Below are 90,647 nucleotides of genomic sequence, written 5' to 3' on the forward strand. Positions count from 1 at the left end.
TGGCAACATATTAGATCTAGCTAGTTATGGAGCGATGAAGCAAGAAAAAGCCCAATCGCTTTAGCGGTTGGGTAATTTAAGTCTAGTATGTTTATTTTGCTATTGTCAATTGAATTTCTGTCTTTTTTATCCCAATGCCCTTGCTCTACAATAGCTAAATGATTGATTAGCATGGGTTTATCAACAATGACGGCGTTGTCTTTTTCGTAATAACAATATACTGCTGGGCTAGTAGATTTTTCATTATTAAGTAAATCCAACACAACTTCTATATCGTAAATCTTTGCTAAAGCCCATAATTCGTTGTTTTTTTCGTAAGCATTTAGGCAAGTGCCAATAATGGTGTTATCTTTGAAGTTATGGAGCGTTAAAAACCGCCTTGAGTTTTCATTGTTCTTGCTTGGTTTGTCTATGGGGTGATTGACTATTATAGGCAAGCCTACTATTTCTTGTTCTAATTTTAGATAGCTATCATCACGCTTAGATAGATAAAAATAATCTTGGTTGTCTCTGTCTTTCGTGGCTCTAATAGAATACCCTGTGCCACTAACTCGTAATGGCATATAAGCGCCATAAGTTGTTAGCGTAGTTCCAATTAACTCACCACTTTTATAAGCATCTAAAATTAGCGTCTCTATTGTCATGTCTTTACGATACTATAATTTTACATAAATGTAAAAATTTCAAAAACATTGAAGATTGTTTCAGCCAAAAGGATAAAATCAAATTGGACTTAAAAAACAAAAGTTTTCGCTCACACACCGCCTATACAAGCGCTTTAAAGAATGACTTGCTCTTAAACCCTAATTTAGTGGAAGCAGAAAGAAAATTTTTAAAAGCTTTTAAAATGGCTCTATCTTAAAATGGACGCTGATAGTCAAGTGGGTAATCAAAAAGCTTGATTGGGGCGATAAAAACATTAAGGGAATTAGAGATCATTGCGATACTCTTTAATCATTACAGAGACGGCACCAACTATAGCGTCTCAAACCTTAATGGGAATAATCCTACCACAAACGAGCTTAAAACACAAGATCCATATCAAGAAAAATGGGGGCGTTTGCTTACAGAATACCACAATAAAGAGCGTTTTAAACAACAAACGAAATAATTAAAATTGAATCATTGTTGAATAGCTAGCGGCTATAAAGAGAAGCTTGCGATTATTTCGACTTTGCAAGCGATTACAAAAGAAAAGGCATTTAATTCTTTAAACTCTTTTAAAACTAATCCTATATAAAAAAGATTAACAAGGCTTTTAAAAAAGCGTTATTAGGGAGTTAGGGTATCGCAAAAACCCTCCTATGGATTCTAAAATCGCCAAAAATTTAAGCTTTTGTAGCGAGTTTATTGATCGCTTCAGCGTTCATGTCATCTTGATGGGTTTTTAGCACTTTAGAATACATGTCCAAAAAGCGGTTGATTTCAATCAAAGCGCTCATTTCACGCACCGCATTGACATTGCTTTTTTCTAGCATGGATTGTTTTAACGCGCCAGAGTCAGAGACTTGATGGACGCCTTCGCCCTGATAAGTATAAAGGTTTTGCCCTATTTTTTTAAGGTTTTTAGGTTCGCTAAAACCCACTAAAGCTAACGCGCCCGCTTGAATTTGGGCTTCATTATCCCTAAAAGTGATTCCACCATTTTGATCCACTTCAATTTCAGCGTCAGGCATGAGCATGATCCCTCCTTTTTCGTTCAAGCCCGAACGAGAAAGCACCCTAAAGCCATTAAGAGTAACTAAAAAGCCGTCTTTATCCACGCTAAAATGCCCATCTCTGGTATAAGCGACGCCCTCATTAGTTTGTATCGCAAAATAGAGGTTAGGGCTTGTTAGGGCAAAATCTAGGGGGTTATTCGTTCCTTCAAACGCGCCAAGACTCCTATCCGTATAGATTTCTGATAAAATAGGCACACGATTGAGATTGCGGTTTAGATACTTCGCGCTCGCTTTGGTTTGATCTTCTAAGGGCAGTCGCTCTCGGTATTCTTGGTAAAGCCTTAAAAAATCGCCTGTAATCGCATCGTCTCTTTTAAAGCCGTTGGTGTTTAAATTAGCTAAATTATTAGAGGTTAAATCCAAGCGGTTAAATTGTGTCGCCATAGCCCCTGTGGCCGCATAATACCCATTTTGCATGCGAATAATCCTTTTAAAAGAAAAAATTATAGCAAAAATCAAATAAAAACAGATTCATTCCAAATAGGTTTTTTTAGGGAATAGGATAACCATAACCATAAAGATAACAATACTAACCATGACATAGCCCACAAACCCCCATTCAAAACCATGCTGTTTGAACTCTAACGCTACATAACTCGCGCTCCCTCCAAAAAGCGCATTGGCGATCGCATAGGCTAGACCCACGCCAAGCGCTCGCACATGTTCAGGGAATAATTCCGCCTTAATGACCCCAGCAATGCAAGTGTAAAAGCTCATCGCGCTCAATGCGAGAATCTCATAAAGTAGGGCTTCATACACGCTAGTGGCATGCTTGATACCATAAAAGACAACAGGCGTTACAATAAGCCCTGCGATAGCAAAAACCATCAGCATTTGGGTGCGTTTGATTTTATCCGCAAGCATCCCGCATAAGGGTTGTAAGAAGATGAAATAAGAGAGCGCTAAAAGCATGATGAAACTGCTTTCTTTAGGGCTGAATGATGAGCTGTTGGTTAAAAAGATCTTTAAATACACCGTAAAAGTATAAAAACACAAACTCCCTCCCATAGTTAGCCCAAAGACTATCATTAAGGCTTTTTTATGGTGGAGCAATTCCTTTAAACTGCCTCTTTGGGTTTCTTCTTTAATAGTGTTTTTGGAAGTTGTTTTGCTATCCATGGTTTCTTCCATGATATTTCTTAAAAAGAGCGAGAGTAGGGCTAATATACCCCCTAAAGCGAATAAATAACGCCAAGCAAACGCGCTGATTTGTTCATGCGTGTAAATATTTTCAACGATAAAGAGTGAAAAAATAGCTAAGAGCTGCCCTCCAACTAAAGTTACATATTGAAAAGAGCCATAAAAACCTTTTTTGCCATTCTTGCCTAATTCAGAGAGGTAAGTAGCGACCACGCCATATTCTCCTCCCACGCTAAAGCCCTGTAAAAGCCTGGCTAATAATAAAAACAAGAACGCCCATTCCCCTACGATTTCTTTAGTGGGGAGCAATGCGAGCATGAAAGAACCTAGCGCCATAAGGATAATGGAATACACCATAGAAGTTTTACGCCCCTTTTTATCCCCCAATTTACCAAAAAACAAACTCCCCAAAGGGCGCATGAAAAACCCTAGCATAAAAACCAAAAAAGCTGAGATGAGCGCTAAAGTGGGGTCATTAGTGTGGGTAAATTCCTTAGCAAAATAAGGAGCGAGAAACGCATAAGCGTAAAAGTCATACCATTCCACTAAATTGCCTGAACTAGCGGCTAAAAGGGATTTTAAGGGTTTTTTGGTGGCGGGTTGGGGGTTCATGGCTATCCTTGAATATGAAATTTTTAGGTAATTTTACTAGGAGTTATGGAAACCACAGATAATATTTGATTAATAGATGAAAGGTTGGTGTCGTTTGTATCATTGAGAAAAGTTTTTGTTTTTAATAAAGGATTGGTAATAAAGCCTAAAAAATGCGCACAGGCATTTTTAAAATCAATCATAAAAAGCTTGCGAAAAGCAAGCGGTAACTTTTAAAAATTAAAAACAATGTTTCTATTGCCAATATCCAATGAAAACAAAGCCTAAAAGTTTTGCAAAATCTCTCTGTTGCCTTTGGCGTTTCTTGGGGATAAAAAGCCTTGAGCTTCTAATTCATCCGTAATGGTGGCGGCTTGGTTGTAGCCGATTTTTAATTGGCGTTGTAAAAAACTCGTAGAAGTGATCTTTTTTTCTAAAATCACCGCTTTAGCCCTTTCTAAAATGTCATCGCCTTGATAGTTAGGGGTGTCTAAAGGCATGCGCGATTCTTCTAGCAAGAAATCTTTATCATATTGTACTTCTTTTTGGGCTTTAATAAAATCCACGATTTTTTTGATTTCATCTTCAGTGGCAAAGGGGGCATGCAAGCGTACTAACCCATTCGCTCCTGGGGGGGTAAAGAGCATATCGCCCCTTCCTAGCAAGCTTTGCGCCCCATCGGTGTCTAAAATCACTTTAGAATCAATCTTAGTGCCTACCCTAAAACTCACCCTTGAAGGCAAGTTGGTTTTAATCAAGCCGGTTACAACATCCACGCTTGGGCGTTGGGTCGCTACAATGAGGTGCAAACCGCTCGCGCGCCCCATTTGAGCGATTCTAGCGATAGGAAACTCCGCTTCTTTTCCCCCTGTCATCATTAAATCCGCTAATTCATCAATCACCACAATCAAATAGGGGAACGTTTCAACGCCGTTATTTTCCGCCTGCTCATTATAAGAATCAATGGTTTTAACCTTGTATTCGCTCATTAAAGAGTATCGGCGTTCCATTTCTTTAGCCACACTTTGCAAAGCCCCAATAGCTTTTTTAGGATCGGTGATAATGGGTGTGAGTAAGTGGGGGATGTCCGCATAAATGCTAAATTCTACCATTTTGGGATCGATCATCACTAATTTGAGTTGATCGGGGGGGTTTTTATAAAGTAAGGATAAAATCATCGCATTCACGCCCACGCTCTTACCGCTTCCTGTCGTGCCGGCGATGAGCAAATGGGGGAGCTTTTTTAAATCCGTGATGAAAGGGTTACCCACAATGTCTTTGCCTAAAGCTAGAGTTAAGGGCGAGCTGGATTTTTGAAACAATTCGCTCTCTAAAATTTCTCTTAAATAAATAATCTGGCTTTGGCTGTTAGGGATTTCAATGCCAACGACATCTTTACCCTTAATAGGGGCTTGAATGCGAATGGATTCAGCACATAAAGTCATCGCTAAATCATCGCTCAAGCCTAAAATACGGCTCACCTTAACGCTAGGGGCTGGGCGGAATTCAAAAGTGGTTACAATAGGGCCTGAATAAGTGCGGATAATATCGCCATCAATTTTAAAGGTGCGCAGTTTGCTCAATAAATCCTGGATTTTTTGGTCAATCTCGTTTTCGTCTAAAGAAGTTTCTTTCAAACAAACCGCATTCAATAATTGCGTGGTGGGAAGCTCATAATCTTTGGGTTTTTGCACTTCGCCATAATCCAACCCGTCTAATATCTCTTTATTTTCGCTCAATTCTTTAACCATAACGGGTTTTTTAGCGCTTGTGGGGGTTAGTGGGCTAAAGTTTGGAGCGTTTTGTATTTCTTTTTCTTCTTCTTTGAGATTTTCTTTTATCGTTTCTTCTATCATTTCTTCTTGCGCGTTTTCTTGTGGGCTTTCTTCTTTTTTAGGGTGGTTGGGGGTTTTGTGGTTTTCTGTTTTGTTGTCATTTTCTATTATGGGTGCAGATGTGGGCATGATGGGTGTGGGCATGATAGGTTTGAGTGTGGCAGGTTTAGGCGTGGTGGGTGCAAGAGTTTCTTTTGTAAGCGTGGGTTCTCTTTCTTTGGTTTCTTGTTTAGGTTCTTTTAAAGTGGGGTTAGTCAAATCATCAAATCGGTTTCTTTTAGGGTAAATAGTGTAATGGGTAGGGGGGTGTGGGGAAATTTGAACCAAGCCTTCTTGCGGCTCTGAATCATTTAAAGTCGTGTTATAGGGGGTAGGGATCGCTAAAAACGATTCTTCGTTAGGGGTGTTGTGGTTTTCATCAATAGGGTTTTCTTTGCGGTTTTCTTTTTCTTTGTCGTTGTTGGTTTCTTTTTTTTGAATATCTGATGGGGTGTTTTCAAAACCCTTTTTTTTTGGGCTAAAATTAGGGCTGAAGGCCTGTAAGCATTGTTTATAAATCTCTTTTAAAAGGCTTTGCGTTTTGTTCATATAAGGATAAAAAACGCTTTTAGGGGGCAGTTTGAATAAAATCAAATAAGAAATAACTACCATAAGCATTATCAGCGCATAAAGCCCAAAGTCCCCTATAAAAGGGCGTAAAAACAAACGCGCGCTGTTGCCGATTTCCCCTTGATTCAACAGGCTAGATTGTAAAAAGAGCAAAGATAAAATGCCTAATAGATGCCCTAAAGTTTTTTCTAAAACGATTTCTGTAAAAGGGTTTTTAGTCTTGTATAAAAGGAATAAAACCCACGCTAAATAGGGTAAATTAATGAATGAAAGATACCCAAAATATTTTTTATTGAGTGTGGCAAACCACACCCCAAAACGCCCCACTAAACCGCTGTTACCCAGCCATGAAGATAGGGTTAAAAACGCTAATAAAACCCCTATGATTAAAGCCAAATAAAGTTTTTTAGATTTCATCGGTTGCACATGTCTTTAAAAGAGCAATATTCACAATCTTTAACCTCTAAAGTTTTTTCAAAATCAATTTCTTGCTTGAGTTTGGGGATAAGAGAAAATTCCAAATGATCCATTTTAGCCTGTAAAACAAGCTCGTCTTCTTCTAGCAACTCGCCCTTCCTCAAATCATAAAAAAAGGCTTTTATAGGCTCTTTGTAACCCAGATTTTTAAGGGCAAACGCATAGATAGCCATTTGATAATCGGTGCTGATTTGAGCGATGGGGCTTAAGCCTCCTCTTTGTGTTTTACTCATGTTGTCTAATTTCAAATCGTTTTTGAATTTGTAATCCAATAAAATAATCTCATTGTCAGCCGTTTTGTCAATCCTGTCTATACGCCCTTTAAAAACAACGCCTTGAATAATCGTTTCAAAGCTTTTTTCAAGATCAAGGATTTTGATTTTTGCCTTAAAGCGTTCTTTTTCTTTAAGATAAAAAGCCTGGATTTTTTTGAGCGCTACAAGAGTGTCTAAACGCTCTTTAGGGGTAATGTTTTCTCTTGTTTCTAAGAGCCAAATGAGCCTTTCTTCTAATGAATGGGGGTTTTTATCTTTTTCATAAACTTCTTTTAAGAGTTCATGGAGCAAACTGCCCACAGCGCTATTATTTTCATCTTTAGGGCTTTCTTTGAAGCGCTTCATGTAGTGGTAGTAAAAACGGCGTTTGCAAGTTAAAAAAGCGTTCAATGAGCTAGCGCTAAAGCTAAAATCTTTAGGGATAGCGGCTTTGATTTCTTCTTCTTGGTAGTCTTTTAAAGGACTTGGTGCAAAAAGCATGTAAGCGTCTTTAATAGGCGCTATATTTAAATTTAATTCCAAAAGCATGTTAGAGGCTTTTGAAGTTTCGCTCTCTATATAAGAAAGCACCATTTCTTTAGAGTTTTTAAAGAGCTGGTAGTAATAGTGTTTTTGCAAATTTTTCTTATCTAATAAAGTGGGGAGGTTGAGCGATTTCCTTAAAGCAGAGTTTAAAAACAAATCGCAATCTTTAAGGCTTGGCACACAGGTTTCATTAAAATCCACAATAACCACTTTATCAAATTGCATGCCCCTTGTCTCTAAAGTGTCCATGACTCGTATTTTGCCCCCGCTAGAATCGTCTAAGCGGAAATTGGCTTCAAATTCTTGCAAATACAAATGCAATAAATCTTTAAGGCTGTAGTTTTTAAGCGTGTCTTTTAGAAGATGATACTGGTGCATGATTTGAGAATGCACTTCTTTCAAGGGCACTTTTTCTTTAGAGCTTTGTTGTTCTAAAAGTGCAAAGGTGAGATTTTCCAAATCCAATAAAGGCGATGCACTCAAATCAAAACCGCTTGTTTCTAAATCTTCTAAGATTTTGACAAGCTCTGTATAATAAGGGCTGTTTTTAGCCCCTAAGCCCATAGCGAAATTCAAATTATTGTTTTTGTCTAAGAGTTTTAAAAAAGGCAAAAAATCCGCATTAGGCGTGATGATCGCCATTTTATTAGGGTCGTTATCTTTTTGCAAATACTCTTCTATGGTTTGTAAAACTAAAGCACTCTGTTTTAAATAACTGGAGTTGGCGTAAAGCTTTGGCTCTATTTTTTGGCGCTTGGGCGTCTGGGAGAGGATCTTTTGGGTTTTAAAATCAATGGAATAATCGCAATCTGTCTCTAATTTGAGATTGAGAAATTCCAAGAATTTTTGATTGTATTTATCGCATGACAGGTGTAAAGTGATAGGCACTAATTCGGCCACTTCTAATAGGCATTGCCTTTCAAAAACGCTCATAAAGCCATCTAAATGCCATTCAATGGAGGAAAAATGCTCAAAAAATTCTTTTAAAATGGCGGGCTTTTCTTGCATGATTTTGTCATAAAAGCCTAATTCCTCTAGCTTTTTAACATAGCGATCATAAATCATTTCTAAGACTTCTAAATGCTTTTCATAATCCAAGTAAATGTCTTTAAAAGAAAGTTCATTGAGCTTGATACAAGCAGAACTTAACTCATCAAACAAATCAAACAAAAAGGAGGTGCTTTCCAAATACCCTAAAAAGCTGTTTTCAAAAAGTAAAAGCCCTTCAAGAATGGATTTTTTTTCTTTAGCGATGGCTTTAATGGTGTCTATCATTAAAATTTGGCGTGTGCTTTTAGGGATTTTCTTTTTATTGGGGATGTAAAAAGCCTGTTCAAAAAAACTCCCCATGCTCATTGCGTTAGGCAAAAACCCTTCGCCTTGCTCTAAATAGAAATGTTTTAAACGCCTGGTGGAGCTAAAAACAAATAGGGGGGGTTTTTCTAAAAAAAGTTTTTCTAAGTTCATGCGTTGAGCAACCTTTTAGCTTGAGCGGTAACATTTTCAACGCTAAAGCCAAATTTTTCAAAGAGTTTATCGCCTTTTGCTGAGCTCCCAAAAGAATCCATGCCAATGATTTTATCCGCAAAACGATACCACTCTATCGCGCGGCTCGCTTCAATGACTAAGACTTTACCCTTAAAGAGTTCTTTAAAATAGCTTTCATCTTGCTCTACCAACAAGTCAAAGCATGGCGCGCTCACCACTTGAGTGGGGATATTTTCTCGCTCTAAAATCTTAGTGCTCTCTAAAGCTAAAGAGACTTCGCTCCCGCTCGCAACAAGCGTGATAATGGGATCTTTAGAGTAGTGTTTAACATACGCCCCTTTTAAAACCTGCTCTTTAGAGACCTCATCAAGAACGGGTAAATTCTGGCGCGATAAAATAAGAGCGCTAGGGGCGTTCAAACTTAACGCTATTTGCATGCAAGCCTTATTTTCAAAAGCATCGCTGGGCCTGAAAGCATAAAAATTAGGCAAAGCGCGTAAATGGCTCAATTGCTCTATGGGCTGGTGCGTCGCCCCATCTTCGCCCACGCCAATGCTGTCATGCGTGAAGATAAAAAGGGCTTTTAATTTCATTAAAGCGCTCAAACGAATGCTGGGCATCAAGTAATCGCTAAACACAAAAAAGGTCGCGCAAAAAGGCACAAACAAGCCATACGCCGCTAAAGCGTTAGTGATAGCCCCCATGGCATGCTCTCTGATCCCAAAATGCAGGTTTTGCCCTAAAGGGAAATCGCCAGAGTGTTTCAAATGCGTGTTATTGGATGGGGCTAAATCCGCGCTCCCCCCCAAAAAGCCTTCGCATTCTTTAGCGATAGCGTTTAAAATCATGCCGTTACTCACTCTCGTGGCTAGAGATTCGCCTTTTTTAAAGGCGGGGTAATTAATGGCGTTAAAATCAAAATTCTTTAACGCATGGATTTTTTCTTTTATTTTAGGGCTTAAGGATTTTTCCCATAAGGCTTCTAAACTAATACCCCTAACTTTCACTTCTTCAAAATGCATTTTGTTTTTTGGGCTAATTACAAAGCTTTCGTTAGGATTGATTTGAGCGTTTTCTTTGGATTGTTTTAACACTTCCTTATTTAAAGGCGAGCCATGCGTTTTTTCACTCCCCTCTAAACCAATAGCCCCCTTACCAATAATCGTATGAGCGATTAAAAGCGTGGGTTTGGTGGATTTTTTGGCTTCTTCTAAAGCATTGTGAATTGCTTGATAGTCATGCCCATCGCATTCTAGCACTTCCCAATTTTGTGCTAAAAAACGTGCTTTAACCTGTTCGCTAAAACTAATATTAATAGCGCCTTCAATGCTTATCTGATTACTATCATAAATCACAATGAGGTTATCAAGGCGAAGGTGCCCGGCTAAAGAAGCGCTCTCATAGCTAATGCCTTCTTGCAAATCCCCATCCCCACACAAGCAATAGACTTTATGAGAAATCACTTCTTTATCTAAAAGGGTTTGAGCGTATTGACTCGCCATGCTAAAGCCCACAGCGTTAGCAAAACCTTGCCCCAAAGGGCCTGTGGTGATTTCAATGCCTTCGGCGTGGTGCAATTCGGGGTGTCCTGGGGTTTTAGAGTGTAATTGCCTGAAACGCTTTAAATCTTCTAAACTCAAATCAAAGCCCCACAAATGCAACAAACTATACGCCAACGCGCTCGCATGCCCTCCGCTAAAAACCAACCTGTCCCTATTGAGCCATTTAGGGTTGGTGGGGTTAAGGTTTAGGTGCAAGCTTAAAATCACCATCACATCGGCTAATCCCAAGCACACGCCCGGATGCCCGCTATTAGCCTTATCTATCATGTCTGCACATAAAAAACGAAGCGTGTTCGCCATGCTTTTTAATCGTTCTAAGTCAGCGTTACTCAATTGCATCAAATTTTTCCATTTTTAAGGTTTTTGAAAGCCATTTTAACACAAATTATCTCAAAATCTCTTTGGCTCTTAAGATGTCTTGTTGGATCTGATTTTTAAGCTCTTTTAATGAATTAAAACGCATGTTGTCTCGTATTTTTTGAACCCAACGCAAAGCGATTTCTTTGGGCGGTTTTTCTATGATGGCATCAAGCACATGGCATTCTATGGCGAAATTTTGATCCGCGCTTAAGCGATTGCCTATAAAACTCACGCTTTTTTGATAAATCTGATCTTTTACTTTCACTAAACTCGCATACACCCCAAAACTAGGGAGGATAAAATCTTTAGTTTTGATATTTAAAGTAGGCGCTAGTTCTTTATGCCCTAAGCCTTGATCGCTAATGACTTCCCCGCACACTTCATAAGGCCTGCCTAAGAGTTTGTTAGCTAAAGATAAGTCGCCATGACTTAGGGCTAGTTTGATGATTTTAGAATGCACGCTGATGTTTTGGACTTTCACTTCAGGCACAATAATGGTTTTTTCAAAACGCTCTTTTAAAAATAAAGCGTCATTTTGCCTCCCATGCCCAAACCTGAAATCATAGCCCACCACCAGGCGTTCTAAATGGGGGAATTTCTTTTTTAAAAGCTCTAAAAATTCTAGGGCGTTTAATCGTGAAATCTCTTCTAAATACACAAAAAATAAAGGCATGCCCACGAGTTTGGCGCGGTATTTTAGGGGGGTTAAATAGCCTTTAGTGTAATGTTTTTTTTCTATGATTAAAAGGGCTTTGGGGTCTTTTAATTCTTTAAAAAGGGCTTGATGCCCTAAATGCAAGCCGTCAAATTTACCGATAGCTAGGCTTTTAATTTTAGGCTCGCTTGAAATGGATAAAAAATTCAACATTCCCGTTTTTCCCTTTCACTAAGCTTTCTTGGATCTTTAAGATTTGAAAATCCTTTGTTTTTAAATGGTTTTTAAAGTTTTCTAAAGCGTTCAAAATGGCTTCTTTATCCATTACCACCCCCTTTTTATTGCGTTTTGCGGCCCTGCCCACTTCAAATTGCGGTTTGAAAAGCGCTAAAAATTCACCGCTTAAAGGCAAAATCGCTTCTAAAATACAATATAAAGAAATAAAGCTCACATCACAAAGCACTAAATCAATTTTTTCTGGCGTTTTAAACCCTCTAATATCGCATTCTTCATAACATTCTATGAGTGTATCGTTCCTTAAACTTTCATCTAATTGCATTTTCCCCACATCCACGCAAAGCACCTTTTTGGCCCCTTTTAAAAGAGCCACTTGACTAAAGCCCCCCTTGCTCGCTCCCACATCTAAAACCACCTTTCCCTTAAAATCCACGAAATGGGTTTCTAAAAAAGCCCCTAATTTTTCCCCAGCCCTGCTAACGAGTAAATTTGGAGCGATGAGTTCAATTTGATCACCCTCTTTAACGATAAAAGAGGGTTTAGAAACCACCATTTTATTGACTAAAACCTGATTTTTTAAAACCAACGCTTTAGCTTTTTCTCTGCTATTTGCTAAATGCTGGTTGAATAGGGCGTAATCTAGGCGCATTAAAATTGAGGCAAGGGGACTTGGTAAGCGAAATTAAAAACAATTTTGCCTAAACTATAGGCATCAAGCTCTAGTTTGGCTTCTTGCACTGCTAAATAATCCAATTTGTCAAAAGCGAGTAGAAAAGCTCGGCTCCACCGGTTCGTGGTTTCTAAAATGCCATCAAATTCATCTCTTGTAATCTCTCGCACCCATAAAGGCTCTGAGCCTGTAGGTTTTGTGCCAAAAAGTTCATAAGAAATATAGCCATCATCTATCCAGTCGTTATTTTGCGTGAAAATCTCCACTAAAAAATACTCATGATCGTAGTAAGTGCCGCTATCCACATCGTTTAAATGCGTAGCGATAGCCGTGATGATAGGCACATTATCTTGGGTGATTTCGCCTTTCCTGCTGGCTTGGATCTTTTTTTCTAAAACTAAGTCTAGCGTGTAGGTGTCCTCATTAAAATTGCTCACACACCCCAAACAAAAGAATAAAAACACCAGAAGTGTTGAGAGATTTTTCAAGCCCATTCCTTGCTAAAACCCATGCCATTTTTAGCTAAAATAAAATCTGTATTATAACTAAAAGGGGGTTTTATGCCAAAAAAATGCCGACACTTGCTCCAAACCAGCGATTTAAGCCTAAATGAAATCAAGCTTTTATTAGAAAAAGCGAGCGTTTATGCGAACGATTTTAACGCTGTATCTTTAGAGACAAAAGAAAAAATGCATAATAAAATCATCGTGGCGTTGTTTTTTGAAAATTCCACCAGAACGGTGTCTAGTTTTGAAATCGCAAGCTTGAGATTAGGGGCAAAAATAGTGAAATTAAACATGCAAACGAGCTCCACTTCAAAGGGTGAAACTCTGATAGACACTTTTAAAAATATCCATGCCATGCAGCCTGACGCTATCATCACACGGCATGCTTTTTCAAGCGCGCCTTTTAAATTGGCTGAATTTTCACAATGCCCCTTGATTAACGCAGGAAGCGGCACAAGTGCTCACCCTACCCAAGCTTTATTAGACTTGCTCACCCTTTATCGGCATTTTGGCAGTTTAGAAAATCTAAAAGGGAAGAAAATCGCTTTCATAGGCGATGTGAAAAATTCAAGAGTGGCTAATAGCAACATTAAATTGCTCCAAAGGCTAGGGCTTGAGATCATGCTGTGCGCTCCAAGCTCCATGCTCCCTAGCACTCCTTTAAAAACGACGCATAACGTTGAAGAAGCGATAGGATTTGCTGACATTTTAATGAGCTTGAGGACCCAAACCGAACGGCACAACGCGCCCATTTTTGCGAGCTTGAAAGATTATGGCAACGCTTATTGCATCACCCAAAAACGCCTAGATGATCACACTAAAAATAAAGAGGTCATTATTTTACACCCAGGCCCGGTGCATAGGGATATTGATATAGAAAGCGCAGTGTTAGAAGACAAGCGATCTAAAGTTTTAGAGCAAGTCAAAAATGGCGTGGCAATGCGCATGGCGGTGTTGGAGTTTTTGCTATTAGATTGATTATCAAATTTAAAAACACTTTTTGGCATTTTTTAAAAAAATGGGTTTGATTGTAAAACGGTGCAAAAACCCCACTTTGATTAAATTTTGATTTACCCTATCTCATTTTATGATGAAACTAAAAAAATTTCGTTATAATCTAAAACAGTTGAGTTAATTAAAAGTAAATAAATAGCTTGATTATGCTTCTTTGTTTTTTAGATCAGTTAAGAATTGTAGTCTTTAAGATGTATTGGATATTAAAAGGGAAAAAATGAGAAATAGCGCGCCTTTAAAGAATCAAGTTTTTTGTGGGTTATACGTTTTGAGTTTGAGTGCTTCTTTGCAAGCGTTTGATTATAAAATTGAAGTTTTAGCGGAGTCCTTTTCTAAAGTTGGCTTTAATAAGAAAAAGATTGACATAGCTAGGGGGATTTATCCTACAGAGACTTTTGTAACCGCTGTGGGGCAGGGCAATATTTATGCGGATTTTTTATCCAAAAGCCTTAAAGATCAAGGGCATGTTTTAGAGGGAAAAGTCGGCGGCACGCTAGGAGGGATCGCTTATGATAGCACGAAATTCAATCAAGGCGGATCGGTTATTTATAACTACATCGGTTATTGGGATGGCTATTTAGGGGGTAAAAGAGCCTTGCTTGATGGCACGAGTATTCATGAGTGCGCGCTTGGATCTGATGGCAAGGTGATTGATTCTATAGCATGTGGGAACGCTAGGGCTAATAAAATCCGCCGTAATTACTTGATGAATAACGCTTTTTTAGAATACCGCTATAAGGATATTTTTACGGCTAAAGGAGGGCGTTATCAATCCAATGCTCCTTATATGAGCGGTTACACGCAAGGCTTTGAAATCAGCGCTAAAGTTAAGGATAAAAATGAGGGGAGTCATAAATTATGGTGGTTTAGCTCATGGGGTAGGGCGTTCGCTTATGGGCAATGGATTTATGATTTTTACTCTCCAAGAACCGTGGTTAAAAACGGGCGCACTCTAAATTATGGTATCCATTTAGTGAACTACACTTATGAAAGAAAAGGGGTTAGCGTCAGCCCTTTTTTCCAATTTTCGCCTGGGACCTATTATAGCCCTGGGGTGGTTGTAGGCTATGATAGTAACCCTAATTTTGATGGCGTGGGCTTTAGATCCGAAACAAAAGCTTATATTTTGCTCCCTGTCCATGCCCCCTTAAGAAGGGATACTTATCGTTACGCTATAAAGGCTGGCACTGCCGGGCAAAGCTTGCTTATTAGGCAACGATTTGATTACAATGAATTTAATTTCGGGGGAGCGTTTTATAAAGTGTGGAAAAACGCAAACGCTTACATCGGCACGACAGGAAACCCTTTAGGCATTGATTTTTGGACCAATAGCGTTTATGATATAGGGCAAGCCTTAAGCCATGTGGTAACCGCTGATGCTGTCTCTGGTTGGGTTTTTGGTGGGGGCGTGCATAAAAAATGGCTGTGGGGGACTTTATGGCGTTGGACTAGCGGCACTTTAGCCAATGAAGCGAGCGCGGCTGTTAATGTGGGCTATAAGATCAGTAAGAGTTTGACAGCGAGCGTGAAATTAGAATATTTTGGCGTGATGACGCATTCAGGCTTTACGGTAGGGAGTTACAGACCCACGCCCGGCTCTAAAGCGCTTTATTCAGACAGAAGCCATTTGATGACAACCCTTAGCGCTAAATTCTAACCAATCGCTTTAAGCTGTTTATTAAAGCGTTAAAAATCCCTTAATAAAAACACTATAATACAGGTTTAATCAAATCCAAAGGTTAAGCATTTGAAACTCTTTTTCAAGCGTTATTCTAAATACCTTAAAGAGCATTATAAAAGTTTTGTAGTGGTTTTATTTTCTTCTTTAGTGGTGGCTTTAAGCACGGCTTGGGGGACTTACTTAGTCAAGCCCACTTTAGATGAAATTTTTATCAATAAAGACACTCACATGCTTAAAATCCTGCCTTTTTTAGTGATTTTGGCGTATTTGGGCAAGAGTGGGGGAATGTATTTAGGGACTTATTTCACTAACTTTATCGGGCTTGATATTGTCAAAAAAATACGCAACACCATGCTAGAAAGCCTTCTCAAAATGGAAATGGATTTTTTTAACAGGACGAAAAAGGGCGAATTGATCGCAAGGATCACCAATGATATAGGTTTGATCAGAGCGAGTTTGTCCAATTACCTTTCAGAGAGTATAAGAGAGGGGCTAACGGTTGTTGGATTAGTGGGGGTGGTGATCTATCAAAGCCCTAAATTAGCGTTAGTGGGGCTAGTGATCATGCCGCTAGCCGCCATTCCTATCAGTAAAATCATTCGTAAGGTTAAAAAACTCGCTAAATCCCATCAAGAGAGTAACGCCAAAATCACCGCTCGTTTGAGTGAAGTTTTTAACAATGTGGAAGCGATTAAAATCTCTAATGGCGAAAAATTAGAGCATAAGGCTTTTGTGAAAGAAAATGAAGCGTTTTTTAAAATCGGTATCAAAAACATCGCCGTGGCTGAAATTTCTTCGCCTTTAATGGAGTTTTTAGGCTCAATCGCTATAGCGTTAGTGATTTATTTAGGGGGGAATGAAGTGATTAGGGGTCATATTAGCGTGGGGGCGTTTTTTTCTTTCATCACGGCCCTTTTTATGCTCTATACGCCGATTAAACGCTTGACTAGGATCGTTTCTAATTTTCAAGAAGCCTTAGTCGCTAGCGACAGGATCCATGAGATTTTAGAAAGAGAGCCGGTTATTGTTGATGGGGAATTAACGCTAAATAACGCTATACACACCATTGAATTTAAAAAGGTATGGCTCGCTTATGCGCTAGACAATCAAGAGCGTTATGTTTTAAGCGATATTAGTTTGAAATTCCAACAAAATGAAATCATCGCTTTAAAAGGCGAAAGCGGGAGCGGTAAAAGCTCATTAGTGAATCTGATCTTACGCCTTTATGAGCCAAGCAAGGGCGAAATTTTCATCAATGATCAAAAAATAGAGAGCATCACTCAAAAATCCTTAAGAGAAAAGATTAGCGTTGTCACTCAAAGGGTGTTTATTTTTAACGGGAGCGTGGCTGAAAATGTGGCGTATGGTTTAGAAATTGATGAGGTAAAAATCAAAGAATGCCTAAAAAAAGCTCAAGCCTTAGATTTTGTGGAAAAAATGCCTCATGGGATAGAGAGCGTTTTAGATGAATTTGGCGCTAATCTTAGCGGCGGCCAACGCCAAAGAATCGCCATTGCAAGAGCTTTGTATAAAGACGCTCAAGTTTTAATCTTTGATGAAGCCACTTCCGCTTTAGACAATCACACAGAAGAGAGCGTCAAACAAAGCATTTTGGAATTGAAACAAAACCGCTTGATCATTCTCATCTCGCACAACCCAAGCACGCTTAAATTAGCCACTAAGCATGTGAAATTAGAGCATGGGCGTTTGACAGAATGCTAAGGGTTTTAAGCGTTGGTGTTGCTTTTATTTTATTAGGGTGTCAGTTTTTCAACAAAACGACGCTCCACTTAAAATATAAAGATTACCCCAAAAATAGCGCTTTAAAAACCGCTTCCACTTTAACCCTCCCTAAAATCTTTTTTAACGCTCATTTTGTGCCGCCCTTTTACCAAAAAGAATTTAAAAAAGCACTCGCCCAGCAAATCGCTTATTTTTTAAAAGATAAAAGCGCTTTCACTTTCAATGTTTCAGGCAATGTTTTTTTTTCTTTTGAAGAGAGTCCTAAAGATTTAAAAGCCATTAAAGAAAGGCTTAAAAAGACTATTGAGCCTAACACTGACCCAAAAGCCGTCATGCGGTTTTTAAACCTTCAAGCGAGCTTGATTTTAGAATGCGTCCCGCAAACGACTTGCCCGTTTGACACCCTTTTAATCCCCACCGCTCTCAGCGTGCCTGTTGATTACGCCAATCGTTTGGGCGATAACCCCTCTCTTTTTCCCCAAGAAGATAAATCCTATCATAACGCTTTAATCAAAGCCCTTAATAAGGCTTACTATTCTCTTATGGAGGGTTTAGAAAAGCGTTTGAACGCTATAGAAAATGCGGCATGGTTTTAGGGCATGAAAAAGATTTTATTTTTCATTTTTGTTGTTTTGTTTTCGGTAGGGATTTATTTAACTTGGCATGTTTTGTTGGAAAAATCTCTAGAATTGAAATTGGTAACCTCAGCTAATGATTTGCTTTTAAAATTGTTGGCGCTTCTTGGCGTTTTTTCCATGTTAGTGTTATTTCAAGGCGTTATTTCTTCGTATAAGAAGCGCCAACTCAAACGCATTCTACAAAAAATAGACGCCATGAACGGCTTTGAATTTGAAGAATATTCCAAAATCTTTTTCACTTCCAAAGGTTTTGAAGTTACAATCACTCAAAAAAGCGGCGATTATGGAGCGGATTTGATCATAGAAAAAGACGGCGTCAAATGGGCGGTTCAAGCCAAACGCTACTCGCATAAAGTTTCGCCCAAAGCCATTCAAGAGGTGGTTTCTTCTAAAGCTTACTACGCTTGCGAAAAAGCTTGCGTGATCACTAATAGCTACTTCACGCAAGCCGCTCAAAAACTGGCTCAAGCTAACGGAGTGCTTTTGATTGATAGAGACGAATGGGTCAAATTTTTGGGTGGGAAAAACTAATCCAAATAGGATAATTTATATAATGCTTTTATTTTTATGATTTCTTATTTATTTCCTATTAAATTTTGTCGTAATCGCATGCGCTATAATGTGAAAATTTAGCATCAATTTCTGCTTGGATAAAGGGGTTCAATGATTCAGTCTGTTCGCATTAAAAACTTTAAGAATTTTAAGAACACTCAAATTGATGGTTTTACCAAACTCAACATTATTACTGGTGGGAACAATGTGGGTAAATCTAATTTGTTAGAAGCGTTGTATTGTTTGGTGGGAAAATCCATGCACCCATGCACTAATGTATTAGAAATTTATGACAATATACGCAAAGAGCCTTTAACATCAGAATCAAAAAGCTTAATGTTTTATGGTTTAGACACCGAGAAAGAAATACAGATTGTTACAACTTTAGACAACAATCAGACCTTGGACTTGCAAATAAAATTCATAGCCAGTGAAAACCAAAAGGTAATAGAGTCGCAAATAATACCTACAGCAGAACAAACTCAAATGCTCTCTCAGCTTAATTTCACTCTTAAAAAAAATAATGAAGAAATCTATAATGATCACTTGAATATTGCTAAAATTCCTAATCAGTCAGGCTACAATAGGCAATTTAAGAATTTTGATCCTAATCAATTGCAAAAACTTTTACCCTTTGAAAGCGCTACCATAATACCTAGCGATGTTGCTTACAGGCAAGCTCATATGATTCAAGCGGTGAGTAAAATTTGCAGTAACAACCAATTAGAAGAAGAATTAAATAAACATCTTAATCAATTTGATAACAATATCCAATCTATTAGCTTTAATACCAATAACCAACTCAAATTAAAAGTGAAAAATATCAAAGAAAAAATCCCATTATCTGTATTTGGTGATGGTTTGATTAAGTATTTGTATATTGTAAGCGCTTTTATGGCTGATAACGCAAAAACGATTTATATTGATGAAGTGGAAAATGGCTTGCATTTTTCTCGCATGAGGTTATTGTTAAGGTGTGTTATTGATTTTATCAACGACAACAAAAATGGTAATTTGCAAGTGTTTATGACTACCCACAACCAAGAATTTATAGAAATTTTAGATCAAGTTATCAGAGAAAAGGATTTTGTGCATCAAACTAAGTTGTTTTGTCTTAAGCAAGACGATCAATATGTTATTCCAAGAACTTATTATGGAGAAAATTTAGAATATTATTTTGAAAATGAAGAGAATCTTTTTGGCTAAAGCATCATACTAAGATTAGGATCATTCAATGGCAGATAAAGAAATACTGATTTTTGTAGAAGGTCCAAGCGATAAGGTGTTTTTAGAAGTTTATCTGTATTTTCTAGAAGATCTTCCAATCAAAAATTTTAAGGTGCAAAATATAAAAGGAAAAGATAACCTATCTAAACGATTGCTTGAAATTGAAAAATACGATAAAACACTTATCATTTTTGATGCGGATAAAGACTATGAGAGTAATAAAAAAGAGATTCTAAAAGTCGTATCAAAAACGAAACAAACTATTTCAGAAGAACAAATTTTTTTATTCCCTAACAATCGAGATGATGGCGATTTAGAAACCCTGTTATTAAAAATTGCTAAACACGATGAATTTCTTAAATGCTTTGAAGGATACTTAGAATGCATTAAAAGTAAAGAACATTATAAACCGATTAAAAACATAAGAAAAAATATGCTGTATGCCTATTTAGAAGCACTTGGATTAGAAAAATTTTTCCAATACACATGGGACACAGAGAAAAAGAATAATAAAAAAAAGCTTATCATTGACGATAAAGATGGAGATGAGATTGAGATAAAAGATCAATATAAAGGAGATTATGAAGAACTAAAAAAAGTTCTTGATCTTAACTCAAAATCTCTCATTCCCCTTAAAAATTTTCTAGGGCAATTTGCAGAAAATAAACAAAAAACAAATCTTTTCTAATTTAACAAAATATATTACAATCACTCAAAAAATATTATTTTTACAAAAGGCGTGCTGTGAAATTGTGGTTTCCTTATTTTTTAGCGATTGTGTTCTTGCATGCGTTAGGTTTGGCGTTGCTCTTTATGGCTAATAACGCTTCGTTTTATGCGGCGGCGTCTATGGCTTACATGCTCGGGGCAAAGCATGCCTTTGATGCGGATCACATCGCTTGCATAGACAACACTATTAGAAAGCTCACCCAACAAGGCAAAAACGCCTATGGTGTGGGGTTTTACTTTTCTATGGGGCATTCAAGCGTGGTGATTTTAATGACTATTATCAGCGCGTTTGCGATCGCTTGGGCTAAAGAGCATACGCCGATGCTAGAAGAAATAGGGGGGGTAGTGGGGACTTTAGTTTCTGGGCTTTTTTTGCTCATTATAGGGCTATTGAATGCGATTATTTTAATAGATTTATTAAAAATCTTCAAAAAATCGCATTCTAATGAAAGCTTGAGCCGGCAACAAAACGAAGAGATCGAACGGCTTTTAACGAGTAGGGGCTTACTCAATCGCTTTTTTAAGCCCTTGTTTAATTTCGTTTCCAAGTCGTGGCATATTTATCCTGTGGGTTTTCTTTTTGGGCTAGGCTTTGATACCGCTAGTGAAATCGCGCTTTTAGCCCTCTCTAGTAGCACGATTAAAGTGAGTGTGGTGGGCATGCTCTCTTTACCCATTCTTTTTGCCGCTGGCATGAGTTTGTTTGACACTTTAGATGGGGCGTTCATGCTCAAGGCGTATGATTGGGCGTTCAAAACCCCTTTAAGAAAAATCTATTACAACATCTCCATCACGGCCTTAAGCGTGTTTATCGCACTTTTTATCGGGTTGATTGAGCTTTTTCAAGTCGTTAGCGAGAAACTCCATTTAAAATTTGAAAACCGCCTTTTAAGCACCTTACAAAGCTTGGAATTTACAGACTTTGGCTATTACTTGGTGGGCTTATTCGTAATAGCGTTTTTAGGCTCATTCTTCTTATGGAAAATCAAATTTTCTAAATTAGAGAGCTAGATTTTAAGCCCTCAAATCATCGCTCAACAAATCTTTAAGGCTTTTATTTGAAAAACTTGGCATAAAGGCTTTAGGGTTTGAAAGGCTTTCGCTCAAATAACCTAATAATTCTTTAATTTCGTTTAATTTTTCTTCCAAATAAGCTTGAAACCCACCAATATTTTCCAATAAATTCAAAGGATTAGCCACAATCATGGAAAAAACTTCATCGTTAATAGCAATGTTTAGCTGGGTGTCAAACAAAGGGGAGGCTAAAAACTGGCAATTTTCTACAATTTCTCGCAATTCTTGTTTGATGATAGAAGCTTGCAAAGCGTCTTTATCTTCTAAACCCATGCTCTTATTGAAAAGCTTTTTGCAAGCGATTTGCAAGACTTGTAACGCTCCAACGCTCTCGTTTATATTTTTCATGTCCCTACTGAATTTAGCGATTTGTTGGGATTTTTCTATCGCATTGGTTGTAAAATCGCTTGTTTCAACACCGCCCAAATGCTTTTGAAGAGTTTTTAAAATATCCATAAAAAACCTTTTAAATAGAATTAAACGATCACAAGCATTTTTCGTTCCTTTTTTATGGAAATTTTAAAAAACACCCTTAAAAAGGTTTTTTAGGTATAATTAGCGATCTTTTAGTTTCAAATAGTAGAGAGATGGGATGAAAAAAATATGGCTTTTAGTGTGGGGTTTGTATTCTTGGGTGTTTTTGCATGCGATAGAAACGATAGAAAAAGCCCCTACAAATGTAGAAGACAGGGACAAAGCCCCCCATTTGTTGCTTTTAGCAGGGATTCAAGGCGATGAGCCTGGAGGGTTTAATGCAGCTAATTTGTTTTTAATGCACTATAGCGTTTTAAAAGGCTTGGTGGAAGTGGTTCCCGTATTGAATAAGCCTTCCATGTTAAGAAATCATAGGGGCTTGTATGGGGATATGAACCGCAAATTTGCCGCTTTAGACAAGAATGACCCTGAATACCCCACTATCCAAGAAATCAAATCCTTGATTGCAAAACCCAATATAGACGCCGTCTTGCACTTGCATGATGGCGGTGGGTATTATCGCCCTATTTATATTGATGCGATGCTCAATCCTAAACGTTGGGGGAATTGCTTTATTATTGATCAAGATGAAGTTAAGGGGGCGAAATTCCCTAACTTGCTTTCTTTTGCCAACAATACGATTGAGAGCATCAACGCCCATTTATTGCGCCCCATTGAGGAGTATCATTTAAAAAACACGCGCACTGCGCAAGGCGATACAGAAATGCAAAAAGCCCTAACTTTTTATGCGATCAATCAAAAAAAGAGTGCTTTTGCCAATGAAGCCAGCAAAGAACTCCCTTTAGCATCAAGGGTGTTTTACCACTTGCAAGCCATTGAGGGCTTACTCAATCAGCTCAATATCCCTTTTAAGCGCGATTTTGAGCTTAACCCTAACAGCGTGCATGCCCTAATCAATGATAAAAGCTTGTGGGCAAAAATCAGCTCTCTGCCTAAAATGCCCCTTTTTAATTTACGCCCTAAACTCAATCATTTCCCCTTGCCCCACAACACTAAAATCCCGCAAATCCCCATAGAGAGCAACGCTTACATTGTGGGGTTAGTCAAAAATAAACAAGAAGTGTTTTTAAAATACGGCAACAAACTCATGACACGATTATCGCCCTTTTATATAGAGTTTGATCATTCTTTAGAAGAAGTGAAAATGCGGCTTGACAATAACGATAAAATGGTTAAAATAGGGAGCGTGGTTGAAGTGAAAGAGAGTTTTTATATCCATGCTATGGACAATATCCGCGCGAATGTGATTGGTTTTAGCGTTTCTAATGAGAGTAAGCCTAATGAAATGGGCTATACGATTAGATTTAAAGATTTTCAAAAACGCTTTTCACTGGACAAGCAAGAAAGGATCTATCGCATAGAATTTTACAAAAACAACGCATTTAGCGGGATGATTCTAGTGAAATTTGTGTAGGAATGGATAAATCTTACCAAAATTTAAGGCAACGCCTAATATAAGATAACTGCCAATAAAGGATAGTCATGCTAGACATTAGAAATCTTTATTTATCATTACCTAACTTAACAGAGAGGCTAAGCAAAATAAGCAATAGACTCTACACCATGCATTCATCTTGTTCTTTTTTTAGCAAGGGAATATCGTGTTTTAGAAATAATGCATGAGATAATCCAAAAGGGTCCAAAAGGGTATGGATGGCTTAATACAGCGACTAGACAATGACTTAAAAGATAATCACTCTCGTATTCTTGTCCCTATTGGATGCATAAGGGGCTTAAGTCTCGTTGACAATAAAAAAACCTGATGGAGCTATGCATGTTGTTTGTTAAAATCTGTGAACTTATTCGCTCATCATTCAAAAGCCATTTATCTCGCGACTCCCTTTCTTTGATTGGTGGTGTAATTAGCGGCTTGAACAAGCAGATTCGTTTGTATCAAAAATGGAAATGAGAAAAGGAAAACGCGATAATTTCTTTCCCTTATTGTTATGATAAATCACCATTGAAGGGCGTAAAAACACCCAAACAAAGCATTAAAAGACAACAACCCTTTTGAATGTTGAGGTCTTTAAACTGCTACTTCTATATCACACTACCTTTATTATATTACTTCTTGCCCCGCATCCAATAAGGCTTCTTTAATCAAATCCTGTGTCGCTGGAGCGTCAAACTCTACAACCACGCTCTTTTTTTCCACGCTCGCATCAATAAAGCTCACGCCTTCAATTTCGCCCACAAATTTTTCAATCTTATCCACGCAATGGCTGCAAGTAATGCTTGGCACTTGAAAAGTTGCTTTCATTCAATGATCCTTAATTTTAAAATTCCTTAGCCTTTGGGAGTTTAAAACCACACTCACAGAGCTTAAGCTCATCGCTAAACCCGCAATCGCCGGGCTTAACATGATATTAGTCTTATAAAGAACCCCACAAGCTAAAGGGATAAACACGCTATTATAACAAAAAGCCCAAAACAAATTTTCTTTGATATTTTTAATGGTCGCCTGGCTTAATTTAATCGCGCTATAAACCGATTTAATATCGTTGTTAAAACTCACAATGTCCGCTGCTTGCACGCTCACATCGCTCCCTTTAGCCATCACCACCGCCACATCGCTCATAGCAAGACTGGGAGCGTCATTCAAGCCATCGCCCACCATCATCACGATCTGCCCTTTTTCCTTAAGCTCTTTAATCTTGTTGAGCTTGTCTTGTGGTTTAGCGTTGCTGATATAACCATCAATCCCTAATTCAAGCGCGCATTTTTGGACATTCTCTCTATTGTCCCCGCTTAAAAGAAAAGTGTTAATGCCTAATTTTTTGATTTGAGCGATATGCTCTTTCACGCCTTTTTTGGGCAAATCTTCTAAAACAAACGCCCCTAAAAGCTCGTCTTCTTTTTCATTGATCACTCTACCCACAAACACTAAAATCCCGTTTTCTTGAATTTCTAGCGTGTTAATAGGGTTAAAAAATTCGCCATTGCCTACTTTAATGATCTCTTTAGCGCCCTGATAATCTGTTTTAGCGCTGATGCCAAAGCCTGTTTTCACTTTAACTTCACTCATTTCTTTTAAGGGAGCGTTACGCTCTTTGGCATATTCTACAATCCCTTTAGCAATGACATGCTCGCTGCTCTTTTCAATGCTGCTCGCCAAACTCAATAGCTCTAATAATTCTATGTTAGAATGGACGCTTTTAACGACAGGCTTGCCGTTAGTGAGCGTGCCGGTTTTATCAAAAACGATCGTATTGACTAGCCTTGCTTTTTCTAAACTTTTAGCGTCTTTAAAAAATAATCCTAAAGAACTCGCTTTTTGGTTCGCCACTAAAATACTCATAGGCGTAGCCAAGCCTAAAGCGCAAGGGCAAGAAATCACTAAAACCGATACAAACACTTCTAAAGCGATCCCAAAATTCCACCAAAAATCAGGCTTAGGCGCGATGATGAGCCACACCACAAACGCTAAAACAGCGATAGCGATCACGCTTGGCACAAACACGCTTGAAACCTTATCCGCTAAGCGAGAAATCTCTGCCTTTGAGCTTTGGGCGTTATGAATCATTTCTATAATTTGAGACAAAGTGCTGTTTTTGTTATCTTGCGTGGCTTTCATTAAAAAACTCGTGTGGCTATTGAATGTCCCTGAAAAGACTTTATCGCCGACTTTTTTATAAACCGGCAACGCTTCACCGCTTAACATGCTCTCATCTAATTCCCCTTCGCCTTCTATGATTTCGCCATCCACCGCAATCGCGCTTCCAGGGAGGACTTTCAAAATATCCCCCACCACAATACTATCCACTAAAACTTCAATCTGTTGGTTATTTTGCATTTTAAGGGCGGTTTTTGGGGCGTTTTTCATCAAGGCTTGCATAGCATCTAAAGCTTTGTCTTTAGAAACATTTTCAATGCGTTTGCCCACCATCACAAACATTAAAATCACGCACACGCTTTCAAAATAATAATGCCCATAAGACCACTGGCTTGTATAAACGAAATACAATTGCCACAGGCTTGAGATTAAGGCAGCACTTGTGCCTATGGCGATAAGGCTACTCATGTTGGGTTGTCTGTGCCATAAGGCTTTAAACCCCTGAATGTAAAAATCCCTCCCCCAATGCATGACAATGAGTGCGCCTATAAGCTGTAAGCAAGCGTTTAAAAAATTACTATGGTTGTTAATCGTAAGCAAGCTTTCAGGTAAAAGGCTAGGACTGAGCATCGCCCCCATAGAAAGATACACCACAAAAAGCGTGAAAATAACCGCCAAAGCTAATTTAACATTAGGGCTAAAAAATTCTTTTTTTTCTTCCGCCAAAGTTTTTTTAGGGCTATAGCCTAGCTTTTCAATGAGTTTAAAAATTTCGTCTAAATTGGTTTCATTTTCGTTAAATTCAATGTTAGCGCTCTTATTTAAAAGGCTCACTTCTATTTTTTTCACAAAACTTTTACGCCCTAAAGAGCGTTCAATCCCACTAGAACACGCCGTGCAAGTCATTCCCTCTATGTAAAAAGATTCTTTCATGCACTCTTATTTTTATTAAAAATAATTTTTACCATTAAAAAGAGCCACCGAATGATGCCATAAATCAAATACAGCCCCATAAACACGCTTAAAGCTTCTAAAGGGCGCACAAACACTAACGATAAAAAAATCAACACTAAGATGAAAAGCTTGAGATTCCATTTGACTTTTTTAAAATTAGGGTAGCGGATATTGCTCACCATAAGCACCCCCAATAAAACAATAAAGCTTAAAAATAACTTTTCGGTATTGCCTTCTAAAAAATGGTATTTGTTATCCAATAACACGCAAAGCACCACCAATACCGCCGCCGCAGGAATGGGGATACCGATGAAAGAATAGGGGTCGCTTGTGTTGATGCTGATATTGAATCGCGCTAATCGTATCGCTCCAAAAATCACAAACAACGCGCTCACCGCCATGCCTATGCGCCCAAAATTATACCCCACATAAAAGTAAGTAATAAGGCTTGGGGCGACTCCAAAAGCGATTACATCAGCTAGGGAGTCAAACTCTATGCCAAACTTGCTAGTAGTGTTGGTAAGCCTTGCGACACGCCCATCAAGCCCGTCTAAAATAAGACTCGCTACCACTAACCAACACGCCATGACAAATTGGTAACTGGAAGCGTAAAAAATACTCATCATGCCTAAAAAAATACTGCTAGCGGTGAAAAGATTGGGGAAAAGATAGAGAGGGTTAATAGGCATTAGAGATTCTTTTTAACTTGGCTTTTAGAGTAGGAATAAAAACAATTTTAAAATCAATTATGGGAATAAAAATTTTACAAGCGCTAAAAAACTCACAAAAAAAGAGCGTTAGAACAAACGCTTTATAACGCTGTTGATAAGTGCGGGTTTTTAGAAAACAAAATCTAAAAAAAAGCTTTAAACAAACAGAATGTTTATCATAAGGCTTTAAACCCTTATCAAAAATCTGTTTGTAAGCTCGCACTCTTAACTCGCTTGCTCTTCTAAAGGGATCAAACGGCTTTCTAAATTGTTGGCGGCTTCGTATTCGCTGATGATTTCACGCACCCTCTCGCCTGTAATGACTTCTTTGTCAAACAATTCTTTGACCATGATTTCAATCGCTTCTCTATAGTCGCTCAAGGTTTGTTTGACATGCTCATAGCGCTCTTCTAGCAAGTTTTTAATGAAAAGATCCATTTCTTCTGCAGTCTTTTCGCTAAATTCCCTACTGCTTCCATAACCGCCTCCTAAAAAGGCGTTCCGCTGTTTTTCTAACACCATAAGCCCACTGACACTGCTCATGCCGTAGTAACTCACCATGCCTTTAATAATATCAGTCGCCCTTTCTAAATCGTTGCTCGCACCGGTAGAAATTTCTTCTAAAAAGACATCTTCAGCCGCTCTTCCGCCTAAAAGCACATCAATTTCAGCGATGAGTTCGTGTTTTTGCATCAAGTATTTGTTTTCTTCGGGCGTGTTAAGGGTGTAGCCCAAAGCCGCCATACCCCTTGGAATGATAGAGACTTTATTCACTCTCGCACTCCCTTTAGTCATTTCAGAAATCACGGCATGCCCGCTTTCATGGTAGGCGACGATCTTCTTTTCCTTAGGACTGATGCGCCTACTTTTCTTTTCTAACCCTGCAATCCCCCTTTCAACCGCTTCTTTTAAATGCTGTTGCCTGACTTCTTTTTGGTTGTTTCTTCCTGCTAAAAGCGCGGCTTCATTGATGATATTCGCTAAATCCGCTCCTGCAAGCCCTGCAGTGAGTTTGGCGACTTCTTGCAAATTCACATCATTAGCGAGTTTCACGCCTTTAATATGCACTTTTAAGATTTCTACCCTGCCATTAAAATCAGGCTTATCCACTAAAACCTGCCTGTCAAAGCGCCCTGGACGCATCAACGCCGGATCTAAGATTTCAGGGCGGTTCGTTGCAGCTAAGACAATCACAGGTGCGTTTTCGCTCCCAAAACCATCCATTTCGGCTAAGAGTTGGTTTAAGGTTTGCTCTCTTTCATCGTTCCCGCTCACCACGCCTCCAGCCGCTCGGCTTTTACCTATGGCATCAATTTCATCAATAAAAATGATGCTAGGGGCTTGTTTTTTAGCGGTTTCAAACAAATCCCTAACCCTGCTTGCCCCTAAGCCCACAAACATTTCAATAAAACTGCTCCCTCCCATAGAGAAAAACGGCACATGCGCTTCGCCGGCTACCGCTTTGGCTAAAAGGGTTTTACCGGTTCCTGGAGGCCCTACTAACAGCACGCCTTTAGGGATTTTAGCCCCTAAATTGGCGTATCGTTCAGGGTATTTTAAGAAATCTACGATTTCTACCACCTCTTCTTTGGCTTCTTCATTGCCCGCCATGTCATTAAAACGCACATTGGGTTTTTCAGCGTTAATGAGTTTTTTCGCGCTCCCCATGCCAAAAATACCCCCACCCATATTTTTTTGCATGCGGTTTGCCATAAACATCCATAGCCCTAAAATCACTAAAATAGGCATGAGCCACCCTAGCATGTCGGTAAAAAAGTTAGACTCGCTAAAACCAGAATAATTGATTTTTTTCTCGTCTAACAAAGGCACTAAGGTTAGATCAGGCACTCGTTTAGCGATATAAATCACACGATTGTTGCCCTCTTTATGGCTGGCTTTGATCAAAGTTTGACCGATACTCACATTTTCCACTTCATTATTGCTGATGAGCTGTTTGATTTCATGGTAGCTCACATTTTTAGTGCTAGAAGCTAAGAAATTGTCCGAAAAACTGCCATCAGAATTGAAAGAACGCAGAAAAAAAATGAGTAAAATCCCTCCAAGAACCGCAAGGATAATGGGACTTTGAAAAAAAGGTTTTTTAGGTTCGTTCGTTGGTTTCATTATAATCCTTAATTTATTGGTTGTTTTTTAAGCAATTTTAGAGCGACCCATTCGTTACGTTGCCGTTGCTCTAAAACCTCAAATCCATTATAATAGATCTGTAAAACAGAGTTTAAATGGGTTTCTAAAATCCCTGATAAAATAAGAGTGTGGTTACAAAGCCGCACAAATTCACTATACAAACTCTTAATCACATCAGCGACAAGGTTCGCCACAATGATATCAAAACGCCCTTCAATTTTTTGCGTAGAGCCATAAATGACCTTATCTTGCGCTAATAGGGGTATTTGATTCAAACTAAAATTTTTTAGGGTTTCTTCAACGGCTAAACTATCCGTATCGCAAGCTACTAAAGCGCTAACGCCTTGTTTTTTTAGAGCGATGCTTAAAATCCCGCTCCCACAGCCCACATCTAAGGCGTTTTTGCGTTTTAAATCAAGGTTAGAGAGCAGTTCCAAACACATAGAAGTGCTTTCATGATGGCCTGATCCAAAGGCCAAAGCCGGATCAATCATTATGCAATCATTTGTAACAACATGGCTTGGCTTTTGATGCCAGCTAGGGTGTATGTAAAATTTGGCACATTGCACCGGCAAAATAGCTTGTTTGTAGGCTTCTAGCCAGTCTTTTGAAGCCAGATTGCGTGAAAGATAGAAAAAATCAAACTCACTTTGCAAGTTTTGTTTTAAATTCAAACAAAACGCTTCTAATGCTGGAATGAGCGAGTTATTCAAATCCTTTTGAGAGCGTAAAATAACGAAATTTTTGAGATGTGGGGGTTTTTCTTTTAAATGTTCTTTTAAAGGATCATGAGTGGCGAAATAATGCCAACTGGATTGGCTTATAAATTCAATGGTTTCTTTATCGTCAAACGCTTTTAAATTTTCTAGGCTTGATTCTTCTAAGGCTAGATGCGTGGTGTCTAAAAGAAAGCTCTCAAAAAGCTCTCGCTCCTTAGGGAAGATAAAGAAAAACTCATAATACATTGGCTTTAACACTCAATCGTTTGTCCCTAAAACAACCTCTAATTTTTCTTTCAAAACTTGGGGGGTAAAAGGTTTCACAATGTAGTTGTTCACGCCCGCTTTCAAAGCCGTAATGACTTCGGCCTTACCGCCCTCTGTGGTGATCATAATAATAGGGATTTCTTTAAAACGGCTATCAGAGCGCACTTTTTTAACGAGATCCAAGCCGTTCATTTCAGGCATGTTCCAATCTGTGATAAGCACCTTAGTGTCCGCATTAGCGTCTAGTTTCTCCCAAGCTTCCACCCCATGCTCAGCTTCTAAAACATCTTCATAGCCTAAGCGTGAAAGTGTATTTTTAATAATTCTTCTCATAGTTGAGCTATCATCTACTACCAGTAGTTTCAAAGTACTTCTCCTTTTAAGATTGCATTTAAATTAGGCTCTTTTTAAACAGCCAAAGCGTCTCTAACGCCTTATAATAATAAATCATTCCAAATAATAGCATGTTTTGATTAAAATTACCTTGACCAACAATAATCATTGGCTAAATGGAGCGTTTAATGAGCGTTCTCATTTGTAAAAAAATTCAGTTTGTTTGCTATCATAATAGTTTAAAAGTAATAAAATAACTTTTGAGTGCGATAAAGGGTCATTGGATGGTTTGAAAAAAGAAAGACAAGGATTTTACAAGTAAGTGTATTATTTAAGAATTTTAATACTGGGTATAAGTTTTTTAAATATTTTAAATGCTGAAAATTTGAGTTACATGTCTTCTTCTTATCAAATAGGCACGGTGTTTATGCGCCCTTTAAACACTAACAAGCTTTTACAAGGGGCTTCAATCCTTCAAGGCTATGAAGTGAATCCTAAAAACGATTGGGCTTATTCTAGGTATTATTTCTTTATAGATTATGGCAATGTGCTTTTTAATAATGACTCTACTTTGCAAGCGAACATGTTCACTTATGGGGTGGGAGGGGATTTCATGGTCGCCTACGCTAAAAACCCTATCAACCGCTGGGCTTTTTTCTTTGGCTTGCAACTGGCCGCTAACACATGGATACTCAACAATAAAGTCAAAGATTTGGTGGTGAATACTTGGGATTCATTAAAAGATTTCAATTTTCACAACACTTATTTTAGGGCTATCGGGAAGTTTGGGGTGCAGTTTCGCACGATCGTTTTGTATCATAAGGTGGATGTGGAAATTGGCATGAAAATCTTTTTAACGCCTGAAAGGCGCAGCTTGTTTGAAAGGAGTTTTTTGTTTTTTGTTTCGCACTCGTGGCATTTTTAAGTGGCATTTTTAAAATGGCGGAGAGAGAGGGATTCGAACCCTCGAAGGCTTGCACCTTACACGCGTTCCAGGCGTGCTCCTTCAACCACTCGGACATCTCCCCTTAAAACGGGCTTATTATAGCTAAGATTTGTTTAAAAAGGGCTTATTTCAAAAGGAGTGAATTTTTAGAAATGACACCATCTATTTGATTTTTAGCGCAAATTTCCCACAACTCTGTATCGTTTAGATCCATAGAAAACAAGATTTTGCTATCTAATAAGTAATTAGTGGCGTGTTGTTGGGCGAGTATGGCTTGCTTAATATCCTTAAAAATACAATAGAGTGGTTTGAAAGCGTTGAATAAAAAAAAGGTGTCCGTTTCTATCTTGTGCGATAAAAAGATCACGCTAAAATTGACGCTATTTTCACAGCAATACTTAGCTAATTCCAAATTTTTTGGGTTTGCTTCAAAACACACTATATCGTTATTGGCGCTGGAATGAATAGCATCGGTGTTTTTAATGAAAACAAAACGAGTGCTAGGGATTAAAGGGTGTCCTAAAATAAGCATGTTTACCCCTTATCATTCAAACAAGTTTCACTGCAATAGGCTACCGCTCCGCTGTAAATAGCGTCTTTGCTAGAGACATAGGTTTGGCATTTAGAGCATACAATCATGTGATCTTCTAATTCTTTGGGGGTTTGTTGCGTATAAGAGTGGTTGTCTTTGGGGTCGTCTTTAAGGGGTTTTTGCTTTAAAAACAAACGCCATAAAACCCACACGATAATGAGTAGGGGGATTAAAATTCTTAACATAAACTTTCCTTTGATTTGTAAAAATAAATGCGCTTTTGATGCATAAAGCATTCAGTGGTTTTATAAGCGATTTCATCTTTTAACTGCTCGCCTTTATAGAATAAAAAATGTCCCTTATCTTTTAGGAAGCGTTGGCTTTTTTCTATCAAAAAAGAAGAGCTAGCGACCGCTCTAGAGGTGATTAAATCCACTTGTAAAAGATTTTGATAGTCTTCTAAACGCTTTTTAATGATTTCAATGTTTTTTAAAGGCAAAACGCTTTTAAGGTAGTTTAAAAAAGCCGCTCTTTTTATTCTTGGCTCTAAAAGAATGAATTGCGCTTCAGGTTTTTCAAGGGCTAAAGGGATAGCAGGAAGTCCCGCCCCGCTCCCAATATCCAAGCAGCTTTTAAAATCTTTGATAAATTCTAAGGGCTTTAGAGCGTCTGTGATCTGGGGTTCTAACTCGCTTAAATTCCTCGCACCGCTCAAATTGTGCGTTTGATTCCATTCTAAAAGGATGCGTGCATAATCTTGCAACAAGGGATTCATAAAATCAGCATCCCATCGCCATAGGAATAAAAACGATACTTCTTTTCTATGGCTATTTTGTAGATTTCTTTGGTTTTTTCTAAGCCTATCATGGCACTCACAAGCATTAAAAGGCTTGATTTGGGCAAATGGAAATTAGTGAGCAAATGATTAACATACTGAATAGGATTGGCAAGATGCAAGAAAATGTCGCATTCAAACGATTCTTGATTAGGGTTTTTTAAACGCTTAAAGTATTCCACGCTCCTTAAAGCGGTCGTGCCGATGCATAAAATCTCTTGGGATTCTTGCAAAATTTCTTGGCTCTTTTTAGGAATGCGTAAAACTTCTGTATGGATTTGATGCTCTCTAATATCCTTAGTTTCTACGCCAAGAAAAGTCCCAGCCCCCACATGCAAGGTCAAAAAAGCGTGCTTGAAATCTTTCAATAATTTTTCTAAGGTATTTTGAGAAAAATGCAATGACGCCGTAGGGGCAGCCACCGCGCCGATGTGTTTAGCGAACACGCTCTGGTATTCATGCGCATCCAAACTCTCATCCGCTCTTTTAATATAAGGGGGTAAGGGCATATGCCCGTATTGTTCTAAAAGCTTTAAGATATTTTCTTGATTTAAGGGGGTTTGATTGTCATAAAAAGCGATCAAGCGCTGGCCGTTATGAAGCAATTCTAAGACTTCAGCGTGATAATTTGTATCAAAAAAGATTTTATCCCCCACTTTGATCTTACCCTTAATTTGAGTTAGGGCGGTGTTGCCTTTAAAAAAGCGGTGGAAAAACACTTCAGTCGTTTTTGATGGCAAAAAGGCATGTTTAGATCCAAAAAGCCTAGCCTTCATCACTTTAGTGTCGTTCAACACCACAAGGGCGTTTTTAGGGAAAAAGTCTAAAACATGCTCAAAAGTGGTGTGCGTGATTGTTTGCGAACGCCTTTCATAGACGAGTAATTTAGCCTTTTCTTTGGGCAAAACGGGGTAGTTTGCGATCAATTCCTTAGGCAAATGATAATCATAGCTTTCTAAATCAAATTCTTTCAACTACGACTCGCTCTTTGTATGCTCTTTGGTGTCATTTTCGTGATCGCTTTCGTCGTCTTTAGGAGCCGGATTGACCATTTTGGCAATCAAAATAGAAAGCCCATAAAGCCCCACTAAAGGCAACGCCATAAAGATTTGACTCACCACATCAGGAGGAGTGATAATCGCTGCTACAATAAAAATCACTACAATAGCGTATTTGAAATACGCTTTCAAGCTCGCATCGGTAATCAAGCCCACTTTAGCTAAAAAATACGCCAAAACAGGCAATTCAAACGCCACGCCAAAGCCTAAAATCAAGCGCGTGAAAAAGCTCACGTAACTGGACGCAGAAATATTGGCCGCAAACACATCGCTCCCAAAAGTGGCCAAGTATTCAATAATGAAAGGGAACACCACATAATAAGAAAACGCCGCCCCCATTAAAAACATGCCGCTCCCAAAAAACACAAAAGGCAAAATCACTTTTTTTTCATTCTTATAAAGCCCTGGAGCGATAAAAAGCCACAATTGCCAAAAAATAATGGGCATGGAAATGACGATAGCGGCTGAAAAACTGATTTTAACCGCTACCATGACCCCTTCAATAGGGGAGAGCTGAATGAGCGTGCCTTTATAAGAATTTTTAACGAATTCAAAAATATTTTTCCAAAAATGAAAACACCCCAAAAACGCCACTAAAATCGTTCCCACAGAAACCATCAAACGCTTTCTTAGTTCCTGTAAATGCGGTTTTAAATCTTCAAACATGCTCTTTTTCTTTGTTGTGTTCTTTAGCGTTGTTATCGGTTGTTAATTGGACTTCTTTATGAGATTTATCGCTTGAAACTTCTTCATTTAAGGCTTCTTCATTGGAAACTTCTTCATTTAAATGGTTAGGGAGCGTGTTGGTTTCTAAGCTGCGTTGGTAATCTTGCATCAAATCCTGAATGCTTTTAATCTCATTTTCTGCAGTTATTTTAGCGTCTTCTAATTCTTCAATCTTAACGCCTTTAAGACTCTCCACTTTATTTTCAAAGAGTTTTTGATACTCTAGGGTTTCTTTTTTGATTTCTTCAATATTGATTTCTTTATCTAAAGTGTCCTTAGCGTCATTGAGCGTTTTTTTAACCGTGCGAAAAAATTTCACCACATCCACGACAGCCTGGGGGAATTTTTCTGGCCCTAAAAAAATAATCGCTACAATCAACACCACAAGGATTTCAAAAAAGCCCATGCCAAACATGATAATCTACTTTCACACCCTTTAAAATTTTATCGTTATTGTAGTGTAATTTTCTTTCTAAACAAGATTAAAATAAAGTTTGGGGGTTTAAAGTAGGGATTTTTAAAAGCGCATGGGTTTTAGGCGTGGCGATTCTGCCTTTAGCGGTGCGCTCTAAATAACCATTAGCGAGTAAAAAAGGCTCAATCACGTCTTCAATCGTGCCTTCATCTTCCCTCATAGATGCTGCAATCGTGTTCAAACCCACCGGCTTTCCTTGAGCGCTAGCCAACAAAGATAAATACGCCAAATCCGCTTCATCAAAGCCTAATTCATTCACGCCTAATTCATTCAAAGCATGCAAAGTGATGTTTAAATCCATCAAGCTTGAATTTTTGACTAGCGCAAAATCGCGCACCCTTTTTAAAAGCCTTAAAGCGATCCTTGGTGTGCCTCTACTCCTTTTAGCGATTTCATCAGCACTTTCTTCTTTGATGTCTTGGTTGAGTTTAACGGCGGCTTTTTTAATGATGAGGGCTAGTTCGCTAGGGCTATAAAATTGCATTCTAAAACTCATGCCAAATCTGTCTCTTAAGGGGTTAGAGAGCATTCCGGCTCTAGTGGTAGCGCCAATAAGGGTGAAAGGGGGTAAATCAATTTTAATGGTTTGAGCGGCCGGGCCTGAGCCTATGATAATATCCAGTCTAAAATCTTCCATAGCCGGGTATAAAACCTCTTCAATCGCTGGGCTAAGCCGGTGGATTTCATCAATAAAAAGAATGTCTTTAGCTTGCAAATTCGTCAAAATGGCGGCTAAATCACCGCTTTTTTCTATCATGGGAGCGGCGGTGATTTTGATATTGGTTTCCATTTCTTTAGCGATGATATGGCTGATTGAAGTTTTACCCAAACCGGGCGGGCCAAAAAAGAGCATGTGATCCAAACTTTCTTGGCGTTTTTTAGCCGCGCAAATAGAAATTTGCAAGTTGCTTTTAATCTTTTCTTGACCGATAAAATCTTCCCAAAGATTAGGGCGCAAACTCACTTCTTGAGAAGTTTCAAAATCCAAAGTTTCTAAATTGACTATCCGTTCTTTCATTTAATGATAACTTTCTAATTCGTTAGGGAAGTTTCCCTTTTTCACATCGTCAGCGTATTGTTGAATCGCGTTTTGAACCAGTTCTTTCCCTTTAAGGTATTCTCGCACGAATTTAGGTTTAAAGCTATCAAAAAAGCCCAACATGTCGCTCCACACTAAAATCTGCCCGTCGCAATCTTTACCGCTCCCTATGCCGATCGTGGGGATTTTGATTTTTTGCGTGATTTTCTGAGCGATAGGGGTGGTTATACCCTCTAAAACCAACAAACCCACCCCAGCTTCTTCTAAACTCAAGGCGTCTTCTAAAAGCTTTTTTTGTTGTTCTTCATTTTTGCCCTTAATCTTATAACCCCCATCAAGACGCACGAATTGGGGCATTAAGCCGATGTGTCCTACCACGATAACGCCCTCATCAGTGAGCGTTTTAATGAGCTTTGCTTTTTCTTTCCCGCCTTCTAGCTTGATCGCACTCGCTTGGGTTTCTTTATAAACTCTAATGGCGTTTTTTAGGGCTGTTTTTTCATCTTTATAGCTTCCAAAGGGCATGTCTGTGATGATAAAAGGAGTCTTAGCGCCTGTGCACACGGCTTTGGTGTGATAGAGCATCATTTCCACACTCGCACTTAAAGTGTCGTTTTGATTGAAAAAACTCATATTCAAACTATCGCCCACTAAAATCACATCCACTAGCGGATCAAATATTTGAGCGAATAGCGCATCATAAGCGGTAATAGCGATGATCTTTTCTTGATTTTTTTTAGCTTGGAGGTGGTTGAGAGTGGTTTTTTTAATTGGGGCGGTTTGCATGCTCATTAAAAATCCTAAGTGTTAAATATAGTGGCATTGTAGCATGACTTTATTGGGGTGGGTAAAAATTTTACTCCATTTTAACCGGTCATTTTAATTATTTTAGTATAATTGAAAGAAACTTTTAACAAACAATTCAAGGGATTTAGCGATTTTGGGTCTTAAAAAATATGTTATTTTATGGTCTTTAATGGGGTTTTATGCGGGATTGAACGCGCTTGATTATGACACCCTAGACCCAAAATACTACAAATACATCAAGTATTATAAAGCTTATGAAGACAAAGAAGTTGAAGAATTGATCAGAGACTTAAAAAGGGCGAACGCTAAAAGCGGGCTTATTTTAGGGATCAATACCGGGTTTTTTTACAATCATGAAATCATGGTCAAAACCAATAGCTCTAGCATCACCGGGAATATTTTAAATTATTTGTTTGCCTATGGCTTGCGTTTTGGCTATCAAACTTTCAGGCCGTCGTTTTTTGCGCGCTTAGTCAAGCCCAATATCATTGGCAGGCGTATTTATATTCAATATTATGGAGGAGCTCCTAAGAAAGCGGGCTTTGGGAGCGTGGGGTTTCAATCGGTCATGCTGAATGGGGATTTTTTATTAGACTTTCCTTTGCCCTTTGTGGGGAAATACCTTTATATGGGGGGGTATATGGGTTTAGGTTTAGGGGTTGTAGCGCATGGGGTGAATTATACGGCGGAATGGGGGATGTCTTTTAACGCAGGATTGGCTCTAACGGTATTAGAAAAAAACCGCATTGAATTTGAATTTAAAATTTTGAATAATTTCCCTTTTTTGCAATCTAATTCTTCAAAAGAGACTTGGTGGGGAGCTATAGCAAGCATTGGGTATCAATATGTGTTCTAAAAAAATAAGAAATCTCATTTTATGCTTTGGTTTTATGTTGGGCTTGCACGCTGAAGAAAATACGACTCAAGAGAGTATGACTGAAGAAAACATGATTAAAGAAAATACCTCTAAAGACGCTCCCATTCTTTTGGAAGAAAAACGCGCCCAAACGCTAGAGTTTGAAGAAAACAAGGAAGTTAAAAAGAATATTGATGAAAAAAGCCTGCTTGAAGAAATCCATAAGAAAAAACGCCAGCTTTACATGCTCAAAGGGGAATTGCATGAAAAAAATGAAGCCATCTTATTCCAGCAAATGGCTAAAAATAAGAGCGGTTTTTTTATAGGCGTAATCCTTGGCGATATAGGGATTAACGCTCATCCTAACGCCCGATCTTATGAGAGCTTTGAACCTTTAAACAATATTCAAGCTTCTCCTTTGTTGTATGGCTTAAGGAGCGGGTATCAAAAGTATTTTGCTAACGGGATTAGCGCCTTACGCTTTTATGGGGAATATTTAGGGGGGGCGATGAAAGGGTTTAAAAGCGATTCTTTAGCCTCTTATCAAACCGCAAGCTTGAATATTGATTTGTTGATGGATAAGCCTATTGACAAAGAAAAAAGGTTTGCGTTAGGGATATTTGGAGGCGTTGGAGTGGGGTGGAATGGGATGTATCAAAATTTAAAAGAGGTTAAAGGGTATTCACAGCCTAACGCTTTTGGATTAGTGCTAAATTTAGGGGTGAGCATGACGCTTAACCTCAGACACCGCTTTGAATTAGCCTTAAAAATGCCTCCCTTAAAAGAAACTTCGCAAACCTTTTTATATTATTTTAAAAGCACTAATATTTATTATATTAGTTACAACTATTTATTGTAAAGGCTCAAGGGTTGAAACTCAAATACTGGTTAGTTTATCTAGCGTTCATTATAGGACTTCAAGCGACAGATTATGACAATTTAGAAGAAGAAAACCAACAATTAGACGAAAAAATAAACCATTTAAAGCAACAGCTCACCGAAAAAGGGGTTTCGCCCAAAGAGATGGATAAGGATAAGTTTGAAGAAGAATATTTAGAGCGAACTTACCCAAAGATTTCTTCAAAGAAAAGAAAAAAATTACTCAAATCTTTTTCCATAGCCGATGATAAGAGTGGGGTTTTTTTAGGGGGTGGGTATGCTTATGGGGAACTTAACTTGTCTTATCAAGGGGAAATGTTAGACAGATACGGTGCAAATGCCCCTAGCGCGTTTAAAAACAATATCAATATTAACTCTCCTGTTTCTATGATTAGCGCTAAATTCGGGTATCAAAAATACTTCGTGCCTTATTTTGGGACACGATTTTATGGGGATTTATTGCTTGGGGGAGGGGTGTTAAAAGAGGATGCAAGCAAGCAACCTGTGGGCTCGTTTTTTTATATTTTAGGGGCTATGAATACGGATTTGTTGTTTGATATGCCTTTAGATTTTAAGACTAAAAAGCATTTTTTAGGCGTTTATGCAGGTTTTGGGATAGGGCTTATGCTTTATCAAGATAAGCCTAATCAAAACGGGAGGGATTTGGTGGTGGGGGGCTATTCAAGCCCTAATTTTTTATGGAAATCTTTGATTGAAGTGGATTACACTTTTAATGTGGGCGTGAGTTTAACGCTTTATAGGAAACACCGCTTAGAGATTGGCGCAAAATTACCGATTGGCTATTTGAGGATGGGAGTAGAAGAGGGAGCGGTTTATCACAATAAAGAAGATGATGAACGATTGTTGATTTCAGCTAACAACCAGTTCAAGCGATCCAGTTTTTTATTAGTGAATTATGCGTTCATTTTTTGAGGCTTGATTTTGGAGTTAAGGTTTAAAATTTTAGCGTTAGTCGTTTTGATTTTAGGGGGTTATTTGATTTTTAACGCTTTAATCACAAAACCCAAAGCTTTAAGTTTTAGTTTGAATAGCGAAGAGGATGCGCTCAATGACAATAATGAAGCGCTTTTTTGGGATCTAAAAAAACCCATTAAGATTAAAATAGCAGCCCCAAAGGGCATCAAACGCTACGATTTAAAAGTAACCACGCAAGATAATTTGATCTTATATGAAAAAGAAAATTTGGTATTGGATAAACCCAAGTCTTTAGAAGTGCCTTTGATCAAGCCTGAAATCATGGGGTTAGAAGACAAGTGCCTTTTATATGAAATTCAAGCTAGTGATTGGAGCTATGCTAATTTTTTCAATGGCAATAAGGCGTCTTTCAAACAAGAAGTGTGTGTTGATACGATAAAACCCTCAATCACGATTTTATCTCGTTCCCCAAGCATCGCTTATGGAGGGAGCACGATAGTTGTCTTTGAAGCTTTGGATAAGAATTTGTCTCAAGCGTTTGTGCGCGTCAAAAAAAAGGATTTTAAAGCGTTCAGGCTTGTAGAATTCAAGCAGCGTAATGTTTTTATCGCTTTAGTGCCTTGGTCTTATAAAAATAAGGATTTTAAGGCGTTCATTGTCGCTAAAGATAAAGCCTATAACTCTAATACCACCCCTTTATTGTTCAAACGAAAAACCCGTCATGTGAGGGGAAAAGAGATAGATTTAAGCGCCTTAAAGGATAAGATTGCAAAGCAAGAAAAATTTCAAAATCACACTGAGCAAACTTTATTAGAAATGTTTTCCAACGCGCGCTTAAAAGATTTAGAAAAAATCCAAAAAATCGCTTTAGAGCAAGGGGATTTTGGTAAGGATTTTTCCCATTTTCAAGCGCTAAAACCTTTGAATGGGCCTTTTAAAATGATAAGCAATTTTTTAGAAAATCGGCGTCTCTTAAAGGATAATCAGGTGTTGTTTAAATTCTTGCATTTAGGGGTGGATTTGATACCCAGTAAGGATTTATCTTTAGCGTTTGATCCATCGGTGGAGAGGGTTTTTAAGGGGGAATTAGATTTTTATGGTAATAGTTTAATCAATTGCTATGGGTTAGGTTTGTGCGTTTTTTTAGCGCATTTAAAAGATGATGAAAGCGTGGGGAGTAGTGGTTTGAAATTAGGGAGCGGGTTGCATTTAGGGGTGCTTTTGCAAGGGGTTTTTGTCCGGCCCAATGAATGGCTTAATGAGCAATGGATAAAAACCAATATCATTGCCCCCATAGAGCAAGCCAAACGGCTTTTAATGAAAGGATAGTCATGTTAAAAACGAATCAAAAAAACGTGCATGCGTTTGAAATTGAAAAGCAAGAGCCTGAGGCGGTCATGGAATTTTTAGAAAAAAACCATGCCCTTTTGCAATATTTTCTTATTATTTTTAAATACGATATTGAACCAGAAGTCAAAGCCGTTTTGCACAAACACCAGCTTTTGTTTTTAGAAACGAATCGCGCTTTAAACGGACGTCATATCAAAACCATGTCTTTAAAAGAAGAAACCAATCATCCAACACCCAATCATTCTAAAACAGAACCTAAAACAACGATTTATGAGCGTAATATCAGGAGCGGGGAAGAGATTTATAGCGCTAACCACCTTATTTTTTTGGGTAATATCCACAATGGGGCGAAGATTATTTCAGAGGGCTGTGTGTCGGTTTATGGGGTTTGCGAAGGGGCGATTGTGTGCTTTGGAGAGTGCTTGATTTTAAAAGAAGTCAAGAGCGCTCAAATCGTTTTTCAAAATAAAATTTTGTCTTTAAAAGAGGTTGAACGGTTTTTAGTAAATAAAAATATTAAAATAATCACTAAAAATGACGATATACTAGACATAAAGGAAGTATTATGAAACAAACAACCATTAACCACTCTGTGGAATTAGTAGGGATAGGCTTACACAAGGGCGTTCCTGTGAAGCTTGTTTTAGAGCCTTTAGGAGAAAATCAAGGCATTGTTTTTTACCGCTCTGATTTGGGCGTGAAGCTCCCCTTAAAATCTGAAAACATCGTGGATACCAAAATGGCAACCGTGTTGGGTAAGGATAACGCTAGAATTTCTACGATTGAGCATTTGCTTTCGGCTGTTCATGCGTATGGCATTGATAATCTTAAGATCTCTGTGGATAACGAAGAAATCCCTATCATGGATGGGAGTGCTTTGACTTATTGCATGCTTTTAGATGAAGCGGGGGTTAAAGAATTGGACGCTCCTAAAAAGGTGATGGAAATCAAGCAAGCCGTTGAGGTTAGAGAGGGCGATAAATTCGTTAAAATTGAGCCAGACAGCCAGCTTTCTTTGAATTTCACGATTGATTTTAACCATCCGGTTATCGCTAAGCAAGCCCATCATTTCGTCTTTAGTAAAACCGCTTACAAAGAGCAAGTCGCTAAAGCTCGCACCTTTGGGTTTTTGCAAGAAGTGAATTACTTGCGATCCATTGGTTTGGCTAAAGGGGGGAGCTTGAATAATTGCATCGTGCTAGATGAAAACAGCATTTTGAATAAAGAGGGCTTGAGATGCGAAAAGGAATTCGTGTGCCACAAGATTTTGGACGCTATGGGGGATCTGATGGTCTTAGGCATGCCTGTGATGGGCAAATACACTTCTTTTTCAGGTAGCCACAAGCTCAATTCTATGCTGGTTAAAGCCATTTTAGCGGATGCTAAAAATTATGAAGTTTTGATCGCTTCGGATCCAGTCAAAGAATTTGCGTTGCAAAAGGCTTTCGCTTAATCCTGAATTTAGGGCTTATTTTTTGGAATTGGATTTAGTGCTTATCTCTTTAGGCGAGAGAGTCTTGCTTGGGGTGTATCAAAACAATTTTTTATGCACTTCTTACACTTCCAAACTAAAAACAAGCGAAGCTTTAGTGGGAGTTTTTTCGCAATTATTCAAAGATTTTAAAAACCCTACTTTACCGGCGATTAAGGGGGTTTATTACGCTAAAGGGCCAGGGAGTTTCACTAGCTTAAAGCTCACGCATGTTTTCTTACACACTTTGGCTTTAATCCATGACTTTGAACTCTATTCAACCACAGGCTTTGATTTTAACGACAACACGCCCATTTTGGCGTATGCCAATAAATACTTTGTTTCAAAAGAAAGGGAAAGCTTGAGCGATTTTAAGGATTTGAAAATTGTGCCAAAAGATTTCATGCTGCCCTCTTTTTTAGAGAAAGACAAATTCACCCAATTGAACACGCCGTTTTACATTTTGCCTCCTATTTAGTGTATAATGCTAGTTTTAAAAATGAAAGGGTATCAACAATAGGGGTTTAAAATTTGGTAGTGAGTGTTCCTGCAACAAGTGCGAATTTAGGCCCCGGTTTTGATTGCTTGGGTTTGAGCTTGAATTTACGCAATCGTTTTTTTATTGAGCCTAGCAGCTTCCATGCGGTGAAATTGGTTGGGGAGGGTGAGGGGATCCCTAAATTCTTAACCAACAATATCTTCACTAAAGTGTTTTATGAGATTTTAAAAAAGCATGGGAATGACGGCTCATTTAAATTTTTATTGCATAATAAAGTCCCTATTACAAGGGGCATGGGGTCTAGCTCGGCGATGATTGTGGGGGCGGTCGCTTCAGCGTTTGCGTTTTTAGGGTTTGCTTTTGATAGAGAAAACATTGTCAATACCGCTTTAATTTATGAAAACCACCCGGATAATATCACCCCAGCAGTGTTTGGGGGGTATAATGCAGCGTTTGTGGAAAAGAAGAAAGTGATAAGTTTAAAAACCAAAATCCCTTCTTTTTTAAAAGCGGTGATGGTGATCCCTAATAGGGCCATTTCTACCAAGCAATCCCGCCACCTCTTGCCCAAGCGTTACAGCGTGCAAGAAAGCGTGTTTAACCTTTCGCATGCGAGTTTGATGACGATGGCGATTGTGCAGGGGAAGTGGGACTTGTTGCGTTGTTGTTCTAAAGACAGGATGCATCAATATAAGCGCATGCAAACTTATCCCGTGTTGTTTGCGATCCAAAAGCTCGCTTTAGAAAATAACGCCTTAATGAGCACGCTTTCAGGGAGCGGTTCGTCGTTTTTTAACATGTGTTATGAAGAAGACGCCCCTAAATTAAAGCAGGTTTTGAGCAAGAAATTCCCTAAATTTAGGGTAGCGGTTTTAGATTTTGACAATGATGGAGTCCTTATTGAGAAAGACTGAAATTAAAATCCGCATGTGTGTGGCGTGCAGAATGCGCCAACCCCAAAAGGATTTGTTGCGCTTGAAAAGCTTTGAAAATCAAATCATGGAATTTGATGGCACAGGCCGTAGTTTTTATGTGTGTGGAAATTGTTTGAAAAATGGAGAAAAAAAGTTGTTGAAAGCGGTTTCAAAAATAAAGAACGCCCCAAAAGATGTTAAAAATATCATTACTTGGATTAAGGAGAGAAGCATAGCATGAGTGGTATGGTTGATTTAAAAGAATTTTTAGCCGAGCTTGGTAAGACCCAAAAAGAGCTTAAAAATGTGATCGAGCAAGCCAAAGACATTGGTTTAGAGCTTAAGACAAATTCTAAAATGACCCCAGAGCAGGCCGGCAAGCTATACAAATACATTGTGGATGGCATTAAAGAACAAATACAAGCCAATCAACCCGCTAAAAATCCTGAACAAGACAATAAAGATGATTTGAATACGGCCCAAACGCCCAAACCCCTTAACAAAAAAGTTTCCAAAACGCCTAAAAAAGAAGAAACAAAAAGCCAGCCAAAGCCCAAAAAAACTAAAGAAAAGAAAAAAGAAGCTCCCACGCCCATTGCCAAAAAAAAAGGAGGGATAGAGATTGTCAATACTTTTGAAAACCAAACGCCCCCTGTAGAAAGCACCCCTAAAGCGGTTAGCCATTCTCAAATAGAAAAAGCCAAGCAAAAGCTCCAAGAGATCCAAAAAAGCCGAGAAGCCCTAAACAAGCTCACCCAAAGCAACGCTAACAGCACCAATAACGCTAAAAAAGAAATCAGCGAAGTTAAAAAGCAAGAGCAAGAGATCAAACGCCATGAAAACATTAAAAGACGCACCGGTTTTAGGGTGATTAAACGCAACGATGAAACAGAAAATGAAAGTGAAAACAGCGTAACAGAAAGCAAAAAACCCACTCAAAGTGCGGCGGCTATTTTTGAAGACATTAAAAAAGAATGGCAAGAAAAAGACAAGCAAGAGGCTAAAAAAGCCAAAAAACCCAGTAAGCCCAAACCCACCCCCACAGCCAAAAACAACAAATCCCATAAAATTGATTTGAGCGATGCGAGGGATTTTAAGGGCAATGATATTTATGATGATGAAACCGATGAAATCTTATTGTTTGATTTGCATGAACAAGATAATCTCAATAAGGAAGAAGAAGAAAAAGAAATCCGCCAAAACATCAACGACAGGGTGCGCGTCCAAAGAAAAAACCCTTGGATGAATGAAAGCGGGATCAAACGACAATCCAAGAAAAAGCGTGCATTTCGTAACGATAACAGCCAAAAAGTGATCCAAAGCGCGATTGCAATCCCTGAAGAAGTGCGCGTCTATGAATTCGCGCAAAAAGCGAATTTGAATCTGGCTGATGTGATTAAAACCCTCTTTAATTTAGGGCTTATGGTAACTAAAAACGACTTTTTGGATAAGGATAGCATAGAGATTTTAGCCGAAGAGTTCCATTTAGAAATTTCTGTTCAAAACACCTTAGAAGAATTTGAAGTAGAAGAAGTGCTAGAGGGGGTGAAAAAAGAGCGCCCGCCTGTGGTTACTATCATGGGGCATGTTGATCATGGCAAAACTTCACTATTAGATAAAATCCGTGATAAAAGAGTCGCTCACACGGAAGCTGGGGGGATCACTCAGCACATTGGCGCTTACATGGTAGAAAAAAATAACAAATGGGTGTCTTTCATTGACACCCCAGGGCATGAAGCCTTTAGCCAGATGCGTAATCGTGGGGCTCAAGTTACAGATATTGCAGTGATTGTGATAGCGGCTGATGATGGCGTGAAGCAGCAGACTATTGAAGCGTTAGAGCATGCAAAGGCCGCTAATGTGCCTGTGATTTTTGCGATGAATAAAATGGATAAGCCTAATGTGAATCCGGACAAACTCAAAGCCGAATGCGCTGAGCTTGGTTATAACCCTGTGGATTGGGGCGGAGAGCATGAGTTTATCCCTGTTTCAGCTAAAACGGGCGATGGCATTGACAATTTATTAGAAACCATTCTTATCCAAGCGGATATTATGGAATTAAAAGCCATAGAAGAGGGCAGCGCTAGAGCGGTTGTTTTAGAAGGGAGCGTGGAAAAAGGGCGTGGGGCAGTAGCCACGGTGATTGTCCAAAGCGGGACTTTGAGCGTGGGGGATAGCTTTTTTGCCGAAACGGCGTTTGGTAAAGTAAGAACCATGACTGACGATCAAGGCAAGAGCATTCAAAGTTTAAAACCCTCTATGGTGGCTCTCATCACAGGCTTGAGCGAAGTGCCGCCTGCGGGATCTGTTTTAATAGGGGTAGAAAACGATTCCATCGCGCGCTTGCAGGCTCAAAAGAGGGCGACTTATTTACGCCAAAAAGCCTTGAGTAAAAGTACTAAAGTGTCTTTTGATGAGCTTTCAGAAATGGTCGCCAATAAGGAATTAAAAAACATTCCTGTAGTCATTAAAGCGGATACGCAAGGAAGTTTAGAAGCCATTAAAAACAGTTTGTTAGAGCTTAATAACGAAGAAGTGGCGATCCAAGTGATCCACTCAGGGGTGGGGGGCATTACTGAGAATGATTTGAGCCTAGTCTCTAGCAGTGAGCATGCGGTGATTTTGGGCTTTAATATCCGCCCCACCGGTAATGTGAAAAATAAGGCTAAAGAATACAACGTGAGCATTAAAACTTACACGGTGATTTATGCCTTGATTGAAGAAATGCGATCGCTGTTGTTGGGCTTGATGAGTCCTATCATTGAAGAAGAGCATACCGGACAAGCGGAAGTGAGGGAAACCTTTAATATCCCTAAAGTAGGCACGATAGCCGGTTGTGTGGTGAGCGATGGGGTGATCGCTCGTGGCATTAAGGCGCGTTTGATTAGGGATGGCGTGGTGATTCATACCGGCGAAATCCTTTCTTTGAAACGCTTTAAAGACGATGTGAAAGAAGTTTCTAAGGGCTATGAGTGCGGGATCATGTTAGAAAATTATAATGAAATTAAAGTGGGCGATGTGTTTGAAACCTATAAAGAAATCCATAAAAAAAGAACCCTCTAATGAACGCTCATAAAGAACGCTTAGAATCCAATCTTTTAGAATTACTGCAAGAAGCTTTAGCGAGCTTGAATGATGGCGAGTTGAATTCTTTAAGCGTTACTAAAGTGGAATGCTCTAAAGGGAAACACCACGCTTATGTGTTTGTGCTTTCATCAGATCATAAAATCCTTTCTAAATTGAAAAAAGCTGAAGGTTTGATCAGGCAATTTGTTTTGCAAGCGAGCGGGTGGTTTAAATGCCCAAAACTCAGTTTTGTTTCAGACAATAGTTTAGAAAAGCAGCTCCGCCTAGACGCCATATTCAATGAAATCGCTAAAGGGAAAGATAATGACTAAAAAAATAGAAGAGAAAATAGAGGGCGTGATTGAAAGTTTGGGATACTTGCTTTATGATGTGAGTTTGGTTAAAGAAAACGAGCAGCATGTTTTAAGGGTGAGCCTTAAAAACCCTAATGGGGCGGTTAGTTTGGACATTTGCCAACAAGTGAGCGAGGTGATTTCGCCCTTATTAGATGTGTGCGATTTTATTCAAGACGCTTATATTTTAGAAGTGAGCTCTATGGGGTTAGAAAGAACGCTTAAAACCCCCAAACACTTCAAGCTTTCTTTAGGCGAAAAAGTGGAAGTCAAACTCATCAATAAAGAAAGCTTTCAAGCTGTCCTTAAAGACGCTAACGATTGGAGCGCGGATTTTGAATTAGAGAATCACGCTATCAAAAGCGTGGAATATAAAGATTTAAAGAAAGTTAAAACGCTTTTTGAGTGGTGAAATAACGCGAAACGGTAGCGTTTCTGCACTCTATAAGAGATGCTTGATTAAAATTGACTCTTATTATTTAGCTAAAAAACTCCAAAAAGCATTTTTTAGATTTCACTCTTCCATTTGAACGATACTCATTATTTCTTTGACCACATTCACATCTTCTAGCGTGCTTAAATCTTGAGTGATGGGCTCTTTTTTGGCGATAGATTTCAAAAGCCTTCTCATGATTTTCCCGCTCCTGGTTTTAGGCAAACCCGGCACATACATGACATTGTCTAATTTAGCGATCTTTCCAATTTCAACGGATAAGATATGATTCATTTCTTTTAACAATTCTAAACTCTCGCCAAGATTGCATTTAGCCCCATCGCACAGCACCACAAACGCAAACAAGCCCTCTCCTTTAATCGTATCAGGGATACCCACTACTGCGCATTCAACCACCATTTCATGTTTAGAAATAGCGCTCTCCACTTCAGCCGTGCCAATCCTATGCCCACTCACATTCACAATATCATCTGTGCGCCCAATAATAGTGATGTATCCGTTTTCATCCACGATAGCGCCATCTCCAGAGAGGTAGACATATTCCCCATTCAACTTGATCTGAGAAAAATAGCTATCAATGTATCGTTTTTCATCGCCCCAAATGTTTCTTACCATAGAAGGCCATGGCTTAGTGATGCATAAAAACCCTTGCTCTCCAGGCTTTGTTTTGGTGCCGTCTTCGTTTAAAACTTCTGCATGGATTCCAGGCAAAGGTAAAGTTGCACAGCTGGCCCTTATAGGCGTAGCTCCCGGTAAAGGGCTGATGATATGCCCGCCTGTTTCTGTTTGCCACCAAGTATCCACGATACTGCATTTTGAGTTACCGATTTTTTCATAAAACCATTTCCATGCCGTAGGGTTAATGGGCTCTCCCACCGTTCCTAAAACTTTGAGCGATTCTAAATTATACTTTAAAGGTTCGTTTTCGCCTTTAGCATGCAACATTCTTATAGCGGTGGGGGAAGTGTAGAATTTATCCACGCGGTATTCTTCTATCATCCTCCACCATCTCCCATAATCCGGATAAGACATCGTGCCTTCTAGTATCAAAGTCGTCGCCCCACAAGCTAAAGGCCCATAAACCACATAAGTGTGCCCTGTGATCCAACCAATATCAGCGGTGCACCAAAAATTATCGTTATCTCTAATATCAAAAACCCACTCCATCGTCATTTGCGCCCATAGCAAATACCCCGCACTGCTGTGTTGAACGCCTTTAGGTTTCCCGGTTGATCCGCTTGTATAGAGCAAGAATAAAGGATCTTCAGAGTCCATCATTTCAGGTTCGCATTTATCGGATTGGTAATTGACCATTTCATTATAGACAAAATCGCGCCCTCTCACATAATCAATCTCTTTGGCGTTTCGTATCACAATGAGCGCTTTTTCCACGCTAGGGCAGGCGTTATTTTCTAGAGCCTTGTCAAGGGCTGGCTTGAGCATGTAAGGTTTGCCTTTTCTAAAAGTCCCGTCCGCTGTGATAACTAATTTAGCTTGAGCGTCGTTGATCCTATCCCTCAAGGCTTCAGGGCTAAACCCAGCAAAAACGATGCTATGGATCGCTCCAATCCTAGCGCATGCGAGCATCATATAAACGCTTTCTACAATCATAGGCATATAGATAATGACTCTATCGCCTTTTTTGACATTGAATTCGTTTTTTAAAAGGTTGGCTGTTTTATTGACTTCAGAGTGGAGTTTTCTGTAAGTGATGACATTATAATCCCCCATTTCCCCTTCAAAAATGATCGCCACTTTATTTTTTTTGTCTTTTAAATGCCTGTCTATGCAATTGTAAGAAACATTGATTTTGCCGTTTTCAAACCATTTGAAAAAAGGGGCGTTATCGCTGTTTAAAACCTTATCAAAAGGTTTAAACCATGTGAGTTTTTGCTTGGCTAACTCGCCCCAAAAATGTTCATAATCTTCATTGGCTTCATGCACTAAATCTCTATATTCGCACATGTTTTTAATCCTGGCTTGCTTGGCAAACGCTCTGTTAGGGTTAAAGATTTTTTTAGCGAATTCTAAATCTTCGTCTAATTGCATCGCATCTCCTTTTTCATGGTTTTAAGCGCATTTTTTATTATTGTATCCAAACTCACACTCTTTTTAAAGGGAGGGATACTTTTCTCTTTCTGTGTGGATTGAGACTGATAAAAAAGGAAATAGCACGATGAAACCTAAAGGGGATATTAGCGTTAATATGCTAATATAGTAGAACATTATGACTACAAAAAGGGTGGTATGCTGATCTCCATAGCGTTTTTATTGGTTTTGTGTCTTTTGAATTATAGTTCTTTTAGGATGTTGAAGTCGTTTTTAACCTTAAAGAAAATCTCTCAACACGCTTATTTATGGTTTTTTATCCTTTTGAGCGTAGGCGAGGTGGCTTTTGCTTTTTATAGAAATATTATGCCTAGCCATTTGTTTGTTTTGACTTCAGCATGTTCGTTTGTGTCTTTTATTGTGTTTGTTTTTTCTTTGAGTTTTTACGGGTTTTCCTACTCCATAGAAAAAATAGATTTCTTACCTTCAAGGCGTAAAGGTTTAAAAAACTTTTTAAAGTTAGGGTTTTATCTGGCGTTATTAGGGTATTTTTGGCGCGGATTTTATGAAGGGTTGGCCCGCCCTAAAATCAAAGAAACCCCTATTTATTTAGACAAGCTGGATAAAGAATTAAAGATTATTTTACTCACAGACATGCATGTGGGGAGTTTGTTGCAAAAAGATTTTGTTGATTACATTGTAGAAGAAGTCAATCAAAAAGAAGTGGATATGGTGCTGATTGGGGGGGATTTAGTGGATGAAAACATTGAAAAAGTCAAATCTTTTTTACTGCCTTTAAACAACCTTAAAAGCACGCATGGCACTTTTTATGTGCCAGGAAATCATGAGTATTATCATGGCATAGAGCCGATTTTATCGTTTCTTGACACGCTTAATTTGACGATTTTAGGGAATGAGTGCGTGCATTTAGGGGGGATCAATTTGTGCGGTGTGTATGATTATTTCGCAAGGAAGCATCAAAATTTTGCCCCCAATATTGATGAGGCGTTAAAAAAGCGTGATAGTAGTAAGCCCACGATCCTTTTGGCCCACCAGCCCAAACAAATTAGAAGCGTCAAAGAAAGCCACTCTATAGATCTAGTGCTTTCAGGGCATACCCATGCAGGGCAAATCTTTCCCTTTAGCCTTTTAGTCAAGTTAGCGCAAACTTATTTATATGGTTTATACAAGCACAGCGGCACCACTCAAATTTACGTGAGCAGTGGGGCAGGGTATTGGGGCGTTCCTTTAAGGTTTTTAGCCCCTAGCGAGATCGCATGCCTTAGGCTTTTACCTAAAAATCAAGCTTAGTCAAACAAAATCTTAAAATCGTAATCAAGCGGTTAAAAATAAGGACTAAACAAGGATTAAAAAAACAACCGCCAAGACAAAGGGAAAGGAGGGGGAGGTGACCCTTCAATCTTAAGCGGTGCCAACCAAACCATAAGGAATGGTTGGAATTGTAATTATACAATAAAATGGTGATTTTTAGTAAATGATTTTAAAAATTATCCATAAAAACGCTCAAAGGCATTTTTTACAACCAATAACCAAGGGCTTGATTTTGATCAAGCGATAACTTTTATTAATATTTTCTTAAACTAATTTAAAATTATGATATAATCAGTGATTGAATTACTCTTAAATGCAGGAGTCATACACCATGCGCGTTCTACTGATTGAAAAAAATTCTGTTTTGGGTGGAGAAATTGAAAAAGGCTTAAATATTAAAGGCTTTATGGCTGATGTAACAGAGAGTTTAGAGGATGGGGAATATCTTATGGATATTAGGAATTACGACTTAGTTATGGTTAGCGATAAAAACGCTTTAAGTTTTGTTTCTAGAATCAAGGAAAAGCATTCTTCTATTGTTGTTTTAGTTTCTTCTGATAACCCTACAAGCGAAGAAGAAGTCCATGCGTTTGAGCAGGGTGCGGACGATTATATCGCCAAGCCTTACCGCAGCATTAAAGCTTTAGTCGCAAGGATTGAGGCTCGTTTGAGGTTTTGGGGCTCTAATGTGATTGAAATTGGGGATTTGACCATTAGCCCTGATGAAGAAAAGATTATTTACAAGGGGCGTGAAGTTGAAGTTAAAGGGAAGCCCTTTGAAGTGCTCACCCATCTTGCCAGACATAGGGATCAGATCGTCTCCAAAGAACAGCTTTTAGACGCTATTTGGGAAGAGCCTGAAATGGTTACCCCTAATGTCATTGAAGTGGCTATCAATCAAATCCGCCAAAAAATGGATAAACCTTTGGGGATTTCCACGGTTGAAACTGTAAGGCGCAGAGGCTATCGTTTTTGTTACCCAAAACCGGCGTGTGAGGAATAAATTCTTTTTGCTAAAAATAGATTAGAATGAGGGTGTGGGGTGGGTAAAATCAAATATTTTAATAACGATAGTAGAGACACTCATATCAAGTTGGTGTTTAGCTAGGAGCATGATCATTTTATCTGCGATTGGTAGGGTATTTTGGTTAAACCCTTATCGGCTAAAAACAATAATGTTTCTTTGTTAGAATTAGATAGCTATAAAACAAGGCCGCTCGCTGATGATAAGGCGGTGTAGATTTTGTCTTGTAGTGGTTATCATAGTTAAACAAATCCCCCATAGGGAGTTTGTTGTGCTTATTGATGGCTATGGGGGAGATGCGAATTTTAACATTTAAGAAGTCTAACATTAACAAAAGGAGCAGTAGATGTTAGACTTATAAGTAGCAAAATTAGACTAACTTGTCAAGTCTTGACACAAAAATGCAAACTTTGGCTCTGTCAAATATTGACCATAAAACTTAAAGAATGCTAAAAACATTCTTTACAATCAAATGATTAAAAGAGCTTGATTTTAATCAAGCGATGGATTTTTAAGCGCTCTTTTGGGGGTTATGGGGGTTAGTTGGAGGTTTATAGGGAGAGAAGTTGTTTTAAAATATCTTCTATCCTTAAAGAAATGAGTTTTTGCTATAAAACGATGGGATGAAAATTTTTAAACCTTATCAAAAAGAGTTTTAAACTCTTAGTTTTTATAACCAACGCTTTTTACAAACAGCTAACTTTAGTTTTAAGCGTTATTGAAGATTTCTTCAATTTGTTCTTTAATATCCCTATAATTGAAACTCTCCCTAAAGCCATCAATCTTGCCTCCGCTCGCATTCCTATGCCCGCCCCCATTAAAACACATTTGACTGAGTTCGCACACATCGCAATTCCCATTCGCTCTTAAGCTCACATTCCCTTTAGCGTTCACATCTATATAAAAATCAAAATCCGGATTTTGCGTTAAAAAAAGGTTAGCCAACACGCTAATACCCCCCATAGAATAACTTAAAAACCCTTTTTTATCCTGGTAATAAACGCTGCAATCATGCTTTTTTAAAGAGAGCAAATGCGTTTGCGCATTTGAAGAGATATTGTCCATCGTTTCCGTATTAGGGTCGCCCCCTAAAGCGATTTTTTTAAGCCTGAACAAATCGTTATCATAGGCTACAGGGGCATTTTCTAAAAACAAATAGTTTTTAACTTCTTCTAAAAGCTTTAATTTATAGTTGCGGTTTTCATCATCAAACATGAAACGATTCAATTCAGAGCTTTGGTTAATCATGCGCATACACACCTTGCCTAATTCAAAACCATAACCCTGCGTGTCCCAAATATCCACAGAATTGACCATTTCCACCAAAGGCTCTAGCCATATTGTGTTTTTTGGCTCTAAAAGAGCGTAATGCTTTTTCAAAAATTCATACACGATTTTAGTCGCGCAACGGTTCGTGTCTAAAAAATACCAATGGAAACTCTCAGCCACTTCTTTACCGCTGATATGGTGATCCAAAAGCTGGATTTGAATGTTTTTATTTTGCAAGCGGTGTTCTTGGATTTTATCCTGCAAATACTGCGCTTCGTTTAAATTCAAATTCAAATCGCTAATCAAAATAAGGAATTCACTCTCTTTAGATTGAGCGATTGCGTTTAAAATTTCATAAATTCTCGCTGAGACTTCACGCCCGTAATTAGCGTTATAGCATTGGATATTTTTAAAAAATTGTTTTGAAACAAGCTGGCATGCATAGCCGTCTAAATCAATGTGTGAAAGGTGGTAAACTTGCATCATTCTCCTTTTTTATTTTAATAAATTAAATTAAAAGTTAATGTGGATCGTGCCTAAAGCTTCAAAATTAGAGTTAGGATCTAATTCCGCATGGCTTAGCACGACCACATCAATCCTGGCCTGCTCCATTTGATTAGAAAGAGCTTTTCTTAAATTAGGCTCTACAATCAAAATCACCGGAGCGATCCCTTTTTGCAAGACTTTCATGGCCTCTTCAGAGACCCCTTCAATGAGTTTTTGCAATTCGCTCACATTGAGTAGCAGGCTCTTAGAAGTGCCATTTTCTCGCAATTTATTAAGCAAAAATTGTTCGCTATCGGTAGAAAAGGTTAAAAATTTCAAACGCCCGTCTTCAGATTTAAAAGCGTTAGTGATCACCCTAGAAAGTCTCGCCCTCACTTGTTCGGTTAAGATATTCACATCGTTTTGAACCAATGGGGCAATATCGGTAATCGTTTCTAAAATAGTGAGCATGTCTTTAATGGGGATTTTTTCATGCAACAAGGCTTGCAAGACCGAGCGGATCGCACCGGTAGGGATTTTTTTACTCTCTTCTACAATCGTAGGATAGTCTTTAGCCAAGCGCTCTAAAAGGGATTTCACTTCATCTTTAGTGATAAAATCTTCAGCGTATTTTTTCACTAATTCGCTGGTGTGCGTCGCAATAACGGTGCTTGGATCAATAATAGTATAGCCTTGAATAATGGCTTCTTCTTTATTTTTAGTTTCAATCCATAAAGCGTCCATTCCAAAAGCCGGCTCTTTAGTGGGAATGCCTTCAATTTCTTTATTCACAAAACCGGTATTCATGGCTAAAAACTTGTCTGGCATCACCATGCCCTCACCAATCACAATGCCCTTAAGCTTGATTTCATAATGCGTTGGGGGGAGCTGTAAGTTATCCCTGATTCTAATTTGTGGCATCAAAAAGCCATAATCGCTCGCTATCTTTTTTCTAATACCCCTAATCCTTTCTAACAAATCGCCCCCTTGTTTCATGTCCGCTAAACTAATGAGCTGATAGCCTAAAGCCAGTTCTAAAAATTCAATTTTTAACACTTCATCAATGGCTTGCTCTTCTTCTCTTTTAAGCTCTTCTTGGGTTTTAGTTTTTGTGGTGGGGGTGTGGGGTTTGATTTTGGAGCTGTGGGGTTTTTCGCTCAAATCCAAGCCGAATTTTTGACTCAAATAATTTTCTAATTTGGTGAGCAACCCGTCCTTTCCCTCCCTGCTAATCAGCCATGCGATGAATAAAAAGAGTGTCCCTACAAACGCTAAAGAAAAGGTAGGGAGTCCAGGAATGGTTGCAAAAAGCAATAAAATCGCTCCCACAATCACTAAAGTTTTGCTTTTATTGGTGAGCTGTGTGATGAGTTTGGAAGCAAAATCTTCTTCTTCGTTTTGCGTGGTGCGAGTGGCGACAATACCGGTCGCTGTCGCAATGATTAAGGCAGGGATTTGCCCTACAAGCCCATCGCCAATGGTTAGGATAGTGAAAGTGCTAGCGCTAAAGCTCAAGCTCATATCCCTTTGAAACACGCCCACTAAAAACCCTCCAATGATATTAATAAGCGTGATGATGATAGAAGCGATCGCATCGCCTTTGACGAATTTAGACGCGCCATCCATCGCGCCATAAAAATCCGCTTCTTGGCTTAGAGCGGCCCGCCGTTTTTTGGCTTCCTTATCATCAATAAGCCCTGAATTTAAATCCGCATCAATCGCCATTTGCTTTCCTGGCATAGCGTCTAGAGCGAATCGCGCTCTCACTTCAGTAACCCTAGTAGAGCCATTAGTAACCACTAATAAATTCACTAGCACTAAAATACTAAAGATAATCGCCCCAATCACATAATTCCCGCTCACGCTAAATTCCCCAAACGCTGTGATAATATCGCTCACCGCGCTAGGCCCTTTATAGCCTTGGGTTAAAATCATTCTAGTGGTGGCGACATTTAAAGCCAAGCGGTATAAGGTTACAATGAGCAATAAAGTGGGGAAAGCGCTAAAATCAGTAGGCTTGTCAATATAAAGCCCAATTAAAATAATCAACACCGATAGCGCGATAGAAATCGTGAGTAAAAAATCCAACACAAAAGGCGGTAACGGCACGATAATGATCGCTAAAATCGCTATCACAAAGACCACAAGGGCTAAGTCTTTGGATTGCAAAAAGCGTTTAAAGACAGGGAAAGTCTTTTTAAAAGCTAATTTGGAGCGTTCGTTTGCCATAATCTAAAATCAATGCCTTAATTTTGGTAGGTGTGTTTGTCTCTTATTATAATATAAAGTTTAAGCGTATGATACAAAAAAGCTTATTTTACGCTATAATGCGATCTTTATTAAATTACCAATTAGGAGGTCGTTATGGCTTTGAATCTGGAGAAAAAACAAGAAATCATTAAGGCGTTTGCTACTAAGGAAAACGATACGGGTTCTTGTGAGGTGCAGGTGGCGTTGTTGAATGAAAGGATCAAGCTTTTAACCGAGCATTTAAAGGCTAACCCCAAAGATCATTCCAGTCGTTTAGGGCTTTTAAAATTAGTCGCTCAAAGACGCAACTTGTTGAAATACATCAAACGCACCAATCATGCGCGTTATGTGGTTTTGATTGAAAAGTTAGGCATTAAAGACAGATAATTTTATCGGTTTTAGGGTATGGCGAGTTTGTGTTGAAAGAGCGTTTGAAAGCCTTTTTTAGTGCGGACTCTGTTTTCACTTTAATTTTTGCCCTTTTTTTTCTCACTTCGTTTAAAAAACCTTTAACGCAAGTCTTATTGATTGTTTTAATGGTTTTTTTGTTTCTTAGGTGTTATTTCCAAGCGTCTTTGAAAGAAACTTTCACGATTAATCATTTAAAAACCATGCCTTTTAAATGGCTCACTCTGGCTTTTTTAGGCGTGTTTTTAAGCATCTTCCCTAACATGTTCAACATGTATGATAGCCAAACTTTCCGCTACAATTTATTCGCTCTAAACATGTCCTTAACTTACGCTTGCGGGGCGTTATGCTTGCTTTTTGCCAGTTGTTTAAGAATCAAATTGAATCAAAAAGTCCTTTTTTATAGCATGGCTGTGGCAAATTTCATCAACGGCTTGCTTTCATTGGCGCAAAAAATTTATTTTAACATGCCCAGAGCGCAAGGGTTTAGCACGGTTAAGGAGTATGTGGTTTTAGTGAGCGTTTCCATTTTAGGCTGTTATATTTATGCGCTTTATTCGCAAAATCAAAAAGAAAAACTTTTTTTCACCCTTTCTGTTTTTGTGGGGTTTTTAGTCGTTATTTTAAGCGCTACAAGGAGCGCGACAATCGCTTTTGTTATTACTTTTTTGATCCTTTCTTGCTTTATTTTATACGCCAAAAAATCGCTCAAACCATTGGGTTATATGGTGGTTGTGAGTCTTATTTTGAGCGCTTTGTATGTGGGGAGTAACGCTTTAGAAAAAAGGGGGGCAATAGAGCAATCTAGGGTTCAAAATCAAAGCTTTGAAGAAGATCTGAAACGCTACGCTAAAAAGGACGCTGATAGCAGTATCGGGTGGCGTTTGGAGCGCTGGAAAGAAGCCCTAACGGTTTTGCGTTTAAGACCCTTGTTTGGTATGGCCGCTAGCGAGAAATGTCAGAGGTTAGAAGAGATTTTATCCTTATCAAAGTCTTATAGAGCCAAAGATTTGATTCTTTGTTATGAAAGATACGACAATCAAATCATTCATGTTCTAGCCACTAGGGGGATCATAGGCTTTTTGATCTGGATCTTTTTTTTATTAGTTATTGTAAAGATTTTTTGGAGCGGGATCAAGCAAAACTCTTTAATATCGTTTTTTATACTAATGACACTCGCCTTTTACCTTATTTTTGGCATCGGGTTTGACCCCTTTGATTTCTTCATTACGGGAAGTTTTTTTGTAGGAATGGTCATGATGGCTGTTTTTTTAAAAAAGGATAAAAGCGCTTTTTAGCATCAAAAAATTTAACGCTAGTCAAGCGGTAGTTTCTTGACAATGCGTTCTTAGGGGGATTTAAGGGGTAAGATAAAAACTTATGCTATAATGCGGTTTCATTCCATATTCAACAAGGAGAAATAAATTAATGAAAATTTTAGTGATTCAAGGGCCTAATTTAAACATGTTAGGACACAGAGACCCAAGACTTTATGGCATGGTAACCTTAGACCAAATCCATGAAATTATGCAAACTTTCGTGAAACAAGGCAATTTAGATGTGGAATTAGAGTTTTTTCAAACTAATTTTGAGGGCGAAATCATTGATAAAATCCAAGAGAGCGTGGGCAGCGATTATGAGGGGATTATCATTAACCCTGGAGCGTTTTCGCACACTTCTATTGCGATTGCAGATGCGATCATGCTAGCGGGCAAACCCGTTATTGAAGTGCATCTCACTAACATTCAAGCCAGAGAGGAATTCAGGAAAAATTCTTACACTGGAGCGGCTTGTGGAGGCGTGATCATGGGATTTGGCCCGCTTGGCTACAACATGGCTTTAATGGCGATGGTCAATATTTTAGCCGAAATGAAAGCGTTCCAAGAAGCCCAAAAAAAACAACCCTAATAACCCCATTAACAATCAAAAATAAAAGGGGGCTACCCATGAAAGGATTAGAAAGAGAATCGCATTTCACGCTCAATGAGAACGCGATGTTTTTTGAATGCGCTTATAGTTGCGATAACGCTTTGTTTTTGCAATTAGAGGATCGCTCGTTTTTTATCACTGATTCGCGCTACACTCAAGAAGCTAAAGAAAGCGTTCAGCCTAAAAATGGCGTTTTAGCGGAAGTGGTAGAATCTAGCGATTTAGTGCGAAGCGCGATTGATTTGATTACAAAGAGTTCGGTTAAAAAGCTCTTTTTTGACCCCAATCAAGTGAATTTGCAGACCTACAAGCGTTTGGATTCAGCGGTTGGGAATAAGGTTGTTTTAGAGGGCGTGCCTAGTTACCACCGCCAAAAACGCATCATTAAAAACGAGCATGAGATCCAACTCCTCAAAAAATCTCAAGCACTGAATGTTGAAGCTTTTGAAAATTTTGCCGAGTATGTGAAAAAGATTTTTGATGAAAAAGAGTCCTTGAGCGAGCGGTATTTGCAGCATAAGGTTAAAGACTTTTTGACTAAAGAGGGGGTTTATGATCTGAGTTTTGAGCCTATTTTAGCCTTGAATGCGAATGCGAGCAAGCCTCATGCTTTGCCTAGTGCGAAGGATTTTTTAAAAGCGGAGCACAGCATTCTTTTGGATATGGGGATCAAATACGAACGCTATTGTTCTGATAGGACTCGCACGGCTTTTTTTGACCCTAAAGATTTTGTCTTCAAAAGAGAGCAGAGTTTCAAGGATAAAGAGCGTCAAAAGATTTATGACATTGTGAAAGAAGCGCAAGAAAAGGCTATTTCAGGCATTAGAGCAGGCATGACCGGTAAAGAAGCGGACAGCTTGGCTAGGGGAGTGATTAGCGATTATGGTTATGGGCAGTATTTCACTCACAGCACCGGGCATGGCATTGGCTTAGACATCCATGAGCTTCCTTATATTTCATCGCGCAGTGAAACCATTTTAGAAGAGGGCATGGTGTTTTCTGTAGAGCCTGGGATTTATATCCCTGGATTTTTTGGGGTGCGCATTGAAGATTTAGTGGTGATCAAAAATTCTAGGGCTGAGCTTTTGTGATGCGAGAGATCCTTACTAGCCGCTTTTTCCCTAGCCTTTTTAAAAAAAGGCTTGATTTTTCTAACAGGGTGGTTTTAGGGCTGGGATCTAATCTTAAAAATCCTTTAAAAATATTAAAGAATTGTTTTTTATACTTTAAAAATCATAGTAAAATCGGGAAAATTTTTTCTTCGCCTGTTTATATCAACCCGCCTTTTGGTTACACGAAGCAACCTAACTTTTATAACGCTACGATTATCCTTAAAACATCTTTAAGTTTGCGCCATTTTTTCGCTCTGGTTTTTTATATAGAAAGGCGTTTTGGGCGCCAAAGGAAGCGCGATTTTAAAGACGCTCCAAGAACTTTAGACATTGATATTATCGCTTTCAATCAAGTCATTTTAAGACAGAACGATTTGACTTTACCTCATCCTAAATGGAATGAAAGGGATTCGGTGTTAGTGCCGTTGGCTTTGCAACAAATTCTTTTTAAAAAAGGGGAGTGGTGAAATTCTATACCTATAGTGGGGAGACGGCCGCTGAAGCTTTAAAGATCGCTCAAAGCCACCATGGGGTGGATACGCTGGTGTTTAAAACCCAAGAAATCCGTAAAAAAACGCTCACTTCTTCTGGGCTTTATGAAATCGTTGTGGCGGTTGAAGAAGAAAGTGAAAACAAACCTCCTAAAGCCCCCCTTATTCCAGAAAGTTTGTATGATGAAGAATTGAATGAAGAAGATGTGGTCATGCAGCTTTCAAGCACTGTAGAAGAAATGCGCAAACTCGCTGGGGTTTCATCCAGCCAGCACAACTATAGTTTTTCAAAAAATAAGACCCTTTTAGAAAAAGACGCTCCATTAGAGGATGCGCCTTTAGAGGCTAATAAGCAGGACGCTTTATTGCAAGCCTTAAAAAATGAAGCCAACCATAAAAAAGAAAGAGAAAAAAGAGAAGTTAAACAAGAAGAAGAAATTAAAGACATCAATCTGCAATTAAGCAAAATCAGAGACAGCCTGAAACTCATTCAAAACATGTTTTGGGATGAGAAAAACCCCAATTCTGTCAATATCCCTCAAGAATTTGCCGAAATTTACAAACTAGCCAAACAAAGCGGGATGAAATCCAGCCATTTAGATGAAATCATGCAATTGAGCCTGGAATTGATGCCTTTACGCATGCGTGAAAATTCCGTAACGATTAAGCGTTATTTTAGAGAAGTGTTGCGCAAAATGATCTTGTGCCGCCCTGAAGATTTGAATTTAAGGCAAAAACGCATCTTAATGCTTGTAGGGCCAACAGGCGTAGGGAAAACGACGACTCTAGCCAAATTAGCCGCGCGCTATTCTAGAATGCTAGCGAAAAAATACAAGGTGGGCATTATCACTTTAGACAATTATCGCATTGGGGCTTTAGAGCAATTGAGTTGGTATGCTAATAAAATGAAAATGAGTATAGAAGCGGTGATTGACGCTAAGGATTTTGCTAAAGAAATTGAAGCTTTGGAATACTGCGATTTTATTTTAGTGGATACGACAGGGCATTCGCAATACGATAAAGAAAAAATTGCCGGTTTGAAGGAATTTATAGATGGGGGTTATAATATTGATGTGTCCTTAGTGCTTTCAGTTACCACTAAGTATGAAGACATGAAAGATATTTATGATTCTTTTGGGGTGTTAGGGATTGACACTTTAATCTTTACGAAATTAGATGAGAGTAGGGGGCTAGGGAATTTGTTTTCTTTAGTGCATGAAAGCCAAAAGCCTATCAGCTATCTTTCTGTTGGGCAAGAAGTGCCTATGGATTTGAAAGTGGCTACTAATGAATATTTAGTGGATTGCATGCTAGATGGCTTTAGTAACCCTAATAAGGAACAAGCATGAACAATCAAGCGAGCCGCTTGGATAATTTGATGAATCTTAAAAACCCCAAAAGTTTTTTTGATAATAAAGGGAATACCAAATTCATCGCTATCACAAGCGGTAAGGGAGGCGTGGGGAAATCCAATATTAGCGCTAATTTAGCTTACTCTTTATACAAGAAAGGTTATAAGGTGGGGGTGTTTGATGCGGATATTGGTTTAGCGAATTTAGATGTGATTTTTGGGGTGAAAACCCATAAAAATATCTTGCATGCCTTAAAAGGCGAAGCCAAATTGCAAGAAATCATTTGTGAGATTGAACCCGGGCTTTGCTTAATTCCCGGGGATAGCGGCGAAGAAATTTTAAAATACATTAGCGGTGCAGAAGCTTTAGATCAATTCGTGGATGAAGAGGGGGTTTTAAGCTCTTTAGATTATATTGTGATTGATACGGGAGCTGGGATTGGGGCCACTACACAAGCGTTTTTGAATGCGAGCGATTGCGTGGTGATTGTTACCACACCCGATCCTTCAGCGATTACGGATGCGTATGCATGCATTAAAATCAACTCCAAGAATAAAGATGAATTGTTTCTTATCGCTAACATGGTAGCCCAACCTAAAGAGGGTAGGGCGACTTATGAAAGGCTGTTTAAAGTGGCTAAAAACAATATCGCTTCATTAGAATTGTATTACTTAGGGGCGATTGAAAACAGCTCCTTATTGAAACGCTATGTGAGGGAGCGAAAGATTGTAAGAAAAATAGCCCCTAATGATTTGTTTTCGCAATCCATTGATCAGATAGCGGGTCTTTTGGTTTCTAAATTAGAAACCGGTGCTTTAGAAATACCAAAAGAAGGTTTGAAAAGCTTTTTTAAAAGGCTTTTGAAGTATTTGGGGTAGGCTGATGAGAGTGCAAAATTTTATCCATTTTTCTGTTGTGGTGGGGTTTTTCTTGGGGTTAGTGTTTTCGGTGTTGAAATTCAATGAGCCAGAGAGCATTCTATTATGGACGGTGTTATCCACGCTTGGGGGGTATTTGATCGCCTTATTGTTCGCGTCTATCTTTATCGCTTGCACGGATTTAGATATTTGTCTTTTTGACAAAAAAGGCACTGAAGAGAGTTTGCTTCGTTTCAACCATGAATTTAAGAACAGAGAAAAAGAAGTGGCTAGTATTTTAAATTACATTAGAAATTATGATTTTGATGATGGAAAATAGAATGCCCAAAGGAATTCAAAAAACTGAAGCGAGCGAAAAAAGTATAGAAAAGGTTTTGAACGCCTATGACAAGCAACAACACCACCATCAAGACGATCTCGCTATCCAGTATTTACCGGCCGTGCGCGCGATGGCGTTTCGTTTAAAAGAGCGCTTGCCCAGCTCTATTGATTTTAACGATCTGGTTTCTATTGGCACTGAAGAATTGATTAAATTAGCCAGGCGTTATGAGAGTGCGTTAAACGATTCTTTTTGGGGGTATGCTAAAACGCGCGTCAATGGGGCGATGTTGGATTATTTGCGCTCTTTAGATGTGATTTCTCGCTCTAGCAGAAAACTGATTAAAAGCATTGATATTGAAATTACCAAACACCTTAATGAGCATGGGAAAGAGCCTAGCGATGCGTATTTAGCAGAAGCTTTAGGTGAAAATATTGAAAAAATTAAAGAAGCCAAAACGGCTTCAGATATTTATGCGTTAGTGCCAATTGATGAACAATTCAATGCGATTGAGCAAGATGAAATCACTAAAAAGATTGAAGCAGAAGAGTTGTTAGAGCATGTCCAAAAAGCGCTCAATCAAATGAGCGAAAGAGAGCAAATCCTTATCCAGCTTTATTACTTTGAAGAGTTGAATTTGAGCGAGATTAAAGAGATTTTAGGCATCACTGAATCGCGCATTTCTCAAATCATTAAAGAAGTGATTAAAAAGGTGCGTAAATCCTTAGGAGTGGATCATGGCTGATATTTTAAGCCAAGAAGAAATTGATGCGCTTTTAGAGGTCGTTGATGAAAATGTGGATATTCAAAATGTCCAAAAAAAGGATATTATCCCGCAGCGCAGCGTAACCCTCTATGATTTCAAACGCCCTAATCGTGTGAGTAAGGAGCAATTGCGTTCTTTTAGGAGTATCCATGATAAAATGGCTAGGAATCTTTCCAGTCAAATTTCTTCTATCATGCGTTCTATTGTAGAGATCCAGCTCCATAGCGTGGATCAAATGACTTATGGCGAATTTTTGATGAGTTTGCCTAGCCCTACAAGTTTTAATGTCTTTTCCATGAAGCCTATGGGAGGAACGGGGGTTTTAGAGATTAATCCTAGCATCGCTTTCCCTATGATTGACAGACTATTAGGGGGTAAGGGGAGCGCGTATGATCAAAACAGGGAGTTTAGCGATATTGAATTGAATTTATTGGATACGATTTTACGCCAAGTGATGCAAATTTTAAAAGAAGTGTGGTCGCCCGTGGTGGAGATGTTTCCTACCATTGACGCTAAAGAATCCAGTGCGAATGTGGTCCAAATCGTCGCTCAAAATGAAATTTCTATCATGGTGGTTTTAGAGATTATCATTGGGCATAGCCGTGGGATGATGAATATTTGTTACCCGGTGATTTCCATTGAGAGCATTCTTTCTAAAATGGGGAGTAGGGATTTGATGCTTTCAGAAACGAATTCTAAAAAGAGCCGTAATAAGGAATTGCAAGCGCTATTGAGCGGGGTGAGCGTGGATATGATGGTGTTTTTGGGCGCGGTGGAATTGAGTTTGAAAGAAATGTTGGATTTAGATGTGGGGGATACTATCCGGTTGAATAAGATCGCTAATGATGAAGTGAGCGTGTATGTGCATAAAAAAAAGCGTTATTTAGCGAGCGTGGGGTTTCAAGGGTATAGGAAAACCATTCAAATTAAAGAAGTGATCTATAGCGAAAAAGAACGCACTAAAGAAATTTTAGAAATGCTAGAAGAACAGCGCAGAGGCAAAGTGGGCGATATTATGAAAATAGAAGAAGAGTGAGAAATGCAAGATTTTATTAAAATTTTTATTCAAGAGGTTGTCTCTACTTTAGAAGGGTTAGTGGGTAAGGCTCCAAGCGTGGGATTAGAAAAAGAAGTTTCTAATAGTGAAGAAGCGAGTTTAATCAGCCTGCCTTATGCAAGGGTTAAGATTAGCGCGATTGAAAAAAATGAAAGTCCTATTGAGTTATTGGCTCCGGTAGATTTAGTTACCGCTTTGAGCGATTTGATGCTAGGAGGTGAGGGGGCGAGTAAGGAAGAAATGGATAATGACGATTTGGACGCTTTTAAAGAAATGGCTTCTAATATTTTTGGTGCGATCGCTACAAGCTTGAAATCTCAAGAATTGCTCCCTAAACTCAATTTCACCACCACGAACGCTGAAATCGCTAAGGAGCTTCCTAAAAAAGAAGATTACGCTAAGGCGATGGTGTTTTCTTTTAAAATGGAAGCCATCAAAGAAAGCCAAATCGTTTTATTGATCACTTCAGCGTTTGAGGGCCAATTTGAAAAAACGCATCAAGAAGAAAAAGAAGAAACGACAAAGAGCGCTACTGAAGAGACTAAAATCCATGACGCTTCTTTAGAAAACATAGAGATCCGCAATATCAGCATGCTTTTGGATGTGAAATTGAACGTTAAAGTGCGTATCGGGCAAAAAAAGATGATTTTAAAAGATGTGGTCTCTATGGATATAGGGAGCGTGGTAGAGTTGGATCAATTGGTGAATGACCCTTTGGAAATTCTTGTAGATGATAAGGTGATCGCTAAAGGCGAAGTGGTGATCGTGGATGGGAATTTTGGCATTCAAATCACGGATATTGGCACTAAAAAGGAACGCTTAGAGCAACTGAAAAATTAAACCATTTTAAAGTAAGAAGGAAGGAATTATGGCTATTTTTGGGGAATTAGGCTCGCTTGGGCATTTGTTTAAAAAAACGCAAGAATTAGAAATTTTGCATGGGTATTTACAAGATGTTATGCAAAAGGGTAGTGGAGCGAATCAAAGGGTTTTAAATCTCGACCCTAATACGGAATTTCAAGTGCCTTTAGGGCATGGCATTTTTAGCATAGAGCAGAGTTATTGTTTAGAGCATGCCAAAGAAAGCGAGAAAGGCTTTTTTGAAAGCCACAAACAATATGTGGATTTCCAGCTGATTGTCAAAGGCGTTGAGGGGGCTAAAGTGGTGGGTATCAATCAAGCTGTCATTAAAACCCCTTATAATGAAAAAAAAGACTTGATCGTTTATGAGCCGGTTCAAGAGGCTTCTTTTTTGCGTTTGGATGCGGGCATGCTGGCTATTTTTTTTGAAAACGATGCGCATGCATTGAGGTTCTATGGGGAGTCTTTTGAAAAATATAGGGAAGAGCCGATTTTTAAAGCGGTCGTTAAAGCGCCTAAAGGATTGATCAAATTAAAATTATGAAATTGGTGAGTCTTGTTATAGTTTTTTGTTGTTTTTTAGGGGCCGTAGAGTTGCCTGGAATTTATCAAACTCAAGAATTTTTATACATAAAAAGCTCTTTTGTGGAGTTTTTTGAGCATAATGGGAAGTTCTATGCTTATGGTATTTCTGATGTGGATGGCTCTAAAGCTAGAAAAGACAAGCTTAATCCTAACCCAAAACTGAGGAATCGCAGCGATAAAGGCGTGGTGTTTTTAAGCGATTTGATTAAGGTTGGAGAACGATCTTATAAAGGCGGTAAAGCGTATAATTTTTATGACGGCAAGACCTACTATGTAAGGGTTACTCAAAATTCAAACGGGGATTTAGAATTCACTTCAAGCTATGATAAATGGGGGTATGTCGGCAAGACTTTCACTTGGAAACGCTTGAGCGATGAAGAAATCAAAAATCTAAAACTCAAGCGTTTTAACCTGGATGAAGTCCTTAAAACCATTAAAGATAGCCCTATTTAAGCTAGCTTCTTTAAATTTTTTTAATCATCACTCTCTTGGCATTCTTTGCACCACACAAACATTTTCATGTCATGGCTAATCAGCTTGGCTTGATATTTTTTAACGACTTCATTCTGGCGGTTTTCAATTTCAGGGTCTGCAAATTCAATGATCTTGCCGCAATGCAAACAAATGATGTGATCATGGTGTTCTTTAGCCGCAATTTCATAGCGCCGACCGCTTTTTGAAGTTTCTAAAACGCAGATAAAATTTTCTTTTTCTAAGAAATTCAAAATGCGATAGACTGAAGAAATGCTGGTGTTTTTGTCTTTTTGGCGGATAGAATGCGTGATTTCTTCAGGGCTTAGGTGTGTGCCGCTGCGATACAAAACGCTCACCACTTCTTCTCTCTGTTTTGAATTTTTGAGTCCGTTTTTTTTGATAGACATTCTCAAGCGCTCTAAAATAGATTCTAAAGTTTCTAATCTTTTCATGCTGATATTTCCCTTATCCGTAAAATGATTTTTATAACTAGAATATTATTATACAATAATAATGCGATGAAACATAGATAAAACTCATTATTATTTTAATTTAATCAAAAAATATTGATTTTTTATTACCATTGTCGCATTTTAATGTAACTTATAAGATCAATTTCTTATTTTATCAAGCCATTCTAAAAGGGTTTTTTCAAACCCTATGCCTTGAGAAGAAACCAGATTTAGGGGTTTTTCTAAATAATCTTGTTTGACATAGCCGTTATAATCATGCGGGTAAAGGTAATCTTTAGCATTAGGCAGCAGGTGTTTAGGAATAGGGTAGAGTAAGCCTTTTTGAACACAATCCAAAGCCTGATTGATCGCTCTATAAGCCGTGTTAGACTTGGGCGAACAAGCCAGATAAATCACGCATTGGCTTAAAGTGATGCGCGCTTCAGGGTAGCCGATTTGTTTGACTGCAAACAAGCAAGAAGCGGCTAAATTAAGGGCGTTTGGGTTAGCGTTACCAATATCTTCGCTCGCAAAAATCACCAGCCTTCTGGCGATAAATTCTGGGTTTTCCCCGCCAGCAATCAAGCGTGCCAGATAATAAATGGAGGCGTTTTCATCGCTCCCTCTTAAAGATTTGATTAATGCGCTAGTGAGGTTATAATGCGTATCATCGCTATAAGATCCGTCATTTAGGCTATGGGGCCGTAAGGATTGTAGCGTTTTTAAAGTGATAGGATCTTCTATTTTAGCGCTCAAATCTAAAAGGTTTAATAACGCTCTAGCGTCGCCAGCGCTGTTGTTTAAAAGGTAGGTTTTAGCGCTAGGCTCTATTTGTTTTTTTAACAATACTAAAGCTTTAGTGCAAAGCTTGTCTAAATCGCTCTTGTTTAGGGGGGTTAATTCAAAAATAAAACTTCTTGAGCGGATCGCATGGCTTAGGCTGTAATTAGGATCTTGCGTGCTAGCCCCTAAGATTAAAGCGTGATCTTTTTCCATAATGGGGAGTAAAAATTCTTGTTGGGTTTTATTCAATCTGTGGGTTTCATCAATAAAAACAACGGGCTTTAAAAGGGTGTTTTGGTAATTTTTAAGCTTAAGGCGTAAATCCTCTAGTTTAAAATCCGTCGCATTAAATGAAAGAATGGGGCGCTCTAGGGAGCGAGCTATGATTTGAGCCAGGCTTGTTTTACCCACGCCAGGAGGGCCATAGAAAAAGGCATGGGGGAAATGTTTGGATTGTAGGGCTTTAAATAAGGGGGCGTCTTTCCCTATTAAATGCTCTTGGCCTAAAAAATCTTCTAGGCTTGTGGGGTTTAAAAGCGCAGTCAGGCTCATTTTTTAAATAAAATCAATTCGTAAAAATTCGTAGGGGTGTTTAAATTTTTCGTTGGGGTTTTGTTGTTTTTAGAGTGTTTTTGCAGAGCGTCTTGCAATTCTTTATTGAGATTGTCTAATTCATCAAGCTTTTCTTTTAAGCGCAAGATAATATCCACGCCCGCTAGATTAACCCCCATATCCCTTGTAAGGCGTAAAATCGTTTTGATTTTGTCCATGTCTCGTTGGGAATACAAGCGCATTTTCCCATCAGTCCTGCTAGGCTCTATCAAACCCTCTTTTTCATATTGGCGCAAGGTTTGAGGGTGTACGCCTAAGATTTTAGCCACAACGCTGATTAAATAAAGCGGTTCATCATAATCGCACACGATTCCTCCTTACAATTCTTTTTCTAATAACGCTTTTAACTCATTAGAAAGCGTTTCGGTTTTAGGCAAAATCAAACGAGCTTGCAAATACAAATCCCCCACATGCGAAGTTTTTCTGTTTTTGATCCCTTTTTCTTTAATGCGGAATTTTTGCATGGCTTTGGTGTTAGGGGGAATGGTTAGGGTTAAGGTTTTATGCCAAGTAGCGATTTCAATTTTCCCTCCAAAAAGAGCCGTCTTTAAGGGTAAATCAAAGGTTTGGATAATATCGTCTTTTTCGCGCCTATAAATTTCATCTTCTTCAATATGGATCTCTAAGAGCAAATCGCCCCTACCCGTTCGCCCCGTTTTCCCTTTGTTGCGAACCCTGATTTTTTCGCCCTCTTCCACGCCGATAGGGATTTTAAGGCTAAAAGTCTCATTATTGATGCTCACTTGTTTTTTATTGCCTAAAAGGGTGTCTAAAACAGAGACATTTAAAGCGGCGGTTATGTCTAAATTTTCAGGGGCGAAATTGGAAAAATTAAAGCCAGAAAAGCCTTGCGAGTTTTGAGAAAATCTTTGTGAAAAGCCTCCTTTCCCAAAAATAGAGCTTAAAATATCGTCCAAATCTTCACTAGCGCTGCGGCTTCTTGCAAAATCGCTGAAATTCTGCCCCCCAAACATGTTATCGCCAAACTGATCGTATTGGCGGCGTTTTTCTTCATCGCTTAAAATTTCATAAGCGGCGTTGATTTCTTTGAATTTCTCTTCGGCTTCTTTGGTTTTATTCAAATCCGGATGGTATTGCCTAGCTAAACGGCGGTAGGATTTTTTGATTTCATCTTGGCTGGCGTTTTCGCTCACGTTTAAAGTTTGGTATAAACTCTTGCTCATGAATCACCTTTAAAATAGTTTTATTAGAATACTATCATAAATCTTTAGTGTTAGTCAATCAAGTTTATTGATAATGTTTAGTGGTAATTGAGATTTTAAACCCGTTTCAGCGCAATTAAAAGGAATTTTAACTAAAATATTGAGTTTAAATCCACGATGAGTTTTTAATGCAGTATAAGAAAAATAAGAAAAGATATTATTATTTAGCGTTAGGGATCCTTTTTTTAAATGGTCTGTCTTTGAAAGCTTTAGAAATCGCAGTCAAACCTTTTGGCTATCTGGGGCTATTGTATAATCAAGGGGCGCAAAAAAACCCTCACAGCTATGTGGGGGCTTTAGCGCGCCTTGGGGTGGATTTTTCTTATAGCAACGGGTGGTCCTTTGGTATTGGAGCGATTGGGGCTTGGAATATTTATAACAAACAGCGTTTGGCTAACCTTTACATCAGTCTAGGGAATTTTTTTGGTAACCCTAACAATGTTAAACCTTATTTGAGCGCTGGCGATGTTTCTGATGCGTATCTTCAATACACTAACCAGCGTTTTAAAATCGCTTTAGGGCGTTTCAATACCGATTTTGTGGATTTTGATTGGATAGGGGGCAATATTCAAGGGATCTCTGTGGCTTTTAAGCAAAATTCCATGCGTTATTTTGGGATTTTTATGGATAGCATGCTTTATAATGGGCATCAGATCAATAAAGAGCAAGGGAATCGGATCGCTACTTCCCTAAACGCTCTAGCGTCTTATGATCCTGTGTCTAAACGCTTGTATGTAGGGGGGGAAGTGTTTGTTTTAGGAGCAGAATACAGGCATGAAAATCTTAAAGTGGTGCCTTTTATTTTAACGGACACCCGCTTGCCTTTGCCCACTCAAAATGTTTTAGTGCAAGTGGGGGGTAAGTTGGAGTATGACGCTTCTTTAGCTAAGGGTTTCACTTCGCACACTCTAGTGCATGGCATGTATCAATACGGCAACACTGATGCGGCTACAAGCGCTAAAAATGCCGGCTTGTTTTTGATCGATCAAACTTTTAAATACAAAATTTTTAATTTTGGAACGGGTTTTTATATCGTTCCGGCAAGGAACAATAAGGGCTATCTATGGACTTTTAACGACAGGACTAAATTCTATGGCCGTGGGATCAATGCGCCCGGCGTGCCAGCGATTTATTTTGCTAACTCCAGCATTTCAGGCTATGTTTTTTTAGGGCTTAAGACTAAAAGGGTGCGTTTAGACGCGATGGTGGCTTTTGGGGATTACCAAGAATATTCTCTAATGAGCAGTTTTAGGGTTTGGACTTATAGGAGTTTGTCTTTTGATATGGGTGGGGGGTATGTGTATGCTTATAATTCTAAAGCCACGAGAAAAAGTCTTGGAAATAGTTCTTTTGTCTTTTTTGGGAAGTTTTTGTTTTAAAAAATACCATTTCTACAATTAATAGTGAAGAGTTTGCAATAAAGTAAGCGATAATTTCTTTTTTAAAAAATCAATATTAAAAGAAGTTTTTGTTTTAAAAATGTTTTAAGAAATTCTTTTGAAATCAGGTCTTTGGGGTTTTTTAGGGAAAAAAGCTTTTTTAAACTCAGGCTCCCATAGTTTGATCACGCCATGGCGGGTCATCTGGTGCATATTGACTAAGCGCATGTTTAAAAGAGCCTTTTCTTTAGCTTCGCTATCGCTCAAATCTTCTTTAATCTTGAACGCTTGAATGATTTGCTCCCACAATTCATGCTCTTTAGCGTCTTCGTTTAAAAAATCTTTATAGTTGAAGCCGCCAATCCCTTTAACCCCTTTAATATTATCCCCCTTATCCCCCACAACGCACTGGTAATAAGCAAAAAAATGAGCCTCTTTTTGACTCACATTAAAAAAAGCGTTGGTTTTCAAGTTGAAATGAGAGCCTCTATTGGAATACAAAATATCCTTATCCATGCTGGCTATCACATAATTGTTGGGGTCTTTCTTTTTGTAAAAAGAGATAATATCATCGGCTTCATATTCAAAACAATGTTCGCCCTGGATTTTAGCCCCTTTTTTTAGGGGGTATTTTTCCACTAAAGCGATTTTGAGAGCTTTTAAAAGGGATCTAAAATCTTCATCAAATTGGTGGCGTTTTTGTTTGTAATGATCGCATAACTGGTAGCGGAAACTCTCTCTGCCTCTAGTGATAAAAAAAAGCGTTTTAGAGCAACGGGTTTTGCGCATGATGGATAAAATTTGAGTGGTAAGGAAAATAACGCCCACTTCTTGCAAGCTGTAAGCGGCGAATCTTTTAGGGAGCGTTTTATTAGAGAGCAAACGCCTAACAATATTAGGGATAACGCAATCAATGTCTAGTAAAAGGGTTTTTGAATGCGTGGATCTTGTTTTGTTAAACGCTTGTCTAATGGTTAATCCTTAAGTTGAATTTCTCTTTTCAAAAGTTAAACTATTATAGTAAATATATAGCAAATAATAAGTTATTTTAATAATAATTAACTCTATTCTCATTAAATACGCTAAATTTTAAGAGATCACCGCTTGTTTTAGCTCTTTTGATTGTAAAAACGCTTTTGGCATTCTTGCATTTTATGATCAACGCCCCACAAAAAACAGGGCTTAAGGATTTTCTGTTATTTGCGCGGTAAGTTATACTTCCGGCGTTTTTCCCAAAGGCTTTTACGGCTAATGCCAAGCTTGTTGGCTAATTCCGTGTCGGTGCAAGTAGAAGAAAAATGCCTAATGGCTTCTTTTTCGTATTCTTGAATGGAAAGGAAAGTCGTGTGGTTGCTAAACAAAGATAGGGGTTTATTGCCGCATTCAATGCTCACAATTTTAGGAAATTCTAATGGCTCTTTATGGGTATAGGACAAAACAATAGGGCATGAACGGGCCAATTCTAACAACTTCAATTGCTCATCTTTTTTAAGCTCTTCTAAATGCATGATGTAAAAAGGGCGTTCTAATTTGTCTTTGTTCTTGTATAGATCTTTCCAAGTGGTATCCTTTAAAGAGAAAAAAGAAAAATCCATTTGCCTTTCTTTAGCGTATTGCAATAAATAAGCGTTCGCAAGCTCTTGAGAGGGCGTGTGAATAATAAAGGGCGGCCGGTAAGAAAAATCTTTAGGCAAGGGCAATTCCGCATGGATAAAGTCCAAGTAATTTTCATAAAATCCCAAGCGAGCGGTCATTTCTTGGTAGGCTTTGTGGTATTGGATCTTACGCAACAATTCGTCCATTTTAAAAGGTTTTAGAATATAATCTCTCGCTCCCGCTTGAATGGGTTTATTCACGCCATCTTCATTGACATGCGAAGCCATCATGATAATGATTTGCTTGGAATTATAACGCACAAAATGTTCGCAACGCCCTTGAGTGCAAACTTTAGAAGAAACTAAAATCACATCATAAGGCTCTTTATTTTCTTCTGAAATGCTAGAGATGATCTCGCAAAAATGCCCTAAATCATGCAAATTATGCGAAATACTCCTAGCTAGCGCTAAATCGTCTTCAATGATTAAGATTTTCATCCATTCTTCCTTTTATCGCGTTTAAAGTTTTTGTTTATAACGCATGCTCACATGCGCTTGGACTAACAGCCCTTCTTGTTTGCCAATGAACCCCATTTTTTCCATTGTAGTGGCTTTCAAGCTGACTTGAGATTTTTCTAAACCCAAAAGTTGGCTCAAATTCTCTAAAATCGCCGGTTTGTAAGGAGTGATTTTAGGGATTTCGCTAAAGATGGTCGCCCCCATTTCAAACAATTCAAACCCAATGCTTTGAGAAAAACCCAACACGATTTTTAAAAGCTCTTTAGAAGAGGCGTTTTTGTATTTGGGGTCATTATCAGGGAACCATTCGCCAATATCCCCCCCTTTAATCGCTCCTAAAATCGCATCAATAACCGCATGCAACAAAGCATCGCCATCGCTGTGAGCCTTTAACCCAAACTCGCAATCCAAAACAACCCCCCCTAAAACCATAGGCTTATTTTTAATGAACGCATGCGTATCAAAACCCATGCCGATAAAAGTGTCTTTTGCTGGGTTAAAAAAAGGCGTAAAAAACTTTAAATCGCCGCTCGTGGTGATCTTGTGCAAATTTTTACTGCCTTCAATATAGCTCACAGAGTTAGGGAAAGCTTGTAAAATCGCGCTGCTTTCATCTTTAAAATCCCCTTGATTTAGGGCTGATTGGAGCGTTTTGGTGTGGCTTAATTGCGGGGTTTGAATGAGTTTGATCGCTTCTCTGTCTAAAGCTTCGTTATAATAGATCGCTGTGTCATAGCAAGGCAAGTAAGGAGCGATGCAATAATGACTCGTTTGTTGGAGGGTCAAAAACAAACTTTTAAGCGCTTCCATATTCGCTAAACCCCTAGCCACATCGCTGGTGAGCGTGTAAGCGCTATCAATTGTTTTTAAAGCGTTGCACACGGATTCTTGCCTTGATGCCCCGCCTTTTACAAGCTTGATTTCAGGGTAATGGCGTTGGATATAAATATAATCCAATCCGCTTACAACTAAAATGATTTCCTTAAAGTCTAGGGCTTCTTTAAAGCTCTCATAAACGCTGAGCCATAAGGGGGTATGATTAGAGCGCAACCATTGTTTTTTGATGGTTTGAGAAAAACGCCTAGATTCCCCAGCAGCCAATAAAACAACGCTCGTTTGTTTGATAAGCGTTTCTAGCGTTTCTTTAGTTTCAAAAGGGTCTTCTTCTAAACTTTCCAAAGAGAGTTTAAAAGCTTCCCCATTCACTCTAATCAAAGACATGCGACTAACGACCCACCCCTATCATTTCACCAAAATGATCCTATAACCTTGATTCAAGTCTAAAACTAAGAATCGTTTGGGTTTGCCTTTATACTTTTCTAAAGCATGGTTAAAATCCGCAACGCTTTTCACTTCAATCTCTTCAATTTTTGTGATGATGTTGCCTTGCCTAAAGCCGGCTTGCTCTGCTGGGGAATTTTCATTCACTTGAGAGACTAAAACCCCTTGAACGTCATCGCTCAAACGCATAGACCTTTTGGTTTTTTGGGTTAAATCTTCTACTTGAAGCCCGTTCAATTGGCCTTGCGCGCCGTTTTGAGCAGAAATGGTTTCTTTTTTGTTAGGGTTTTTCCTTTCAGCAAGAGTGAGGGTGAAGGTGCGTTCTTTTTTGTCTCTAATGACTTTTAAGGTTACTCTTTGATTGGGTAGCATGGAGCCGATTAGATTTCTCAATTCATTCGTGTTTTTAACCTTTTTCCCATTGACTTCAGTGATCAAATCCCACACCAAAATCCCTGCTTTTTTAGCCGGAGAGTCTTTTTCTACGCTAATGACCACCGCTCCTTCTTTATTGTCATAAGAATTTTGCAAATCGCCACTCAAATCTTGCAAGCCCACGCCCAAGTAACCTCTTTCAATCTTACCGGTTTTAATGAGTTGGGTTACAATATCTTTAACCATATTAGAAGGGATGGCAAAGCCAATGCCATGGTTGCCCCCGGTTTTAGAAATGATAGCGGTATTGATCCCCACTAACCCTCCACGGCTATCAATTAAAGCGCCACCGGAATTTCCAGGATTGATGGAAGCGTCTGTTTGAATGAAATTCTCATAGCTGTTGATCCCAATCCCGCTTTTATTGAGTGCTGAAACAATGCCTTGAGTAACGCTTTCACCCACGCCAAAAGGGTTACCAATCGCAAAAACCAAATCGCCCACTGAAATATCATTAGAATCAGAGAATTTGATCGTGGGCAGATTGTCTTTAGTGATGCGAATCACGGCTAAATCGCTTTCAGAATCGGTGCCTACTAAAGTAGCGGAATACTCTTTATTGCTCCCTGGAATGGTAACTTTAATCTTATCTGCGCCATCAATCACATGGTTATTCGTAACGATATAGCCATCTTTAGAAATGATGACGCCACTGCCTAAAGCCCTTTCCATTCTTTCTTTAGGGATCATGCCGCCCAAATCCCCAAAAAATTGTTGGAAAAAGGGGTCATTAAACACACCGCCACCTATAAAATTGTTTTTAATCTTCTTTTCAGTAGAGATATTCACCACCGCTTTAATCGAATCCTTAATAGAATCGTGGTAAGAATAGATCGTATCGTCTTTAGAGGGAACACTCACTCGCTCTTTAACTTTGGGCATGTTTTGGATTTGGATATTGCCCGCATTCAAGCTTAACGCTAAAGCCAAAGAAACAAAAAAAGTTTTTTTCATCATGGTTACTTCCTTAAAATGTGCTAAACTTCAAAATTAAAAAAAGATTATATCAAATCTTTTTTGTTATTTTCATTAGCTTTTTGTGTAAAATAGTATCCAATGTAACACACAACAGCAAAAACAATCGTTAAAATCATCCCGATGCGTTGATCCTTATCCATAGCCGAACCAATCACGCCGATGGCACACCCAGTGATCCCTATGAGTTGCAAAAAGGGTAGAAAGGGGGCTTTATAAGGCAAATCCTCTAAAGAATGCCCGGCTTTTAAGTATTGCTTACGGAAAGAATATTGCGAAACAGACACGCTAACCCACACAATAATCACCGTGAAACTGATCACATTAATCAAAGCTTCCACGACATTTTCTTTGGCATAAATTTGGACTAAAAGCCCTATGAGAGAAAAAGAAAGGGAAAAAAACATCGCATAAGTGGGCGTGCCTTGTCGGTTGAGCTGGGAAAAAACTTTAAAAAACATCTTTTGTTTGGACAGCCCATAAATCATGCGGCTCGCTCCATAAAGCCCTGAATTAGCGGTAGAAAACATCGCCGTAATGATAACAGCGTTCATTATATCAGCCACATAAGGGATACCCATGCCAATAAAGGGCAAATTAATGCGTTCTAAAACGCTCACAAAAGGGCTTTGCGTGATAGAAGAATCATTCATGGGTAAAAAAACAGAAATGACAAACACAGAGCCTAAAAAGAAAAAGACAATCCGCCACAAAGTCGCTTTAATCGCTTTGGGCATCACCTCGCTAGCGTTTTTAGTCTCTCCCACAGCCACCCCAATCACCTCTGTGCCAGTGAAAGCAAAAATAACAGCGAGCATCGCGCTAAAAACCGCTGCGCTCCCGTTAGGGAAAAACCCCTTATCGCCAAAATGGAAATTATCAAAAACAGAACTAAACCCATGCAAATAGATTTGATAAATGATCCCAATTACGCCAATGCTTATAAAAGCGATCACCGCTAAAACTTTAATCAGGCTAAAGAAAAACTCGCCCTCGGCAAAAATTTTAACCGAAAAAAAGTTCAATAAAAAAACTAACGCAATGCATAAAATAACCCAATAATGGATAGGAATACCCGCAAACCAGCGTTGCATGAGCATGCCTATAGCGATGTATTCTAACGCAACCGTGATCACCCAGCCAAGCCAATACATCCAAAAAACCATATAGCCCGTGCCAGGGCCTATGAATTTAGCCGCATAATCCCCAAAACTTCCCGTAGTGGGATAAACGCTAGCCAATTCGCCTAAAGAGAGCATGATGCAATAAACCACAAGCCCTCCAAAACCATAAGCGATCAAGGTCCCTAAAGGGCCAGCGCTCGCAATATTACCTCCAGTGCCTACAAAAAGCCCTGTGCCAATCGCTCCCCCAAATGCAATCATTAAGAGATGGCGCATTTTCATGTCTCTTTTAAGCTCGCCTTGTTTTTGCGTGATGTTTTGATGCGTTATCTTTTGATTGTCCATGCGACACCTCCTTAGATTGAAAATAAAAATAGCTTGAATTATAACAAAAATAAAATAAAATGATTTTTTTAATTGAATATTGAAAATAAAATTTAAAAAAAAAACGATCAAAAGCATTTTTTAAAGATTAAATAGTAAAAGAGCTTGATCAAGCGATAGCTTTTTAAGAGTTTTAAGGTTTTTTTAAAGAACGCTAAAAACTTCTTTTAAAATATTAAGATTTATAATATTTAATGGTGTAATCTATCCCCGAATAAAGGGTTAAAAAAACCGCTATAGCCACAAGTGCATAAGAGTAAGTTACATCAGCCAATAAAGCACCAATCGCCACGACTTGAGAAACGGTTTTATACTTGCCTAACGCATTGACAGGAATATCCTTTTTCTCATTAGCGGCTAAGACTCTAATCCCTGAAATAAAAAATTCGCGCCCTAAAATCACAAACGGGATCCATGCATTCACACGATCCAAATAAACTAACCCTAAAAACGCGCTCAAAATAAGGATTTTATCCGCTAAAGGATCAAAAATTTCCCCAAAGCGCGATTTGGCTTTATAGCTTCTGGCGATGTAGCCGTCCAATAAATCCGTGAGCGCGGCAAACAAAAAAACCAATGAAGAGATCATGTTAATGTGAAAGGGGGTTAAAAAACTAAAATAAGTGTGCGTGTTTAACAATAAAAATAATAAAAATAAGGATAAGACAATGCGTAAAATCGTTAAAAAATTAGGCAGGAGTTTTAAAACTTTCATGCTTTCAAAAAGACTTGTGAAAAATTCAAAAACGCGCGCGCCAAAAAACCAAGCGCCACACACATTAAAACCACAGCGGTCGTTAAAAAAATGATAACTAACGCTTGCACTAAAATCCCTAAAAGAGCCAGCATGAAACTAAAAAGCAACAACCTAAACCCGCTTAAAAAAAACCTTTCTTGCGTGTAAAGGCTCAATTCTCTATAGAGTTTGTGCAAATAAAAAATAGAAACGCCATTACCGATTAGCGAAAGAGCGTTACTGGCGTTAGGGATAAGATAGCTTAAAAGGGCGCATAAAATCACCGCCAAAAAACTGAAAGCGAAATTTTCAAAAAAACTCAGATGGCGTGTGATTTTAGAAAGCCTGTAAAAACCAATCGCTCCGGCAATAAACCCAAGCACGCACAAAAAAAGAGACAATAAAACGATATAAGCTAGTTGATTGTTAAAGAGGTTAGAAAATTGAAACGATTTCACCCCGCTTGAAACAAGAAAAAGCACCAACAAAACAGCCCCACACAAAGGGGCGAAAAAATAGCCCAACAAGCATTTTTTAATGAATTGCAACTCTTTGTTTTGGTGGATGTGGATAATGTTTTGCAAGAAAAATCTTTATTTAAAAGTAGTCCCGCCATCTACAACGATCGTTTGCCCTGTAAGCCAACCGCTTTGGGTCTCATCGCATAAAAAATAAGCCGCTCCGGCCAGATCGTTAGGATCGCCCATGCGTTTTAGGGGCGATTGCTCTTCTACTTTTTCTTTAATCTCCATATAATCAGGGAAAGCTTTCAAAGCGTCCGTATCAATAGGCCCACCGCTAACCGCATTCACTCTAATGTTAAATTCGCCTAAATCCACAGCAGCGTATTTGACCATGGTTTCTACGGCGTTTTTGGAATTGCCATGTCCGGCGTAATTGGGCATATAGACCAAATTCCCAGTAGAGCTTAAGCTCACGATCGCCCCGCCTCCTATTTTTTGCATGCGTTTTGCCGCTTCTTGAGCCCCCACCACAAACGCTAACACGGTGGCTGTGTAAATATTGTTTAACCCCTTAGGTTTTAATCGCATAAACGGCGCAAATCCCCCCACGACAGAACGCCCGTAAATAATAGCGTTAGAAATAAAAAAATCCACTCTGTCAAAATCAGCGTCAATTTGCTTGAAAAGCTCCGTGTATTGCTCAGGCTCTAAAACATTAAGGGGGTAGGCTTTGGCTTTAATGGAATATTTTTGCTCCACATCTTCTATGATTTTGTTGGCTTCTTCAACATTTTTATTGTAAGTGAAAGCGATATTCACGCCGCTTTGAGCGAAGCGATACAATATCGCCTTGCCAATCCCTCTAGTTGCGCCGCTGATCACTAGGGTTTTATTTTTCATGTGATTGGAACCATTCATGCAATTACCTCATATTGTTGTAAAGTTTTTTCTAAAAGTTGAATCGTTTCTTTGCTTGGGGCCACTAAAGGCAGTCTGTAGCTTGGGTTTTCAATCAAGCCGGCTAAATGCATAGCCATTTTAATAGGGATGGGATTTGTTTCTACAAAAAGGGCTTGATGCAAATGAAAAAGCTTATTTTGGATTTCTAGGGCTTGTTGGTATTCAAATTTGAGCGCGCAATTGACCATTTGTGAAATCAAATTAGGCATTAAATTACCGGTCACTGAAATCACGCCACACCCCCCTGAAAACATGATAGAGTGGTTGAGCGAATCTTCCCCGCTAAAAATTTTAAAATCTTTTTCATAGTAATGCAATTCTGTGACTCTTTTCAAAGAGCCAGAGGCTTCTTTAATGGCTTTAATGTTAGGGACTTCTCTAAAAAGTTTGAGAGCTGTTGGGACTTCAATAGACACGCCTGTTCGGCTTGGCACATCATAAAGCATGACAGGGATTTCTACCGATTGAGCGATAGTTTTATAATGTTCAAACAAGCCTTGCTGGGTGGGGCGGTTATAATAAGGGCTTACGCATAAAATCGCATCCGCACCGATTTTTTGGGCGAACTTTGCTAAAGAAAGCGACTCGCTCGTGGCGTTACTGCCCACGCCGGCCAACACTTTCATGCGTGAATTGGAAGGCGTTTTAGTGCTTTTGCAAGTCTCTATGGCGATTTCAATGCAACGCATATGCTCTTTGTGGGTGAGCGTGGCGGATTCTCCTGTCGTGCCAACAGGCACGCATGCGTCCATGCCTTGAAAAATTTGGCGCTTGATCAAGGATTCATAAGCGGCCTCATCAACGCTCAAATCTTTTTTAAAAGGCGTAATTAACGCACTAGATGAATGAAATTGCATGTTATAAGGCTCTTTTAAGGTTTCAAAAACACGGTGGTTGATTGGGCGTCTTTAAAATATTCATTAGCCACGCGCACTAAATCGCTCACTTTTAAATCCAAAAATTGTCGCTGATAATCGGTCAAGCCTTGAATATCGTTTTGCACTAAATAGTCCGCAAAAAGCCCCGCAACATCGCTAGAACTTTCTAAGTTGGAAATAAAGTCAGCTTTTTGATTGATTTTGATTTTGTCTAATTCCGCTTGAGTGATTTCGCCTTTTTTAAGCTTTTCTAAAAGTGCTACGATTTCTTTTTGTAAGGCTTCGGCTTTGATATTAGGATTACCCCCAGCGATGAATAAAAACACGCTTTCATCTTGTAATTGCATGTTGTGCGAGAAAGCTTGAGAAGCCAGGCGTTTTTTATCCACTAATTCGCTTTGCAACCATGAGCTTTTGCCTTCGCCTAAAAGCTTGCTTAACGCGTCTAAGGCGACTTGATCTTTATGCTTGAAAGCAGGCACTTTATACCCTAACGCTACCCATTCTAAATGGACCCCATCTTTATGCACGACTGCCGTTCTTGCCCCATCTTGTTTAGGTTCTTTCATGTAAGGGGTTGGGATAGCTTTTTCATCAAGGTTTTTTAAGGATTCAAAATGCTTTTTACTCAATTCAAAAACCTTTTGGGAATTGACATCGCCCACCACTAAAATAATAGCGTTTTTAGGCTGATAATAGAGCGAATGGAATTTTTTAATGTCTTTTAAAGTCCAGTTTTGAATATCGTCCATAAAACCAATGGGTGTCCAATGGTAGGGGTGATAGACATAGGCGGTGTTAAAAAAGCGGAAATAAAGCATGCCGATAGGGGAATTATCGGTGCGCCATCGCCTTTCTTCAGCGACCACTTGACGCTCAGGCAAAAACTCATCTTCTTTTAAATTCAAAGAACCCATGGTTTCAGCGAACAATTCTAAAGACTTATCCAAGTTAGCTTGACTGGTTTTAATGAAATAGCGCGTAATATCAAAACTCGTAGAAGCGTTACTCACGCCCCCAAAACGCTTAACGATCTTATCAAATTCGCCGGCTTTAAGGTTTTTGGTGCTTTTAAAATTCAAATGCTCTAACATGTGAGCGATCCCGCTCTTTCCCATGGTTTCGTTTCTAGAGCCGACTTTATAAAGCACATCCACTTCTATAACCCCGGTTTTATTTTCTAAAGGGACGCTTACGACTTGCAACCCATTTTTTAAGGTAACGCTCTCATGTTTGGGTAAGTAAGATTGTGCGTGCATGCTCGCTCCTAAAGTGACTAACAAGACAGAACTAAGCCCTAAAAGTCTTTTAACAGAAAAATATCTCATCTTAAATCCGCTCCTATAGCCTCTTTGACGCTCAAAAATCCATCTTTTTGGAGTAATTTTACCAAATCTTTAAGAATATTTTGGCATAAATTTGGCCCTTTGTAAATAAAAGCGCTATAAATTTGTAACAGACTCGCTCCCATTTTAATCCTTTCATAAGCTTCTTTGGCATCGCTAATCCCCCCAACAGAAACAAGAATAGTCTTGTTAAAAAAAGCCTTAGCCAATTCTTTAAAGATTTCACGGCTTTTTTTAGTCAAGCATTTCCCGCTCAAGCCCCCCATTTCTTTAGGAGCGAACACCAGGCTTTTATCAATGGTCGTGTTAGTCGCAATAATCCCATGCGCTCCCGCTCCAATAGCGCTATTGACGATTTCTAGCATGTCATCTGTTTCTAAATCCGGGGCGATTTTTAAAAATAAAGGCTTATGGGTCATTTCTTTAGCCATGCAAAAAAGCTCATTCACAAACGCCTTATTTTGCAAATCCCTTAAATTAGGGGTATTGGGCGAAGAAAGGTTGAAAGTGTAATAATCGCCAATGTTTAAACATTGTTTTAAAACCGCCTTGTAATCTTCTAGGGCATGCGCTTGCTCTATGTGTTTGTTTTTGCCTAAATTGATGCCAACAGGGGTTTTATAAGGGGAGAAGCGATTAAACGATCTCACTCCTAAAATCGCCCCGTAATTATTAAACCCCATCGCATTTTGTAAGGACTCTTCTTCAATGTGCCTGAAAAGCCTTGGTCTTTCATTCCCCATTTGTGCTTCATTGGTGAGAGTGCCTGCTTCTAAATAGCCAAACCCAAAAGCCATTAACGCCCTAAGCATGGAAGCGTTTTTATCAAAACCGGCGGCTAAGCCTAAAGGGTTAGGGAAATTTAAGCCTAAAACTTCATTTTCAAGCTTTGGGTTTTGATAACCCCATTGAGAATGGATCAAACGACACAAAAAGGGCGATGAAGAAAGCGTTCTTAAAATTTGACAAACCTTTTCGTGCGCGATTTCAGCGTCTAGGCTAAAAAGATATTTTTTTACTAATGAATAAAACATTTAAATCCTTGTTTTTTATGATTTGAACGATAACCCTTAAAAGGTTTTAAGGGCTTGTTTTTCAAAATAATCCTGTGAATTTAAAGGATCGTTAGGGTTTGAAACTTTAGTGTAACGGCCTTTAGAATTTAACTCGTAGCGTTTTAAGGTGTCTTTTAATTGGATTTCTAAAATATGTAACAATTTATTGGCGATCTTGGGGTTTGTGGCGGGAATGAGCAATTCCACGCGCCTTTCTAAATTCCTGGGCATTAAATCCGCGCTAGAAAAATAAATATTTTCATGTTTAAAATAATAAATGCGTGCATGTTCTAAATATTTCCCCACAATAGAATACACCCTGATATTTTCGCTCAAGCCCTTGACTTGTGGCTTTAAACAGCAAATCCCTCTAATAATGAGATCAATTTTAACCCCTTTTTGAGAGGCTTGATAGAGCCATTCAATGATTTCGCCATCCACTAGGGCGTTAGCTTTTAAAATGATATAGCCTTCTTGTTTGTGGTTCATTTCATTTTGAATGAGTTCAATGATTTTGGGCTTGATCTGTTTGGGCGCCATGAAAAGCGTTTCTAGGGCGCTATTAGTTGCGCTGCTAGTGAGCAAGGAATGGAAAAGCTTGATAATGTCGTTAGCGATTTCATTTTTAGCGCTAAAAAAACTCACATCGGTATAGATTTTAGCGCTCAAAGGGTTGTAATTGCCCGTGCTTAAATGGGTGAAATGGCGTAATTGGTTGTCCGTTTTTTTGGTGATTACTAGCATTTTAGCATGCACTTTGAGTTTGAAAACGCCATAAACGACTAACGCGCCCGCCCTTTCTAAAGCTTTTGCCCAGTGCAGATTGCTTTCTTCATCAAAGCGCGCTTTTAATTCCACTAAAACGCTCACTTGAATCTTGCTCGCCGCTTCAATTAAGGCTTTGACAATGGGGGAATGCTTGCCCACACGATAAAGCGTCATTTTGATAGAAAGGGTGGTTGGATCGCTAGCGGCTTGCTCTATTAAATCGATCACAGGCTCAAAACTTTCATAAGGATGAAACAGCAACAGATCTTGTTTTTCTATGGATTTAAAAAGATCGTTTTCATTGAAATGAGGGTGGATTTTGGGCGTGAAATTGGGCGATTTGAGCGCTTTAAAATCGCTATGATTGACTAATTCCCACAAATCCCCTAAATTGAGCATGATCGCGCTTTTATAGATATGCATGCCGGTGAGTTTGTGCTTTTTGTAAGAATGGGTTTGAAAACTCCTTAAAGACGCTAAAAGGGTTTTTAAAAGCTCTTGACTCCCTTTTTGGGTTTGCAAGCGCACGATTTCGCCTTGATTGCGTTTCCTCAAGCTCTTACTCATCAAATCCGCATAATCATGCGCTTCGTCTTCAGTGATAGCAATATCCGCATCGCAAGTTACCCTAAACGCCATGCAATCTAAAATCTCATGCTCTAAAAACAATTCTTCTAAATGAGCTTCTACGATTTCTTCAGCCAGCGCAAACAAGCCTTTTTCTAGCTCCACAAAACGGAAGATAAAAGAGGGGAGTTTGATGAGCGCATAGGAGACGCTTTGGGTTTCTTTGTCTTTGATGTGGGCAAAAAGCGCGAAAGTCAGATTCGCTAAAGGCGGGAAGGTGTGCGAAGAATCCAACTTAAAAGGCAAAACTAACGCATAAAGCTGCTCTTTAAAATAGGTTTTAGCCTTCGCTTTTTGCTCTAAATTCAATTCATTATAGGGGGTGATGCAAAGCCCTTTTTTAAAGAGTAGGGCTTGGATTTTTTGGAATTCCAATTCCCTTTCTTCAATTTCATGCGCTAAATAATGCTTGATTTTTTCTAGTTGCTCTTCAGGGCTTGTGCCATCAATGCCTTTAGAGGCGATTTTATGCTCATAGAGTTGTTTAAGCCCCGCCACTCTTATCATGTAAAATTCGTCCAAATTCGTGTCATAAATGGCTAAAAATTTCAAGCGCTCTAATAAAGGCAAGCTCTCATCTTTGGCTTCGTTCAAAACCCTTGTGTTAAAAGCTAACCATGAAAGCTCTCGGTTGAAGAAACGATTCAATAAAAATCCTTTAAATCATCATGTTTAAAAATCAGTTTGTTTGGTGTGATTATATAATGAAATGATAATCATTGAAGCTTTTTTAAAAAGTCATGGTCGGAGTAGCGGGATTCAAACCCACGACCTCACCCACCCCAAGGGTGCGCGCTAATCAGGCTGCGCCATACTCCGCAATCAAAAAGGGGTATTGTAGCGCGAGTTTGCTTAGTTGTTGTTTAAAAACTCTTTTTTGTAAAACTTCATTTAACCCAAAAGATCGCTTAAAATTTTTTCAGCGTTTTTTGGGTTGATTTATTCTATAATAAACGAACGCAATTAATAATTTCTTGGTTTTCTCTTTGGTTGCGGTATTTGGAGTATGTTAGGGTTGGGGGTAACAGTGGGTGGTTACCTCGAAAGGAGATAACCTAACATGAAATTACTATCAGTAATCATAGTTTTAATGGTGTCCGCAACGCCATTATACTAAAATTTTGGCTCTGGCGCAAGAGCGCTAGGGTCAAATCTATGGTTACTAGCGGATTTGACTCAAACTTTTAATTTTTGAAACTTCTTTTTCTTTAAAAAATTTCTTTTGATGACAAAACTTCTCTTTCTTGTAACTAAAGGGTTTTTACCCCTTAAAAAAGTTTTGTTCTAAAATTTTTCATTGGGGTTTGACTTGTTGTTTTAAGAGCAGAGGGAGTAGAAAGTCTCTGATTTGTTCTAATTTTTTAGAAATTCTTGTATTAATGGATATAAGCGTGAGTAGTGGCATAATAATTTGATTAAATTTTTTAATTTCATGCACGGACGGCATGTAAATAGGATATTTTTTAAGCAAATTTTTTTGTAAGTGTTTAAGGCTAGTTCCTTGAAAAAAGCTTTGATTGATATAGGTTTTTATGCTTGAAAGCAGTAAATATAAATAGTCGCTAAATTCGTTAGTGCCAATACACCAAGTATCCGTTGAATAAGAAGCTTTGCCTACATAAAATTTAATACCAGCATTACCTCCAGTGTTTAAAAAGCAATTTCTGCCATCAATGATCGCTTTAGGATAGGATAGGGTATTATCTCCGCTTGTAAAGAAAGGGTATTTATCTTGGGTTTTTTGGGCGTTTTTAACCATAATACTAGATTTAGGATTTTCAATAATAATTTGTTCTAGCTTTGCATTTTTAGGTTTGTATTTGAAATAATATTCATAGACTTTATGAGCGAGATTGTGTAAAAGCTCATTGATTTTATGGTTGTTTTCTATTTTTTGATCTAAGACAGAAAGCGTGCGAGCGATTTTTTGTTGTTCGTAATAAGTGGGGGGTATCTTAACTTCAAACAGACCTAAAGTAGCCCCTGAAACTTCTTTAAAAGTAGTTCCGCCCCCTATGTTAGAGATGTTATCCTTATGGTATTTGAGTAAGTAGTATAAAAATTCAAAATAAATTTTTTTGTTAGGGATAATGCTTTTAAAACCTTGATTGGTGCATAGCCTTTTTTCAGCAATTGCCACATAACCTATAGGAGCTCTTGAAGAAAATAAAATGGCATGTTTTGGGAGTAACACACAAGAGCATGATTTAAATCCTAAGCGTGAAATGCTGCGGCTGCCTTTTTTAATGTAGCGCCCTTGTAAAGTGGATAAATCTTTAGGGGTAATCCAAGCAATTTTATTGCCATAGTTTTTGGGGTTATTGGTAGGTGGGGTAGTGCCACCGACGATTTTCCCTAAATCTTTTAAACAAAATGTTTGCCACTCACTCAAACCTAACCCCTTTTAAAGTTTCTAAAATTTCTTGTTGCAAATTTTGGCTTTCATCAAAAAGGCTTGTGAGTTCGCTTGAATATTGCTGCATCAAGTTTTCAAACTCCGCTTGGCTGATTGGCTCGCTCGTGTCTTCTATAGTGAAATACTGACCGGGGTTTAGAGAATAATTTTTTTCTGTGATTTCATCAAAAGAAACCAGAGTGCAAAAATCCGCTTTTTTAGTTTTATTTTGAAAAGTTTCTAAAATCAAATCCATATCGCTTGGTCTTAAGCGCGTTTTTTTGTTTTTGTTTTCGGTGTATTCTTCGCCGAGTTTGGAAGCGTCAATCAAGATCACTTCCTTTGCGCTTGGCGTTTTTTGAAAAAAGATGATGCTCACATTAGTGCCGGTGTTGGCAAAAACCTGACTGGGCATGCAAACCACCCCATAAACGAGCCTTTCATCCACTAAATGCCGGACAATCTTATTTTCTACCCCACTTTTAGCGCTAATGAATCCGGTTGGCACGATAATAGCCCCCTTACCCTTATTACTAAGCATGTTCAAGCAATGCTGGAAAAAGAGCGTGTAAATGGGCATTTTGCTTTTATCGTTTTTAGGGATATTAGGCACGCCTAAGAAAAAATCGTTTTTGTTTTGCGAAATCTCGGCATGTTCGTTGGAAAAATCTAGCTTGAAAGGGGGGTTACTCACGATGAAATCCATTTTCCCTTTGTGGTCTTTGGAGTGGTAGGGGTTGGTTAAAGTGTTTCCCTCAATGGCGTATCTTAAAGAGTGGGTCAAGTCGTTTAAAATCAGGTTGAGTTTGAGCATTCTTAAGGATTTTTGCGAAATGTCTTGGGCATAAAGGGTGCAAGAATCCGTTCCTATTTGGTGGGCTAATGCCATTAAAAGCGTTCCTGTGCCTGCGCTTGGGTCATAGATTTTAACGCTTTGAGTGGGTTCGCTCACTAAAAGCTTAGCGATGATGCTAGCGATGCTTAAAGGGGTGTAGTATTCGGCGTATTTGCCTCCTTTGTTGCTATTGTAATCTTTGAGCAAGTATTCAAAAATGGGGGCGAAAAAATCATAGCCTTGTTGGTTTTGCAGGTTTAAAAAAGCTTGTTTGAAATCAAAATTTTTGAGTTTGTCTAGTAAAGCTCTGGTGAAATTAGCCCTTTTAGACTCTTCATTAATGTATTGTGAGATGCTTTCAAATAGGGCGATATTGGTTTCATCCGTGCTTTTGGTGTTGAAAAGCTCGGCATTATTGCTAGAAATACGATTAAAAATAATATCTAGCTTTAGGTGTAAATCGTTATCGTTAAAATGTTTTTCAAAAAGATAGCTTAAAAGATCATCATAGGCGAGTTTGGGGAGTCTTTTATCAATTAAGGTAATAAAAAAATCTTCTTTTTCTTCTTCGTTAAAGTCTTTGTAATCTTGTATTGTTTGGTTAGGAAATTCTTGTTCAAAAAGGAATTCAAACTTATCGCATAAGAATTTATACAAAAAGCATTGCGTGATGATCTTGTATTCGTTGCCGTCGTTCCCTAAACCTTTATCCGCGCAAATGACTTTTAAATCATCAATGAGGTTGAGGGTGTTTTGTTTGATTTGCAATAAAGCGTTATTAGGCATGTGAATTTCCTTGATGGTGGTTTTGCAGCTCGTTAAAAAGGGTTTGAACGATAAGTTCTTTTTCTTTTTCTAAATCTTTTAAGGAGGGGTTTTTTTTGAAAGCGTTCCTTAATTCTCGGTCTATGGCATTTTTTAGGTAATTTTCTTCTTCTTCGTTTAAGATTTCTTGACGCTTAGAAATACGCTCATCAATAGCGCTTTTTAGCGTGCTTAAAAGCGTGAAAATTCCCTCTTGGTCAGAAATGTTTTCTTCCATGAGTCGTTTGTGGAGGCGTTTGTGCGTGATCGCATAAGCTAAAGCATTATCGTATTTATTTAATAGGTGGGTGGTTTGTTGGTTGTGTTGTTTGAGTTGTGAAATGATCGCGCTATAAGAATGAGAAATCCTATCAAAATTCTGGCTTGTTGCGGGCGTTTGGAGCAGTTTTGAAAGCTCTTTAGAAATCTTTTGAACTTCTTTGTCTTGTTTGTCCGGGATTTTTTCTAACATCTCTTTAGCTTGCTTGTATTTAGCGCTAATATATTCTTTTTCTTTGAAGCGTAATTCTTTGCTTTCTTTAAACTCTATTTTAAAGTCTAAAAGAGCGATGAGGTCTTCTAAAATGATTAAATCGTTTGGGTTTTTAGGCTCATTGATATTTTTTAACGCATGGAGATGTTTGGCTTTTTTATGAAGCGTTGAAGAGATTTTATTGATCTTTTCAATATCAATTTTTTCTTTTAAGGAAAGGATTTTTTCATCATTAGAAGTGCGGATTAAATTGTAGCGCTCTTTGAGCGTGTTGATAGCGTGTGAAACTTTTTGCAACTCGTTAATGCCGCTCATATTCACAATGGCACTAGTCATGTCCTCTACATCATCAATGGGGTAATTAAACAGATCATCATAGGCGTTTTTAATGTCTTTTTCTAAAATATTGCGATCCGCAAACATGTCTTTGAGATTATCTTTGATATTAAAATCGCTTTGATTGAATTGGTTTAATTCTTTCAAATAATCATCAGTCGTTTTGTCATAATTTTCTTTAATCCCTACAAAATCTATAAGGTAGCCAAAAGACATGTTGTTATAAGGGCGATTCACTCTGGCTAGGGCTTGGAGCAAATTGTGATCTTTTAATTCTCTGTGGATATAAAGGCGTTTGAGATTGGGTAAATCAAAGCCGGTTAAAAGCATGTTAAACACAAAGACTATATCCGTATCTCCATGTTTAAAAGAATCAATCTTTTCTTTGACTTCTTGTTCGTCATGCAAAATCAGGCTGGATTGGAGTTGTTTTAAAATTTTCAGGTTAGGGTTTTCTTGTAAGACTTTTTCTTGGACTTCATTAAAAAGCCAATTAGCTAACTTGGCTTGTGCGCTTGAAAAACAAACCACCATAGCCTTTAAATTTTCATCATTATTTACACGCCTGAAATTCAATAAATCTCTGATGATATAAGAGAGCATTTCTTTAATGTATCTTTCATGATTAAAAATCGTTTCTTTTTTAACCTCTATGTCTTCAATAGTGATGCTTTCTTGTAAAAGGCGATAGATTTCTTGTAGTTTTTCTTTATAACTCTTTTCAATGATTTCTAATTGGAGTTTTAGGGTGTGTCTGTCTTTAATGGATTCTGCATAAGAATAGGTGTGCAAGTAGTTGCCAAAAGTTTTTTTAGTGGCTTTATCTTGCGCGTTGTCTTCTAATAGGGGCGTGCCTGTGAGGGCGATTTTGATTGCTGTCTTGTCGCATTCTATCAAATTAGCGTAAAAACAACCTTTAGGGTCATAGCTCCTGTGGGCTTCATCTATGATAAACACCCTTTGTAAATCGTGGCTATCTTTTGCCGCTTCTTGTAATTCTGTTTTAGAAATAATTTCTTTAGGAGCGCTAGAAGGGTCTTCATTGGGGGCTTTTTCTTCATTGGGGGATTTGAATTTTTGGATATTCACAACGATGATTTCATCATTCCCTTGAGAGCCTTCAAACACGTTAGAGTTTTTTAATTTTTGGCTCAAATCCTCTTTATTTTCTGCCTCATGCACACAAAGGCCTCTTTTTGAAAACTCGTTTTTGGCTTGTTCTAATAAATCCAACCTGTCCACAATAAAATAAAATTTAGTCTTTTTATTCAAATTGGAGCGGTCAAAAAAGTCTCTGATGAGTTTGGTTAAGTGGTAGGTTAAGGCGGTTTTACCGCTGCCTTGCGTGTGCCAAATGATGCCTTTTAGGGGATCTTTTGGGTTCGTTTCATAATGCTTTTGTAATTCTTTTAAAACGTTCAAGCTCGCAAACATTTGCGCGTAACGCCAAACATGTTTTTTAAACTCTGATTTTTCTTTTAAGAAACTAATGCCGTATTTTAGGATAAAGCAAAGCCGTTTATGAGAGCAAAATGAAGTTAAAAAGGGGTTTGTGGTGGCGTCTTTAGAGCTTTCTAGGGTGTCGGTATCTTTAAGGTTAAATTCTTTTAAGATGCGTTTTTGAATTTCTTCAAGCGATCTGTGGTTTTGATGATTTTGTTCATTTTCGGGGGGGGGGGTAATATCTAGCTTATTGGCTTCAACAAAGTGCTGGAAAATAGGCGAATAAGAAGCGCTATAAAACGCGCCTTGATCGGGGTTTTTTTCATCATAAGGCAAGTTATCGCTAAAGAGCCAGATTTGCGCGAGGTTATAAAAAACTTTGTTTTCAGGGTTTTCATAGCGTTTGATGTGGCGATCTCTTT

86 protein-coding genes, 2 tRNA genes and 1 pseudogene are annotated in these 90,647 nt (G+C 38.6%); 40 read left to right on the forward strand and 49 right to left on the reverse strand.

What is annotated here, in order from left to right; genetic code table 11:
* Positions 1–20: 20 nt before the first annotated feature.
* Positions 21–563, reverse strand: a complete 543-nt coding sequence (locus G6069_RS07960) for a hypothetical protein (RefSeq protein ID WP_231627829.1) — start codon at positions 561–563, stop codon at positions 21–23.
* Between the two features lie 164 nt (positions 564–727).
* Between G6069_RS07960 and G6069_RS08050 the strand changes: the two genes are divergently transcribed.
* Positions 728–862 carry a hypothetical protein gene (locus G6069_RS08050; protein ID WP_269434569.1) on the forward strand — a complete coding sequence of 45 codons (135 nt, stop codon included), beginning with the start codon at positions 728–730 and terminating at the stop codon, positions 860–862.
* A 36-nt stretch (positions 863–898) separates the two neighbouring features.
* Positions 899–1,111 carry a hypothetical protein gene (locus tag G6069_RS03050; RefSeq protein WP_197293390.1) on the forward strand — a complete coding sequence of 71 codons (213 nt, stop codon included), beginning with the start codon at positions 899–901 and terminating at the stop codon, positions 1,109–1,111.
* A gap of 217 nt (positions 1,112–1,328) precedes the next feature.
* Here G6069_RS03050 and G6069_RS03055 read toward each other — a convergent pair whose 3' ends face one another.
* From G6069_RS03055 to G6069_RS03090, 8 genes are all read right to left on the reverse strand, one after another.
* The gene (locus G6069_RS03055; RefSeq protein WP_197293335.1) at positions 1,329–2,138 is read right to left on the reverse strand and encodes a flagellar hook-basal body protein; all 810 of its coding nucleotides are present in this window, start codon (positions 2,136–2,138) and stop codon (positions 1,329–1,331) included.
* A gap of 54 nt (positions 2,139–2,192) precedes the next feature.
* Positions 2,193–3,473 (reverse strand): MFS transporter, encoded by a 1,281-nt coding sequence (locus G6069_RS03060; RefSeq protein ID WP_197293336.1) that lies wholly within the window; start codon positions 3,471–3,473, stop codon positions 2,193–2,195.
* 263 nt (positions 3,474–3,736) lie between these two features.
* The gene (locus G6069_RS03065; RefSeq protein ID WP_197293337.1) at positions 3,737–6,313 is read right to left on the reverse strand and encodes a DNA translocase FtsK; all 2,577 of its coding nucleotides are present in this window, start codon (positions 6,311–6,313) and stop codon (positions 3,737–3,739) included.
* The gene (gene addB, locus G6069_RS03070; RefSeq protein WP_197293338.1) at positions 6,310–8,640 is read right to left on the reverse strand and encodes an ATP-dependent deoxyribonuclease AddB; all 2,331 of its coding nucleotides are present in this window, start codon (positions 8,638–8,640) and stop codon (positions 6,310–6,312) included. Before addB ends, G6069_RS03065 begins: the two co-directional genes overlap by 4 nt.
* Positions 8,637–10,562 (reverse strand): transketolase, encoded by a 1,926-nt coding sequence (gene tkt, locus G6069_RS03075; protein WP_197293339.1) that lies wholly within the window; start codon positions 10,560–10,562, stop codon positions 8,637–8,639. Before tkt ends, addB begins: the two co-directional genes overlap by 4 nt.
* Positions 10,563–10,608: 46 nt before the next feature.
* Entirely contained in the window at positions 10,609–11,451 is an 843-nt protein-coding gene (locus G6069_RS03080; protein ID WP_197293340.1) for a bifunctional riboflavin kinase/FAD synthetase, read from the reverse strand.
* Positions 11,417–12,124, reverse strand: a complete 708-nt coding sequence (gene tlyA, locus G6069_RS03085; protein ID WP_097679539.1) for a 23S rRNA (cytidine-2'-O)-methyltransferase TlyA — start codon at positions 12,122–12,124, stop codon at positions 11,417–11,419. The genes G6069_RS03080 and tlyA overlap by 35 nt, the downstream gene beginning before the upstream one ends.
* Positions 12,124–12,639 (reverse strand): hypothetical protein, encoded by a 516-nt coding sequence (locus tag G6069_RS03090; RefSeq protein WP_000523539.1) that lies wholly within the window; start codon positions 12,637–12,639, stop codon positions 12,124–12,126. The genes tlyA and G6069_RS03090 overlap by 1 nt, the downstream gene beginning before the upstream one ends.
* A gap of 66 nt (positions 12,640–12,705) precedes the next feature.
* On the opposite strand from G6069_RS03090, the gene pyrB reads away from it, so the two are divergent.
* The 8 genes from pyrB to G6069_RS03130 all read left to right on the forward strand — a co-directional run bounded on the left by pyrB (position 12,706) and on the right by G6069_RS03130 (position 21,246).
* A complete protein-coding gene (gene pyrB, locus G6069_RS03095) occupies positions 12,706–13,629 on the forward strand; it encodes an aspartate carbamoyltransferase (RefSeq protein ID WP_197293341.1) in 924 nt (307 codons plus the stop codon).
* 253 nt (positions 13,630–13,882) lie between these two features.
* Positions 13,883–15,322, forward strand: coding sequence for an outer membrane beta-barrel protein HofB (hofB, locus tag G6069_RS03100; protein WP_197293342.1), 1,440 nt, complete (start codon positions 13,883–13,885; stop codon positions 15,320–15,322).
* Between the two features lie 90 nt (positions 15,323–15,412).
* The gene (locus G6069_RS03105) at positions 15,413–17,068 is read left to right on the forward strand and encodes an ABC transporter ATP-binding protein (protein WP_197293343.1); all 1,656 of its coding nucleotides are present in this window, start codon (positions 15,413–15,415) and stop codon (positions 17,066–17,068) included.
* Entirely contained in the window at positions 17,062–17,685 is a 624-nt protein-coding gene (locus tag G6069_RS03110; protein WP_021172810.1) for a neuraminyllactose-binding hemagglutinin family protein, read from the forward strand. Before G6069_RS03105 ends, G6069_RS03110 begins: the two co-directional genes overlap by 7 nt.
* A gap of 3 nt (positions 17,686–17,688) precedes the next feature.
* On the forward strand, positions 17,689–18,258 hold the full coding sequence (locus G6069_RS03115) for a restriction endonuclease (RefSeq protein WP_000721780.1): 570 nt from the start codon (positions 17,689–17,691) through the stop codon (positions 18,256–18,258).
* Positions 18,259–18,390: 132 nt separating this feature from the next.
* Entirely contained in the window at positions 18,391–19,485 is a 1,095-nt protein-coding gene (locus G6069_RS03120; protein WP_197293344.1) for an ATP/GTP phosphatase, read from the forward strand.
* Positions 19,486–19,513: 28 nt separating this feature from the next.
* The gene (locus G6069_RS03125) at positions 19,514–20,194 is read left to right on the forward strand and encodes a DUF3226 domain-containing protein (protein ID WP_097717173.1); all 681 of its coding nucleotides are present in this window, start codon (positions 19,514–19,516) and stop codon (positions 20,192–20,194) included.
* 56 nt (positions 20,195–20,250) lie between these two features.
* Positions 20,251–21,246 carry a HoxN/HupN/NixA family nickel/cobalt transporter gene (locus tag G6069_RS03130; RefSeq protein ID WP_197293345.1) on the forward strand — a complete coding sequence of 332 codons (996 nt, stop codon included), beginning with the start codon at positions 20,251–20,253 and terminating at the stop codon, positions 21,244–21,246.
* Between the two features lie 3 nt (positions 21,247–21,249).
* Here the strand turns inward: G6069_RS03130 and G6069_RS03135 are convergent, their stop codons facing one another.
* A complete protein-coding gene (locus tag G6069_RS03135) occupies positions 21,250–21,765 on the reverse strand; it encodes a flagellar FLiS export co-chaperone (protein WP_079368890.1) in 516 nt (171 codons plus the stop codon).
* A 136-nt stretch (positions 21,766–21,901) separates the two neighbouring features.
* Between G6069_RS03135 and csd4 the strand changes: the two genes are divergently transcribed.
* Positions 21,902–23,218, forward strand: a complete 1,317-nt coding sequence (gene csd4 / locus G6069_RS03140) for a DL-carboxypeptidase Csd4 (RefSeq protein WP_197293346.1) — start codon at positions 21,902–21,904, stop codon at positions 23,216–23,218.
* A 645-nt stretch (positions 23,219–23,863) separates the two neighbouring features.
* On the opposite strand, the gene copP is transcribed toward csd4, so the two are convergent.
* From copP to G6069_RS03175, 7 genes are read right to left on the reverse strand one after another with little or no spacing between them, the layout of a single operon-like run.
* Positions 23,864–24,064 carry a copper-binding metallochaperone CopP gene (copP, locus tag G6069_RS03145; protein WP_000648276.1) on the reverse strand — a complete coding sequence of 67 codons (201 nt, stop codon included), beginning with the start codon at positions 24,062–24,064 and terminating at the stop codon, positions 23,864–23,866.
* The gene (gene copA / locus G6069_RS03150; RefSeq protein ID WP_197293347.1) at positions 24,065–26,290 is read right to left on the reverse strand and encodes a copper-translocating P-type ATPase CopA; all 2,226 of its coding nucleotides are present in this window, start codon (positions 26,288–26,290) and stop codon (positions 24,065–24,067) included.
* Positions 26,287–27,000, reverse strand: coding sequence for a CDP-diacylglycerol--serine O-phosphatidyltransferase (gene pssA / locus G6069_RS03155; RefSeq protein ID WP_197293348.1), 714 nt, complete (start codon positions 26,998–27,000; stop codon positions 26,287–26,289). The genes copA and pssA overlap by 4 nt, the downstream gene beginning before the upstream one ends.
* The gene (locus tag G6069_RS03160; RefSeq protein ID WP_197293349.1) at positions 26,990–27,244 is read right to left on the reverse strand and encodes a hypothetical protein; all 255 of its coding nucleotides are present in this window, start codon (positions 27,242–27,244) and stop codon (positions 26,990–26,992) included. The genes pssA and G6069_RS03160 overlap by 11 nt, the downstream gene beginning before the upstream one ends.
* A gap of 2 nt (positions 27,245–27,246) precedes the next feature.
* A complete protein-coding gene (gene ftsH / locus G6069_RS03165) occupies positions 27,247–29,145 on the reverse strand; it encodes an ATP-dependent zinc metalloprotease FtsH (protein WP_000805277.1) in 1,899 nt (632 codons plus the stop codon).
* 8 nt (positions 29,146–29,153) lie between these two features.
* On the reverse strand, positions 29,154–30,131 hold the full coding sequence (gene prmA / locus G6069_RS03170) for a 50S ribosomal protein L11 methyltransferase (RefSeq protein ID WP_197293387.1): 978 nt from the start codon (positions 30,129–30,131) through the stop codon (positions 29,154–29,156).
* A gap of 12 nt (positions 30,132–30,143) precedes the next feature.
* Positions 30,144–30,518, reverse strand: a complete 375-nt coding sequence (locus G6069_RS03175; RefSeq protein WP_000772151.1) for a chemotaxis response regulator CheY — start codon at positions 30,516–30,518, stop codon at positions 30,144–30,146.
* 289 nt (positions 30,519–30,807) lie between these two features.
* Between G6069_RS03175 and G6069_RS03180 the strand changes: the two genes are divergently transcribed.
* On the forward strand, positions 30,808–31,410 hold the full coding sequence (locus tag G6069_RS03180) for an outer membrane protein (RefSeq protein WP_000291621.1): 603 nt from the start codon (positions 30,808–30,810) through the stop codon (positions 31,408–31,410).
* A gap of 15 nt (positions 31,411–31,425) precedes the next feature.
* Here the strand turns inward: G6069_RS03180 and G6069_RS03185 are convergent.
* From G6069_RS03185 to panB, 9 genes are all read right to left on the reverse strand, one after another.
* Positions 31,426–31,513: transfer RNA gene (locus G6069_RS03185), tRNA-Ser, on the reverse strand.
* A gap of 42 nt (positions 31,514–31,555) precedes the next feature.
* On the reverse strand, positions 31,556–31,963 hold the full coding sequence (locus G6069_RS03190; RefSeq protein ID WP_150199725.1) for a hypothetical protein: 408 nt from the start codon (positions 31,961–31,963) through the stop codon (positions 31,556–31,558).
* Between the two features lie 2 nt (positions 31,964–31,965).
* Entirely contained in the window at positions 31,966–32,208 is a 243-nt protein-coding gene (locus G6069_RS03195) for a PP0621 family protein (RefSeq protein ID WP_000944384.1), read from the reverse strand.
* Positions 32,202–32,738 (reverse strand): 16S rRNA (guanine(527)-N(7))-methyltransferase RsmG, encoded by a 537-nt coding sequence (rsmG, locus tag G6069_RS03200; protein ID WP_079369193.1) that lies wholly within the window; start codon positions 32,736–32,738, stop codon positions 32,202–32,204. The genes G6069_RS03195 and rsmG overlap by 7 nt, the downstream gene beginning before the upstream one ends.
* On the reverse strand, positions 32,735–33,772 hold the full coding sequence (gene queA / locus G6069_RS03205; RefSeq protein ID WP_197293350.1) for a tRNA preQ1(34) S-adenosylmethionine ribosyltransferase-isomerase QueA: 1,038 nt from the start codon (positions 33,770–33,772) through the stop codon (positions 32,735–32,737). Before queA ends, rsmG begins: the two co-directional genes overlap by 4 nt.
* Positions 33,773–34,522, reverse strand: a complete 750-nt coding sequence (tatC, locus tag G6069_RS03210; protein ID WP_097638823.1) for a twin-arginine translocase subunit TatC — start codon at positions 34,520–34,522, stop codon at positions 33,773–33,775.
* Positions 34,515–34,997 carry a Sec-independent protein translocase protein TatB gene (tatB, locus tag G6069_RS03215; RefSeq protein ID WP_197293351.1) on the reverse strand — a complete coding sequence of 161 codons (483 nt, stop codon included), beginning with the start codon at positions 34,995–34,997 and terminating at the stop codon, positions 34,515–34,517. Before tatB ends, tatC begins: the two co-directional genes overlap by 8 nt.
* 67 nt (positions 34,998–35,064) lie before the next feature.
* On the reverse strand, positions 35,065–36,075 hold the full coding sequence (gene ruvB, locus G6069_RS03220) for a Holliday junction branch migration DNA helicase RuvB (protein ID WP_197293352.1): 1,011 nt from the start codon (positions 36,073–36,075) through the stop codon (positions 35,065–35,067).
* The gene (panB, locus tag G6069_RS03225) at positions 36,076–36,888 is read right to left on the reverse strand and encodes a 3-methyl-2-oxobutanoate hydroxymethyltransferase (RefSeq protein ID WP_097708472.1); all 813 of its coding nucleotides are present in this window, start codon (positions 36,886–36,888) and stop codon (positions 36,076–36,078) included.
* A 148-nt stretch (positions 36,889–37,036) separates the two neighbouring features.
* Between panB and G6069_RS03230 the strand changes: the two genes are divergently transcribed.
* The 12 genes from G6069_RS03230 to rimP are packed head-to-tail and all read left to right on the forward strand — an operon-like array spanning position 37,037 to position 47,639.
* Positions 37,037–37,759 (forward strand): hypothetical protein, encoded by a 723-nt coding sequence (locus G6069_RS03230; protein WP_197293353.1) that lies wholly within the window; start codon positions 37,037–37,039, stop codon positions 37,757–37,759.
* On the forward strand, positions 37,749–38,618 hold the full coding sequence (locus G6069_RS03235) for an outer membrane beta-barrel protein (protein ID WP_197293354.1): 870 nt from the start codon (positions 37,749–37,751) through the stop codon (positions 38,616–38,618). Before G6069_RS03230 ends, G6069_RS03235 begins: the two co-directional genes overlap by 11 nt.
* Before the next feature lie 11 nt (positions 38,619–38,629).
* The gene (locus G6069_RS03240; RefSeq protein WP_197293355.1) at positions 38,630–39,571 is read left to right on the forward strand and encodes an outer membrane beta-barrel protein; all 942 of its coding nucleotides are present in this window, start codon (positions 38,630–38,632) and stop codon (positions 39,569–39,571) included.
* Positions 39,572–39,580: 9 nt separating this feature from the next.
* Positions 39,581–40,903, forward strand: a complete 1,323-nt coding sequence (locus G6069_RS03245; protein ID WP_197293356.1) for a M23 family metallopeptidase — start codon at positions 39,581–39,583, stop codon at positions 40,901–40,903.
* Positions 40,904–40,905: 2 nt separating this feature from the next.
* On the forward strand, positions 40,906–41,493 hold the full coding sequence (gene minC / locus G6069_RS03250) for a septum site-determining protein MinC (RefSeq protein ID WP_197293357.1): 588 nt from the start codon (positions 40,906–40,908) through the stop codon (positions 41,491–41,493).
* Entirely contained in the window at positions 41,490–42,377 is an 888-nt protein-coding gene (gene lpxC, locus G6069_RS03255; RefSeq protein ID WP_197293358.1) for a UDP-3-O-acyl-N-acetylglucosamine deacetylase, read from the forward strand. Before minC ends, lpxC begins: the two co-directional genes overlap by 4 nt.
* A 22-nt stretch (positions 42,378–42,399) precedes the next feature.
* Positions 42,400–42,873 carry a tRNA threonylcarbamoyladenosine biosynthesis protein TsaB gene (locus G6069_RS03260; RefSeq protein ID WP_197293359.1) on the forward strand — a complete coding sequence of 158 codons (474 nt, stop codon included), beginning with the start codon at positions 42,400–42,402 and terminating at the stop codon, positions 42,871–42,873.
* 53 nt (positions 42,874–42,926) lie between these two features.
* Entirely contained in the window at positions 42,927–43,808 is an 882-nt protein-coding gene (thrB, locus tag G6069_RS03265) for a homoserine kinase (protein WP_000261712.1), read from the forward strand.
* Positions 43,795–44,049 carry a DUF448 domain-containing protein gene (locus tag G6069_RS03270; RefSeq protein ID WP_181352930.1) on the forward strand — a complete coding sequence of 85 codons (255 nt, stop codon included), beginning with the start codon at positions 43,795–43,797 and terminating at the stop codon, positions 44,047–44,049. Before thrB ends, G6069_RS03270 begins: the two co-directional genes overlap by 14 nt.
* Complete coding sequence (gene infB, locus G6069_RS03275; protein ID WP_197293360.1) at positions 44,046–46,871, forward strand: translation initiation factor IF-2; 2,826 nt, start codon at positions 44,046–44,048, stop codon at positions 46,869–46,871. The genes G6069_RS03270 and infB overlap by 4 nt, the downstream gene beginning before the upstream one ends.
* Positions 46,871–47,206, forward strand: coding sequence for a 30S ribosome-binding factor RbfA (rbfA, locus tag G6069_RS03280; RefSeq protein ID WP_079327135.1), 336 nt, complete (start codon positions 46,871–46,873; stop codon positions 47,204–47,206). Before infB ends, rbfA begins: the two co-directional genes overlap by 1 nt.
* Positions 47,199–47,639 (forward strand): ribosome maturation factor RimP, encoded by a 441-nt coding sequence (rimP, locus tag G6069_RS03285; protein ID WP_078216489.1) that lies wholly within the window; start codon positions 47,199–47,201, stop codon positions 47,637–47,639. Before rbfA ends, rimP begins: the two co-directional genes overlap by 8 nt.
* A 102-nt stretch (positions 47,640–47,741) precedes the next feature.
* Here the strand turns inward: rimP and acs are convergent, their stop codons facing one another.
* A complete protein-coding gene (gene acs, locus G6069_RS03290) occupies positions 47,742–49,730 on the reverse strand; it encodes an acetate--CoA ligase (protein WP_197293361.1) in 1,989 nt (662 codons plus the stop codon).
* A 198-nt stretch (positions 49,731–49,928) separates the two neighbouring features.
* On the opposite strand from acs, the gene G6069_RS03295 reads away from it, so the two are divergent.
* Positions 49,929–51,041, forward strand: a complete 1,113-nt coding sequence (locus G6069_RS03295) for a metallophosphoesterase (protein ID WP_197293362.1) — start codon at positions 49,929–49,931, stop codon at positions 51,039–51,041.
* 352 nt (positions 51,042–51,393) lie between these two features.
* Complete coding sequence (gene hsrA / locus G6069_RS03300) at positions 51,394–52,065, forward strand: response regulator-like transcription factor HsrA (protein WP_001264969.1); 672 nt, start codon at positions 51,394–51,396, stop codon at positions 52,063–52,065.
* 729 nt (positions 52,066–52,794) lie between these two features.
* On the opposite strand, the gene G6069_RS03305 is transcribed toward hsrA, so the two are convergent.
* Together G6069_RS03305 and flhA are read right to left on the reverse strand one after the other, a co-directional pair.
* Positions 52,795–53,838 (reverse strand): 3',5'-cyclic-nucleotide phosphodiesterase, encoded by a 1,044-nt coding sequence (locus G6069_RS03305; RefSeq protein ID WP_197293388.1) that lies wholly within the window; start codon positions 53,836–53,838, stop codon positions 52,795–52,797.
* Between the two features lie 30 nt (positions 53,839–53,868).
* Positions 53,869–56,070 carry a flagellar biosynthesis protein FlhA gene (gene flhA / locus G6069_RS03310; protein WP_197293363.1) on the reverse strand — a complete coding sequence of 734 codons (2,202 nt, stop codon included), beginning with the start codon at positions 56,068–56,070 and terminating at the stop codon, positions 53,869–53,871.
* A gap of 135 nt (positions 56,071–56,205) precedes the next feature.
* On the opposite strand from flhA, the gene rpsO reads away from it, so the two are divergent.
* The 13 genes and pseudogenes from rpsO to G6069_RS03375 all read left to right on the forward strand — a co-directional run bounded on the left by rpsO (position 56,206) and on the right by G6069_RS03375 (position 66,302).
* A complete protein-coding gene (gene rpsO, locus G6069_RS03315; protein WP_001207122.1) occupies positions 56,206–56,478 on the forward strand; it encodes a 30S ribosomal protein S15 in 273 nt (90 codons plus the stop codon).
* 29 nt (positions 56,479–56,507) lie between these two features.
* A complete protein-coding gene (locus G6069_RS03320) occupies positions 56,508–57,797 on the forward strand; it encodes an O-antigen ligase family protein (protein ID WP_197293364.1) in 1,290 nt (429 codons plus the stop codon).
* A 130-nt stretch (positions 57,798–57,927) separates the two neighbouring features.
* Positions 57,928–58,432 (forward strand): annotated as a pseudogene (gene aroQ, locus G6069_RS03325) (type II 3-dehydroquinate dehydratase).
* Positions 58,433–58,445: 13 nt separating this feature from the next.
* The gene (locus tag G6069_RS03330; RefSeq protein WP_197293365.1) at positions 58,446–59,519 is read left to right on the forward strand and encodes an aminopeptidase; all 1,074 of its coding nucleotides are present in this window, start codon (positions 58,446–58,448) and stop codon (positions 59,517–59,519) included.
* Positions 59,519–60,007 (forward strand): 2-amino-4-hydroxy-6-hydroxymethyldihydropteridine diphosphokinase, encoded by a 489-nt coding sequence (gene folK / locus G6069_RS03335; protein WP_041199792.1) that lies wholly within the window; start codon positions 59,519–59,521, stop codon positions 60,005–60,007. The genes G6069_RS03330 and folK overlap by 1 nt, the downstream gene beginning before the upstream one ends.
* Positions 60,004–61,380 carry a flagellar biosynthesis GTPase FlhF gene (gene flhF / locus G6069_RS03340; protein ID WP_197293366.1) on the forward strand — a complete coding sequence of 459 codons (1,377 nt, stop codon included), beginning with the start codon at positions 60,004–60,006 and terminating at the stop codon, positions 61,378–61,380. The genes folK and flhF overlap by 4 nt, the downstream gene beginning before the upstream one ends.
* The gene (gene ylxH, locus G6069_RS03345) at positions 61,377–62,261 is read left to right on the forward strand and encodes a flagellum site-determining protein YlxH (RefSeq protein WP_197293367.1); all 885 of its coding nucleotides are present in this window, start codon (positions 61,377–61,379) and stop codon (positions 62,259–62,261) included. The genes flhF and ylxH overlap by 4 nt, the downstream gene beginning before the upstream one ends.
* A 4-nt stretch (positions 62,262–62,265) precedes the next feature.
* On the forward strand, positions 62,266–62,580 hold the full coding sequence (locus G6069_RS03350) for a hypothetical protein (RefSeq protein ID WP_001265943.1): 315 nt from the start codon (positions 62,266–62,268) through the stop codon (positions 62,578–62,580).
* Positions 62,558–63,325, forward strand: coding sequence for an RNA polymerase sigma factor FliA (locus tag G6069_RS03355; protein WP_197293368.1), 768 nt, complete (start codon positions 62,558–62,560; stop codon positions 63,323–63,325). Before G6069_RS03350 ends, G6069_RS03355 begins: the two co-directional genes overlap by 23 nt.
* Complete coding sequence (gene fliM, locus G6069_RS03360; protein ID WP_000763565.1) at positions 63,318–64,382, forward strand: flagellar motor switch protein FliM; 1,065 nt, start codon at positions 63,318–63,320, stop codon at positions 64,380–64,382. The genes G6069_RS03355 and fliM overlap by 8 nt, the downstream gene beginning before the upstream one ends.
* A 3-nt stretch (positions 64,383–64,385) precedes the next feature.
* On the forward strand, positions 64,386–65,243 hold the full coding sequence (gene fliY / locus G6069_RS03365; protein WP_197293369.1) for a flagellar motor switch protein FliY: 858 nt from the start codon (positions 64,386–64,388) through the stop codon (positions 65,241–65,243).
* A gap of 28 nt (positions 65,244–65,271) precedes the next feature.
* Positions 65,272–65,808 carry a YhcH/YjgK/YiaL family protein gene (locus G6069_RS03370; RefSeq protein WP_197293370.1) on the forward strand — a complete coding sequence of 179 codons (537 nt, stop codon included), beginning with the start codon at positions 65,272–65,274 and terminating at the stop codon, positions 65,806–65,808.
* Complete coding sequence (locus tag G6069_RS03375) at positions 65,805–66,302, forward strand: DUF2147 domain-containing protein (protein ID WP_101003723.1); 498 nt, start codon at positions 65,805–65,807, stop codon at positions 66,300–66,302. The genes G6069_RS03370 and G6069_RS03375 overlap by 4 nt, the downstream gene beginning before the upstream one ends.
* Before the next feature lie 20 nt (positions 66,303–66,322).
* On the opposite strand, the gene fur is transcribed toward G6069_RS03375, so the two are convergent.
* The 4 genes from fur to G6069_RS03395 form a co-directional block, all read right to left on the reverse strand.
* Complete coding sequence (fur, locus tag G6069_RS03380; RefSeq protein ID WP_000824995.1) at positions 66,323–66,775, reverse strand: ferric iron uptake transcriptional regulator; 453 nt, start codon at positions 66,773–66,775, stop codon at positions 66,323–66,325.
* Positions 66,776–66,934: 159 nt separating this feature from the next.
* Positions 66,935–68,110 carry a replication-associated recombination protein A gene (locus G6069_RS03385; protein ID WP_197293371.1) on the reverse strand — a complete coding sequence of 392 codons (1,176 nt, stop codon included), beginning with the start codon at positions 68,108–68,110 and terminating at the stop codon, positions 66,935–66,937.
* Complete coding sequence (locus G6069_RS03390; RefSeq protein ID WP_000332997.1) at positions 68,107–68,478, reverse strand: heat shock protein transcriptional repressor HspR; 372 nt, start codon at positions 68,476–68,478, stop codon at positions 68,107–68,109. The genes G6069_RS03385 and G6069_RS03390 overlap by 4 nt, the downstream gene beginning before the upstream one ends.
* Positions 68,479–68,487: 9 nt before the next feature.
* Positions 68,488–69,354, reverse strand: a complete 867-nt coding sequence (locus G6069_RS03395; RefSeq protein ID WP_197293372.1) for a DnaJ C-terminal domain-containing protein — start codon at positions 69,352–69,354, stop codon at positions 68,488–68,490.
* A gap of 167 nt (positions 69,355–69,521) precedes the next feature.
* Between G6069_RS03395 and G6069_RS03400 the strand changes: the two genes are divergently transcribed.
* On the forward strand, positions 69,522–70,772 hold the full coding sequence (locus tag G6069_RS03400; protein ID WP_197293373.1) for a hypothetical protein: 1,251 nt from the start codon (positions 69,522–69,524) through the stop codon (positions 70,770–70,772).
* Between the two features lie 105 nt (positions 70,773–70,877).
* Here G6069_RS03400 and G6069_RS03405 read toward each other — a convergent pair whose 3' ends face one another.
* From G6069_RS03405 to G6069_RS03480, 16 genes are all read right to left on the reverse strand, one after another.
* Positions 70,878–71,744, reverse strand: coding sequence for a 5'-3' exonuclease (locus tag G6069_RS03405; RefSeq protein WP_197293389.1), 867 nt, complete (start codon positions 71,742–71,744; stop codon positions 70,878–70,880).
* 224 nt (positions 71,745–71,968) lie between these two features.
* Positions 71,969–72,865, reverse strand: a complete 897-nt coding sequence (locus tag G6069_RS03410; RefSeq protein WP_000697534.1) for an OriC activity response regulator — start codon at positions 72,863–72,865, stop codon at positions 71,969–71,971.
* A 21-nt stretch (positions 72,866–72,886) separates the two neighbouring features.
* Positions 72,887–74,107 carry a bifunctional 2-C-methyl-D-erythritol 4-phosphate cytidylyltransferase/2-C-methyl-D-erythritol 2,4-cyclodiphosphate synthase gene (locus tag G6069_RS03415; protein WP_197293374.1) on the reverse strand — a complete coding sequence of 407 codons (1,221 nt, stop codon included), beginning with the start codon at positions 74,105–74,107 and terminating at the stop codon, positions 72,887–72,889.
* Positions 74,108–74,128: 21 nt separating this feature from the next.
* Complete coding sequence (locus G6069_RS03420) at positions 74,129–75,559, reverse strand: Do family serine endopeptidase (RefSeq protein ID WP_197293375.1); 1,431 nt, start codon at positions 75,557–75,559, stop codon at positions 74,129–74,131.
* A gap of 44 nt (positions 75,560–75,603) precedes the next feature.
* Positions 75,604–77,046, reverse strand: coding sequence for an amino acid permease (locus tag G6069_RS03425; RefSeq protein WP_197293376.1), 1,443 nt, complete (start codon positions 77,044–77,046; stop codon positions 75,604–75,606).
* A 214-nt stretch (positions 77,047–77,260) separates the two neighbouring features.
* Positions 77,261–77,800: a CDP-diacylglycerol--glycerol-3-phosphate 3-phosphatidyltransferase gene (pgsA, locus tag G6069_RS03430; RefSeq protein ID WP_197293377.1), complete on the reverse strand. Its 540-nt coding sequence runs from the start codon at positions 77,798–77,800 to the stop codon at positions 77,261–77,263.
* Positions 77,797–78,405 (reverse strand): hypothetical protein, encoded by a 609-nt coding sequence (locus G6069_RS03435; protein ID WP_197293378.1) that lies wholly within the window; start codon positions 78,403–78,405, stop codon positions 77,797–77,799. The genes pgsA and G6069_RS03435 overlap by 4 nt, the downstream gene beginning before the upstream one ends.
* Positions 78,406–78,414: 9 nt before the next feature.
* Positions 78,415–79,203: an enoyl-ACP reductase gene (locus G6069_RS03440; protein WP_120840458.1), complete on the reverse strand. Its 789-nt coding sequence runs from the start codon at positions 79,201–79,203 to the stop codon at positions 78,415–78,417.
* On the reverse strand, positions 79,200–80,102 hold the full coding sequence (gene dapA / locus G6069_RS03445) for a 4-hydroxy-tetrahydrodipicolinate synthase (RefSeq protein ID WP_197293379.1): 903 nt from the start codon (positions 80,100–80,102) through the stop codon (positions 79,200–79,202). The genes G6069_RS03440 and dapA overlap by 4 nt, the downstream gene beginning before the upstream one ends.
* Positions 80,103–80,116: 14 nt before the next feature.
* Positions 80,117–81,451: a zinc protease PqqE gene (gene pqqE, locus G6069_RS03450; protein ID WP_197293380.1), complete on the reverse strand. Its 1,335-nt coding sequence runs from the start codon at positions 81,449–81,451 to the stop codon at positions 80,117–80,119.
* The gene (locus G6069_RS03455; protein ID WP_197293381.1) at positions 81,448–82,503 is read right to left on the reverse strand and encodes a quinone-dependent dihydroorotate dehydrogenase; all 1,056 of its coding nucleotides are present in this window, start codon (positions 82,501–82,503) and stop codon (positions 81,448–81,450) included. Before G6069_RS03455 ends, pqqE begins: the two co-directional genes overlap by 4 nt.
* 36 nt (positions 82,504–82,539) lie before the next feature.
* On the reverse strand, positions 82,540–84,567 hold the full coding sequence (locus G6069_RS03460) for an RNA degradosome polyphosphate kinase (RefSeq protein ID WP_197293382.1): 2,028 nt from the start codon (positions 84,565–84,567) through the stop codon (positions 82,540–82,542).
* 93 nt (positions 84,568–84,660) lie between these two features.
* Positions 84,661–84,738: transfer RNA gene (locus G6069_RS03465), tRNA-Pro, on the reverse strand.
* A gap of 475 nt (positions 84,739–85,213) precedes the next feature.
* The gene (locus G6069_RS03470) at positions 85,214–86,311 is read right to left on the reverse strand and encodes a restriction endonuclease subunit S (RefSeq protein WP_197293383.1); all 1,098 of its coding nucleotides are present in this window, start codon (positions 86,309–86,311) and stop codon (positions 85,214–85,216) included.
* A complete protein-coding gene (locus G6069_RS03475; protein WP_197293384.1) occupies positions 86,304–87,935 on the reverse strand; it encodes an N-6 DNA methylase in 1,632 nt (543 codons plus the stop codon). Before G6069_RS03475 ends, G6069_RS03470 begins: the two co-directional genes overlap by 8 nt.
* Positions 87,928–90,647, reverse strand: a 2,720-nt coding sequence (locus G6069_RS03480; protein ID WP_197293385.1) for a DEAD/DEAH box helicase family protein, incomplete at its 5' end; no start/stop codon positions are given. The genes G6069_RS03475 and G6069_RS03480, both read right to left, overlap by 8 nt.

The organism is Helicobacter pylori (genome assembly GCF_017594925.1).
GTDB lineage: Bacteria > Campylobacterota > Campylobacteria > Campylobacterales > Helicobacteraceae > Helicobacter > Helicobacter pylori_DP.

Excerpts from the sequence above, each read along its gene's own strand:
- G6069_RS07960 (WP_231627829.1), bottom strand. The coding sequence starts at position 563 with ATGCCATTACGAGTTAGTGGCACAGGGTATTCTATTAGAGCCACGAAA.
- G6069_RS03055 (WP_197293335.1), bottom strand. The coding sequence starts at position 2,138 with ATGCAAAATGGGTATTATGCGGCCACAGGGGCTATGGCGACACAATTT.
- G6069_RS03060 (WP_197293336.1), bottom strand. The coding sequence starts at position 3,473 with ATGAACCCCCAACCCGCCACCAAAAAACCCTTAAAATCCCTTTTAGCC.
- G6069_RS03065 (WP_197293337.1), bottom strand. The coding sequence starts at position 6,313 with ATGAAATCTAAAAAACTTTATTTGGCTTTAATCATAGGGGTTTTATTA.
- addB (WP_197293338.1), bottom strand. The coding sequence starts at position 8,640 with ATGAACTTAGAAAAACTTTTTTTAGAAAAACCCCCCCTATTTGTTTTT.
- tkt (WP_197293339.1), bottom strand. The coding sequence starts at position 10,562 with ATGCAATTGAGTAACGCTGACTTAGAACGATTAAAAAGCATGGCGAAC.
- G6069_RS03080 (WP_197293340.1), bottom strand. The coding sequence starts at position 11,451 with ATGTTGAATTTTTTATCCATTTCAAGCGAGCCTAAAATTAAAAGCCTA.
- tlyA (WP_097679539.1), bottom strand. The coding sequence starts at position 12,124 with ATGCGCCTAGATTACGCCCTATTCAACCAGCATTTAGCAAATAGCAGA.
- G6069_RS03090 (WP_000523539.1), bottom strand. The coding sequence starts at position 12,639 with ATGGGCTTGAAAAATCTCTCAACACTTCTGGTGTTTTTATTCTTTTGT.
- pyrB (WP_197293341.1), top strand. The coding sequence starts at position 12,706 with ATGCCAAAAAAATGCCGACACTTGCTCCAAACCAGCGATTTAAGCCTA.
- hofB (WP_197293342.1), top strand. The coding sequence starts at position 13,883 with ATGAGAAATAGCGCGCCTTTAAAGAATCAAGTTTTTTGTGGGTTATAC.
- G6069_RS03110 (WP_021172810.1), top strand. The coding sequence starts at position 17,062 with ATGCTAAGGGTTTTAAGCGTTGGTGTTGCTTTTATTTTATTAGGGTGT.
- G6069_RS03115 (WP_000721780.1), top strand. The coding sequence starts at position 17,689 with ATGAAAAAGATTTTATTTTTCATTTTTGTTGTTTTGTTTTCGGTAGGG.
- G6069_RS03120 (WP_197293344.1), top strand. The coding sequence starts at position 18,391 with ATGATTCAGTCTGTTCGCATTAAAAACTTTAAGAATTTTAAGAACACT.
- G6069_RS03125 (WP_097717173.1), top strand. The coding sequence starts at position 19,514 with ATGGCAGATAAAGAAATACTGATTTTTGTAGAAGGTCCAAGCGATAAG.
- G6069_RS03135 (WP_079368890.1), bottom strand. The coding sequence starts at position 21,765 with ATGGATATTTTAAAAACTCTTCAAAAGCATTTGGGCGGTGTTGAAACA.
- csd4 (WP_197293346.1), top strand. The coding sequence starts at position 21,902 with ATGAAAAAAATATGGCTTTTAGTGTGGGGTTTGTATTCTTGGGTGTTT.
- copP (WP_000648276.1), bottom strand. The coding sequence starts at position 24,064 with ATGAAAGCAACTTTTCAAGTGCCAAGCATTACTTGCAGCCATTGCGTG.
- copA (WP_197293347.1), bottom strand. The coding sequence starts at position 26,290 with ATGAAAGAATCTTTTTACATAGAGGGAATGACTTGCACGGCGTGTTCT.
- pssA (WP_197293348.1), bottom strand. The coding sequence starts at position 27,000 with ATGCCTATTAACCCTCTCTATCTTTTCCCCAATCTTTTCACCGCTAGC.
- ftsH (WP_000805277.1), bottom strand. The coding sequence starts at position 29,145 with ATGAAACCAACGAACGAACCTAAAAAACCTTTTTTTCAAAGTCCCATT.
- prmA (WP_197293387.1), bottom strand. The coding sequence starts at position 30,131 with ATGTATTATGAGTTTTTCTTTATCTTCCCTAAGGAGCGAGAGCTTTTT.
- G6069_RS03190 (WP_150199725.1), bottom strand. The coding sequence starts at position 31,963 with ATGCTTATTTTAGGACACCCTTTAATCCCTAGCACTCGTTTTGTTTTC.
- G6069_RS03195 (WP_000944384.1), bottom strand. The coding sequence starts at position 32,208 with ATGTTAAGAATTTTAATCCCCCTACTCATTATCGTGTGGGTTTTATGG.
- rsmG (WP_079369193.1), bottom strand. The coding sequence starts at position 32,738 with ATGAATCCCTTGTTGCAAGATTATGCACGCATCCTTTTAGAATGGAAT.
- tatC (WP_097638823.1), bottom strand. The coding sequence starts at position 34,522 with ATGTTTGAAGATTTAAAACCGCATTTACAGGAACTAAGAAAGCGTTTG.
- tatB (WP_197293351.1), bottom strand. The coding sequence starts at position 34,997 with ATGTTTGGCATGGGCTTTTTTGAAATCCTTGTGGTGTTGATTGTAGCG.
- ruvB (WP_197293352.1), bottom strand. The coding sequence starts at position 36,075 with ATGAAAGAACGGATAGTCAATTTAGAAACTTTGGATTTTGAAACTTCT.
- panB (WP_097708472.1), bottom strand. The coding sequence starts at position 36,888 with ATGAGCATGCAAACCGCCCCAATTAAAAAAACCACTCTCAACCACCTC.
- G6069_RS03235 (WP_197293354.1), top strand. The coding sequence starts at position 37,749 with ATGTGTTCTAAAAAAATAAGAAATCTCATTTTATGCTTTGGTTTTATG.
- minC (WP_197293357.1), top strand. The coding sequence starts at position 40,906 with ATGTTAAAAACGAATCAAAAAAACGTGCATGCGTTTGAAATTGAAAAG.
- lpxC (WP_197293358.1), top strand. The coding sequence starts at position 41,490 with ATGAAACAAACAACCATTAACCACTCTGTGGAATTAGTAGGGATAGGC.
- infB (WP_197293360.1), top strand. The coding sequence starts at position 44,046 with ATGAGTGGTATGGTTGATTTAAAAGAATTTTTAGCCGAGCTTGGTAAG.
- rbfA (WP_079327135.1), top strand. The coding sequence starts at position 46,871 with ATGAACGCTCATAAAGAACGCTTAGAATCCAATCTTTTAGAATTACTG.
- rimP (WP_078216489.1), top strand. The coding sequence starts at position 47,199 with ATGACTAAAAAAATAGAAGAGAAAATAGAGGGCGTGATTGAAAGTTTG.
- acs (WP_197293361.1), bottom strand. The coding sequence starts at position 49,730 with ATGCAATTAGACGAAGATTTAGAATTCGCTAAAAAAATCTTTAACCCT.
- G6069_RS03295 (WP_197293362.1), top strand. The coding sequence starts at position 49,929 with ATGCTGATCTCCATAGCGTTTTTATTGGTTTTGTGTCTTTTGAATTAT.
- hsrA (WP_001264969.1), top strand. The coding sequence starts at position 51,394 with ATGCGCGTTCTACTGATTGAAAAAAATTCTGTTTTGGGTGGAGAAATT.
- G6069_RS03305 (WP_197293388.1), bottom strand. The coding sequence starts at position 53,838 with ATGCAAGTTTACCACCTTTCACACATTGATTTAGACGGCTATGCATGC.
- flhA (WP_197293363.1), bottom strand. The coding sequence starts at position 56,070 with ATGGCAAACGAACGCTCCAAATTAGCTTTTAAAAAGACTTTCCCTGTC.
- rpsO (WP_001207122.1), top strand. The coding sequence starts at position 56,206 with ATGGCTTTGAATCTGGAGAAAAAACAAGAAATCATTAAGGCGTTTGCT.
- G6069_RS03330 (WP_197293365.1), top strand. The coding sequence starts at position 58,446 with ATGAAAGGATTAGAAAGAGAATCGCATTTCACGCTCAATGAGAACGCG.
- folK (WP_041199792.1), top strand. The coding sequence starts at position 59,519 with ATGCGAGAGATCCTTACTAGCCGCTTTTTCCCTAGCCTTTTTAAAAAA.
- ylxH (WP_197293367.1), top strand. The coding sequence starts at position 61,377 with ATGAACAATCAAGCGAGCCGCTTGGATAATTTGATGAATCTTAAAAAC.
- G6069_RS03350 (WP_001265943.1), top strand. The coding sequence starts at position 62,266 with ATGAGAGTGCAAAATTTTATCCATTTTTCTGTTGTGGTGGGGTTTTTC.
- G6069_RS03355 (WP_197293368.1), top strand. The coding sequence starts at position 62,558 with ATGATTTTGATGATGGAAAATAGAATGCCCAAAGGAATTCAAAAAACT.
- fliM (WP_000763565.1), top strand. The coding sequence starts at position 63,318 with ATGGCTGATATTTTAAGCCAAGAAGAAATTGATGCGCTTTTAGAGGTC.
- fliY (WP_197293369.1), top strand. The coding sequence starts at position 64,386 with ATGCAAGATTTTATTAAAATTTTTATTCAAGAGGTTGTCTCTACTTTA.
- G6069_RS03370 (WP_197293370.1), top strand. The coding sequence starts at position 65,272 with ATGGCTATTTTTGGGGAATTAGGCTCGCTTGGGCATTTGTTTAAAAAA.
- G6069_RS03375 (WP_101003723.1), top strand. The coding sequence starts at position 65,805 with ATGAAATTGGTGAGTCTTGTTATAGTTTTTTGTTGTTTTTTAGGGGCC.
- fur (WP_000824995.1), bottom strand. The coding sequence starts at position 66,775 with ATGAAAAGATTAGAAACTTTAGAATCTATTTTAGAGCGCTTGAGAATG.
- G6069_RS03385 (WP_197293371.1), bottom strand. The coding sequence starts at position 68,110 with ATGAGCCTGACTGCGCTTTTAAACCCCACAAGCCTAGAAGATTTTTTA.
- G6069_RS03395 (WP_197293372.1), bottom strand. The coding sequence starts at position 69,354 with ATGAGCAAGAGTTTATACCAAACTTTAAACGTGAGCGAAAACGCCAGC.
- G6069_RS03400 (WP_197293373.1), top strand. The coding sequence starts at position 69,522 with ATGCAGTATAAGAAAAATAAGAAAAGATATTATTATTTAGCGTTAGGG.
- G6069_RS03410 (WP_000697534.1), bottom strand. The coding sequence starts at position 72,865 with ATGAAAATCTTAATCATTGAAGACGATTTAGCGCTAGCTAGGAGTATT.
- G6069_RS03415 (WP_197293374.1), bottom strand. The coding sequence starts at position 74,107 with ATGTCTTTGATTAGAGTGAATGGGGAAGCTTTTAAACTCTCTTTGGAA.
- G6069_RS03420 (WP_197293375.1), bottom strand. The coding sequence starts at position 75,559 with ATGATGAAAAAAACTTTTTTTGTTTCTTTGGCTTTAGCGTTAAGCTTG.
- G6069_RS03425 (WP_197293376.1), bottom strand. The coding sequence starts at position 77,046 with ATGGACAATCAAAAGATAACGCATCAAAACATCACGCAAAAACAAGGC.
- pgsA (WP_197293377.1), bottom strand. The coding sequence starts at position 77,800 with ATGAAAGTTTTAAAACTCCTGCCTAATTTTTTAACGATTTTACGCATT.
- G6069_RS03440 (WP_120840458.1), bottom strand. The coding sequence starts at position 79,203 with ATGAATGGTTCCAATCACATGAAAAATAAAACCCTAGTGATCAGCGGC.
- dapA (WP_197293379.1), bottom strand. The coding sequence starts at position 80,102 with ATGCAATTTCATTCATCTAGTGCGTTAATTACGCCTTTTAAAAAAGAT.
- pqqE (WP_197293380.1), bottom strand. The coding sequence starts at position 81,451 with ATGAGATATTTTTCTGTTAAAAGACTTTTAGGGCTTAGTTCTGTCTTG.
- G6069_RS03455 (WP_197293381.1), bottom strand. The coding sequence starts at position 82,503 with ATGTTTTATTCATTAGTAAAAAAATATCTTTTTAGCCTAGACGCTGAA.
- G6069_RS03475 (WP_197293384.1), bottom strand. The coding sequence starts at position 87,935 with ATGCCTAATAACGCTTTATTGCAAATCAAACAAAACACCCTCAACCTC.